113 protein-coding genes (1 of these 113 cut by a window edge) are annotated in these 109,813 nt (G+C 72.0%); 52 read left to right on the plus strand and 61 right to left on the minus strand.

Features of this window, described 5'->3' with window-relative positions; translation table 11 throughout:
- Positions 1-1,154 (plus strand): hypothetical protein (locus AB0K37_RS01300; protein WP_363972965.1); only part of this gene is annotated, 1,154 nt, incomplete at its 5' end.
- A gap of 12 nt (positions 1,155-1,166) precedes the next feature.
- Here AB0K37_RS01300 and AB0K37_RS01305 read toward each other — a convergent pair.
- The 6 genes from AB0K37_RS01305 to AB0K37_RS01330 form a co-directional block, all read right to left on the minus strand.
- Positions 1,167-2,366, minus strand: coding sequence for a Cmx/CmrA family chloramphenicol efflux MFS transporter (locus AB0K37_RS01305; protein WP_363972968.1), 1,200 nt, complete (start codon positions 2,364-2,366; stop codon positions 1,167-1,169).
- A 72-nt stretch (positions 2,367-2,438) separates the two neighbouring features.
- Positions 2,439-3,014 carry a TetR/AcrR family transcriptional regulator gene (locus AB0K37_RS01310; protein ID WP_363972971.1) on the minus strand — a complete coding sequence of 192 codons (576 nt, stop codon included), beginning with the start codon at positions 3,012-3,014 and terminating at the stop codon, positions 2,439-2,441.
- Between the two features lie 39 nt (positions 3,015-3,053).
- Positions 3,054-7,718 carry an SAV_2336 N-terminal domain-related protein gene (locus AB0K37_RS01315; protein WP_363972974.1) on the minus strand — a complete coding sequence of 1,555 codons (4,665 nt, stop codon included), beginning with the start codon at positions 7,716-7,718 and terminating at the stop codon, positions 3,054-3,056.
- On the minus strand, positions 7,708-8,697 hold the full coding sequence (locus AB0K37_RS01320; RefSeq protein WP_363972977.1) for a MoxR family ATPase: 990 nt from the start codon (positions 8,695-8,697) through the stop codon (positions 7,708-7,710). The genes AB0K37_RS01315 and AB0K37_RS01320 overlap by 11 nt, the downstream gene beginning before the upstream one ends.
- A complete protein-coding gene (locus tag AB0K37_RS01325; protein ID WP_363972980.1) occupies positions 8,698-10,368 on the minus strand; it encodes a trypsin-like peptidase domain-containing protein in 1,671 nt (556 codons plus the stop codon).
- A gap of 7 nt (positions 10,369-10,375) precedes the next feature.
- Positions 10,376-10,711 carry a CU044_2847 family protein gene (locus AB0K37_RS01330; protein ID WP_363972983.1) on the minus strand — a complete coding sequence of 112 codons (336 nt, stop codon included), beginning with the start codon at positions 10,709-10,711 and terminating at the stop codon, positions 10,376-10,378.
- An 84-nt stretch (positions 10,712-10,795) separates the two neighbouring features.
- Between AB0K37_RS01330 and AB0K37_RS01335 the strand changes: the two genes are divergently transcribed.
- Entirely contained in the window at positions 10,796-11,146 is a 351-nt protein-coding gene (locus tag AB0K37_RS01335) for an MmcQ/YjbR family DNA-binding protein (RefSeq protein WP_363972986.1), read from the plus strand.
- On the opposite strand, the gene AB0K37_RS01340 is transcribed toward AB0K37_RS01335, so the two are convergent.
- Positions 11,134-11,928: a helix-turn-helix domain-containing protein gene (locus AB0K37_RS01340; protein ID WP_363972989.1), complete on the minus strand. Its 795-nt coding sequence runs from the start codon at positions 11,926-11,928 to the stop codon at positions 11,134-11,136. The two genes, AB0K37_RS01335 and AB0K37_RS01340, sit on opposite strands and share 13 nt — an antisense overlap.
- A gap of 167 nt (positions 11,929-12,095) precedes the next feature.
- Here AB0K37_RS01340 and AB0K37_RS01345 point away from each other — a divergent pair, with 167 nt between their 5' ends.
- Positions 12,096-12,680: a hypothetical protein gene (locus tag AB0K37_RS01345; RefSeq protein ID WP_363972992.1), complete on the plus strand. Its 585-nt coding sequence runs from the start codon at positions 12,096-12,098 to the stop codon at positions 12,678-12,680.
- Positions 12,681-12,691: 11 nt separating this feature from the next.
- On the opposite strand, the gene AB0K37_RS01350 is transcribed toward AB0K37_RS01345, so the two are convergent.
- The 3 genes from AB0K37_RS01350 to AB0K37_RS01360 form a co-directional block, all read right to left on the minus strand.
- Positions 12,692-13,429, minus strand: a complete 738-nt coding sequence (locus AB0K37_RS01350) for a hypothetical protein (protein ID WP_363972995.1) — start codon at positions 13,427-13,429, stop codon at positions 12,692-12,694.
- A 59-nt stretch (positions 13,430-13,488) separates the two neighbouring features.
- The gene (locus tag AB0K37_RS01355) at positions 13,489-14,925 is read right to left on the minus strand and encodes a hypothetical protein (protein WP_363972998.1); all 1,437 of its coding nucleotides are present in this window, start codon (positions 14,923-14,925) and stop codon (positions 13,489-13,491) included.
- Positions 14,926-15,192: 267 nt separating this feature from the next.
- A complete protein-coding gene (locus tag AB0K37_RS01360) occupies positions 15,193-15,570 on the minus strand; it encodes a VOC family protein (protein WP_363973001.1) in 378 nt (125 codons plus the stop codon).
- 426 nt (positions 15,571-15,996) lie between these two features.
- On the opposite strand from AB0K37_RS01360, the gene AB0K37_RS01365 reads away from it, so the two are divergent.
- Entirely contained in the window at positions 15,997-16,155 is a 159-nt protein-coding gene (locus AB0K37_RS01365) for a hypothetical protein (RefSeq protein WP_363973004.1), read from the plus strand.
- Positions 16,156-16,188: 33 nt separating this feature from the next.
- Here the strand turns inward: AB0K37_RS01365 and map are convergent, their stop codons facing one another.
- Complete coding sequence (map, locus tag AB0K37_RS01370) at positions 16,189-16,971, minus strand: type I methionyl aminopeptidase (RefSeq protein ID WP_363973007.1); 783 nt, start codon at positions 16,969-16,971, stop codon at positions 16,189-16,191.
- 66 nt (positions 16,972-17,037) lie between these two features.
- Here map and AB0K37_RS01375 point away from each other — a divergent pair, with 66 nt between their 5' ends.
- A complete protein-coding gene (locus AB0K37_RS01375) occupies positions 17,038-17,316 on the plus strand; it encodes a helix-turn-helix transcriptional regulator (RefSeq protein WP_363973010.1) in 279 nt (92 codons plus the stop codon).
- A 26-nt stretch (positions 17,317-17,342) separates the two neighbouring features.
- On the opposite strand, the gene AB0K37_RS01380 is transcribed toward AB0K37_RS01375, so the two are convergent.
- Complete coding sequence (locus AB0K37_RS01380) at positions 17,343-17,990, minus strand: CatB-related O-acetyltransferase (protein ID WP_363973013.1); 648 nt, start codon at positions 17,988-17,990, stop codon at positions 17,343-17,345.
- Between the two features lie 35 nt (positions 17,991-18,025).
- Positions 18,026-19,645 (minus strand): ribosomal protection-like ABC-F family protein, encoded by a 1,620-nt coding sequence (gene abc-f / locus AB0K37_RS01385; RefSeq protein ID WP_363973016.1) that lies wholly within the window; start codon positions 19,643-19,645, stop codon positions 18,026-18,028.
- A 155-nt stretch (positions 19,646-19,800) separates the two neighbouring features.
- Between abc-f and AB0K37_RS01390 the strand changes: the two genes are divergently transcribed.
- Positions 19,801-20,442 (plus strand): TetR/AcrR family transcriptional regulator, encoded by a 642-nt coding sequence (locus AB0K37_RS01390; RefSeq protein WP_363973019.1) that lies wholly within the window; start codon positions 19,801-19,803, stop codon positions 20,440-20,442.
- Between the two features lie 36 nt (positions 20,443-20,478).
- On the opposite strand, the gene AB0K37_RS01395 is transcribed toward AB0K37_RS01390, so the two are convergent.
- On the minus strand, positions 20,479-21,633 hold the full coding sequence (locus AB0K37_RS01395; protein ID WP_363973022.1) for a HAMP domain-containing sensor histidine kinase: 1,155 nt from the start codon (positions 21,631-21,633) through the stop codon (positions 20,479-20,481).
- Positions 21,634-21,757: 124 nt separating this feature from the next.
- On the opposite strand from AB0K37_RS01395, the gene AB0K37_RS01400 reads away from it, so the two are divergent.
- Both AB0K37_RS01400 and AB0K37_RS01405 read left to right on the plus strand, forming a co-directional pair.
- Positions 21,758-22,855, plus strand: coding sequence for an endonuclease/exonuclease/phosphatase family protein (locus AB0K37_RS01400; RefSeq protein WP_363973025.1), 1,098 nt, complete (start codon positions 21,758-21,760; stop codon positions 22,853-22,855).
- A gap of 29 nt (positions 22,856-22,884) precedes the next feature.
- Complete coding sequence (locus tag AB0K37_RS01405) at positions 22,885-24,123, plus strand: serine hydrolase domain-containing protein (RefSeq protein ID WP_363973279.1); 1,239 nt, start codon at positions 22,885-22,887, stop codon at positions 24,121-24,123.
- Between the two features lie 5 nt (positions 24,124-24,128).
- On the opposite strand, the gene AB0K37_RS01410 is transcribed toward AB0K37_RS01405, so the two are convergent.
- On the minus strand, positions 24,129-28,163 hold the full coding sequence (locus AB0K37_RS01410) for a hypothetical protein (RefSeq protein WP_363973028.1): 4,035 nt from the start codon (positions 28,161-28,163) through the stop codon (positions 24,129-24,131).
- A gap of 363 nt (positions 28,164-28,526) precedes the next feature.
- Here AB0K37_RS01410 and AB0K37_RS01415 point away from each other — a divergent pair, with 363 nt between their 5' ends.
- Entirely contained in the window at positions 28,527-28,910 is a 384-nt protein-coding gene (locus AB0K37_RS01415; RefSeq protein ID WP_363973031.1) for an ACT domain-containing protein, read from the plus strand.
- 56 nt (positions 28,911-28,966) lie between these two features.
- Here the strand turns inward: AB0K37_RS01415 and AB0K37_RS01420 are convergent, their stop codons facing one another.
- A complete protein-coding gene (locus AB0K37_RS01420; protein ID WP_363973034.1) occupies positions 28,967-29,146 on the minus strand; it encodes a DUF397 domain-containing protein in 180 nt (59 codons plus the stop codon).
- Positions 29,134-29,916, minus strand: coding sequence for a helix-turn-helix transcriptional regulator (locus AB0K37_RS01425; RefSeq protein WP_363973037.1), 783 nt, complete (start codon positions 29,914-29,916; stop codon positions 29,134-29,136). Before AB0K37_RS01425 ends, AB0K37_RS01420 begins: the two co-directional genes overlap by 13 nt.
- A gap of 137 nt (positions 29,917-30,053) precedes the next feature.
- Here AB0K37_RS01425 and AB0K37_RS01430 point away from each other — a divergent pair, with 137 nt between their 5' ends.
- Positions 30,054-30,434 carry an ATP-binding protein gene (locus AB0K37_RS01430; protein WP_363973040.1) on the plus strand — a complete coding sequence of 127 codons (381 nt, stop codon included), beginning with the start codon at positions 30,054-30,056 and terminating at the stop codon, positions 30,432-30,434.
- Positions 30,435-30,774: 340 nt separating this feature from the next.
- Here the strand turns inward: AB0K37_RS01430 and AB0K37_RS01435 are convergent, their stop codons facing one another.
- Positions 30,775-31,104, minus strand: a complete 330-nt coding sequence (locus AB0K37_RS01435) for a hypothetical protein (protein ID WP_363973043.1) — start codon at positions 31,102-31,104, stop codon at positions 30,775-30,777.
- 310 nt (positions 31,105-31,414) lie between these two features.
- Between AB0K37_RS01435 and AB0K37_RS01440 the strand changes: the two genes are divergently transcribed.
- The gene (locus AB0K37_RS01440; protein WP_363973046.1) at positions 31,415-31,786 is read left to right on the plus strand and encodes a hypothetical protein; all 372 of its coding nucleotides are present in this window, start codon (positions 31,415-31,417) and stop codon (positions 31,784-31,786) included.
- Complete coding sequence (locus AB0K37_RS01445; protein WP_363973049.1) at positions 31,776-33,395, plus strand: transporter substrate-binding domain-containing protein; 1,620 nt, start codon at positions 31,776-31,778, stop codon at positions 33,393-33,395. Before AB0K37_RS01440 ends, AB0K37_RS01445 begins: the two co-directional genes overlap by 11 nt.
- A 101-nt stretch (positions 33,396-33,496) precedes the next feature.
- Here the strand turns inward: AB0K37_RS01445 and AB0K37_RS01450 are convergent, their stop codons facing one another.
- The gene (locus AB0K37_RS01450) at positions 33,497-34,258 is read right to left on the minus strand and encodes a hypothetical protein (RefSeq protein ID WP_363973052.1); all 762 of its coding nucleotides are present in this window, start codon (positions 34,256-34,258) and stop codon (positions 33,497-33,499) included.
- Between the two features lie 20 nt (positions 34,259-34,278).
- Positions 34,279-34,851: a hypothetical protein gene (locus AB0K37_RS01455; protein ID WP_363973055.1), complete on the minus strand. Its 573-nt coding sequence runs from the start codon at positions 34,849-34,851 to the stop codon at positions 34,279-34,281.
- Between the two features lie 156 nt (positions 34,852-35,007).
- Here AB0K37_RS01455 and AB0K37_RS01460 point away from each other — a divergent pair, with 156 nt between their 5' ends.
- Positions 35,008-35,964: a zinc-binding dehydrogenase gene (locus tag AB0K37_RS01460; protein ID WP_363973058.1), complete on the plus strand. Its 957-nt coding sequence runs from the start codon at positions 35,008-35,010 to the stop codon at positions 35,962-35,964.
- Here the strand turns inward: AB0K37_RS01460 and AB0K37_RS01465 are convergent.
- Entirely contained in the window at positions 35,948-37,114 is a 1,167-nt protein-coding gene (locus AB0K37_RS01465; RefSeq protein WP_363973061.1) for an alpha/beta hydrolase, read from the minus strand. The genes AB0K37_RS01460 and AB0K37_RS01465 overlap by 17 nt on opposite strands.
- Before the next feature lie 125 nt (positions 37,115-37,239).
- On the opposite strand from AB0K37_RS01465, the gene AB0K37_RS01470 reads away from it, so the two are divergent.
- Positions 37,240-39,039 carry a TNT domain-containing protein gene (locus tag AB0K37_RS01470; protein WP_363973064.1) on the plus strand — a complete coding sequence of 600 codons (1,800 nt, stop codon included), beginning with the start codon at positions 37,240-37,242 and terminating at the stop codon, positions 39,037-39,039.
- 12 nt (positions 39,040-39,051) lie between these two features.
- On the opposite strand, the gene AB0K37_RS01475 is transcribed toward AB0K37_RS01470, so the two are convergent.
- Together AB0K37_RS01475 and AB0K37_RS01480 are read right to left on the minus strand one after the other, a co-directional pair.
- The gene (locus AB0K37_RS01475) at positions 39,052-39,702 is read right to left on the minus strand and encodes a hypothetical protein (protein ID WP_363973067.1); all 651 of its coding nucleotides are present in this window, start codon (positions 39,700-39,702) and stop codon (positions 39,052-39,054) included.
- Between the two features lie 22 nt (positions 39,703-39,724).
- Positions 39,725-40,546 carry a class I SAM-dependent methyltransferase gene (locus tag AB0K37_RS01480; protein WP_363973070.1) on the minus strand — a complete coding sequence of 274 codons (822 nt, stop codon included), beginning with the start codon at positions 40,544-40,546 and terminating at the stop codon, positions 39,725-39,727.
- Between the two features lie 45 nt (positions 40,547-40,591).
- On the opposite strand from AB0K37_RS01480, the gene AB0K37_RS01485 reads away from it, so the two are divergent.
- The 3 genes from AB0K37_RS01485 (at position 40,592) to AB0K37_RS01495 (ending at position 43,104) form a co-directional block, all read left to right on the plus strand.
- Positions 40,592-40,927 (plus strand): hypothetical protein, encoded by a 336-nt coding sequence (locus AB0K37_RS01485; protein ID WP_363973073.1) that lies wholly within the window; start codon positions 40,592-40,594, stop codon positions 40,925-40,927.
- Positions 40,928-40,982: 55 nt separating this feature from the next.
- On the plus strand, positions 40,983-41,855 hold the full coding sequence (locus AB0K37_RS01490; RefSeq protein ID WP_363973076.1) for a crotonase/enoyl-CoA hydratase family protein: 873 nt from the start codon (positions 40,983-40,985) through the stop codon (positions 41,853-41,855).
- A 298-nt stretch (positions 41,856-42,153) separates the two neighbouring features.
- Positions 42,154-43,104 carry a polysaccharide deacetylase family protein gene (locus tag AB0K37_RS01495; protein ID WP_363973079.1) on the plus strand — a complete coding sequence of 317 codons (951 nt, stop codon included), beginning with the start codon at positions 42,154-42,156 and terminating at the stop codon, positions 43,102-43,104.
- Between the two features lie 36 nt (positions 43,105-43,140).
- Here AB0K37_RS01495 and AB0K37_RS01500 read toward each other — a convergent pair whose 3' ends face one another.
- The 3 genes from AB0K37_RS01500 to AB0K37_RS01510 all read right to left on the minus strand — a co-directional run bounded on the left by AB0K37_RS01500 (position 43,141) and on the right by AB0K37_RS01510 (position 46,899).
- Positions 43,141-45,663, minus strand: a complete 2,523-nt coding sequence (locus AB0K37_RS01500; protein WP_363973082.1) for an FtsX-like permease family protein — start codon at positions 45,661-45,663, stop codon at positions 43,141-43,143.
- A complete protein-coding gene (locus AB0K37_RS01505) occupies positions 45,660-46,487 on the minus strand; it encodes an ABC transporter ATP-binding protein (RefSeq protein WP_363973085.1) in 828 nt (275 codons plus the stop codon). The genes AB0K37_RS01500 and AB0K37_RS01505 overlap by 4 nt, the downstream gene beginning before the upstream one ends.
- A 142-nt stretch (positions 46,488-46,629) precedes the next feature.
- Complete coding sequence (locus AB0K37_RS01510; RefSeq protein ID WP_363973088.1) at positions 46,630-46,899, minus strand: hypothetical protein; 270 nt, start codon at positions 46,897-46,899, stop codon at positions 46,630-46,632.
- Between the two features lie 112 nt (positions 46,900-47,011).
- Here AB0K37_RS01510 and fdxA point away from each other — a divergent pair, with 112 nt between their 5' ends.
- The 7 genes from fdxA to AB0K37_RS01545 all read left to right on the plus strand — a co-directional run bounded on the left by fdxA (position 47,012) and on the right by AB0K37_RS01545 (position 52,395).
- Entirely contained in the window at positions 47,012-47,338 is a 327-nt protein-coding gene (gene fdxA / locus AB0K37_RS01515) for a ferredoxin (RefSeq protein WP_190860953.1), read from the plus strand.
- A 118-nt stretch (positions 47,339-47,456) separates the two neighbouring features.
- Positions 47,457-48,542, plus strand: a complete 1,086-nt coding sequence (gene dapC / locus AB0K37_RS01520; protein ID WP_363973091.1) for a succinyldiaminopimelate transaminase — start codon at positions 47,457-47,459, stop codon at positions 48,540-48,542.
- Between the two features lie 183 nt (positions 48,543-48,725).
- Positions 48,726-49,343, plus strand: a complete 618-nt coding sequence (locus tag AB0K37_RS01525; RefSeq protein WP_363973094.1) for a DUF4178 domain-containing protein — start codon at positions 48,726-48,728, stop codon at positions 49,341-49,343.
- A gap of 2 nt (positions 49,344-49,345) precedes the next feature.
- On the plus strand, positions 49,346-49,852 hold the full coding sequence (locus AB0K37_RS01530) for a DUF2617 family protein (RefSeq protein WP_363973096.1): 507 nt from the start codon (positions 49,346-49,348) through the stop codon (positions 49,850-49,852).
- Positions 49,849-50,283: a DUF4247 domain-containing protein gene (locus tag AB0K37_RS01535; protein WP_363973099.1), complete on the plus strand. Its 435-nt coding sequence runs from the start codon at positions 49,849-49,851 to the stop codon at positions 50,281-50,283. Before AB0K37_RS01530 ends, AB0K37_RS01535 begins: the two co-directional genes overlap by 4 nt.
- 43 nt (positions 50,284-50,326) lie before the next feature.
- Positions 50,327-50,767: a DUF350 domain-containing protein gene (locus AB0K37_RS01540; protein ID WP_363973102.1), complete on the plus strand. Its 441-nt coding sequence runs from the start codon at positions 50,327-50,329 to the stop codon at positions 50,765-50,767.
- 116 nt (positions 50,768-50,883) lie between these two features.
- Positions 50,884-52,395, plus strand: coding sequence for a polyamine aminopropyltransferase (locus tag AB0K37_RS01545; RefSeq protein WP_363973282.1), 1,512 nt, complete (start codon positions 50,884-50,886; stop codon positions 52,393-52,395).
- Between the two features lie 16 nt (positions 52,396-52,411).
- On the opposite strand, the gene AB0K37_RS01550 is transcribed toward AB0K37_RS01545, so the two are convergent.
- A complete protein-coding gene (locus AB0K37_RS01550; protein ID WP_363973105.1) occupies positions 52,412-53,122 on the minus strand; it encodes a MerR family transcriptional regulator in 711 nt (236 codons plus the stop codon).
- Between the two features lie 94 nt (positions 53,123-53,216).
- Between AB0K37_RS01550 and AB0K37_RS01555 the strand changes: the two genes are divergently transcribed.
- From AB0K37_RS01555 to AB0K37_RS01565, 3 genes are all read left to right on the plus strand, one after another.
- Complete coding sequence (locus tag AB0K37_RS01555) at positions 53,217-54,359, plus strand: acyl-CoA dehydrogenase family protein (protein WP_363973107.1); 1,143 nt, start codon at positions 53,217-53,219, stop codon at positions 54,357-54,359.
- Positions 54,360-54,451: 92 nt separating this feature from the next.
- A complete protein-coding gene (locus AB0K37_RS01560) occupies positions 54,452-55,126 on the plus strand; it encodes an ABC transporter ATP-binding protein (RefSeq protein ID WP_363973110.1) in 675 nt (224 codons plus the stop codon).
- Positions 55,123-57,411 carry an ABC transporter permease gene (locus AB0K37_RS01565; RefSeq protein WP_363973113.1) on the plus strand — a complete coding sequence of 763 codons (2,289 nt, stop codon included), beginning with the start codon at positions 55,123-55,125 and terminating at the stop codon, positions 57,409-57,411. Before AB0K37_RS01560 ends, AB0K37_RS01565 begins: the two co-directional genes overlap by 4 nt.
- A 4-nt stretch (positions 57,412-57,415) precedes the next feature.
- Here the strand turns inward: AB0K37_RS01565 and AB0K37_RS01570 are convergent, their stop codons facing one another.
- The 13 genes from AB0K37_RS01570 to AB0K37_RS01630 all read right to left on the minus strand — a co-directional run bounded on the left by AB0K37_RS01570 (position 57,416) and on the right by AB0K37_RS01630 (position 66,155).
- Complete coding sequence (locus AB0K37_RS01570) at positions 57,416-58,585, minus strand: HAMP domain-containing sensor histidine kinase (protein WP_363973116.1); 1,170 nt, start codon at positions 58,583-58,585, stop codon at positions 57,416-57,418.
- A 5-nt stretch (positions 58,586-58,590) separates the two neighbouring features.
- Complete coding sequence (locus tag AB0K37_RS01575) at positions 58,591-59,244, minus strand: response regulator transcription factor (protein WP_363973119.1); 654 nt, start codon at positions 59,242-59,244, stop codon at positions 58,591-58,593.
- 104 nt (positions 59,245-59,348) lie between these two features.
- Positions 59,349-59,858: an N-acetyltransferase gene (locus AB0K37_RS01580; RefSeq protein ID WP_363973285.1), complete on the minus strand. Its 510-nt coding sequence runs from the start codon at positions 59,856-59,858 to the stop codon at positions 59,349-59,351.
- A 50-nt stretch (positions 59,859-59,908) separates the two neighbouring features.
- Complete coding sequence (gene rsgA / locus AB0K37_RS01585) at positions 59,909-60,997, minus strand: ribosome small subunit-dependent GTPase A (RefSeq protein WP_363973122.1); 1,089 nt, start codon at positions 60,995-60,997, stop codon at positions 59,909-59,911.
- 237 nt (positions 60,998-61,234) lie between these two features.
- Complete coding sequence (locus AB0K37_RS01590) at positions 61,235-62,239, minus strand: metallophosphoesterase family protein (protein WP_363973125.1); 1,005 nt, start codon at positions 62,237-62,239, stop codon at positions 61,235-61,237.
- 46 nt (positions 62,240-62,285) lie between these two features.
- The gene (locus AB0K37_RS01595; RefSeq protein ID WP_363973128.1) at positions 62,286-62,795 is read right to left on the minus strand and encodes a GNAT family N-acetyltransferase; all 510 of its coding nucleotides are present in this window, start codon (positions 62,793-62,795) and stop codon (positions 62,286-62,288) included.
- Positions 62,796-62,860: 65 nt separating this feature from the next.
- Positions 62,861-63,751 (minus strand): sigma-70 family RNA polymerase sigma factor, encoded by an 891-nt coding sequence (locus tag AB0K37_RS01600; protein WP_363973131.1) that lies wholly within the window; start codon positions 63,749-63,751, stop codon positions 62,861-62,863.
- Positions 63,720-64,019 carry a hypothetical protein gene (locus AB0K37_RS01605; protein WP_363973134.1) on the minus strand — a complete coding sequence of 100 codons (300 nt, stop codon included), beginning with the start codon at positions 64,017-64,019 and terminating at the stop codon, positions 63,720-63,722. The genes AB0K37_RS01600 and AB0K37_RS01605 overlap by 32 nt, the downstream gene beginning before the upstream one ends.
- 191 nt (positions 64,020-64,210) lie before the next feature.
- Positions 64,211-64,582: a VOC family protein gene (locus AB0K37_RS01610; RefSeq protein ID WP_363973137.1), complete on the minus strand. Its 372-nt coding sequence runs from the start codon at positions 64,580-64,582 to the stop codon at positions 64,211-64,213.
- A gap of 87 nt (positions 64,583-64,669) precedes the next feature.
- On the minus strand, positions 64,670-64,939 hold the full coding sequence (locus AB0K37_RS01615; RefSeq protein ID WP_363973140.1) for a DUF1905 domain-containing protein: 270 nt from the start codon (positions 64,937-64,939) through the stop codon (positions 64,670-64,672).
- Positions 64,940-64,954: 15 nt separating this feature from the next.
- Complete coding sequence (locus AB0K37_RS01620) at positions 64,955-65,320, minus strand: VOC family protein (RefSeq protein ID WP_363973143.1); 366 nt, start codon at positions 65,318-65,320, stop codon at positions 64,955-64,957.
- Between the two features lie 56 nt (positions 65,321-65,376).
- Entirely contained in the window at positions 65,377-66,021 is a 645-nt protein-coding gene (locus tag AB0K37_RS01625) for a GNAT family N-acetyltransferase (RefSeq protein ID WP_363973146.1), read from the minus strand.
- Entirely contained in the window at positions 66,018-66,155 is a 138-nt protein-coding gene (locus tag AB0K37_RS01630; protein WP_363973149.1) for a hypothetical protein, read from the minus strand. Before AB0K37_RS01630 ends, AB0K37_RS01625 begins: the two co-directional genes overlap by 4 nt.
- A 232-nt stretch (positions 66,156-66,387) precedes the next feature.
- Here AB0K37_RS01630 and AB0K37_RS01635 point away from each other — a divergent pair, with 232 nt between their 5' ends.
- From AB0K37_RS01635 to AB0K37_RS01655, 5 genes are all read left to right on the plus strand, one after another.
- Positions 66,388-67,320, plus strand: a complete 933-nt coding sequence (locus AB0K37_RS01635) for an alpha/beta fold hydrolase (RefSeq protein ID WP_363973152.1) — start codon at positions 66,388-66,390, stop codon at positions 67,318-67,320.
- Positions 67,321-67,339: 19 nt separating this feature from the next.
- Positions 67,340-67,849 (plus strand): sigma-70 family RNA polymerase sigma factor, encoded by a 510-nt coding sequence (locus AB0K37_RS01640; RefSeq protein WP_363973155.1) that lies wholly within the window; start codon positions 67,340-67,342, stop codon positions 67,847-67,849.
- Complete coding sequence (locus AB0K37_RS01645; protein ID WP_363973158.1) at positions 67,846-68,322, plus strand: hypothetical protein; 477 nt, start codon at positions 67,846-67,848, stop codon at positions 68,320-68,322. The genes AB0K37_RS01640 and AB0K37_RS01645 overlap by 4 nt, the downstream gene beginning before the upstream one ends.
- A gap of 276 nt (positions 68,323-68,598) precedes the next feature.
- Positions 68,599-69,135: a VOC family protein gene (locus tag AB0K37_RS01650; protein WP_363973160.1), complete on the plus strand. Its 537-nt coding sequence runs from the start codon at positions 68,599-68,601 to the stop codon at positions 69,133-69,135.
- A complete protein-coding gene (locus tag AB0K37_RS01655) occupies positions 69,132-69,950 on the plus strand; it encodes a MerR family transcriptional regulator (protein WP_363973163.1) in 819 nt (272 codons plus the stop codon). Before AB0K37_RS01650 ends, AB0K37_RS01655 begins: the two co-directional genes overlap by 4 nt.
- Before the next feature lie 234 nt (positions 69,951-70,184).
- Here the strand turns inward: AB0K37_RS01655 and AB0K37_RS01660 are convergent, their stop codons facing one another.
- The gene (locus tag AB0K37_RS01660) at positions 70,185-70,655 is read right to left on the minus strand and encodes a hypothetical protein (protein ID WP_363973166.1); all 471 of its coding nucleotides are present in this window, start codon (positions 70,653-70,655) and stop codon (positions 70,185-70,187) included.
- A gap of 50 nt (positions 70,656-70,705) precedes the next feature.
- Here AB0K37_RS01660 and AB0K37_RS01665 point away from each other — a divergent pair, with 50 nt between their 5' ends.
- Positions 70,706-70,822 (plus strand): hypothetical protein, encoded by a 117-nt coding sequence (locus AB0K37_RS01665; RefSeq protein ID WP_363973169.1) that lies wholly within the window; start codon positions 70,706-70,708, stop codon positions 70,820-70,822.
- Positions 70,823-70,827: 5 nt separating this feature from the next.
- Here the strand turns inward: AB0K37_RS01665 and AB0K37_RS01670 are convergent, their stop codons facing one another.
- Entirely contained in the window at positions 70,828-72,465 is a 1,638-nt protein-coding gene (locus AB0K37_RS01670) for an ABC-F family ATP-binding cassette domain-containing protein (protein ID WP_363973288.1), read from the minus strand.
- 283 nt (positions 72,466-72,748) lie between these two features.
- Between AB0K37_RS01670 and AB0K37_RS01675 the strand changes: the two genes are divergently transcribed.
- Complete coding sequence (locus AB0K37_RS01675) at positions 72,749-73,318, plus strand: 3'-5' exonuclease (RefSeq protein ID WP_363973172.1); 570 nt, start codon at positions 72,749-72,751, stop codon at positions 73,316-73,318.
- Here AB0K37_RS01675 and AB0K37_RS01680 read toward each other — a convergent pair whose 3' ends face one another.
- Complete coding sequence (locus tag AB0K37_RS01680; protein WP_363973175.1) at positions 73,319-73,456, minus strand: hypothetical protein; 138 nt, start codon at positions 73,454-73,456, stop codon at positions 73,319-73,321.
- A 798-nt stretch (positions 73,457-74,254) separates the two neighbouring features.
- Between AB0K37_RS01680 and AB0K37_RS01685 the strand changes: the two genes are divergently transcribed.
- Both AB0K37_RS01685 and AB0K37_RS01690 read left to right on the plus strand, forming a co-directional pair.
- Positions 74,255-74,701, plus strand: coding sequence for a hypothetical protein (locus AB0K37_RS01685; protein WP_363973177.1), 447 nt, complete (start codon positions 74,255-74,257; stop codon positions 74,699-74,701).
- Between the two features lie 102 nt (positions 74,702-74,803).
- Positions 74,804-76,147 (plus strand): hypothetical protein, encoded by a 1,344-nt coding sequence (locus AB0K37_RS01690; RefSeq protein WP_363973180.1) that lies wholly within the window; start codon positions 74,804-74,806, stop codon positions 76,145-76,147.
- 42 nt (positions 76,148-76,189) lie between these two features.
- Here the strand turns inward: AB0K37_RS01690 and AB0K37_RS01695 are convergent, their stop codons facing one another.
- Positions 76,190-77,809 carry a GMC oxidoreductase gene (locus tag AB0K37_RS01695; protein ID WP_363973183.1) on the minus strand — a complete coding sequence of 540 codons (1,620 nt, stop codon included), beginning with the start codon at positions 77,807-77,809 and terminating at the stop codon, positions 76,190-76,192.
- A 133-nt stretch (positions 77,810-77,942) separates the two neighbouring features.
- On the opposite strand from AB0K37_RS01695, the gene AB0K37_RS01700 reads away from it, so the two are divergent.
- Both AB0K37_RS01700 and AB0K37_RS01705 read left to right on the plus strand, forming a co-directional pair.
- Positions 77,943-79,022, plus strand: coding sequence for a dihydrodipicolinate reductase (locus tag AB0K37_RS01700; protein WP_363973186.1), 1,080 nt, complete (start codon positions 77,943-77,945; stop codon positions 79,020-79,022).
- Positions 79,023-79,047: 25 nt separating this feature from the next.
- The gene (locus AB0K37_RS01705; RefSeq protein ID WP_363973188.1) at positions 79,048-79,527 is read left to right on the plus strand and encodes a carboxymuconolactone decarboxylase family protein; all 480 of its coding nucleotides are present in this window, start codon (positions 79,048-79,050) and stop codon (positions 79,525-79,527) included.
- Positions 79,528-79,669: 142 nt separating this feature from the next.
- Here the strand turns inward: AB0K37_RS01705 and sigJ are convergent, their stop codons facing one another.
- The gene (gene sigJ, locus AB0K37_RS01710; RefSeq protein WP_363973191.1) at positions 79,670-80,572 is read right to left on the minus strand and encodes an RNA polymerase sigma factor SigJ; all 903 of its coding nucleotides are present in this window, start codon (positions 80,570-80,572) and stop codon (positions 79,670-79,672) included.
- A 216-nt stretch (positions 80,573-80,788) separates the two neighbouring features.
- On the opposite strand from sigJ, the gene AB0K37_RS01715 reads away from it, so the two are divergent.
- Positions 80,789-82,255: an MFS transporter gene (locus tag AB0K37_RS01715; protein ID WP_363973194.1), complete on the plus strand. Its 1,467-nt coding sequence runs from the start codon at positions 80,789-80,791 to the stop codon at positions 82,253-82,255.
- On the opposite strand, the gene AB0K37_RS01720 is transcribed toward AB0K37_RS01715, so the two are convergent.
- Positions 82,248-83,522 (minus strand): MFS transporter, encoded by a 1,275-nt coding sequence (locus AB0K37_RS01720; protein WP_363973197.1) that lies wholly within the window; start codon positions 83,520-83,522, stop codon positions 82,248-82,250. The genes AB0K37_RS01715 and AB0K37_RS01720 overlap by 8 nt on opposite strands.
- Positions 83,501-84,676 carry a glycosyltransferase family 4 protein gene (locus AB0K37_RS01725; protein ID WP_363973200.1) on the minus strand — a complete coding sequence of 392 codons (1,176 nt, stop codon included), beginning with the start codon at positions 84,674-84,676 and terminating at the stop codon, positions 83,501-83,503. The genes AB0K37_RS01720 and AB0K37_RS01725 overlap by 22 nt, the downstream gene beginning before the upstream one ends.
- A 522-nt stretch (positions 84,677-85,198) precedes the next feature.
- Here AB0K37_RS01725 and AB0K37_RS01730 point away from each other — a divergent pair.
- From AB0K37_RS01730 to AB0K37_RS01740, 3 genes are all read left to right on the plus strand, one after another.
- Positions 85,199-87,295 (plus strand): C2 family cysteine protease, encoded by a 2,097-nt coding sequence (locus AB0K37_RS01730; protein WP_363973203.1) that lies wholly within the window; start codon positions 85,199-85,201, stop codon positions 87,293-87,295.
- Positions 87,296-87,297: 2 nt separating this feature from the next.
- Entirely contained in the window at positions 87,298-87,558 is a 261-nt protein-coding gene (locus AB0K37_RS01735; protein WP_363973206.1) for a DUF6406 domain-containing protein, read from the plus strand.
- A 262-nt stretch (positions 87,559-87,820) separates the two neighbouring features.
- Positions 87,821-88,084, plus strand: coding sequence for a DUF6406 domain-containing protein (locus AB0K37_RS01740; protein ID WP_363973209.1), 264 nt, complete (start codon positions 87,821-87,823; stop codon positions 88,082-88,084).
- Between the two features lie 141 nt (positions 88,085-88,225).
- Here the strand turns inward: AB0K37_RS01740 and AB0K37_RS01745 are convergent, their stop codons facing one another.
- Positions 88,226-89,044: an NAD(P)H-binding protein gene (locus AB0K37_RS01745; RefSeq protein WP_363973212.1), complete on the minus strand. Its 819-nt coding sequence runs from the start codon at positions 89,042-89,044 to the stop codon at positions 88,226-88,228.
- Between the two features lie 87 nt (positions 89,045-89,131).
- Between AB0K37_RS01745 and AB0K37_RS01750 the strand changes: the two genes are divergently transcribed.
- Entirely contained in the window at positions 89,132-89,554 is a 423-nt protein-coding gene (locus AB0K37_RS01750; protein WP_363973215.1) for a helix-turn-helix domain-containing protein, read from the plus strand.
- An 87-nt stretch (positions 89,555-89,641) separates the two neighbouring features.
- A complete protein-coding gene (locus tag AB0K37_RS01755; RefSeq protein WP_363973218.1) occupies positions 89,642-89,992 on the plus strand; it encodes a hypothetical protein in 351 nt (116 codons plus the stop codon).
- Between the two features lie 124 nt (positions 89,993-90,116).
- Here AB0K37_RS01755 and AB0K37_RS01760 read toward each other — a convergent pair whose 3' ends face one another.
- Both AB0K37_RS01760 and AB0K37_RS01765 read right to left on the minus strand, forming a co-directional pair.
- The gene (locus tag AB0K37_RS01760; protein ID WP_363973221.1) at positions 90,117-91,223 is read right to left on the minus strand and encodes a winged helix DNA-binding domain-containing protein; all 1,107 of its coding nucleotides are present in this window, start codon (positions 91,221-91,223) and stop codon (positions 90,117-90,119) included.
- Between the two features lies 1 nt (position 91,224).
- Entirely contained in the window at positions 91,225-92,370 is a 1,146-nt protein-coding gene (locus AB0K37_RS01765) for an epoxide hydrolase family protein (protein ID WP_363973224.1), read from the minus strand.
- A gap of 62 nt (positions 92,371-92,432) precedes the next feature.
- On the opposite strand from AB0K37_RS01765, the gene AB0K37_RS01770 reads away from it, so the two are divergent.
- A complete protein-coding gene (locus AB0K37_RS01770) occupies positions 92,433-93,389 on the plus strand; it encodes a WYL domain-containing protein (protein ID WP_363973227.1) in 957 nt (318 codons plus the stop codon).
- 22 nt (positions 93,390-93,411) lie between these two features.
- Here the strand turns inward: AB0K37_RS01770 and AB0K37_RS01775 are convergent, their stop codons facing one another.
- Genes AB0K37_RS01775 through AB0K37_RS01785 form a run of 3 tightly spaced genes read right to left on the minus strand, consistent with a single transcriptional unit; the run spans position 93,412 to position 95,952 of the window.
- Positions 93,412-94,116 carry a DUF3841 domain-containing protein gene (locus tag AB0K37_RS01775; RefSeq protein ID WP_363973230.1) on the minus strand — a complete coding sequence of 235 codons (705 nt, stop codon included), beginning with the start codon at positions 94,114-94,116 and terminating at the stop codon, positions 93,412-93,414.
- 16 nt (positions 94,117-94,132) lie between these two features.
- Complete coding sequence (locus AB0K37_RS01780) at positions 94,133-95,563, minus strand: MFS transporter (protein WP_363973233.1); 1,431 nt, start codon at positions 95,561-95,563, stop codon at positions 94,133-94,135.
- A 2-nt stretch (positions 95,564-95,565) separates the two neighbouring features.
- Positions 95,566-95,952 carry a nuclear transport factor 2 family protein gene (locus tag AB0K37_RS01785; protein ID WP_363973236.1) on the minus strand — a complete coding sequence of 129 codons (387 nt, stop codon included), beginning with the start codon at positions 95,950-95,952 and terminating at the stop codon, positions 95,566-95,568.
- A gap of 72 nt (positions 95,953-96,024) precedes the next feature.
- On the opposite strand from AB0K37_RS01785, the gene AB0K37_RS01790 reads away from it, so the two are divergent.
- The gene (locus tag AB0K37_RS01790; protein ID WP_363973239.1) at positions 96,025-96,666 is read left to right on the plus strand and encodes a TetR/AcrR family transcriptional regulator; all 642 of its coding nucleotides are present in this window, start codon (positions 96,025-96,027) and stop codon (positions 96,664-96,666) included.
- Between the two features lies 1 nt (position 96,667).
- Here the strand turns inward: AB0K37_RS01790 and AB0K37_RS01795 are convergent, their stop codons facing one another.
- A complete protein-coding gene (locus AB0K37_RS01795; RefSeq protein WP_363973242.1) occupies positions 96,668-97,822 on the minus strand; it encodes a serine hydrolase domain-containing protein in 1,155 nt (384 codons plus the stop codon).
- 276 nt (positions 97,823-98,098) lie between these two features.
- Positions 98,099-99,016 (minus strand): hypothetical protein, encoded by a 918-nt coding sequence (locus AB0K37_RS01800; RefSeq protein WP_363973245.1) that lies wholly within the window; start codon positions 99,014-99,016, stop codon positions 98,099-98,101.
- Positions 99,017-99,060: 44 nt separating this feature from the next.
- Here AB0K37_RS01800 and AB0K37_RS01805 point away from each other — a divergent pair, with 44 nt between their 5' ends.
- Positions 99,061-99,897: a 2,3,4,5-tetrahydropyridine-2,6-dicarboxylate N-succinyltransferase gene (locus AB0K37_RS01805; protein WP_345179977.1), complete on the plus strand. Its 837-nt coding sequence runs from the start codon at positions 99,061-99,063 to the stop codon at positions 99,895-99,897.
- Here the strand turns inward: AB0K37_RS01805 and AB0K37_RS01810 are convergent.
- On the minus strand, positions 99,887-100,570 hold the full coding sequence (locus AB0K37_RS01810; protein WP_363973291.1) for a 4'-phosphopantetheinyl transferase superfamily protein: 684 nt from the start codon (positions 100,568-100,570) through the stop codon (positions 99,887-99,889). The genes AB0K37_RS01805 and AB0K37_RS01810 overlap by 11 nt on opposite strands.
- 33 nt (positions 100,571-100,603) lie before the next feature.
- Between AB0K37_RS01810 and dapE the strand changes: the two genes are divergently transcribed.
- Together dapE and AB0K37_RS01820 are read left to right on the plus strand one after the other, a co-directional pair.
- Positions 100,604-101,680 carry a succinyl-diaminopimelate desuccinylase gene (gene dapE / locus AB0K37_RS01815; RefSeq protein ID WP_363973249.1) on the plus strand — a complete coding sequence of 359 codons (1,077 nt, stop codon included), beginning with the start codon at positions 100,604-100,606 and terminating at the stop codon, positions 101,678-101,680.
- Positions 101,677-102,477, plus strand: coding sequence for a TIGR00730 family Rossman fold protein (locus AB0K37_RS01820; RefSeq protein ID WP_363973252.1), 801 nt, complete (start codon positions 101,677-101,679; stop codon positions 102,475-102,477). The genes dapE and AB0K37_RS01820 overlap by 4 nt, the downstream gene beginning before the upstream one ends.
- Positions 102,478-102,548: 71 nt before the next feature.
- On the opposite strand, the gene AB0K37_RS01825 is transcribed toward AB0K37_RS01820, so the two are convergent.
- The 3 genes from AB0K37_RS01825 to AB0K37_RS01835 all read right to left on the minus strand — a co-directional run bounded on the left by AB0K37_RS01825 (position 102,549) and on the right by AB0K37_RS01835 (position 104,585).
- Positions 102,549-103,511 (minus strand): CU044_5270 family protein, encoded by a 963-nt coding sequence (locus AB0K37_RS01825; protein ID WP_363973255.1) that lies wholly within the window; start codon positions 103,509-103,511, stop codon positions 102,549-102,551.
- Positions 103,508-104,155, minus strand: coding sequence for an RNA polymerase sigma factor (locus tag AB0K37_RS01830; protein ID WP_363973258.1), 648 nt, complete (start codon positions 104,153-104,155; stop codon positions 103,508-103,510). The genes AB0K37_RS01825 and AB0K37_RS01830 overlap by 4 nt, the downstream gene beginning before the upstream one ends.
- Before the next feature lie 82 nt (positions 104,156-104,237).
- Positions 104,238-104,585 carry a hypothetical protein gene (locus tag AB0K37_RS01835; RefSeq protein WP_363973261.1) on the minus strand — a complete coding sequence of 116 codons (348 nt, stop codon included), beginning with the start codon at positions 104,583-104,585 and terminating at the stop codon, positions 104,238-104,240.
- Between the two features lie 197 nt (positions 104,586-104,782).
- On the opposite strand from AB0K37_RS01835, the gene AB0K37_RS01840 reads away from it, so the two are divergent.
- Complete coding sequence (locus AB0K37_RS01840; protein WP_363973264.1) at positions 104,783-105,823, plus strand: hypothetical protein; 1,041 nt, start codon at positions 104,783-104,785, stop codon at positions 105,821-105,823.
- A gap of 131 nt (positions 105,824-105,954) precedes the next feature.
- Here the strand turns inward: AB0K37_RS01840 and AB0K37_RS01845 are convergent, their stop codons facing one another.
- On the minus strand, positions 105,955-106,527 hold the full coding sequence (locus AB0K37_RS01845; protein ID WP_363973267.1) for a hemerythrin domain-containing protein: 573 nt from the start codon (positions 106,525-106,527) through the stop codon (positions 105,955-105,957).
- Positions 106,528-106,778: 251 nt separating this feature from the next.
- On the opposite strand from AB0K37_RS01845, the gene AB0K37_RS01850 reads away from it, so the two are divergent.
- Both AB0K37_RS01850 and AB0K37_RS01855 read left to right on the plus strand, forming a co-directional pair.
- Entirely contained in the window at positions 106,779-107,984 is a 1,206-nt protein-coding gene (locus tag AB0K37_RS01850) for a hypothetical protein (protein ID WP_363973270.1), read from the plus strand.
- A 212-nt stretch (positions 107,985-108,196) separates the two neighbouring features.
- A complete protein-coding gene (locus AB0K37_RS01855) occupies positions 108,197-109,393 on the plus strand; it encodes a cytochrome P450 (protein WP_363973273.1) in 1,197 nt (398 codons plus the stop codon).
- Positions 109,394-109,408: 15 nt separating this feature from the next.
- Here the strand turns inward: AB0K37_RS01855 and AB0K37_RS01860 are convergent.
- Positions 109,409-109,813: part of an SAM-dependent methyltransferase coding region (locus AB0K37_RS01860; RefSeq protein ID WP_363973276.1), annotated on the minus strand (this coding region is incomplete at its 5' end). Its footprint extends 539 nt past the window's final position; the window shows 405 of its 944 annotated nt.

The raw sequence follows: 109,813 nt of genomic DNA on the forward strand, positions 1-109,813 counted from the left end.
CCGAGCTGGTCGGCGAGATGGCCGCGGCGATCGGCGCGAGCATGCGGGCGGCGGGGACCGTTGCGGCGCCACTGGACCCCCGCGACTTCGACCTGCGGCGCGGCACGGACCGGAGCGGTTCGGTCAGGTCGCTGGGCGGCATGCTCGCCAGGACCGGCGTCGGCGCGCTGCTCCGCTCGCCCGGCCGCGCCAGGCTCGGCCGCGGCTGCGCACGCGCGGCCGGGGTCCCCGCCGGCTCGCTCGTCTACTGCTTCGACCGGGCGGACAGCACCACGGAGGACTGGGTCCCGCAGGGCGTCACGTCCGTCTCCGACGCCGCGGCGGGCGAGGGATGGGCGGGCGGCGTCCGGCCGATCCTCGTGTCCTGGCACAACGGCGGCCGGGTCAGGGTCACGTTCGTCGACCCCGACCGGCGCGTCTACCGGCACGTCCTGCTCGTCGCGCCGGTGATGCGGGGCGGGCGGCCCACCTACACCGACGTCGGCGTCCACGCGGGCGGCATCGCCTGGTACGGCCACAAGCTCTACGTCGCCGACACCCGGCACGGGCTGCGCGAGTTCGACATGCGGCAGATCTTCGACCTGGCCGCGAGCCGGGCGGGCTCGACCCGCCGCCCCGACCGGATCGGGCTGCACGGCGGCGCGTACTACGCCCACGGTTTCCGGTACGTGATGGCGCAGACGAGCAGCTGGCACTTCGCCCGCGGCCGGGTCGGCGCCCAGTGCAGGGGCCTCGGCCCGCTGCGCATGTCGTGGACGGCGATCGACCGCACCACGTGGCCGCACGTCCTCATCGCGGGCGAGTACTGCCGTCCGAGCTGGCCGCGGGGACGGGTGGTCTCCTGGCCGCTGGAGTCATTGGCCGGAGGCGGGACCGCGAGCGCCGACGGTGGCGCCCGGCTCCCGGTGGACAGGGTCCAGGGCGCGGTCAGGACGCGCGGGCAGTGGTGGTTCACCCAGAGCCGCGGCGACGAGCGCGGCCGGCTCTTCTCGACCCGCTACACCGGCCGCGGCTGGGCCCCGGCGCGGCGTCGCACGATCTCCTACGGACCGGAGGACCTGTCCTGCCACCGGGGCCGCCACCGCGTCTTCACGCTCGCGGAGCACCCGGGCCGGCGCGCCCTGTGGGCGTTCCGCGCGGCCTCCTGCCGGTGACCTCCGGCTCCCTCACGCGCTGATCGCCGACCTGGCGGGCTCGGCCTCTCCGGCGGAGCGCCGCCGGGGACCGCCGCGCACCAGGGCGCCGACCGCCACGGTGCCGATCGCCGCGACGCCCAGCGCCGCTCCGATCCAGGCCGTGGACGGGTAGCCCTTCCCCGCGTCGATCGCGAGCCCGCCGAGCCACGGCCCCACCGTGATGCCGATGTTGAACGCGACGACGTTCCCGGCCGCGACGAGCGTCGACGCGCCGTCCACCATGCCGAACGCCCGCGAGTTGAGGGTCGGGTTCGTCCCGAAGCCGACGAACCCCAGGAGGAACACGAGGACCACCACGGGCAGGGGCGACCTCGCCGCCAGGGCGAGCAGCACGGACACGACCGTGAGCCCCGCGAAGCCCGCGTACAGCGTCTGGACGCCCCACCGGTCGGCCGTCCGCCCGCCGAGCGTGATCCCGAGGAGGGCGCCGACGCCGTAGAGCGCCAGCACGCCGGGAACCCACGCCTCCGCGATGCCCGTCGTCTCCGTCAGGAAGGCGCCCAGGTAGCCGAACACGGCGAGGAGCCCGCTCGTGGCCAGGGCCGTCGTCCCGTACAGCAGCCACAGGCCGGGGACGGCCATCGCGCGCATCTCGTCCCGCACCCGGGGCGGCGCGGCGTCCGCGCGCGCGGCGGGGATCGTCGCGGCCACCAGCGCCATCGCGGCGGCGGACATGGCCGCGACCGCCCAGAACGCGGCCCGCCAGCCGAGATGCTGCCCGACCACCGTCCCGGCGGGCAGCCCTACGATCGCCGCGACCGTGAGCCCGCCGGCGACGACGCCCATCGCCTTCCCCCGCGCGTCGCGCGGCACGAGGCTCACGGCGGTCGCCGCCGCCACCGCCCAGAACCCCGCGTAGACGAACGCGCCGACGATCCGCATCGCGAACAGCGTCCAGTACCCGGGCGTGAGCGCGCTGACGACATGGGTCAGCGCGAACACCGCGAGGAACGCCAGCATCGCCCGCCGGTGCGGCCAGCGCAGGGTCAGGACGGCGAGCGGCGGCGCCCCGGCCAGCATCCCGATCGCGAACGCCGAGATCAGCCAGCCTGCGGCGGGCACGGACACGCCGAGGTCGTGCGCCATGCCGGGCAGCAGCCCCGCCAGCATCAGCTCCGACGTGCCCTGCGCGAAGATCGCCAACCCCAGCGCGTAGACGGCCAGTGGCATCGGTCCTCCAGTATTGGATAGATCAGTACAAAACTTGGGCGCGGAAAAGGGGCGGCTCGCCGGCCGCCCGGATCAGAGGGAGAGCATCGCCGTGTCCGCGATGGCCCTGAGGGTGTCGGGGCCGGCGCCGCCGCGCGCGGCCACCTGGATGCCGCTGATCGTGGAGATCATGAAATGCGCCAGCGCGCCCGCGTCCCTGGCGGCGTCGATCTCGCCGTCGCGCATCCCGTCCTCGATGGCCGCCCTGAGCGCGGCGAACCGCCGCCGCCGGTCCCGTTCAAGCCGCTCGGCGATGTCGGGGTCGTGCGGCCCGAGCTCCACCGTCGCGTTCACGACCAGGCATCCGGACGGGTCGTCCTCGTCGGGTTCGGCGGCCCAGTCCATGACCGCCCGGAGGCGCTCGCGCACGGTGCCGTCATCGCCCTGCAAGTGGTCGATGAGGCGGGTGGTCCGCACGTCCATGTAGTGCGTCAGCGCCTTGATGAACAGGTCGCGCTTGCTGGCGAACGTGTTGTAGATGCTGCTGCGCCCGAGACCGGTCGCCGCGCACAACTCCTGCGTCGACGTCGCCTCGTAGCCGTCCGCCCAGAAGGCCCGCATGGCCGCCTCGACGGCAAGACCCTCGTCGAACTTCCTCGGCCGCGCCATGGAGTCACCGTAACACGTTATGGACAGCTCGATCCAATATCATCCGGTCGGGTCGCCGAGCCGCACGAGCCGCTGCCGCCCGGGATGTGCCAGCAGCGCGTCGCCTGGCTCCAAAGGGCCCTGGAGCGAGGAGGGAACATCCCAGAGCCTCGCCTCGTGCCCCCCGACGTGCTTGGTCAGCAGAGCGGGCGCCCCGAGTTCGCGAAGCAGGGCGACCAGGGGGTCGAGCGGCTCGCCGGAGGTGATCTGCCGCCGCGAGAGGATCAGGTGGACGCCGTGTTCGCGCATCGTGCGCAGGTCGGGAATGGCCGCGGCGAGCGGATCGTCCCGCAGCAGGCGCTGACGGTGGCCCACCACCACGTAGATCTCGGGACCGCCGCCGCTGATCAGACGGGCCCTGGTGCCCCAGACGGCCTCGGTCAGCAGCCTTCCGAACTCCTCCGGCGACGAGGTGTGCCGCACGCCCGCCCGTCCCCAGGCTTCCGCGCGCGCGAGGTCGCGCGGGCTCATGTGCATGTCCAGGTAGTAGATGAGCCGATCCCGCTCGGTGCCGCTCGCCACGAGTTCATCGACGATCTCGCGCACCAGGGTCGCCTTCCCCGAACCGGACGGACCGCTGATGAGCAGATGGCGATCGGCGTCGAGATCCAGGAGCACGGCCTCGCCCGTCTCCGGATCGCTCCCGAGCCGCACGCTCCGGTTCCGCGAGACCGGGGCGCGCGGGGGCGCGGCCTCCGCGTCGAAGGCGTCGACCCATCTGAAGCGATCGGCGAATCCGGGGACGACCCGGACCAGCGAGCCTTCGAAATAGTCCGGCTTCCCGCAGAGGACGACCAGGGTGTCGTCGCGCCTCCTCCTCCGCATGGCTTCTACGAGTTTTCCGATCGGCTCTGGACGCAGGTAACGGCTCGTCGCGTTCTGCCCGACCAGGTCGCGGAAGAGGAGCACGCCGCCTCGGTTCGCCCTGAAGATCTCGGCCACTCTGCCGGCAGGGTCGAAACCGGAACCGGGCGGGTCGGTGGAGGGGGTCGGTCGGTTTCCGGCGGAGTCGGCGTAGCCGATCGCGACATGGTCGGCGCTCCCGCGCGGGAGGAGGCCGAGCTCGGCGAGCCACCCTCCGTACAGCTTCGCGGTCATGAGCATCTCCGGCCTGTACGGAGCGGGGAAGACCAGATGACGGTGCAGGCGGGATCCGCCGGCACGCGCGGCCTCGGCATCGGACCGGAGGATCTCCACCAGGGCCGCCCGCACCATCGCACCGTCGACGGGACCCCCCTCCCAGGTCCGCTGCTCGTCCTCGATCGCCTCGTCGAGACCATCGAGCAGGCGGCTGATGGCGTCGATGCCGGGCTCGACCGGGGTGGCGGCCCCCGGCGCGGGCTGCGAGTACTCGCGCGTCCGGCGGACGAATTCGTCGACGGCGTCGCGTGGGGGCTCCGGCGCCACGGTGAACTGCTGGGGGGAGCCGCCTCCGGCGAGGAGGTAGGCCGTTGGCTCGCCGTCCGGGAACTGGAGGTTCGCCTGCCCGAGGACGTGCCGCAGCTGGTCGGGTGGCAGGCGGTCCGCCGCGATGCGCCAGCCGAGGAGCGGCAGGAAGCGGCCCCAGATGGTGGTGTTCTCGACGGTGGACGAGGTGAGCAGCAGTTGGACGTCGAGCGCTCTGCCTCGCTGCGCCAGGGAGAGGAGCGTCTCGCCCACTTCGCGCCTGCTGGACGGGAAGGTGAGCGAGAGATCGGCGACCACGAGGAGGCGCGGCCGCGTGTGGGGCGGCGGTGTGGACGAGGACTCGGGAGCCAGGGTGGCGGGCTGTTCGCCCGGCTGGTAGTCCTCGAAGAAGTTCCACCAGACCCGGTCGACCGAGTTGGGGTCCTGCCGGAACTGCTCGTACAACTCGTCGACCGTCCATTGGCCGGTGCCGAGATCTGAAACGTGCGGCGTGTTCTGCGGCGGGCTCGCGGACCGTGCTTCGAGCTCGCCGGACAGGAAGTCGAAGAACCGCCGGAGTCGCTCCGGTGAGCCGAGCAGCTCTTCCTCGGAGTAGCGGACGTGTGGAAGGTCGATGGGCTCGCCGAGGGGATGCCGGCCCAGCCCCGCGAACACGAATCGCAGGTCCGCCGGGGAATGTCCTGCTGCGAGGGCCAGGGTGATGGCGCGAACGATTCTCTGGCGGGCTTCGGGACTGCCCACTATCAGGCCGTGCGGAATGCCCGACGAGGAATCGAGCGGATAGAGGTTGAGGAGATGGCCGCCGGGCCGGTAACCGATCGCCGGACTCCGCGGCATCTCGGCGGGCAGTGCCCATGTCTCATGCAGCATCCCGCTCGGCCCGCCGCCGTTCAACCGCAGAACGTCGAACTCCGGCTCCGCCGCGGGCTCGGAACTCGGGGGCTCCTCGGGCCAGGGGAGTCGGCGCGCCTGCGGGCCGCGCCGCCTCATCAGGGCCGTGATCGGGTCGGCGGCGTCGAGTGAGATGCGGGCGGGCTCGAAGGCGGGGCGGGCCTCCTGCGCGAAGATGTGCACGGACGCGAGGTGGTCGCCCATGCGGCTGGGGAAACCGGCGTTCCAGCCGGCGTAGCCGGAGAGTTCCGGCGGGGTGGGGGATTCGTTCGGCGAGCAGAAGACGAACTTGATCCCCTGGCTCGGTCCCGCCTCGCAGAGCGCGGCGAGCGGTTCGACGAGTTCGGGCCGCGCTTCGATCAGGGGCCCGGCCTCGTCGATGACCACGACGAGGGTGGGCAGCGGGTCGAGCGGCCGGCCGGCGGCGATGGCCGCCTGGTACTCGTCCCAGGTGGTGACCCCGGCGGCCCGGAGCACGGCTTCGCGGCGCCGCCGCTCGGTCTCCAGGGCCTCCGGGAGCCCGCCCAGCAGCGGTGCGTCCGCCGACCCGACGTTGAGGCTCGTCGCGATGTGGGGCAGGTTCAGGTTGACGAAGGACAAGCCCCGGCTGTGGTCGACGAACGCGAAGTTGAGGATGTTCGGGGAGTGGTTGAGCGCCAGGCTCATCACGAGGGTCCGCAGCAGCGCGTCCCGGGAGGCCCGGGGGCCGTTGATCAGGCCGTGCGGCAGGTCGGGGTTGCCGTGCAGGACGTCCACCGACACGAGGTCGTCGCCGTCCACGCCGATCACCGTGGGGCGCGGGCCGCGGTCCCAGCCTTCGCCGATCAGCTCCTCGACCGGGGTGTCGAGAAGCTCCAGCAGGTCCGGGGCCGCGGGAGTCGGAGTGGGAGTCGAAACGAGGTGGGAGCGGGTCTGAGGGGTGAGGAGCGCGAAGTGGTCGGTGTCGGCGGTGAGGACGACCGGGCCGCCGTCGGCGGGGAGGAGGGCGCGGAACGTCTCGGCGGACGTTCCGGCGCGGCGCTCGATCTCGGCGGAGACGGCCTCCAGGACGTGCCGGGTGTGCAGGGCCTCGGGGCGCGGGAGGGTGTCGAGGAGGGCCTCGCGGGCGCCGGGGACGAACTCGTAGCGCACGCCGCCGACCGGGCGGAGCAGGCCGCTCAGCAGCACCTCGGCGAGCTGTCCGGGGCCCGAGCCGCCGAGGATCCGGTGCTGGATCAGGCGCATCACCGGCAGCGACGGGACGGAGACGGCGACATGGGCGGCCAGTTCGGCGGCGTCGGGGGACGCCGTGGCGAGGAAGCGGCGGACGCGTTCGGCGATCGGCAGTTCCCGCTCGCGCCGCACGGGCGCCGCCCCGGACGGGCGGGCCGGCAGCGTCGCGACGGCGGCGGGCTGCGGCTCGGATCCGGAGACCAGCCGGGCCCACGCGCCGAACCAGCGCGGCGCGATCTCCAGGACGGGGACGGGCACGCCGGGCGCGGCGGCGCCGTCGTAGGGGGTGAAGCGCAGGTCGGTGTTCGGGGCGCCGGGGCGGGGGAGGACGGCGAGGCCGGGGGAGGCCGGGGCGGCGGTGCGGCGCCAGAGGCGTTCGGCGAGCGGCTGGACGATCGCGGTCGGCCCGGCCTGCGCCCAGCGGCGCACGGCCTGCCCGGCGCGCCCGTTCCACCAGTGGGGGCCCGAGCAGTCGCTCAGCACGAGGACGGCCCGCCGCCCGGAGGCGTCCAGGAGCGTTCCGGGGTCCTGAGGGGGCGCCTCGGGTGTGGAGGCGATGCGGCCGTTCCCGTCGAGGTAGCTGAGGTGGACGTCCTGGAAGGCGCCCTGGCGGAGCAGCGTCTCGGCCAGCTCGCGGGCGAGGGGGCGCCAGAGCCGCATGGTGGGGCCGGTGTCGACGACCAGGCTGAGGCCGAGCCACCGCTCGGGCGACGGGACGAGGACGGGCGTCCACAGGCGGGTGTCGGCGATGCGCGCGGCGGTGGCGTCCTCGTCCAGCTCGGCGCGGTGCCGGGACGGCACGCGCCGCTTCAACGGGCGCAGCGCACGCTGGACGCCGAGCGGATCGGCCAGCATCGGCGCGGTCGGGACGAGCACCTCCGACGCGCGGCCGACCGGCTCCGCCTCGGCGTCCGGGCGGGGGCGCAGTTCGGTCAGCGGTTCGGAGGGACGCGGCGGCGCGGGCTCGGGCGGCTCGGGGCCGCCGGGGTCGTCCGCGGGCTCGGCGGGCACGGGCAGCGGAACCGGCGGGGCCGAAGGGGGCCGCTCCTCGGACGGGGAGATGTGGCAGGCGAGCCACAGCATCTCGCTCAGTTCGCGGGCGTCCGGCGGCGGCCCGACCGCCGACAGGACGTTCCGGAGCCGGTCAATCGTCATCGACGGGCCCGGTCAGGTAGGGCATGATGCGGTCGGCCAGGGCCTGGCGGTCCTCGGCGCCGGCGTGGCGGCACAGGTAGACGGCGTTGAGGAGCTGGTCGGTGGCCAGGGTGCCGGACGCGGAGCGCTCGAAGAAGCGGCGGACGAGGTCGTCGCTCTGGTCGGCGAGCGGACCGAGGTGCTCGCGGACGATCGCGGACAGCTCCGCCTCGCCCGACGGCTGCCGCAGCTCCACGGTCACGCAGCGCCGCAGGAAGGCGGGCGGGAACTCGCGCTCGCCGTTGCTGGTCATCACGACCAGCGGGAACGCGCGGCAGCGGACCGTCCCGGCGGTGACGGTGACCCGCGCGCCCGGCCCGTCGGCGGTCATGACCTCGGCGACCGGGTCGGCCCGCCGGGTCAGCTCGGGCAGCTCGTACTCGCCCTTCTCGAAGATGGTGAGCAGGTCGTTGGGCAGGTCGATGTCGCTCTTGTCGATCTCGTCGACCAGCAGGACGCGCGGCCGCCGGTAGGGCAGCAGCGCCGTGCCGAGCGGGCCGAGGCGGATGTAGCGGCCGATGTCCTCCTCGCGTGCGGCGTCGTCCCGTCCGGTCGCGTCGTGCCGTCCGGCCGCGTACAGGCGGGTGAGCGGGTCGTACTGGTAGAGGCCGTCGCGGAGGGTGGTCCGGCTGGTGATGGGCCAGTGCAGGACGGGCCCGAGCCCCAGTTCGTGGGCGACGGCGTAGGCCAGCGTCGACTTCCCGGTGCCGGGAGGCCCCGTCACCAGCAGCGGGCGGCGCAGGTAGAGGGCGGCGTTGACCTGCTGCACGGCATCGTCGGACGGACGGTAGGTGGTCGCCTGGTGCTCGTTCCCGGAGCCGCCGGAAGGGGGCTCCACGGTGGGCTCGCCGTCGAACGCGCGCCACGGCGGCGGCGGAGGCAGCCGGTCGATGCCGTCGTGCGTGCGTCGGCTCCCGGTGTAGAGCAGCCAGTCGGGCACCTATACCTCCATCGCGAGCGGGGGGTCGGGAAGCCGGGACGGATCGTCCCACAGCAGCGTCAGGTCGCGCCCGCAGTGCGGCGTGCCCTTGGGGGCGACGAGCGCGGCCTTGCGCAGCGCGAGCGCCAGCCGCGGAAGGTCGCCCGGATGCCGGTCGCCGACCGCCGCGGTGAGCTCGTCGAGGACGCGGTGCCCCCGGCAGTCTCCGTGCGAGGACGCGTCGCACGGGGTGCGCGTCCACATCATGACGGGGACGCCGTTGTTGAGCGCGGCCGTCAGCCAGCTCTTCACCGGGCGCGACCCGTACACCAGCACGCAGAAGTCGATGTTGGCCTCCAGCCAGTCCTGGAAGTCGCTGCCCCTGCGCGGCGCGTCGCACGCGATGGGGCGGGGCTCGCTGCGGCCGCGCTCGATCAGCAGCCGCCAGCGGTGGTGGGCCTGGTCGCGGCGGATCGAGTCGGGCCGCAGCCGCTCCACGTCCCGCACCACGACCGGGTACTTGCGCATGGGGATCCTGTTGCGCGGGTCGACGTACCACTGCTCGAACGGCTTGCCCAGCCAGCCCTCCGGCACCGCGAACTCGATCATCCAGTCGCGGCCGAACAGCGCGGGCGCGAGCGCCGCCACGCCCGCCTCGACCACCGGCCGCACCCGCCGGTCCGGGACGCGCTCGGTCGGCCGCCCCGGTCCCTCGGCGCCGTCGATCCAGGTGTGCACGGTCACGTCGAAGGCGTTGTCGAACGTGACCCGCTCCAGCCGGACGATCACCGACGCGGGCCCCGAGCGCGGCGCGGCGGGGGCGGCGCCGGGCAGGTGCCGCGCGGACCAGGCGACGAGCCGCCGCCGGGCGGACCCGGGCAGGTGCGGCCCGAGCGCCGCCACGTACCGGACGAGCCGGTCCTCCGTCCAGCCCTCGGCCACGTAGCGCACCGAACCCCACGCCGACCGGAAGCCGCCGAACGCCCGCCGGCCGGTGATCCGTTCGAGGTCGGCGGCGAGGGGGTCGGTGTAGCGGACGCCGTGCAGGAGTTCCCGCAGCTCGCGGCGGGCGTCGGGGGTGAGCCACCGCAGCGGCAGCAGGTCGTCCAGTTCCTCCCAGTACGTTCGGATGTGCGCGATGGGCAGCATCCAGCCGAGGTCGGCCCGGTCACCGTGCCGCAGCTCGGCGTTCGTCACCATGCCGATGACCTCGCCCGTCGCCGTGTCGTACACGGCGGAGCCGCTGTAGCCCTCCTCCAGCCAGTCGCCCTGGCCGGTCTTCAGCTCCCACCACTCGCGCCGCATCCCGCGGTGCGGGGACGTCGTCACCGACGCGTGCCGCTCGTTCTGGTCGGGACGGCGCGGGAACCCGCACACCCCGAACGTCCGTCCGAGCAGGCTTCCCTCGTGCAGGCCGTCCGGCGCGGCCAGCGCGGCGGGGGTCAGCGCGACCGGCTCGCTCAGTTCGAGGACGGCGACGTCGCCGGGGTCGCCCGCCTTCTGCCAGTCGCCGCGCCGCACGACCCTGGCGGGCAGGTCCTCCAGCAGCCCGGGGAACCCGACGCGCACCTCGTCCCGTCCGTGGACGGTGTGGGCGCAGGTCAGCAGCCGTGTCGCGGTGACGAGGAACGCCGCGCCGAGCCTGCCCCCGGACGGGGGGCCGACCCAGGCGCGCCACTGCCAGTCGTCCACGATGCGGCTACGCCTCCTCCGCGGCGCGCGGCTGCTGCCCCCACGTCATCTTGACCTTGAGGTGGCCCTCCACGGACGTCTTGGCGATGACGGCCCCGGCCGCCGCGTTGAGCTTGACGCCGAACTCCAGCTCGATCCCGTCGGGGTTCAGGTCGCCTCCGCGCAGCGACGACAGCGCCGTCTGCGCCGCGTCCCGGACGCTCTGGAACGCGTCCTCCAGCTTGCCCGCCGCGTCGTGGATCAGATCGCCGGTGCGGGACACCGACTGGAACCCCGGCTCCATGTCGTCGGTCTCCACGACGATGGTCCCGTTCTCGGTCTGCCAGCGCACCAGTTCGTTCACCCGGCAAATCTAACAAGATCATGCGGTGCGGGGTGCTTTGCTGGAAGTGCCGCACCGGCGGCGGCGCGGCCACAGGAGGACACGATGATCACCGTCGAGCAGGTGCGGGCCCTCGCGATGACGCTGCCCCGCACGTCCGAGCACCTGATCAGAGACCGGGTGAAGTTCCGCGTCGGCTCCATCGTCTACGTCGCCTTCTCGCGGGACGAGACCGTCATGGGCTTCGCGTTCCCCAAGGAGGAGCGGCTCGCCCTCGTCGAATCCGAGCCGGACAAGTTCCACCTGCCAGGTGAGTCCGACATGCGTTTCAACTGGGTGCACGCCTGGACCGCGGCGCTCGACGAGGCCGAGATGGAGGAACTCGTCACCGACGCGTGGCGGATGGTCGTCCCGAAGAAGGTCGCCGCCGCCCGCCTCGGCCCTCAGAACGGATGACGCCCGTCCAGCGTGCGCGGGGGTGATGCGAGCAGCGCCCCGGCGGCGCGGGCGATGCCGTCCGACGCGGCGGGCAGGAGCCGCGCCATGCGCCGGGTGGACAGGCTGCCGGTGCGGCCGGTCACGCCGAGGCAGCCGACCAGCGCGCCGTCCGGGCCGCGCACCCCCGTGGCGACGCAGCTGAAACCGAGCTCGCACTGCTCGTGCTCCACCGCGATCGCGGTGTCGCGCACCGCGCTGACCTCGTCCAGGAAACGCGGCCAGGACGTGGTGCCGCGCGGTGTCTGCGGCGCCGGCGGCCGCCCGCGCAGGCCCTCCAGCAGGTCGGGCCGCTCCGCGAGCACCACCCGTCCCAGCGCGGACGTCTGCAGCGCCGCGCTCCGCGGGTCGTTCGGCCACTCCCCGCGCCGCACGTCGGGGGCCCGGTTGGCGCCGTAGGCCATGGTCATGAACGTGATGGAGCCCTCGCTGATCTCGCAGACCCACACGATCTCCCCCGTGCGGGCGAACAGGTCCTGCACGTGCGGGGTGGCGGCGTGGAGCAGGCCCTCCTGCAGGGCCGCGCGCCTCCCGAGGTCCAGCAGGTGCGGCCCCAGCCGGTAGCGCCCGTCGGGGTCGCGCCGGAGCATCCGCCGGGCCACCAGGTCGGCGGCGATGCGCCGCACCGTGGGCTTGGGGACGCCGACCTCGCGGGTGAGATCGGCCAGCGTCATCGGCCCGCCGCGGGCGGCGACCGCGTCGAGGACGGCGACGACGCGGCCGGTCACGGTGCGGTCGTCCATGGGTTCCATGTTCCTGCCCGGACGGACGAAAAGCCACCGGCGGGTCACTCAGTGACACGCTCCCATGGCGTCCGGAACCGGTCTCGGCGACCGTGGCGGATGCGGCGCCGCGCCACGGGGGCCGTCGCCGCGCCGGAGTCCCGACCACACCCGGGGGGAACCATCACATGACCCAGCACCACCGTCCGGGGGCCCACAGCCCCAACGTCCTGTTCTTACTGCTCGGCCTGCTCCTGATCGTCATCGGCGCCGCGGCGATGGTGCTCGGGTTCCTCTACGGGGTCCAGTCGATCCTGGGCGCCGACCTCGGCCCCGATCTCGGCTCCGAGGGGCTGAGCGCCGCCGGGTCCGAGATGGAGCCGCTGGTCAACGGCTTCACCGTCGTCATCGTCGGCACGACCGTGCTGACGATCGGCCGCTACCTGTGGCGCGGCGCCCGCCGCCGCGGCGCCCGGGACCGGATCGGCCGGCTTCTGATCATCCTGGGGCACCTCTTCGTCTGCGCGGCGCTGGTGATCTTCACCCGCTTCCTGCTGTCCGCGCTGGACACCGGCGACCCCGGCGAGGGAGAGAAGATCGTCTTCCGGGGCCTGGTCGTGTGCGCGGCGGTGTGCGTCCCCGGACTGCTCCTGGCCCTCCCCGGCCTGCGGATGGCGAAGGAGCGCCCGCTGATGGAGGCCGAGGCCGAGGTGAACCGCCCCGGGCCGCCACCGCCGCCCCCGCCGCCGCCTCCGCGGCCCTACATGCGCTGACCGGCGCGTTCTCAATGCGGCGGCGGCAGCGGGTCGACGGCGTTGCCGGCGCTGCAGCCGCCCTCGCCCGCCATCCGCTGCATCCGGGGCGGCGTCCACACGTTCGTGCGGCCCGGCGCGACGCGGGCCAGGACGCAGTCGAAGGCGTCCGACGCGTAGGGCCTCACCGTGAGGGCCACGCCGACGACGTCGCCCTCGGTGGCGAACTCGCGCCGGACGGCCGGGTCGAGCCGCAGCGACGCGACCGCCGCGCGGATCCTCGCCTCGTCCGCCCGGCCTCCCTTCGGCACGCGGGGCAGCGCCCTGCCCAGCCGCTCGAACGGGATCTCCGGGGTCTTCGGCCACGGCTTGAAAACGAGCGGCGCCCCGGCCGGGCACCGCACCTGCCGTGTGCCGTAGTGCCGCCATTCGGTGGTGGTCGAGAACCGCAGCTCGAAGCACCGCCGCACGGTGATCGTCGAGGACGGGAACCAGCCGCCTTCCGGCGCCGTCCCCGACGTCCGGAGGACGAGCCGCACCCCGTCCCCGGCGGTCGAGACGCCGGTCACCTGCATGACCTCCACGCCGTCGAGGTCCGCCGCCCGGTGCCCCATGTCCTGCGCGGGCCGCACCCGGGAGTCGTAGACCCGGTCCCCGGCCCGCTCGGCGGCCTTCCGGGCGTCCGCGGCGGCCACGTCCTCGGGGCTCCGGCTCAGCTGCCCGCAGCCGGCGGCGAGCAGGACGACCAGGGGGATCACGAATCGGCGCATGCCGCAAATGATCCCGGCGGCCGCCGCGCGGCGATATCCGCTCTCGTACTCAACCCGTCTCAGGCGTCGGCGGGCTGCACCTCGGGCGTCGCCTCGACCGGCTCGGCCTCCGGCTCGACCGCGACCGGGCGGCGGCGGCCCCACGCCAGCGCGGCGGCGAAACACGCGAACGGCAGGGCGGGCAGCATGTAGCGGTAGTCGAAGTCGACCGTGATCGGGGGAATGGCCAGGAGGGCGACACCGGACGTCCAGAACAGCGCCGTCCGGGCGCGCGCCCGCCGCCACACGATCCCGGCCGCGCCCGCGAGCAGCACCGCGCCGAGCACCGTCCCCGGCACGCTCACGTGCTTCTGGTAGCCGCGCAGCACACCGGCGTACGGCTCGACGACGTGCGTGCGGCCCGTTCCATGCGAGTACTCGTACACGACCGCCCCCCGGTCGCCGCCCCCGTAGACGGGCAGCCTCGGCTTGCGCGCCGTGGGCCGCGTGGGGAAGTGGTACCGGGCCTCGGTGCCCACGGTCGGGTAGCGCGACCGGTGCCACGAGAATGTCCGGACGAAGAAGTCGTAGGAGACGACGCGCAGGTAGTCGAGCGGCTGGTTCTTGATCGCCCACACCGCGAACCGCTGCGCCCGCGCGTTGGTCCGCTCGTCGAACGCCTGCCCGTTGGACCAGCCGGTCGGCGAGTTGTCCTCCCAGATCTGGTGGGACGAGGCGGGCCGGTCGTCCTTGGCGCCGTACGGGCAGAGCCCCGCCAGATCCGGCGGGGGCGCGAACGCGTCGCAGTCGGCGAACGCCGCCGTCCGCCCCCACAGGAAGATGCCGTCCACGCCCGTCATCTGGAACCGGCCGTGCTCCCGCTGGAACCACGTCGCGTACGCCCCGACGGGCAGCGCGAACGTCACGGCGAGCGCCGCGTACACCGGCCATCGCGTCCGCCTGAGCAGCAGGTAGAGGACGGCGATGAGGAACAGCGGCACCCCCACGGTCCGCGTGACGGCCGCCACGCCGAGCAGCGCGCCCACCAGCGCGGCCCGCCGCCAGCCGGCCTCCCCGGGCTTGGCCAGCAGCAGCATCGCCCCGAACACCAGGACGGTGAACAGGGTGTCCGACAGCAGCAGATGCTCGAGCTCGACCTGGAAGGAGTCGAGCAGCACCGGCGCGACCGCCAGCGCCGCCCACGGCCGCCGGACCTCGAAGTCGCGGACGAGCATCCGGTACCCGAGCGCGGCCAGCCCGAGGATGGCCGCGTGCTGGAGCGCCGTCACCAGCGCGAGGCTGTGGAACGGCTTCAGCGCCCACAGGAAGAGCCCGTACCCGGACGGCCTCATCGGGTGCGGGAACGGGTCGTCCGCGATCCGGACGAAGTCGTAGCTGTCGTTGAACCACAGCACGCCCCGGAACCCGACCATGGCGAGCACCCGCAGCACCACGCCCACGAGCAGCACCGCGCAGAACAGCCAGTTGCGGCGGACGGTCGAAGGGGAGAACGACACCGGGAACCTAACTGTGGGGACGTGCGGGCGGACAGAATCCTGCGCCGGTCCTGGACCGGCGGCGTCGCGCCGGGGCGGGCCACTACGTCACTCACTGCCGCCCACGCATCGGCCGAGATCCTACCAGCGCCGCCCCCGCCCGCCCCTGACGTCCGCCGCGGACGACCAGGTAACAGCGGCATTTCCCGCCGGGCCGCGTCCAGGCCGAGTGGTCACCGGGGTGCCGCTTCTATGTGTCTGACCCCTTGGGGCTCACCAGCCCTAGGATCAGGTGGACTTCGCGTCTGCCGGCAGGTAGTCCGCCCGGCCCTCGTCGTCGAGTTCGAACGGGCCTTTCGGGATGATGCAGAACTCGTTCCCGTCGGGATCGGCCATGACGAGGAAGCCTCCAGAGGCGTACTCCGTCAGTCGCCGTCCGCCCAGTTCTTCCACCCTGGCCTGCTCGGCCGCCGGATCCTCCGACTCCAGATCCAGGTGCAGCCGGTTCTTCGCGGCCTTGGGGCCGTCGGCGCGCTGGAAACCGACCCCTAGCCCGTTCCTGCGCTCCAGCCAGACGTACGGCCCGGAACGCGCGACGACCGGCCGGCCGAGCAGTTCGCTCCAGAAGGCCGCCAACCGATCGGGATCAGCGGAGTCGACGATCACGCAGTTGATGTCCATGGTCACCCATCTGCCCCGGAGAGGCGTCCGGCCAACGCCGCGAAGCGCCGGAATTGTGCCACCCTCTACTGGCGCGTTAGTGTCTCGCGTGGGGCGGCGGCTGTCGCTCTTGCTGCGAGAGAGGGCGATGCGGGTATGCGTGGTGTTTTATCGCTCGTCGGCATCATGGTGACGCTCTATGCCGTGGCAGGGTGCGGCGGCGATGGCGGCGAATCCTCGGCTCCCCCGAAGGCCAGTGCGCCCGCGTCGCCGAGTGCGCCCGCGTCGCCAGGTGAGCCTTCGCCTTCGGAGACCTTGGAATCCCGATTCTTCGCCTGCCTGCGTGCGCACGGCGTCCGGCTGCCTGAAGACGACCGTCCCGGCGGGAACGAGCAGCGAATAAACCGGGGTATCGAGAAGTGCGCGTCTCTCATGGAGCCGGGGCAGGCCGTCCTGGTCCGCGTGACCAAAGGAAATCGGTTCCAGGCGTGCTTGGCCGAGCACGGGGTCGAACTGCCCGAACCCGGCCGGAAGCTCAGCCTGATCCGCGGAAGGGACCGGGTCATGGACGCCGCCCTGGAGCAATGCTGAAGCACTGAGCGGGCGACCGTGGAGGCGGCTTCGCTAGGGTCGCGTCCGCTTCGGCAGGGTGAGGATCTCGGCGCCGTCCTCGGTGATGGCGATCGTGTGCTCGCTGTGGGCCGTGCGGCAGCCCGTCGCGCTGCGGAGCGTCCACCCGTCGGCGTCGGTGACGAGTTCGGCGGTGTCCTCCATGATCCACGGCTCCAGTGCGAGCAGCAGCCCGGGGCGCAGTTTGTACCCGCGGCCGGGGCGTCCGGTGTTGGAGACGTGGGGGTCCTGGTGCATCGTCGATCCGATGCCGTGGCCTCCGAAATCGGTGTTGATGGAGTACCCCGCCTCGCGCAGGACCGAGCCGATGGCGTGGGAGATGTCTCCGGTGCGGGCCCCGGGGCCGGCGGCGGCGATCCCCGCCCGCAGTGCGCGTTCGGTCGTGTCGATCAGCGCGGCGCTCTCCGGGGACTTCGACTCGCCCACGACGAAGCTGACGGCCGAGTCCGCGGCGACTCCGCCCAGGGAGACGGCGAGGTCGAGGCTCAGCAGGTCCCCGTCGGCGAGCGCGTAGTCGTAGGGGAGTCCGTGAAGGACGGCGTCGTTGACGGACGTGCAGATGTAGTGGCCGAACGGCCCGCGCCCGAAGGACGGCGCGTAGTCGACGTAGCAGGACTCCGCCCCCGCCTCGACGATCATGGCCTTGGTCCACTGGTCGATCTCCAGCAGGTTCGTGCCGACCTCGGTGCGGCTCTTCACCGTCTGCAGGATGTCGGCGACCAGGGCGCCCGTGTCCTTGGCTCGGGCCAGTTCGCTGGGGTTCAGAATCTCGATCATGTGGCGCCCATCCCATGCAACCAATAACTATACCGGTCATACTATACCGGTACTAGAATAGGGGTCATGGTCAGGTTGCCGCTCACTCCCGCGGAGGTCGAACGCGGGCAGCGCCTCGGCGCCCTCCTGCGCCGGGCCAGGGGAGAGCGCTCGATGCTCGCCACCGCGCTCGACGCGCGCGTCTCCCCCGAGACCCTCCGGAAGATCGAGTCGGGCCGCGTGGCCACCCCCGCCTTCTCGACCATCGCCGCGATCGCCGGTGTCCTCGGCCTCTCCCTCGACGAGGTGTGGGCCGAGATCAGCCGTCCCGAACGCGACGTCGAGCCCACCGGCTCCGGCGCCTGAGCACGGCTCTTACTTGTCGTCCAGCCTCACTCCATGCGGGCCGCCGCCTCCTCCAGGTCGTCGATGCCTCCGGACATGATCGTGCGGACGTGCTCGGTGATGTGCTGGAGCGGCCAGTCCCACCAGGCCAGGGCCAGCAGGCGGTCGACGTCGGCGTCGCCGTAGCGGCGGCGGATGAGCCTGGCCGGGTTGCCGCCGACGACGCCGTAGTCGGGGACGTCGTCGACGACGACGGAGCCGGACGCGATGATCGCTCCATGGCCGATGCGGACGCCGGGCATCACCGTGGCCCGGTAGCCGAACCACACGTCGTGGCCGACGACGGTGTCGCCCCGTCCGGGCAGGCCGGTGACGAGGTCGAAATGCTCGGCCCAGGAGCCGCCCATGATCGGGAAGGGGAACGTCGAGGGCCCGTCCATGCGGTGGTTGGCGCCGTTCATGATGAACCGCACGCCCTCGCCCAGCGCGCAGAACCGTCCGATCACCAGCCGTTCCGGCCCGTAGTGGTACAGCACGTTCCGGGTCTCGAACGCGGTCGGATCGTCCGGGTCGTCGTAGTAGGTGAACTCCCCGACCTCGATCAGCGGCGAGGTGACCAGCGGCTTCAGCAGCACCACCCGCGGCTGCTCGGGCATCGGATGCACGACGTTCGGGTCGGCGGGGACAAGTGGCATGACGATTCGCTTCCTTACCGATGAGATGGGTGCGCTCAGCTGCGGGCGGCGGGCGCCGGAGCCGACCGCACGGCCAGGTGGCGGCCCTTCCAGCGCCGGCGCAGCAGGCGGTCGTGGCTGACGATGACGAGCGTGCCGCCGTAGTCGGCCAGGGCCGTCTCCAGGTCCTCGACCAGGGCCGGCGACAGGTGGTTGGCGGGTTCGTCCAGCAGCAGGACGTCGGACGGCTCGCTGAGCATCCGCGCCAGCGCGAGCCGCTGCCGCTGCCCGGTGGACAGCCGCCCGGTCGGCACCGCGAGCCGATCGGGCCTGAACAGCCCCAGGGAGAGCAGTCGTTCGGCGTGCTCGGCCGGCTCTCCCGCCCGCCCTCGGGCGAAGGCGGCCAGCACGGTCTCGTCCGGGCATCCGGGTCGCGGCTCCTGGGGCAGGTAGGCGATCCGGCCGCGCCGGGTGACGCTTCCGCCGTCGGGGGCGAGTTCACCGGCCAGGACGCGGAGCAGGGTGCTCTTGCCCGCTCCGTTCGGCCCTGTGACCAGCAGGCGGTCGCCCGCCGCGACGGTGAGGCTCGTGCGGCCGAGCCGGCCGGCGACGGCGATGCCGTCGGCCTCGATCACCGCACCCCGCAGCCGGCGGGCCCGCAGGACGGGGGTGAAGCGCAGCGGCTCGGGCGGAGCCGGGACCGGGTCGGCGAGCAGGCGGCGCAGCCGCTCCTCGGCGTTGCGCACCCGGCCGGCCAGCGACTGCTGCACCCGGCCGCCCGCCCGGTCGTAGGCCATCTTGTTGCGGTCCTTCATCTCCCGGCCGGGGGCCACCTGGCGGGCGGTGGTCGCGGCGGCCCGGCGGAGCCGCTCGACGTCGGACGTCCACTGCTCGTGGGCCCGGCCCCAGCGCCGCCGGGCCGCCGCCTTCTCGGCGAGGTAGCCGGCGTATCCGCCGCCGTACCGGACGACGCGGCGCCGGTCGGCGTCCACCTCCAGCAGGCTGGTGGCGACGCGTTCGAGGAACGCCCGGTCGTGCGAGACCGCCACCGTGGTGCCCCGCCGGGCGCGCAGGTGCTCTTCCAGCCAGTGCAGGGCGCTTTCGTCGAGATGGTTGGTCGGCTCGTCCAGCAGCAGGACCTCCGGCGCGGACGCCAGAACGGCCGCCAGCCGCAGCCTGGCCCGTTCCCCTCCGGAGAGGCCGCCGACGGTGCGGTCGCGGTCGACGAGGCCCAGGCCGAGCCCGTGCAGGGCGCGTTCCACGCGCGCGTCGGCGTCGTAGCCGCCGCGCAGCTCGAAGACCGTCATCAGGTCGCCGTACTCGGCCGCGGCCGACTCCTCGCCCGCGGCCATCGCCGCCTCCAGGCGGCGCATCCGCTCCTCCACCGCGCGCAGGTCGCTCAGCGCCCGGTCGATGACCTGCTGGACGGTCGCGTCCGGCGCCGCCCGCTCGTCCTGGGCGAGGTAGCCGACGCCGCCGGTCGCCTGGACGACGATCCGGCCCTGGTCGGGACGTTCGCGTCCGGCGAGCAGGCGCAGCAGGGTCGTCTTTCCGGAGCCGTTCTCACCGACGATCCCGGTGCGCTCTCCCGGGGCGAGTGAGCAGGTCACCTCGTCAAGGACGAGCCTGCCGTCGAAGGACTTGCCGACACCGAGCGCGGTGATCTGCGTGGCCATGCGAGCACTCCCGAGCATTCGAGGACGGGGCGGTCGTCAGCGACCGCGCGGCCGGGTGAACGCTTCGGAAGAGCATCGATCACTCCACTAATGCGACAACTGTTACATTAGGATTCTGCCATGGCGCATCCCCCCGAGCAACCGGACCACCTGCGATGACTTCCCACGACGCACGACCGGAGGGCGCCGGAGGCGCGCCGCCGCCCCGGCCCCGCCCCGGCGGCCGGACCGCCCGCACCCGTGCGCAGGTGCTCGACGCGGTCCTCGCGGAGCTCGGCGAGCACGGTTACGACGGGCTCACCATGGAGGCCGTCGCCGCCCGCGCGGGCGTGCACCGCGCCACGGTCTACCGGCGCTGGAGCGACGTCGGCGGCCTGCTCGCCGACGTCCTCGACGCGGTGGGCGACGACGACTGGAGCCCCCCGGACACCGGCTCGCTGGAAGGCGACCTGGCGGCGCTGAACCAGGAGATCCAGACGGCCATGGCCGCGGAGCCGCCGATCATGGCGGCCCTGATCGCCGCCTCGTTCCGCTCGGAGAAGGCCGCCCAGGCCCAGCGGCGGCTCTGGGAGGACCGCTACACCCGCTGCGAGATCGTCGTCACCCGGGCCGTCCGGCGCGGCGAACTGCCGCCGTCCACCGACGCGCGCCGCCTGCTCGTCGCCGCCACCGCACCGCTGTACCACCACCTGGTGCTCCTCCGGACCGAGCCGGACCCGGGCCTGCCCGCCCACGCGGCCAGGACCGCCGCCCTGGCCGCGACCGCGGGCGCCTTCAGCGAACCCGGGCCGCGGTAGGGACGGCATGATGGAGCCGCCACCGGCGGCCTCCCGTCAACGGATCTTGCAGGGCCCGCTCGCGGACGAGGCCGGCTCGGACGCCTCCGCGTGCTCGCCGGGCAGCCGGACGGTGACGAGGAGGCCGCCCGCGGGGCGGGGGGTGAGGTCGAGAGTCCCGTCGTGCGCCCGGACGATGCTGTGGACGATGGCCAGCCCGAGGCCGACACCGGCGTGCTCGTCGGTCCGTGTGCGCTGGGTGCCGCGCTGGAAGGGTTCGGTGATGGTCGGGACCAGCTCCGGCGGGACCGGCTGACCGGTGTTCTCCACCCGCAGCACGCTCGCGCCGTGGAGCGATTCGGTGTGGACCGTCACGGTGCCGCCGTCCGGGAGGTTGTGGACGATGGCGTTCTGGACGAGGTTGGTCACCAGCCGCAGGACGAGCTCCGCGGAGCCGAGGGCGTGTGTCTTCTCGCCGGTGACGTCGAGCGTGATCCGGCGCTGTTCGGCGAGGGGGAGCAGCGTTTCGGCGGCTTCTTCGGCGATGAGGGACAGGTCGACCACGTCGCGGGTGAAGCTCTTGCGGTCGGTGCGGCTGAGCAGCAGGAGGGCCTCGGTGAGGTCGATCGCCCGCGTGTTGACGGTGTGGAGGCGTTCGAGGACGTCGCCCTGATCCCGCGCGGGATCGTTGCGGGCGGCGTCGAGCAGGGTCTGGGAGATCGCCAGCGGGGTGCGCAGCTCGTGGGAGGCGTTCGCGGCGAACCTCCGCTGTTCGGCGACGTGGGATTCGAGCTGTTCGAGCATGGCGTCGAACACGTCGGCGAGTTCCCGGAACTCGTCCTTGCGGCCCCGCAGCCGGATCCGGTGGGACAGCGATCCGCCGGAGGCCGTCCGCGCCGCGTCCGCGATCCGTGTGAGCGGCGCGAGCATCCGGCCGGCGAGGATCCATCCTCCCGCGAGGCCGAAGAGCAGGAGGAAACCCATGGCCGCGGCCGCGGCGGGATAGAAACCGCGCAGCAGTTCGGAGCGGTCGGGCCCGAGCACGATCACGACGCCGAACCTCCTCTGGATGGCTCCGGCGTCGACGTCGCGCATCCAGCGCAGCACGAACACCCAGACCACGGCCAGCAGGAGACCGCCGCCCAGCAGGAGGAAACCGGCGTAGCTGAGCGTGAGCTTCAGCCGGGCGCTGAGACCGGGGCGCCTATCCATGACGACGGTGTTCGTTCTCGACGATCGACACGCCCATGCCCGCGATGGTACGAGCCGGTGCATATCGTCCGCGTATCGAAAATCCCATACGCGCCGGCAACACCGCGCCGCCTTGACTGGCCGCATGGCTGAGCGAGGACGGACGATGGCGCCGGTGGAAACGGTGGAGACCGAGCAGGCCGAGGCCGGGCGGCACACCGGCGCCGGGGCCTGGCGGGCGGGCATCCGCCGCGCGATCCGCGCCGGCTCCCGGCCGGGGCCGTGGAAGCGCGGTCTCGTGCTCGCCGCGTCGGCGCTGCTGCTCGGCCTGCTCATGCTGCTGCACGCGAAGATCCCGAACCGGATCGGGAACCTCGGCAGCCTGGTGGAGACGTTCCTTCCGTGGTTCGGCTTGTTCGTCCCGGTGCTGCTGGCCGCGGCGCTCTGGCGCCGATCCGCCTCCGCCGTCGCCGCGCTGCTGCTGCCGGTCGTGGTGTGGCTGAACCTGTTCGGCGGGCTGCTCGGCGACAAGTCCCGCCCGGGCGGTGACCTGACCGTGGTCAGCCACAACGTCGGCGCCGGCAACCCCGACCCGGCCGCCGCCGCCCGCGCCCTGGCCGCCTCCGGCGCGGACGTCCTCGCACTGGAGGAGCTGGCCCAGCAGGCCAAGGGCACCTACGAGAGGGAGCTGGCCAAGACGTACCCGTACCACGCGGTCCAGGGCACGGTCGGGCTGTGGAGCAGGCTGCCGCTGTCGGACACCCGGCCGGTCGACATCAAGACGGACGCCGGGCCGCTGGGGGAGACCAAGCCGGCCGAGCTCAAGATGAAGGACAACCGGGCGCTGCGCACCACGGTGGCCACGGAACACGGACCGCTGGCGGTGTACGTGGCCCACCTGGGATCCGTGCGCGTGAACCCCAGGGCGGGTTTCTGGTCGGCCCACCGGGACCGGGGCGCGCAGGCGCTCGGCGAGGCCATCGCCGCCGAGCGGAACGAGCGGGTGGTGCTGCTCGGCGACCTGAACGGCACCGAGGACGACCGCGCGTTCGCCGCCATCACCTCCCGGATGCGCTCCGCCCAGGACGAGGCCGGGGACGGCTTCGGCTTCAGCTGGCCGGCGGCCTTCCCGGTCGCCCGGATCGACCAGATCCTCGTCCGCGGCGTGGAGCCGAGGAGCGCGCGGGTACTGCCCGCCACCGGCAGCGATCACCTGCCGGTGGCGGCCGAGATCAGCTGGTGAGGATTTCCGACAGGGAGAGGACCGTGAGCATGGATTCGGCACGTGACATCGGCCGCCGGCGGCTGGTCGCCTGGGGCGGGCTGGCCGCCGCCGGCATGGCGGCAGGAGTGCCGCTGGCGAGCCCCGGGGTCGGCCACGCCGCCGCGCCCCCGTCCCGGCGCGGCGAGATCCCGCCGGACACCCTGCCCGGCGGGGCCTACGACCGGTACGTGGCGAAGCTGGCCGCCGAGGGCAGGTTCTCCGGCCGGGTGCTGCTCGCGCACCGGGGCCGGACGGTGCTGTCCCGCAGCTACGGGATGGCCGACGAGGAGAAGGGGATCCGCAACCACGAGGGCACGGCGTTCAGCCTCAGCTCGGCGGGCAAGCCGTTCTTCGCGGTGGCCGTGCTGCAACTGGCCCAGCAGGGCAGGCTCCGGCTGACGGACACGGTGGGCGATCATCTGACCGGCTTCGCCGCGGACGTCGCGGAGAAGGTGAACATCCACCACCTGCTGTCCGGCACCTCCGGGCTGGACGCGCCGGACGAGGACGTGCAGCGCGTCTTCCAGAGCCGCGACGAGGTGCACCGGTACTACGAGCAGCGGGCTCGCCAGGCGAGACTGGTGGGCGTCCCGGGCACTCCGAACACCGCCCACGCGGAGCCGGAGGTCACCATCTCCGCGCTGATCGTGGAGGCCGTCGCCGGTATGACGTACTGGGACTACGTCCAGGAGAACATCTTCGAGCGTTGCGGCATGACCGGCTCGGGCTTCTTCACCCGGCCGCAGTGGCTGACCGACCGGCACATCGCGCACCCCTACATGAAGGTGGCCGACGGCAGCGTGGTGGACGCCCTCCGCAACCTGGACAAGGGCAGCCCGAACCCGTACGTGCTCGGCAAGAACCCGGGCCGCGCCTTCATCGACGCCCCCGGTGACGGCGGCTTCGCCACCGCGCCGGACCTGGCCCGGTTCGCGCACGCCCTGGGCGACGGCACCGTGCTCGACCGTCCCTGGGCCGATGTGCTCACCGCGCCCAAGCTCCCTCACGGGCCGGCGTCGTTCGGCGCGTACGGGATCCCGATCAGCATCGTCGGCGGCCAGTGGATGTACCAGCGCGCGGGCGGCAACCCCGGCGTCGGCGCCAACTGGAGCATCTACCCGTACACGGGCTGGGTCGGCGTCATCCTCACCAACCGCGACGTCGACGGCGCATCGCTGGTCGACATCATGGGCCAGGAGATGAAGGCCGTCACCGGAGCGGAACCCAGCCCGGGCTCAGGCGGCTGACCGGCCTACCGCAGCCCGTGGGGCCGCGCGTTCCGCCAGGCGCGGTCGAAGAGGGCGGGGACGGGGCCGGACGGGACGGCGGCCATGTTCGCCAGGGAGCGGCGCTCGTCCGCCAGCGGCATCAGGCGGATCTTCGGCACCTCGATGGGGAGGCGCGGCGCCTTGTACTCGCGCCATGCGCCGGGCACGAACAGCGAGCGCCCCGCACGCGCCCGGGTGGCGTTCAGCACGAGCCCCGAGTCGCCGAGTTCGGCCGCCGCCGCCTTGAACCGGGCGGGCTTCCAGCCGGTCCACTCCTTGACGTTGCGGTCGGACGGGTCGGGCAGGGCGAGCAGCATCAGGTAGAGGGCCGCCGCGTCCTCGCCCAGCCGGTGGGTCTCCGCGCATTCCTCCACCAGGTGCGGCGCCGAGCGTGCCGGGTGCTGCTCCCAGCCCGGCGCCAGGTCCGCGTCGGCGGCCAGGTGCGCGCCGAGCGCGGCGAAGTCGTCGCTGAGCAGCAGGCGCAGGTCCGCCAGTGCGGGAAGCCCGGAGGCGCCGGGCACCACCTGGGACGGCAGGGTCGCGTCGTAGTAGTCGTCGAGGGCGTCGAGCAGCGGGTCGTCCGGCCCCTTCACCGCCGCCGGATCGACCCGCACGTGGGTGAGGCGGAAGACGTCGTCCTCGACGAGCGTGACCGCCGGGTGGGCGGTGAGCACGTCGGTGGGCGGCGGGTCGCCCATCAGGTGGTTGCTCTGCAGCGAGAACAGGGTGCGCGGACCGGCGGCCTCGCGCAGCCGGGAGATCGCGGCTCCGATCGCGGGGCGCAGCGGATCGCCGGCGGGGGTCCGGTAGGCGAGCCAGGCGGCGACGCGCGGCAGGGCGAGCGGGTCCGGTTCGCCGGAGAAGGCCGGGGTGTCCGCGAGGCAGTCCGCGCCGGCGGCGACGCGGCCGATGAGCGCCCACGGCCGCAGGAGCGGCCGGCCGCTCCGCCACGGCCACGGGGCCTGCAGGCCCGCGCGTGGCAGCGGAGCCTCGCCCTTGGGCTGGGTGATCTCCTTGAGCGCGCGGGGCAGCAGCTCGGCGGGCACGGGGAACGGGCCCTCCGACCGCTCCGAGCACCACGCGAGGGCGCGGTCGACCGCCGGGCCCGACGTCCACAGCTCTTCCGGGTCGTCCGGCAGGAGCCGTTCGTAGAGCCCGGTATAGAACTCGGCCGGACGCAGGTCCCTGAGGCCCTCCTTCACCTGGTCCGTCCCCGAGTTCCACCCCGAACCGAAGTGGACCAGCCGGACGGGGTCGTCCCCGCCCAGCTGGTACGGCGCGGACAGGAACGCCCCTTGGAGCACCACGGACGCCTCGGCCTTCGACAGGCCCGTCCTCTCCGCGAACGCGGCCGCCAGTTCAGGGCTGATCTGGGGGCGATCCCGTTCGCGCCAGAGCTCACTGAAACGTGCGAACCAGGCGCCGGAGCGCACCGGCTCCAGTACGCAGGCGTCGAGCAGACGTGCACCGGCCGCCGCCAGCGGGCCCTCCTCGGAGAACTTCCCCTCGGGCGCGTACTCCAGGAGCAGCCGCTCCGGGGGCGTCCCATGCTGGGCGCTCACCACCAGGGCGACGGACGTGGTCGTGCGGAACGCCATCCCAGGGGTGGCCTTGCCGCCCTTCGCGTCCTCGGGCAGTTCGCAGCGCACCACCCGCCAGCGGCCGGGCTCGCCCGACACGAAGGGGTAGGTCCCGTAGGCGGCCGGCCTCTGGTACGAACGCGCCCTCGACCTTGAGGGGACGCCGGTGTACGCAGCGGTGTTGACATGGTTCGGCCGGAGTTCCAGGCCGATCAGTTTGCCGGCGAACCTGCCGCTCGGCGTGCCCATATCGCCGTCCCAGACGGGCGTGCCGGGGCCCGCCAGGTCCATGAGCCAGCCGCACTGCCGCACGACCGGGTCGGCGTCCTTCGCCGGGGGCGCCTCCTTCGGTTCGTCTCCCGGAGTGAAGCGGCGGACGAGGCGGTCCAGCCCGACCTTGCAGTTGACCGCCGTGGCCAGCGAGAACGCGACCTTGTCGAAGGTGGCCCTGTCCTGCTCCCTCAGCTCCGGCAGCGCCTTGGACAGGGCCAGGAAGTTCGGCCCCGACACCGAGCCGTTGAGGTAGGTGGGCTCCAGGAGCGTCATCAGCTCCTCGGCCCGCTCGCGGGTGAACCCGTCCGGCAGGTCGGCCATGAGCAGCGCCATGACGTCCACCGCCGCGAACTCGCGCGCCGCGTCGGCGTTCTTGAGCATCCGGTCCACCACGTCGCCGACGTGCACGAACCGGCCGAGCAGCATCCGCAGCCCGTGCAGGTCGACGCCCTCGCGGAGCAGGGCGCGCTCGCGGGCGCACCACGCGCGCAGCTCCTCGTGGCCGATCGGGTTGTCGAACAGCGCCGGGAGGCCCTTCCACCCCTTGGTCTGGTGCGGCTCGTACCAGGTGTTGGACGCGCTGTCCCCGACGGTCATGTCGAGGTCGCCCCGCACCCGGGCGCGCAGTTCCCGCGCGAACCGCCCGTCCGCCAGGACGTGGCGCAGCTCGGGACGGCGCGCGATCACTAGGTCGGGCAGGTACGCGGGGCCGAGGCGCTCCGGCGGATCCGCGACGGGCACGCCGCGCTCCAGCAGCATGTCGATGATGTCCAGGGGCGTCCTGCGGCGGCCGATCTCGTCGATCCGCCAGAAGCGGAAGTCGACCGGCACCCCGTCGGCCGCTAGCCGCGGACTGATCCGCTCGGCCACCTCGAAGAGCTCTTCGGGCGCGCCGTTCCAGTAGTCGGGCCCCTGCACGCAGTCGACCAGCCACTTGGCGGCGTACCCGCGTTCCAGGCCGGGGACGTCCCCGGCCAGCATCGCCAGGGCGCCGCTGCGTTCGAGCAGCCTCAGCCACAGCGCTCCTCGGGCCGGCCCCGGCGGGCGCAGGCCCAGGACCTGCCGCCCCGCCTCCTGCCCGGCCACCCAGTCCATGGCGCGGCCCTTCAACGCGTCGTCCCAGAACGCTTCGTCGCGCAGCGACACCTCGCCCGCCGTGAAGACGCGCCGCAGGAACACCGCGAGCTCCTCCTCGGGGTCCAGCTTCACGGCCTTGGCGAGCTTGCGGAGGTCGGCGGGGAGCTGCGGGTAGACGTCGCCGCCGGTCTCGACCCGCTGGGCCACCACCTCGCGGAAGCGGTCCAGGCCCTCCGGCGTGGCCGCGCCCTTGGCGGCCAGCTCGCGCGCCCACGCCCGCAGGACCGTCGCGGACACGACACGCGCGTGCTCTTCGTAGCGGGCGGCGAGCCACTCCGGGTCGGGACGGAGCGCCAGCGTCCGCTCCAACTTGCGTGCGCGGCCGAACCAGGCGCCGGCCAGATCAGGCTCGTCGTGGGTGAGAGCGGCGTCGGCCACCGCGTCCAGCAGGGAGATCAGGAGGCCGGGCGTGCTCTCCTCCAGACCCGCCAGGATCTCCTCCACGGCCGGCTTGTAGAAATAGTGCCAGCGGCCGGTGGTGGCCTCCAAAGCGTGGACCTTCTCCACCGCGAGCCGCTCCGCGTCGGGGTGCGCCGCGATGACGCGCTCGGGGAACGGGATCACGTCGCCGTGGGGGTCGTGCAGGCCGGTCTCGAACAGGCTCTCGGGCTCCCATCCGTCGACCGCCATCAGCATGTCGCGGTAGCGGACGGCCGGCTCGCAAAGCACCTGGGTGAGTCTGCGGTCGTCAGGGCCGACGTAGGTCCGCGCGCACAATCCGCCTTCGACCGGCCCGGTGGTGAGCGTGACTCCCGCTTCGTCGAGCGCCTCCGCCCAGAACGGGTCGGCGTCTGCCAGGGCGCGAGGAACGGTGATCCCTTCAGCCGCCCACGAGCGCGCCGCTTCGCCGCACTGCTCCTCGTGGCGCTTCAGGTACCGCCGCACCGTGAACATCGCGGTCAGGCCGGGCGCGCCCCCCATCTGCCCGGGAAGCTCCTTGAGCTTCCGCCCCCGGGGATTGCGGTAGACGATCTCAAGATCGTCCGTCAGTTCCGCCGTGTACCCGCCGGCCTCGATCCGCCACCCCATACGCCCCGCAGCCCCCATCTCGATCTTGACGGGCCAGCGTACGCACGATGACCGACATCGGCCACCGAACCCGAGGGCGGCAGGGGCCGGTCAGGGGCGGCGGCTCTCCCAGCCACGTCCCGTCGCGGGCGTTCCGCGCAGTCGCGGAACCGGCGCCGGTGCACACCACATCCCGGTCGCCAACGCTCCGCCTGGCGGCGAACAGCTCCTGTGGTCTCCATGAGCGCCGGGCGCGATAGACCTACTCCCGGCGACCGGGGCTTGAAATTGCGGATGTGCGCCATGGTTTCATCGTGGCGGTTCCCCTCGGTGCCACCCTGGCGGCCACCGCTCGGGATCGCTGCGACGCAATTGGAGGACTCCGTGAATGGCAGCTCGATGCCGGCCGCTCGAACTCAGAACCTGCGCGCGCTGGAGGGCCGTTTCGTTCTAGAGCGAGTGTCCGACGCCCGCACGGTCGCCCTCGAATCCGACCTGCTCGCGCTCGTGCTCGGTCCGGATGGAGGCGCGGCGATGCGGCGCGACGACACGGCCGAGGACGCTTGGGCAGCGCTGTGGAACGGCGATGACGCGCACGACCCGGAAGCGACAGGGATGCTCAGCGCCATCGTCGCGCCGCTCGCCGCCGGTGAGATCCCTGTCTGGACCGCCGCGAGCTACGACGGCGACCTGGTGCTCGTCCCGGCCGACCGGCTTGAGGAAGCCGTCGGCGTACTCCGTCGGGCCGGTCACCAGGTGGCCGTATGACTGGACGCGCTGGAGCCCCGGGGCGAGTCGCCGGGGCTCCATGACTCGTGACCGCGTTACTGCTGCTTGAGGCCAGTCAGCAGTGTGCGGAACGCGGCTGGAGCGAGGAGGAGCCTTGGTCCGTCTGGGTCTTTGGAATCCCGCACACCCACGCCTTCAGCGAGGGCGGCAAGTTCGATGCACGCTCCACCCTGATCGTTGCTGCGACTTGCTTTTCGCCAGGTCACGCCGTCCATCGTTCCATCGCCTTTCGTAGGAAGTCGCGACTGCTGTCGGCGCTCAATGCACGTGCCTGCAGCTCCGCGAAAGCACTAATCACGTGCAAGATATCCTGTGTATCGTCAGATGTGAGGCCGCCAGGCGAGGTCTCCAAGTAGACTAATTCCTCCCGTGTCGACTGGGTAGCGATGTTGAACGAACCGGAGACGCCACGGTAGTAGGCGATCGGGGCAACTTGGATGCTGATGTGGTCTTGCTCTGACATCTTCAGCAGATGGTCACACTGACCTCGCATCACCTCTGGACCGCCCACCTCCCGCATGAGCACGCTTTCGTCCATGACCACGATGAGTCGGGGCGGCGCCTCGCGGAACAGGATTTGCTGCCGACTGAGACGTCCATCAAGAGTGGTTTCGGAGAGAAGGAGGACGCGGGCGTACTCCTTCGTCTGCAGAAGGCCGGGCACGAAGGTTGCCTCGTAGGCGCGGAGGAGGTCGGCTGTTGCTTCGGCTTCCGAGTAGTCGGCGAAGAACTTCGGGTAGCTCGCCGCGCGCAGGTGCTTGGTCCAGACCGTCGTGAGCTGGTCGCCTGTGCCTAAAGCCTGGTCCAGACGCTGGGCGAAGTCGTTGCGACAGCGGGTGTTGCCGCTCTCGACCTGCGAGACGTACGAGGGCGTCACCGATATGCGGTTGGCGAGCTCTGTCCGGGTGATGCCGACGTCTTCGCGCAGGCGCCTGACTTCCGCGCCGAAAGCCTTGAGGGCGGGGGACGGCTTGCGCTTGGCCATGACGGGACCTCCAGTGGCTCTGAACTGGAATTAAGTGATTTTGAGTCCTCGGTGTGCGTCCAGGGGCTTGCATCGTCACATTACGCCTTGGAGTGGATTCTATGCGGGGAGTTACCGGAAGTCGGAGGTGATCGTTAATGGAGTGCCCCGCGGAGATCGTGGTGCCGGTCAGGGCCGAGTCGGTGAAGGTGGCCCGGGATTGGATCGGGGCCATTCTGGGGGAGTGGGGGCAGGACGCCTATGTGGCGAAGGTCGTGGTGTCAGAACTGGTGACGAACGTCTTGCAGCACACCAGGAGCGCGACCACGACCGTGCGGGTCGTCCAGGCGGACAGGGGAACGGTCGTGGAGGTCTTCGATTCCTCCAACGCCCTGCCGGTGCCGGGCACGGCGAACCTGCTGAGCGAGGGCGGACGTGGGCTGGCGATGCTGGACGTCCTCGTCAAGGAATGGGGTACGCAGCCACTCGGAGGCGGTGGGAAGGCCGTGTGGGCGCTGCTCCCTGAAAGCATGTCGTGAACGAGGCCGACGCACTGGTTTCCCTACGCGAACGTTACTCGTCCTGGGAAATCTCCCTGAACCATGGTATGTGGCAGGCTAAGGGGCCCATTCTCATCCGTTCGTCTTCCCTGAGCCTTCTACAAGCGGCGATGGACGGTGAACCTCTGTTCCCCTCTCGCCTGGCAAAGGAACGGGTCCGTGTAGGGACGAACGGATCCTCAACGCCGCAACCGGAGGTGCCATGCGGGGCGTTCGAACCAGGTCGCCGTCGTTGGTGGCGCGACGCCCTCCGAGTAATGCGTGTAGCCGTCCGGAAGCGGCGGGGAAGGCGCCTTGGTGTCACTGCCTGAAGAGGCAGTCAGCGGCGTCCTGCTTGGAGGAGGGTGCGCGCCGAGTACTTCGACGGCCATGGGGAGTTGCGGGCGATGTCGAGCACGTTGCTGCGCTCGGTGTCCTGCCCGCGTCCTTCGAGGAACGCCTTGGAGGTCGCGGGCTCGACAAGGGCCTCAACGGTCGCCTGGAAGCGCGTGCCGATGAGCACTCCGGCGGCGCCCAGGCCGGCGGCTCGTCCCGCCTCCTCCAGATCGCAGACCTGCACGACCAGCAGGGCGCCTGCCCGGCGGACGTGCTCCGCGTACGGGCTCGGATCAACCAAGGACGGCATCACCGCCGTGGGCGCATGGCTCATCGCCAGATCCACCGCGTCGAGATCGATGCTCCAGGTCAGGAATCCGATGCCCCACGGCTTCCCGGTGGCCGCGAAGATCGGCGCCTCGCGCGCCAGCCGGTCGGCGTCTCCGTTCGGGAGGGCAGGGACTGGACGGTGTCAGCCGATTCGACCATCGAAACGACCTGGTCTGGCACGGATCACTTGAGGCTGCGGCGGGCCGTCCGGTTGGCGACATGACAGGGCTTGGGCACTTCTAGGCCGCTAGCATGATGGATCTCGAATGGTCACAATTTTAAGGACGTGCCTCGTGTCTGAGATGTCTGGTGCAATGAGCTTGCAGGTAGTCGTCGAGGGCGCAGAGGCCGAATCCCAAGCTTTGGGGTTGTGCGACTGGCTTGGTTCGGAGGATGAGCTGCGAGGGCGGGTCCGGCCTCGGCGGCGGGCACCGGAGCCGGGAGAGATGGGCGCGTCGGTTGAGTTGCTGACGGTGGCGTTGGGCTCCGGTGGCGCGGTGGCGGTGCTGATGCAATCGGTGTGCACCTGGCTTACCTCTCGCGGTGCCGATGTCAAGGTCACCGTCAGCGCCGCTGACGGGCGGCGTATCGAGCTGGACATCCGTCGTGCCGCGGACCCGGCGGCGGTGCTGCGCGAGGTGGCGGAACAGTTCCCGGCGGCTGACGAGCGGCATAGTGAGTCGTAATCCGTTCCCGGACGGCAGGGGCAGTCGGGCGGTACTCATCGGGGCAGGTGCCTTCCGCGACCCGGAGTTGCCTGACATCCCGGCTGTGCGCACGAATCTTGAAGACCTGCACCAGGTGCTGACGCATCCCGTACATGGCCTCCTCGCCGCCGAGCATTGCCAGGTATTGGCCGACCCCGCAGACCAGGCCGCTGTCGGCATCGCTTTGACCGCCGCTGTCCGCGAGGCGGAGGATCTGCTGCTGGTCTATTACTGCGGACACGGGGTCCTCGACGACACCGGAGTGCTGCACTTCGCTCTGACCGGCACGGATGCCGAGCAGGTCGGCTTTTCCGCTGTCCACGTCGACCTTGTCAAACGCATGGTCGGCAGCGCTCGCGCCAAAGCCCGCGTGCTCCTGCTGGACTGCTGCTTCTCCGGCCAAGCGGTCACGGTCATGAGTAGGCGGAAGAGCCTCGCCCTGGTGCAACTTGACCTGACGGGCACCTATACCTTGACGTCCACGCCTGCCACCGCCCTGTCTCACGCCCCCCTCGGTGCCCGGAACACCGCCTTCACCGGAGCGTTGCTGGACGCACTGCGCACGCCCGGCCCGCTCACCCTGGATCAGATCCACCACCACATCGACCGGGAACTCACCGGCCGAGGCCTCCCCCGCCCGCAACGCCGCTCCGTCGGCGCCGCCGGACACCTCACCCTGACACGGGGGCCGGTCAAACCCCCGCCCCCATCCGTACCCGCTCCCGTGCGGCCTCGAAAGAAGCCGCCGAGCGCCAGGGCGAGGACCGGCCGTGCCCTGCTCGCGATGTTGCCGCTCGCCCTGCTCCAGGGCAGCACCCACGTATCCGAGGTGCCAGACTCGTTCCTCGATGCCACGCACGTTGTGGCGGGAGTCTGGGAGGACGAAGGAAATCGCAATAACGAAGCGGCTTCGGGCTTCAACGAAGACGTGACCAGGAAGTTGCTTGATCTTGCCGGCTTCGAGGGAGGTGTCACCTTCACGAAGATTGCGCGAGCAGAGGCGATCTCCTCGCTGGAGAGGCGCAGTGTCGACATCGCCGGCACGCTGGGCATAACACAAGCCAGAGAAAGGCAAGTCGACTTCGTCGGACCGCTCGCATCCTCGCGACTCGGCGTACTGGTTCGCCGCGGGGAAACAGGTATCAAAAATATATCTGACCTTTCCGGTCGGCGTGTTTGCAGTATTTATGGTTCGATAACATCCGACGAGTTGACGAAGGTTGTCAGGAGCGTGCGCGTTCCCAAGAGTGGTCTTGGTGACTGCCTTGCTGCTCTGTTGGCGATGAAAGTGGACGCGATCGCCGGAGACCGGTTGACGCTCGCCGGCATGGAGTTAGCGGATCAGCAGCGCATCACATTCATCGAGGGGATCAGGTTCGGCCAGCGCTTCTCCACGGGATTCGCGATGGCCAAAGGTGATCACGATGCCTGCGAACGCCTCCGAACCGCCTTGCAGAACTATGTCTTCAGCGAGGATTGGCGGAACCGCTTCAGCGAACGCCTGCCCTCGAAGCAGGATCTTCTCGAAGCGCAACCCACTATGGAGGAGATCAACGAGAAGTCCTGCCGAGCAGGCGGAGCAGATTGAGCGGCTCGCCCGTCCGGTGGCGGACGAGGTGAAGCCGAGCGGGCGAAGAACGGTGCGGGCGCCCGCAGCGGACGCCGAGTGGGAGACCGGGCAGGCGGGGGTCAGTTGTGGGTGTTGGTCTGGATCTCGCTGACGACCAGGGGGGTGGGCTCGGAGGTCATGGTGTAGTCGTCGAGACCGCCGCCGCAGGGGGCGCCCGTGCAGGTCCAGGCGAGCTTCCAGGTGATCGTCGCGGTGATCTGCCAGGCGCCGCCCGGCTGGCCCGTGGAGGAGCGCCTGTAGGTGTAGCCGCAGGTCTTCCCGGTCTTGCTGCCCGCGTCGTCGCAGGTGATCTGGGTCTCGCCGAGGTTCCAGGCGACGGACGAAGGGGTCGCCGTCGCCTGGACGGTCACGCCGCCCTCCTTGATCGGGTCGGTCTGCACGACGGTGAAGCCGTCCACCCAGAGGTTCGTCCGCAGCCGGACGTAGGTCTTGTCCTTGGGGGCCGTGTAGGCGGTCGGCACGGGGAACGGGGCCGAGGCCCTGGCCCGCAGCATCATCGTCCAGACGTCGGGCGGCTGGGCCGCGGGCGGCGCGTTGCCTCCGGGGCCGTCGACGCCGTCCACGGCCTGGTTGTCGGTCAGGCCCTCGGGGTCGGGCGGGGCCACCGGACCGCTGACGCCGCCCGATCCGCCTCCGCCGTTTCCTCCGCCGTTTCCGCCGCCGCGTCCGCCGGTGACGCCGGACAGGTTGCAGTCGAGGCCCTGGTTCGCGACGCCGCAGCCGTCGGCGAAGGCTTCGGCCGGGGCCGCGAAGGTGAAGAGAAGGGCTGCCGCCACGGTGATTCCCGACGCCACGCGGCGCCGGGTGGGGGTGTGAGACATCGCGTGTCCTCTGGGGGATGTCAGCATGTGCGGTCCCGGACGGAAGCGGCGACCTTCCAGGAATCACCGTCGTACTGGACGGTGTAGCGGTAGAGGTAGGCGCCGCCCTTGCCTCCGCCCGTCCGCTTGCCCGTCTTGGCGGAGAAGCGGTAGCCCGCGACGGTGTTGACGCAGTCGATGAGGTAGACCTTCGAGCGGTCCTTGGAGACCGCGTAGACCCGGGGGTTCAGGGTCTTCGCGAAGCGCCAGATGTGGCCCTGGGCCTTGGTGGCCTCGACGTCGTCGGTGACCTCGGTGAGGAGGGGGTCCATGGCGACGTCGGCGAGGCCGGCGGGGTCGTTCTTCTCGTAGGCCTGCTGGTAGGCGGCCTGGTAGGCGCGGTAGCGGGCGAGGACCGTCTTGAAGAGCTGGTCCGTCGAGACCGCGGTGGGCGTGGCAGCGGGAGTGCCGCCGGTGTCGAACCGGCCGTTGGGGGACAGTTCGCCGCCGGCCGAGGAGCCGGACGAGCCGCATCCGGCGGCGGTGCACACGGCGAGGACGGCCGTCAGGCAGGCGGCGCGGCGAGGCCCCAGAGGGGAGGAACGAATGCGCATCGCCATCCCTGAGCGGCAGCAGACTACGGGCCCAATACGCGCGAAAGCTTACAGAGATGCGTGGGGCGAGAAAAGGGATTCGTTGCGTCCCGCTTGACCTCGACCTTGCTTGAGGTAGCAGGGTTCTGGTGAACGCGCTGATGGAAGGAGCCGGATATGCGTGCTGTGTGGTTGAGGGAGTTCGGCGGGCCGGAGGTCCTGGTCGTGGGTGACGCGCCCGATCCGGTGCCGGGCGAGGGACAGGTGCTGGTCGAGGTCGAGTTCGCCAACATCACGTTCGTGGAGACGCAGATGCGGTCGGGCACCGGGCCGTCGCCGGTGCGGTGGGAGCCGCCGGTGATCCCGGGCAACGGGGTCGGCGGCGTGGTCACGGCGGTCGGGGACGGGGTGGACGGGACGCTCGTCGGGCGGCGGGTCGTCAGCAGCACCGGCGGCACCGGCGGCTACGCGCAGAAGGCCGCCGTGGACGCGAAGGGCCTGTTCGAGGTGCCGGACGGTCTGGCGCTCGACGACGCGGTGGCCCTGCTCGCGGACGGGCGCACGGCGACGATGATGACGCGCGCGGCCCGTCCCGGCGAAGGCGAGCGCGTCCTGGTGGAGGCGGCGGCCGGCGGGGTCGGGACGCTCCTCGTCCAGCTCGCGAAGGCGCGGGGGGCGACGGTCGTCGCGGCCGCGAGGGGCGCGCGGAAGACGGAGCTGGCCATGCGGCTGGGCGCGGACGAGGCCGTCGACTACGGCGAGCCCGGCTGGGCGGAGAAGACCGGGCCGGTGGACGTGGTGTTCGACGGGGTGGGCGGGGACGTGGCCCGCGAGGCATTCGGCCTGCTCAGGAAGGGCGGGCGGATGGTCAGCTTCGGGCTCGCGAGCGGGGAGTGGGCGGGCATCCCCGAGGAGGACGCGAAAGAGCGTGGTGTCACGCTCCTCCGGCCCGCGGCCACGCCGGAGGAGATGCGGGAGTTCACCGAGCACGCGTTGCGCGAGGCGGCGGCCGGACGGCTCAAGCCGGTGGTCGGGCAGCGGTTCCCGCTCGACCGCGCGGCCGACGCGCACGCCGCGATCGAGTCGCGCGGGACCGTCGGCAAGACCCTCCTGGAGGTCAGCCGACCCTCCTGAGGAACGCGATCAGCGAGCGTTCGTAGGCGGCCGGGTCGACGTTCCACGACTCGGTGTGGTCGCCCGGCGTGGGGATGTGGGTGACCGTGCCGGGCGGCGCCTTCCTGGCGAAGGCGAAGGCGGGGCCGTTGGCGACGGTGGAGTCGTCCTCGGTGGTGAACATGAGGACGGGCGTACGCAGGTGGGGCGCGAACCGGCGCATGTCGAAGTCGGTCAGGTCGATGCCGATGCGCCACTGCAGGACGCGCTTGGCGACGCCGGTCATGAAGCCGGGCAGATGGCGGGCGTCGCCCTGCTTGTCCAGGGTGGCGTTCCAGTCCAGGACGGGGGAGTCGAGCACGACCCCGCGCACGAACGACGGGTCCCGCTGCAACGTCGTCATCGCCATCGCGCCGCCCATCGACCATCCGTACAGGACGACGCCCGTCGCGCCGTGCGCGCGTGCGTAGCCCATGGCGGAGACGACGTCGTGCCACTCCTTGTCGCCCAGATGGTTGCGGCGGTCCTGCGACGGGGGCGCGCCCACGTCGTTGCGGTAGGCGATGGACAGCATCGGCATGCCCAGCGAGTGGACGGTGCGCATGACGCGGAACGTCTCGGCCTTGTCGGCGTTGCGCCCGTGGACGCCGATGACCCAGGTGCCCTTGGAGGACGTCCCCGGGACGAGCCACGCCGGCATGGGCCCGACCTCGGACGGATACGTGACGTCCTGGAACGGCAGCCCGAGCGCCGTCTTCGGGTCGCCGTCGTACATCCAGTGGTCGATCATCGCGGGGGCGTCCTTCACGAGGGCGCCCTCCACGGGGGACACCTTCCGGACGACGTGCCTGTCGTTCCCCCCGACGACGGGCCCGAGCAGGGCGCGCCCGCCCTTCCAGACCAGGGCCCAGGCGCCGGGGCGCTCCGTTCCCGGCTCGCGGGGCAGCGTGACGGTGCCGTTGCCCGCGTCCTCAATGGTCAGCGGGTACTCGGCGGAGTGGTCGACCTCGATGGCGACGCCGGCGAAGTACCAGCCGATTCCGCCGACGAGCGCGCACAGGAGCGCGGTGATCGTGACGACCGCCGACATCAGCGGGCGGGCGCGGCGGCGCCGGCGGCGCGGCGGGCCGGGGGTCGCCGGGACGGATGACGCTGGGGCTGCGGTGGACACGACATACGAAAGTAGCCTCCCGCGAGCGTCGCCAGTGCCCGGGGCGGCGCGCAATACATCGACCGGTGCGGTTAACCTGCCGATCAGGTGCCATAGGGGGAGCCATCGGGACGGAGGGACGCGCGGTGACGGGCCAGGACGACCGCGTCGCGGAGCTCGAGGGCCGGGTCGCCGAGTCCGCCCGGCGGCTGGCCCCGCCCGGCTGGCGGCGGCTCGACCTGCACTGCGCCGCGACCGTCGCCGACGACCTCGTCGCGCTGGCGGTGCTGACGGGCGAGGGCCGGATGGACATGTCCGGGGACGTCCCGGACGAGCTGACCGGCCTGCTGACGGACCTGCGCCGCGCCCACTACCGGCCAGAGCGGGGCACCTGGTTCTCGATGGTCATGATCATCGAGCCGGGTTCGGCGTGCCCGCTCTACAACCGCGAGTTCGACCCGCTGTGGGACCCGCCGCTCCCGGCGGAGTCCTGGCGGCGCGACCAGATCGTCATGCCGAGGGACGGCGACGCCGTGCCGGGCTGGCTGCGCGACCGGCTGGAGGGCCGCGAGCCCGCCGCCCCGTCCGCGCCGGACCCGGCGCCGATGGACCCGGTCGAGCAGGCGGAGCTGCTGTCGGACCGGCTCTCCACCCTGATCGCCTGCCACGCGCCTGGGCTGTGGGAGCGGGTCTCCGGGTATTACCAGGCGGTCGGCGGGCGTGCCGAGATGCCCCCGCTGACGTGCCGTCAAGCCACCGGCGCCCAGACGTCCTGGACGGCGCCCGCCGCCGTCGCCGCGCTGCTCGAACGGCTCCGCGCCGGGACGCGGGCGTTCCAGGGCTCCACCTGGTCCCGGATCGACTTCGAGGTCCTGTACGACGACGGGGCCGTCCGCTGCCGCGCGAGCTTCACCCACGACGACGAGCCGCACCCCCGGCCCGCGGCGGCCGCCGGAACGCCGCCCCTGGCCCGGCCGGGGCTGCGCCGGGCCAGGATCTTCGACCACGCGGGCCCGGACGGGAGCCGTCCCGCCGTGTCGCGCCCGCCCGTCCCGCCGGACGAGGCGGGACGCGTGGCCGAGTACCTTCGGCGGGCCCCGACCGTCATGGCCGCGCGCTCGAACGCCCCCGACCGGCTCGACCCGTCGCGCGGCGCGGCGGTGCCGCTGACCTTCCACACCGACGGGACGTGGGTGTGGTCGAGCGCGGTGGCCTACTACCTGAGCGAGCACGGCGTCCCGCCGGAACCCGAGCTCGTCGCGCACATCAGGGCCAACGGGTTCCGCGTCCCCGACGTCGACGACGACACCATGAACGCCGCGAACGCCGCCGTCACCGGACGCGCCGCGCCCGAACGCGTCCCGAGCGAGCCCGACTGGGCGGGGACGCTCCAGCACCGCCTCGACCAGCTCCGCGTCGACCGCGCCGCCTACCGCGTCAACGACGTGGCCGAGGGGGTCTGGTGCCTGACGTCCCGGCCGGGCCGCTGGTCGGTGTTCCAGATGCGTGACGGCGAGCGCCGCAAGGAGGCCGTCTTCGACGACGCCGAGCAGGCGTCCGCGCACCTGCTCGGGCGGCTGCTGCTCGACCCGCGCCACACCGCCGGCGACGGGCCGTTCGCGCCGCTCAAGGGGGAGCCGCCCCTCTCGCTGCTGCGCGACCGCCACGTCATGGAGCTGGCGGCGGGAACGGAGGTGGACCGCTACGGCGCCCCGGACGGCAACGTGGCGTACGCGGCGCGCACGCCGTATCCGCAGCGGTCGCTGCCGCCGGAGTGGCGGGACCGCCCGTACCGCGTCTACCGGTTGCGGCGGCCCATGGAGACCCTGACCGGGAAGGCCGTCCCGTGGTTCGGGCAGCCGGGCGGCGGGACGGCGCACGTGTTCCGGCGGTCGATGGCCGACCTGGTCGCCGACGGCAGCATCGTCGAGGTACCGGGCGGCTGACCGGGCGGCGGTTCAGGCCTGGCCGATCGCGGAGACGAGCCCGAGCGCCAGCACCAGGTCGAGGTGGATGAACGTCTCCAGCTTCGCGCCCGGCGGGACCTCCGGGTCGGCGGCGAGGCGGTCCAGGACGGCGAGCGCGGCGGGGCTGCCGAGGTCGTCGGCCAGCGCGGCCTCGGCCTCGTTCGCGTACTCGCGGTTCATCGGGCGTCCCGGGGACGTCGCCCACTCGGCGACCTTGCCACGCCACGCGTCGAGCCGCTCCGCGGCGGCCGACAGCCTCTGCGCCGACAGCTCCAGAGGCTCCCGGTAGGGGACTTCCAGCATCGCCAGGCGGGCGATCAGCGGGTCCGGCGACGTCCCGGTCTCCTGCGGGACGGCCAGGCACAGCGCGTCCCTGTCGGCCGTCTCGGACACGTAGACGTCGGCGTCCGGGAGAACGTCGTCCCGTGCCTCGAACGGCTGGACGTTGTAGTCGTCCAGGCCCGTCGCGGCTCCGGGCGTGCTCACGACCAGGACGCGGCGCCCGGCCCGTTCGGCGACCCGCCGCAGCAGGTCGGCGACGACCGCGCGGCGGTGCGCGCCGTCCACGACCTGGACGCGCAGCCCGCGCCCGGCGGGCAGCGCCTCGGTCCGTCCCGTCCGGTGGTCGTGGAGCCGCAGCATGCCTCCCACCCTAGGGCGGCGCCTACAGCGGGAGGTCGGCGGCCATCGGCCCGAACGGCGTCGGCCCGAACGGCGTCGCCGCGGCGCCGTCCGAACGGCGGACGGCCGCGAACCGCAGCCGGACGTAGTCGGCGACCCACCCCGACTCGCGGCGCAGCGCGGGCGCGGCGAGGTCGTTCACCCGATCGAGCAGCGGGTCGACCAGCTCCGGCGGGACGTCGGCCAGCGCGCGGGAGGCGTAGGCGCGGACCCAGTCGGCGGCGCCGTTCGGGCCCTCGGTCATCCGGGTCGGGCGGTCGGCGTGCTCCAGGAGCCGCAGCGTGAACCCGGCCTCCTCCAGCTTGGTCGCGTACGCGGCCGGCGACGGGAAGTACCAGGGCAGCTCGGGCTCGCCGAGGCCGAACACCCGCCACGCGGTCTGCATCGCGACGATCAGCTCGGCGCAGTTGCCCGCGCCGCCGAGCTCGCCGACGAACCGGCCGCCGGGGCGCAGCGCGGCGTGCACGCGCCCGATCACCGCGTCGGGGTCGCGGGTCATCCAGTGCAGGGCCGCGTTCGAGGCGACCGCGTCGAAGGACTCTCCCACGGTGAAGTCGTGGGCGTCGCCGACGACGAACGAGAGCCCGGGGTGCATGGCGGTCGCCTGCGCGACCATCTCGGGGCTGCCGTCGATGCCCAGCACCTCGGCGCCCCGCTCGGCGATCTCCGCGCTGAACGAGCCCGTGCCGCACCCGAGATCGATGATCCTCTCGCCGGGCTGCGGATCGAGCAGATCGACGAGGGGCGCACCGTGCGCGGACACATACCCGAAGGCGGAGTCGTACGTCGTCACGGCCCAGTTCACTGTCATAATTTATCGGACATCGCCCGATGGTGAGGTGGGGATGCCGTGGCGGACGTCACGTCCGAGATCCGCGTCGTCGGGGCCGAGGGCCCGGACGGCCTGACCCTGCGCACCTCCGGACTGGCCGCCAGGGGCCTCCCGGAACTGCGCGCCGGCGGGCTTCCGCCCTATCTGGGGCAGGGCTGGGCGCGCGTCCTCGCCGCGCTCGCGCAGCGCCTCGCCGCCACCGGGGAGATCCCGGACGAGCTCGCCCCCGGCGTCGAGATCCGCCTCACACCGGCGGACGACGGCACGCTGGCGCCCGTCCCGCCGCCGGGACGCGACCTCGCCGAGTGGCGCCGGGACATCCTGCTCCGGATGTTCCCCGAAGCCCGCGCCTGACGGGCCCCTTCCTAGAATCGGATTCTGACAGCCGGGCTGGAGAAGGGTGCGCAGGGTGCCGTACGCAGAGATCGAGTACGAGGTTCGGGACGGGATCGCGACCGTCACGCTCAACCGGCCGCAGAAGATGAACGCCTACACGTTCGTCATGCGCAACGAGATGCTCGACGTCTTCGACCGGATCGACGCCGACGACGACGTGCGCGCGGTCGTGGTGACCGGTGCCGGGCACGCGTTCTGCGCGGGCGCCGACCTGAGCGGCGGCGGCGACACCTTCGACAAGGACAAGTCCAAGGACATGTTCGCGGGGGAGGACGACGTCCTGGAGGACGGCACCCCGCGCGACGGCGGCGGGACGGTCGCGCTCCGCATCGCCCGCTGCCTCAAGCCCGTCATCGGCGCGTTCAACGGCGCGGCGGTGGGCGTGGGGGTGACCATGACCCTCCCGATGGACGTCCGGCTCGCGAGCGAGAAGGCCAAGTTCGGCTTCGTGTTCGCGCGGCGCGGGATCGTCACCGAGGCCGCCTCAAGCTGGTTCCTGCCGCGCCTGGTCGGCATCGCGCAGGCGATGGAGTGGGCCGCCACAGGCCGGATCTTCGACGCGGAGGAGGCCCTGGCGGGCCGCCTCGTCTCCCGCGTGTACGCGCCCGACGAGCTCCTTCCGGCCGCGTACGCGCTGGCGCGCGAGATCGCCGACAACACCTCCGCGGTCTCGGTCGCCGCGATCCGCCGCCTCATGTGGTCGGGCCTGTCCGCGCAGTCCCCGTGGGACTCGCACATCGCCGACTCCCGCCTCATGGCCTCGCTCGGCGGCGCCGCCGACGCCGTCGAGGGCGTCTCGTCCTTCCTGGAGAAGCGCGAGGCCGCCTTCCCGCTGCGCGTCAGCAAGGATCTCCCGCCCGAAGTCCCCGACTGGCCCCTCCGCTGAGGACCGCCCTTGCACACGAGCGCCAGGAGGCCGTCAGGACGCCCCCGGCAGATGGCCGCCTCCGGTCACCGGAAGGCCCGTCGCGCGGCGACAGGGGACGTCCTCGCCTGGCGCGGCCCCGATGACATGCGGGCGGTCCGGGCTGTCGCATGACGGAGGGAATCCCCCGGTGCGTCCCAAGGACGATCTTGATTTTCCGGACCATCGGGAAGCGTGTCTCATCGGTTACGGAGGGTATTAAGCCGCCCGAGGCAACACGTTACGGGGGTGCCTGGTGCGGATTAGGAATTGTGCCGTCATGGGCGCCGGACTCCTGCTCGCGGCCGGATGCAGCCACGCCGAACGGCAGGCGCGGACCGCCGGGGAGCACGGCGCGATCAAGGGCAGGGCCACGGCGGCACGGCCGTCGAGCCCGGCGCCGCCACCGCCCAGGAAGATCGACTGCGATCGGACGAAGTGCGTGGCGCTGACCTTCGACGACGGCCCCGGCCCCTACACGGCGCGGTTGCTCGACACCCTCAAGAAGAATGGTGTTCGCGCCACGTTCTTCATGCTCGGCGAGAACGTCGGCGCCCATCGCGACATCGTGCGCAGAATGGCCCTGGAAGGCCAGGAGGTCGCCAACCACACCTGGTCGCATCCTGACCTGACGACCCTGTCCTCCAGTGAGGTGCGGTCCCAGATCCAGCGCACGCAGAAGGCCGTCAAGGACGCCTCCGGCGTCACGCCCACGCTTGTCCGGCCGCCCTACGGGTCCACGAACAAGCGCGTCGAACACGCGATCGGGATGCCGCTGGTCCTCTGGAGCGTCGACACCCTCGACTGGCGGTACCGCGACGTCGCCCGCGACACGCGCGTCGGGGTCAAGGAGCCGAAGAGCGGCGGCATCGTCCTGTTCCACGACATCCACAAGCCGAGCGTCGACTCCATCCCCAAGGTCGTGGACGGTCTGCGCAAACGCGGGTTCACGTTCGTGACCGTCTCTGAGTTGTTCACCGGGCGGCGCCTCGCGCCGGGGACGGCCTACAGCGAGCGGACGGCGCCGCCCACGCAGGTCTCGGCGAGTCCGCCGCCGGCGCGACCGTCCGCGGGCCCCTCGTCCGGGAGCGGCGCCCCGGCGCCCGGCGCCCCGGCCCCCGGCTCTTCGGCGTCCAGGGGGCCCGTGCCCGGCGCCCCGGAGTCCGGTGGCCCCGTCCACCCGGCGCCGAGTGGCCTGGCCCCCGCCCCGCCCGTCTCGCCCAGCCCCTGACCCGCCCCCTTCAGGGCGGCGGGGTTCCTGGGCCGGCTAGTGGCGGCCGCCCGCGCCAGTGCCGCCCGGACGCTCGCGCAGCAGGGCCAGGGTCGGCAGGAGCGTGGCGGCCAGGGTCAGGGCGAGCGCGGCGGCGATCACCGTGGCGAGGATCCACGGGGAGCCGTGCGGGACGGGCGCGTCCAGGACGCTCAGGCTCAGCGGGACCAGCGTCGCCGCGGCGACCAGCGCTCCCGCGGCGAGCCCGGCCGCGGTGACCAGGACGGCCTCCACCGCCATCATCCGCAGGATCTGCCGGCGGGCCGCGCCGACCAGGCGCAGCAGCCGGAACTGGCGGCGCCGCTCGCCGACGGCGAGGATCTGGGCGTTGACCAGCGCGATCGCGGCGTAGCCGACGACCACGGCCAGCACCAGCCAGGACATCCACGCCTGCGTGCGATCCTGCTCGGCGCGCAGCGCGGACAGCGCGGCCCGGTCGACCACGCGGAGGCCGGGGTGCCCCTGGGCGAGCGTGCGGGCGAGCCGGTCACGGTCGGCGCCCGGCTGGGCGGTCACCATGATCTGCGGGACGAGCCCGCCGCCGGTGTGCGGCAGGAGGGTCGCGGCGGGCAGCAGCGCGGTCTCGTATCCGGGCCGCGTGCGAACGGTGGCCACGAGCCTGAGGGCGGCCCGGCTGCCGTCGCCCAGCCGCATCGGGACCGTGTCGCCGATCCGGTAGGGGGCGGCGAAGCGCTCCGGCAGCGCGACGGACGCGCCGTCGAGGGCGTCGAGGCTGCCGCCGGTGGCGCGGTACGCGGTCGTCCGGGTCACGCCGGCGGCGGTGACCCCCAGCAGCGCCATCGTCGGCGGCTGCGGGGCGCCCTCGTCCGCGTCGCCCTTGTGGACCAGGGGCCCCGCCAGCTCGGCGGGCTCGATGTAGCCGGTGCTGGTCACCTGGGCCGAGGCGGCCGCGACGCCGGGCCGCCGGGCGATCCAGTCGACCGCGTCCAGCGGCAGGCCGCCGGCCGGCGAGGTGACCGCCAGGTCGGCGCGCAGGTTGTCCTGGAACACCGCGCGCGCCCCCTCGGCCTGGGTGGTCTGCATGTAGGTCAGCGCGAGCGCCAGTCCGGTGGCCAGCATGACCGGCAGGATCGCGCCGGTCAGCCGCGAGGTCCCGGCCCGGGCGTTCTCGGTGGCCAGGTACCCGGCGCAGCCGGTCGCGGCGCGCAGCGGCCGGCGCAGCGCCGCCGTGACGGCCGCGGCCAGGACGGGGCCCAGCAGCGCGAACCCGGCCGTCCACACCATCGCGGCGGGGGTGGCGACTCCGGCCGCGTCGGGGCCGTCCGAGCCGGCGGTGCCCCAGGCGAGCGCGGCGCCGCCGGCGAGGAACGCCAGCCCCAGCACGAGGCGGATCCGGCTGAACCTGCGCGTCTCCCGGGACGCCTCGGCGAGCGCCTCGACAGGCCGGGTGCGGGCCGCGGCGTGGGCGGCGACGAAGGCGGCGCCGAGCGCGGTGAGCAGCGCGGTGCAGGCACCGGCGGCGACCGGGACGATCCCGGCGCGGTAGGCGAGCGTGTCCGGCACCACCCCGGCCTCGGCGAACGCGGCGAGCAGCCACCGCCCGACGTGCGGGCCGGGCAGGCAGGCCAGCCCGGTGGCGGCCACCGCCAGCAGCATCGTCTCGCCGACGATCAGGCGGCGGATCTGGCCCGGAGTGGCGCCGACCGCGCGCAGCAGCGCCGTCTGCGGGCGCCGCCGCCGGATCGACAGCCCGAGCGTGGCGGCCACCACGAACACCGTCACCATGGCCGACAGGCCGCCGAACGCCGCGGCCAGCGGGATCAGATCCTCGCCCTCGGACATGACGTCCGGGTTCTCGGCCAGGCCCCGCTCGTCGCCGGTCAGGACCGACGCCTGGCGGCCGTCCACCGCCCTCTCGACGTTCCGCCTCACCTTCGCGACGTCGGCTCCGGGGGCCGTGAACAGCCCGATCGAGTCGACCTCGCCCGGACGGCCGGCGGCCTGCCCGGCCTCGGCGTCCGGCAGGAAGGCGCCGTCCCCGGCGCCGCCGACGAGCCCCGACACCCGGTATTGCTCGGCGCGGCCGCGCACCAGCGCCTCGACCGTCTCGCCGACCCGCACCCCGAGCCGGTCGGACAGCACGATCCGTCCCGGGCCGGACGGCGCCGAGCCCTGCACCAGCCTGTACGGGGCGAGCCGGGTCGACGACCAGCCGTGCCCGGTCAGCCGGCGGCCGTCGCGCGTCAGCGTGACGGGGAACGACACGTCCGCCGCCACGCCGGCCACGCCCGGCACCGAGGCCAGTACGCCCGCGAGCCCCGCGTCCAGCGGAACCCGCTCGGCGAACACCTCGTCCTTGGCCGTGCCGTGGTAGCGCTGGTCGCCGCTCACCACGATCGGCGCGGCGTCCAGCCGCAGCGGCGGCGCCGCCCGGTGGATCCCCGACTCCAGCAGCCCGCCGCAGCCGATCACGATCGCCGCGCCCAGGAACATCCCGACGAACGAGGCGGCGAATCCGCCCTTGTGGAAGCGCAGCGTGCGCAACGCGATCCTGATCACCACAGCTCCCGCACGGTCTCGGCCCCGCCGTCCTCGGCGCCCGCCGCCGCGGGCTCGCTCCGCAGCCGGGTCATCCACTCGGCGACCCGCTCGGGCGTCGGCCGGTTCAGCGCGCCCGCGATCCGGCCGTCGGACAGGAACACCACCCGGTCGGCGTACGCGGCGGCCACCGGATCGTGGGTCACCATCACCACCGTCCGCCCCGCCTCGCGGACGACCTCGCGCAGCAGTTCCAGCACCGCCGCGGCGTTCCCGGTGTCCAGCGCGCCGGTCGGCTCGTCCCCGAAGATCACCGCCGGGTCGGTGACCAGTGCCCGGGCGATCGCCACCCGCTGCTGCTGGCCGCCCGACAGCTCCGCGGGGCGGTGGCGGCGCCGGTCGCCGAGCCCGACCCGCTCCAGCACCTCCTCCACCGCGCCCCGGCCGGGCCTGCGGCCGGCCAGCCGCAGCGGCAGCGTCACGTTGTCCACCACCGTCAGCTCCGGCAGCAGGTTGAACGCCTGGAACACGAACCCGATCCGCTCGCGCCGCAACCGGGTCAGCGCCCGTTCGCCCAGCGCCGTCAGGTCCGCCCCGGCCAGCCGCACCGATCCCGACGTCGGCCGCTCCAGCCCCGCCGCGCAGTGCAGGAGCGTGCTCTTGCCCGACCCCGACGGGCCCATCACGGCGGTGAACGACCCCCGGGCCAGCTGGAGCGTCACCCCGTCCAGGGCCGCCACACCGCGCCTGGAACCGCCGTACACCTTGCGCACGGCCTCCAGCCGCACGACCTCCTCCGGCCCGGTCACCGGATTCCCGCTCGCCCGCTCGGCAACTTCTGTCATGCCGTCAATGCTGGTCGCGGGCATGGGCCCGCCGACAGCCTCGACCGGTTGAACCCGTTGTCCACCGATCGGTGGACGGGCGCCCGGGACCTCCCGGGACGAAGGCGTCCCGCCGACACGCCGACGATCTTCGGCGCGGGCGCTAATCCTCTTCCGGCTCCTCCCGGCGGGGGCGCCGGCGAGGCGGGGGCTGCGGCGGGACGACCTTCGCCGCGACCATGGTCGCCTCCGGGACCTCGACGAGCTCGCCGTCGCGGCGGCGCACCGCGAGCGTCCCGCCGGACCATGATTCGAGTACGCCCACGACGTCGCTGTACTCTCCCGTAGGCAGACGGCGGCGCAGCGAGATCCGCTGGCCCACGTCCGCGCCACTGATGGCCACCACCAGGCGTGCGGCGAAGCGGCCGGACATGTAGGGACCCCCATGTCGAATCGACGGCGGCGGGGTGGCCATACTATTCACAGCGAGCTTGCGGTGAGCCGTGACGTGCGGCGGGGCCGGAAATCCGAGAGGAGTCACTGACGTGACCTACGTCATTGCGCAGCCCTGCGTGGACCTGCTCGACAAGGCATGCATCGAGGAGTGCCCGGTCGACTGCATCTACGAGGGGAAGCGTCAGCTCTACATCCACCCGGACGAGTGCGTCGACTGCGGTGCGTGCGAGCCGGTTTGCCCGGTCGAAGCCATCTACTACGAGGACGACGTCCCCGACCAGTGGAAGGACTTCTACAAGGTGAACGTGGAGTTCTTCGACGACCTCGGCTCGCCCGGCGGCGCGTCCAAGGTCGGGAAGATCGACAAGGATCACCCGATCGTCGCCGCGCTGCCCCCGCAGAGCCAGGACGACTGATCTCGGGCGGGTCTGGAGCGCTCCGCACGGGAGCGTTCCGGGGCCCGTCTTCGCCGGGAACCGGGCCGTGGTCGGGGACGACCGCGGCCCGGCGGGTTTCTCCAAGGAGGTATGGGCGTTGTTCACGCTGCCGGACTTTCCGTGGGATCGGCTCGCGCCGTACAAGGAGCGGGCGCTGGCGCACGCGGACGGCATCGTCGACCTTTCGGTCGGAACGCCCGTGGACCCGACGCCCGAGCCCATCCGCACGGCCCTCGCCGCCGCGTCCGACGCGCCCGGCTACCCGCAGACCTACGGGACGCCGGAGCTGCGCGAGGCGGTCGCGGGATGGCTGCGGCGCCGCGCCGGCGTGACGGGCGCCGACCCGGACGCGGTTCTCCCCGTCATCGGCACCAAGGAGCTCGTCGCCTGGCTGCCGACGCTGCTCGGCGCCGGCCCCGGCGACAAGGTCGTCTTCCCCGCGCTGGCCTACCCGACCTACGACGTGGGGGTCCGGCTCGCCGGGGCCGACCCCGTCGCGACCGACGGCACGCTCACGCTCGGCCCCGTCTCCCCGAAGATCGTGTGGGTGAACTCGCCGTCCAACCCGACCGGCAAGGTGCTGCCCGCCGAGCACCTGCGCAAGGTCGTGGCGTGGGCGCGCGGCCGCGGCGCGGTCGTCGTCAGCGACGAGTGCTACCTGGAGTTCGGCTGGGACGGGGACAACCCGCCGATCTCGATCCTGCACCCGGACGTCTGCGAGGGCTCCCACGAGGGGCTGCTCGCGCTGAACTCGCTGTCCAAGCGCTCCAACATGGCGGGCTACCGCGCCGGGTTCATCACCGGCGACCTCGCCCTGGTGAAGCGGCTGCTGGAGGTCCGCAAGCACGCCGGGATGATCGTCCCGGCGCCGGTGCAGGCCGCGATGACCGTGGCCTACGGCGACGACGCCCACGTCGACGAGCAGCGGGCCCGGTACGCGCGCCGCCGCGCCGCGCTGCGCGAGGCGTTCGAGAGGCACGGGTTCCGCATCGAGCACTCCGAGGCGTCCCTGTACCTGTGGGCGACGCGGGACGAGCCCTGCTGGGACACCGTCGCCCACCTGGCGTCGCTCGGCATCCTGGTGGGTCCCGGCGAGTTCTACGGGCCCGGCGGCGCCCGGCACGTCCGCATCGCCTTCACCGCCACCGACGCCCGCGTCGCCGCCGCCGTCGCCCGCCTCTGACCCGCCGCGCCCGCCTCGGCCCCGGCCGGTTCCGGTCTGGGCGTTCCACGCGGTGAATCCGGGGTTATCGGGCGAAACCGGATCTCCCTTTGATACGTCTGATCGCGGTATGGGCTGGACAGGCCACAGTCGGTAGGATCCGCAGGTCTGTCCCCCTTGAACGGACGAAACGATGGAGGTGCCGTGGGCAAAGCGGCGATAGTGGTCCTGCTGGCACTGATCTTGATCGCCTTGGTCGTGCTCATCGTCGTCGTGCTGCGGCGCCGCTCGGGCGCGCCGGCGCCCGCGCCCGCCCCCGCCGTCCCGCGCGACCCGTTCGCCGCCGAGGACCAGGTGGCCGGCGACCCGCGCACGCTCAAGGCCGGCGACATGGTGGAGTACCTCGGCACCCGCTACTTCGTTCGCGGTTCGCTGCGGCTGAAGGAGGGCGGCTTCACCTGGAGCGAGCACCTCCTCGACGCCGACACGATCGAGGGCACCAAGGTGTGGATCTCCGTCGAGGAGGACCCCGACCTCGAAGTCGTCTGGTGGACCGAGTACGAGATCGGCGACCTGCGGCCGGGGGAGAAGAGCATCGTCGTGGACGGCGTCGAGTACCGGCGCGACGAGCACGGCACCGCCGACTACACCAGCGAGGGCACGACGGGCGTCGGCGTGCAGGGCCGCGTCGAGTACGTCGACTACGAGGGCCCGCGCGGCAGGTACCTGTCGTTCGAGCAGTACGGGGGCGGCCAGTGGGAGGCCGGCCTCGGCGAGCGCGTTCCGACGGGATCGATGACGATCTACCCGGGCGGTAGCTGATCTTGCAGGCCACCCTCGACACCCCCTACGCGGACGCCCGCGCCGACGGGCTCTCGTTCGCGCTCGGCCTGCCGCCGATGGACGCGCTCGCCGTCCTGCCGGTGGAGCGCGCGGGCCTGACCGTGGAGCTGCGCCTGCTCGGCGCGTCCCACCAGGTCATCGCCGGGCCGCTGAGCGAGACGGTGGCGTGCCTTCCCGGACGCGCCGAGCCGCTGCCGGGGCACGCGGCGGCGAGCGTGCCCGGCTGGGCGTACGACTTCGCCGCGACGACCGCGGCGCACAGCGACGGGACGGCGTTCGCCCGCGCCGTCGAGGCCGTGTGCGCCCGGCTCGCGGACCGCGGTGACGCGCTGACCGGGGCCTTCCCCGGATCCCCGCACGCCGTCACCGTCCTTGCCTTGGAGGACACGGCGGGGCAGGAGGCAGCGCTCGGATGGCGCACCTGGCACGCCTACCCGCAGACCCGGGAGATCGTGATGACGCGGAGCCGGCTGGTGAGACCCTCATGAACAGCAGATACCGGGTGGCGGGCGCGGTGGCCGCCGCCGTCCTGACCGCCACGGCGCTCGGCGGCTGCGGCAAGTCGCAGTCGTCCTGGATCGCCGACAAGTACCCCAAGACCGGATACAACACCTACCGGTCGCCGAAGGCCCCCCAGACGGTCGCCTCGGAGATCCGCCGCAAGTTCAAGCCGATCGACCAGGTGGACGACATGGCCACCATGGGCGCCAACGGCGGCATCTTCATGCGCTACCCGAAGCTCGTCGTCGGCGTCCTGCCGAACGGGGTCGGCAGCCGGATCACGGTCGACGACCCGCGCGGCGGCTACAGCCGCCACTACTCGCACGTGAGCGGCCGCTGGAGCAGCCCGGGCAGCAACGGATGGACGAGCGGGGGCGCCGCGTCGTTCCGCGGCGGCGGGCCCGGGTCGGGCAAATGACGGGTCGGGCAGATGACGGGGCCGGGCAGATGAGGAGCCACACATGAACGACGACATCCTTCACGAGATCGGCGCGACCTTCGCCTACGGCGCGGTCGGCATCGCCCTCATGGCGCTCGGCTACCTGGTCGTGGAGGTGACGACGCCCGGCAGGCTCGGCAAGCAGATCTGGACCGAGGGCAACCGCGGCGCCGCGCTCCTGCTGGCCGCCAAGCTGCTCGGCATCGCCGCGATCGTCACCACCGCGATCGTCACCAGCGACAGCGACCTCACCGACGGGCTGGTGGACACCGCCGTGTTCGGCGGCATCGGCATCGTGCTGATGATCGTGGCGTTCTTCCTGCTGGACGTGCTCACCCCCGGCAAGCTCGGCGCGACGCTCGTGGACGGGGGCGGGACCGCCGGCGCGATCCACCCGGCGGGCTGGGTCGTCGCCGCCGCCGACCTCGGGGTCGCCGCGATCGTGGCCGGGGCGGTCTCCTGACGTCCCGCGACCTGGACCAGGCCGTCCGGCCGTCCGGCGACCCCTCCCCGGAGCCGTCCCGTCCCGAGGGGGACGGCCCGGGGAGGCCGCGCGTCCCGGCGCGGGCTTCGCGGGCGCTGGTCCTCGCGGCCGTGTTCGCGTGCGCGGCGTGCGGCCTGGTGTACGAGCTGGCCCTGGTCGCGCTCGGCAGCTACCTCGTCGGGAACTCCGTCACGCAGGCGTCGATCGTCCTGTCGGTGATGGTGTTCGCGATGGGCGTCGGCTCGCTGGCCGCCAAGCCGCTGCAGGGCCGCGCCGTGGTGGCGTTCGCGGTCGTGGAGGGCGTGCTCGCGCTGATCGGCGGCGTGTCGGTCCTCGTGCTGTACGCGGCGTTCGCCTGGCTCGACCTGTACGTCCCGGCGCTGGTGGTGGTGGCGTTCGCGGTCGGGGCGCTGATCGGCGCGGAGATCCCGCTGCTGATGACGCTGCTCCAGCGGATCCGCAAGCAGGACGCCGGGTCGGCGGTGGCCGACCTGTTCGCGGCCGACTACGTCGGGGCGCTGATCGGCGGCCTGGCGTTCCCGTTCCTGCTGCTGCCCACGTTCGGGCACATCAAGGGCGCGCTGCTCGTCGGCGTGGTGAACGCCGTCGCCGGGATGGCCGTGGTGGTGTGGCTCTTCCGCCGCGAGGTGGGGCGCGCCGCCCGGATCGCGCTCGCCGCCGGCATGGTGGCCGTCCTCGCCGTCCTCGCCGGGACGTACACGCTCGCGGACGGGTTCGAGGTGTCGGCGCGGCAGGCGCTGTACGACGCCCCGATCGCGGTGGCCGAGCGCACGAGGTACCAGGAGATCGTCATCACCCGGCGGGCCGGGCTCGGCCCCTCGGACCTGCGGCTCTTCCTCAACGGCGACCTCCAGTTCTCCTCGCTGGACGAGTACCGGTACCACGAGTCGCTCGTCCATCCGCTGATGTCGGGCCCGCACGGGCGGGTGCTGATCCTCGGCGGCGGGGACGGCCTGGCGCTGCGCGAGGTGCTGCGCTACCGGGACGTCCAGAGCGCGACGCTGGTCGAGCTGGACCCCGAGATGATCCACCTGGCCCGGACGTACGGACCGCTGGAGTCCCTCAACCGCCGCTCCTTCGAGGACCCGCGCGCCCAGACCGTCAACGCGGACGCGTTCTCCTGGCTGCGCGGCCTGGACCGGCAGTTCGACGCGGTCGTCGTGGACATGCCCGACCCCGACGACGTGTCCACCGCCAAGCTGTACTCGGTCGAGTTCTACGGGATGGTGAAGCGGGCCCTGGCGCCGGGCGGGCGGATGGTCGTGCAGTCCGGGTCGCCCTACTTCGCGCCCAAGTCGTTCTGGAGCATCCAGAAGTCCGTCGCCGCCGCCGGTCTCGCGACCACCCCCTACCACGTGGACGTGCCGAGCTTCGGCGACTGGGGGTTCGTCCTGGCGTCCCCCGGGAAGCGGCCCCCCGCGCTGGGGCTGCCGCGGGACGTCCCGGACCTGCGCTTCCTCGACGGGCCGGTGCTCCAGGCGGCGGCGGTGTTCCCCAAGGACCGCCGGAGCCGCGACGTGGACGTCAACACCCTCGTCCACCCGCGCCTGGTCGAGTACGAGGGCCAGGAGTGGAAGAACTCCTAGCCGCCGACCGTCCGGGCTAGTCGGGGACCGACCGGCGGAGCGCCCGGTCGACCGCCCGCTGGAACGACGCGACCAGCGACTGGATCATCAGCGGCTTGAGCTTCCCGGCCAGCTCCATGAGCCGCTCGCGCTCCCGCGGGGCCCGGCCGCCCGCCCGGTAGGGGCGGACGACGGTGTCCCGGAAGACCTGCTGGAGCTCGTCGGCCAGCGCGGTCGTGTGCCGGTCCACGGCCTCGTACGAGGCGACCAGCGTGTCCAGCGGCAGCGGGAGCGCGGCCAGTTCGGCGCTGACGCCGAGCAGCGCGGGGCTGACGACCCGCACCGCGCCCGCCGGGTCGCCGGAGATCCGCTCGACGACGCCGAGGGCCTCCAGCCGCGCGATCGTCTCGTCGTCGAGGTGCCGTCCGGCGCGGCGGTCCAGCTCGTGCCGGTCGAGGTCCTCCGGGCGCTCGGGCGCCCAGGGGGACAGCAGGGCGCGCTGGAGGGCGAGGTCCTCGACCGGGGCGTCCAGCGGGATCCGCTGGAGGTGCTTCTCGATCGAGGCGAGCGTGAGCCCGAGCGACTGGAGCTCCCGGACGAGTTCGAGCCGCGCGAGGTGGGCGGCACCGTAGAGGCCCGTCCTGCCGCGCAGCCTCGGCGGGGGCAGCAGGCCGCGCCCGGCGTAGAACCGCACGGTCCGGACGGTGACCCCGGCGCGCGAGGCCAGCTCGTCGACGGTCAGCTCCATGCCGCCTCCCTGTATGTGACAGCACCAGTGTTACATTAATCGTGTATCAGCATGCACTTACTTGTCGGCACGCACTCAGTAGGGAGACCGGCGGATGGGACGCGACATCTACACCGAGGAGCACGAGGCCTTCCGCGACATGGTGCGCTCCTTCATCGCCAAGGAGATCGCGCCCCACCACGAGCAGTGGGAGAAGGACGGGATCGTCTCGCGCGAGGTCTGGCTGGCGGCCGGGCGCGCGGGCCTGCTCGGCATCGACATGCCGGAAGAGTTCGGGGGCGGCGGCGACCCCGACTACCGCTACTACGTGATCTTCAACGAGGAGCTGGCGAAGGCCGGCGTGCACGGGCCCGGCTTCGCCGTCCACAACGACATCAACGGCGGCTACCTGCGGCAGCTGTGCAGCCCCGAGCAGCGGCGGCGCTGGTTCCCCGGCTACTGCTCCGGCGAGATCATCACCGCGATCGCGATGACCGAGCCCGCCGCCGGGTCCGACCTCCAGGGCATCAAGACCACGGCGGTGAAGGAAGGGGACCACTACGTCCTGAACGGGTCGAAGACGTTCATCTCCAACGGCATCCTCGCCGACCTGGTCATCGTCGTCGCCAAGACCGACCCGTCCGCCGGGGCCAAGGGCGTCAGCCTCCTCGCCGTCGAGCGCGGCATGGAGGGCTTCGAGCGCGGCCGCAACCTCGACAAGGTCGGCATGCACGCCCAGGACACCGCCGAGCTGTTCTTCGACAACGTCCGCGTCCCGGAGGAGAACCTCCTCGGCGAGGAGGGCATGGGCTTCATCTACCTCATGCAGAACCTCGCACGCGAGCGGCTGTCCATCGGCGCCACCGCGCAGGCCGCCGCCGAGACCGCCTTCGAGCAGACCCTGGAGTACTGCAAGACCCGCGAGGCGTTCGGCCGTCCCATCGGCAAGTTCCAGCACAACCGGTTCACGCTCGCCGAGATGAAGACCGAGCTGACCGTCTCGCGGTCCTTCACCGACGAGTGCATCGTCAAGGAGGGCCGGGGCGAGCTGACCCCCGACGAGGCCGCGATGCTCAAGTGGTGGAACACCGAGCTGCTCAAGCGGGTCGTGGACCGCTGCGTCCAGCTGCACGGCGGCTACGGCTACATGACCGAGTACCCGATCGGCAAGGCCTACCAGGACGCCCGCATCCAGACCATCTTCGGCGGCACCACCGAGATCATGAAGGAGATCATCGGCCGCGGCCTCGGCATCTGACCCGCCGCCCGCGCTCACCGTGCCGAAACCTCCCGGCTGCCACGTTGGGGGCCGTGAAAACAAGCGAGGAAACGGTTGTACGGCTTGACGCCGTGCACAAGGCATTCGGCGACGTCGCCGCGCTGGACGGGGTGAGCCTCACGGTCCTGCGCGGCGAGTCCGTCGCGGTGATGGGGCCGTCCGGCAGCGGGAAGTCGACGCTGCTCAACATGGTCGCGGGCCTGGACCGCCCGACGTCCGGTTCGGTGGCGGTGGGCGGCGACGACCTCGCGGGGATGGGCGAGGCCGCCCTGGCCCGCTTCCGCCGCCGCCGCGTCGGGATGGTCTTCCAGTTCTTCAACCTGCTGGACGACCTGCCCGTGCTGGAGAACGTGGCGCTGGCCGCCCGGCTGGCGGGCGTCCCGGCGCGCGAGGCGCGGGCGCGGGCCCTGGAACTGCTGGACGAGCTCGGCGTCGCCGACCGCCGCGACGCCTACCCCGCGGTCCTGAGCGGCGGCGAGCGCCAGCGCGTCGGGGTGGCGCGGGCGCTGGTGAACCGTCCGGCGCTGCTGCTGGCGGACGAGCCGACCGGCGCGCTCGACAGCGCCACCGGCGAGCAGGTGAGCGGCCTGCTGCTCGACCTCAACCGCAGGGGCCAGACGCTGCTGCTGGTCACCCACGACCAGGACCTGGCCGACCGCTGCGCGTCCCGCCTGGTCGAGTTCAGGGACGGCCGGATCGTCCGGGAGACCGCGCGGGAGCGGGACGAGCCGTGGGCCGTCCGATGAGCGCGGTCTGGGCCGCGTCGCGGGCCGGGGTGCGGCGGCGCCGCGTGCAGTCGGCCAGCATCGCCGTCGTCGTGGCGCTGTCCACCGCGACGCTCGTGTTCGGGCTCGGCCTGCTGGCCGCGTCGAGATCCCTTTTCGGCGACGCCTTCGCGCAGGCGCGCGGCGCGCACGCGACGGTCTCCTTCGACGCCGCGCGGGTCGGCGCCGCCCGGCTCGCCGCCACCGCCCGCGCGCCCGGCGTCACCGCCGCCGCCGGCCCGTTCCGGACGGCGGTGCTGCCGCGGGAGCAGGGCCCGGCGGGACCGGGCGGCGACGGCCTCCTGGTGGCCGGACGGGCCGACCCCGGCGGCCCCGTCGACAGGCTCACCCTCACGCAGGGGCGGTGGGTCCGCGGACCGGGCGAGATCGTGATCCGCTCCAGGCCGGGCGGCCCCTTCCGCCTGGGCGGCAAGCTGACGCCCCCGGGCCTGCCCGAACTCACCATCGTCGGCTTCGCGAACTCCGCGACGGACGGCCTCATGGGCTGGGTGACGCCCGGGCAGGTCTCCGCGCTCCGGCCGGACGGGTTCCAGATGCTCTACCGGTTCGACCGCGCGGAGAACGCGTCCGACGTCCGGCGGAGCGTGGCGGCGGCGACCGCCGGGCTCCCGGTGCGCGGCCACGAGTCCTACCTCGCCGCCCAGCGGTCGTTCGAGGAGAAGTTCGACCAGCTGATCCCGTTCGTCACCGTCTTCGGGGCGCTCGCCCTGGCGGTGTCGGTGTTCATCGTCGCGAACGTGGTCAGCGGCGCGGTGGTCTCCGGGTTCCGGCACATCGGCGTCATGAAGGCGCTCGGCTTCACCCCGGCGCAGGTCGCCGCCGTCTACGTCGTGATGGTCACCGTCCCGGCGCTGCTCGGCTGCGCGGCCGGCCTGGCGGCGGGGCACCTGCTCGCCCTGCGGATCGCGGCGGGCGTGGCGGCGGGGTTCGACCTGCCGTCGGCCGGGGGAGCGGCGCCCGCGCTCGACCTGGCCGGGGGCGCCGGAGTCCTCGTCCTCGTGGGGCTGGCCGCCGTCCTCCCGGCGCTGCGGGCCGGACGGCTCCCGGCGGTGCAGGCGATCAGCGCCGGGACCGTGTCGCGCCGCGGCCGGGGGCGGCGCGTCCAGCGGTGGCTGCTGCGCACCCGGCTGCCCGTCCCCGCCGGGCTGGGCCTCGGGCTGCCCGCCGCCCGTCCCGCCAGGACGGCGCTCACCCTCGCGGGGCTGTGCCTCGGAGTGACCGCCGTGACCATGGGCCTCGGGATGCAGCAGACGGTCATGAAGATCCTCACGGCGGACACCGAAGGGCACACCTCCGTCACCGTGGGCCTCGACCCGAGGGCCTCCGGCGGCATGAGCGAGGACCGGCTCGCCGCGCTTCTGCGGGCCCAGCCGGGGACGGCCCACGTGATGTCGTCCGCCCCGGTCAATGTGAGGATCAGCGGGCTCCCGTCGGGCCTGGTGGCCGAGACCTACAGCGGCGACTACCGCCCCTTCCTCGGCGACGGCATCGTCCGCGGGCGCTGGTTCTCCGGGCCGGGCGAGGTGGTGCCGACCGAGGCCTTCCTGCGGCTCCACGACCTGGACGTGGGCGACACCCTGTCGGTGCAGACGTCCGGAACGCAGGCCACCGTCCGGATCGTGGGCGCGTTCGCGCACCCCGACACCGACCGGCTGATGCTCGACACCGCCAGCCTCCCGGGAGCCGCCGAGGCGGACCCGCACCGCCCCTTCTCGGTGATGCTCGGCCCGGGGGCCGACCCGGACGCCTACGCCCGCCGGGTCACCGCCGCGGCCCCCTCCGCCGGGCTGATCGCCGAGCCGACCCGGCCCGACCTCGGCAACGGCGCGGTCTTCGGCGGGCTGTTCCTGCTGTTCTCACTGATCATCTGCGCGGCGGCGGCGCTCGGGGTCCTCAACAGCGTGCTGCTGAGCGCCCGGGAACGCGCCCGGGACCTCGGCGTGCTCAAGGCCGTCGGGACGACCCCGCGCCAGGTCGTCGCCATGATGGTGATCTCGATGGCCGCCCTCGGGATCGCCGGCGGCGCGCTCGGGACGCCGCTCGGAGTGCTCGCCCACCACGGCGTCGTGGTGCTCACCGGCGACATGCTCGGCAGCGGGATGGCGGCCTCCTGGATCCACGTCTACACCTGGACCCTGCTGCTGCCCCCGGCGTGCGCGGGGGCGCTCGTCGCCGTCCTCGGCGCCTGGCCGCCCGCCGTCCGGGCCGCCGCCGTCCGCACCGCCTCCGTGCTGCGCAGCGAGTGACGGATCACGTGAGGGCCACGGTGACCGACAGCCCGCCGTCCGGGTTCGCCGCGGCCCTCACGTGGCCGTCGTGGGCGCGCGCGATGGCGTCGACGATCGACAGCCCGAGCCCCGCCCCCTGCGCCGACCCGGTCCGGTCGGCGTGCAGCCTGCGGAACGGCTCGAACAGCTCCTCCACCTTCTCCGGCGGGACGCGCGGCCCGGTGTTGCGGACGACCAGCGCCCCGTCCGACAGCTCGACCCGCACGTCACCGCCGGGCCGGTTGTGCCGGATCGCGTTCTGCACCAGGTTGGCGACCAGCCGGGTGAGCAGCACCTCGTCCCCGGCGACGGTGACCGGCCGCGTGTCGGCGGCGACGCTGATCCGGTCGCGGGCGGCGGCCGCCCGGTTGTCCTCGACGACCTGCCCCACCACCGCTTCGAGGTTCACCGGCGCGCGGACGTCGAGCCCGCGTTCCCCCTGCGCGAGGACGAGCAGCCCCTCGATCAGCCGCTCGGACCGCCGGGTGTTGCGCAGCATCTCGTCCCGGACCTCGGCGAGCCGCTCCGGCGAGGGATCCGCGAGGCCGACCTCCACGGCGGTGCGCTGGATGGCCAGGGGCGTGCGCAGCTCGTGGGACGCGTTGGCGACGAAGCGCCGCTGGCTGTCCACCGCCTTCTCCAACCGGTCGATCATGGCGTCGAAGGTGTCGGCCAGCTCCTTCAGCTCGTCGCGCGGGCCGTCCAGCGCGATCCGCTCGTGCAGGGTGGACAGCGACAGCCGGCGTGCGGTGGCCGTGATGCGGTGCAGCGGCCGCAGCAGCCGCCCGGTCAGCCACCAGCACACCGCGAACGCCAGCACCGTGATCACCACGATCGCGACCAGGATGACGAGCCGCTGCGACCCCACCACGCTGTCCTGGAACTGCTCCGGTCCGACGACCTTCTTGGGACCCTCGCGGGGGCCGGGCTCCACGAACTCGACCCAGGGCCGCGGCGGGGCCTGCGGCGCGCACGGAACGCCGCCGGCACGCGGCTCGCAGGGGCGCCCGGCGATCTCGGCGGGCGCGGGGACGTCCTGCACCCGATCGTCGACGATCCTCTTCTGTATCCACAGGACCGCGCTGAGCACGCCCAGCGTGATCACGGCGAACAGGCCGCCGTACAGCAGCGTCATCCGGGCCCGCACCGTCATCGGCCTCACAGCCGGTACCCGCTTCCGGGCACGGTGACGATGACGGGCGGCTCGCCGAGCTTGGCCCGCAGCTTGCTCACGGTCACCTTGACGACGGTGGTGAACGGGTCGGTGTTCTCGTCCCACGCCCGCTCCAGCAGGTCCTCGGCGCTGACCACACCGCCCCGCGCCTGCATCAGCACCTCCAGGACGGCGTACTCCTTGGGGGAGAGGGCCAGCCGGCGCCCGTCCCGGGCCGCCTCCCGCCGCGCCGTGTCCAGCGTGACGCCGCGGCGCCCCAGCACCGGCGGCAGCGGCGGAGCGTTCCGCCGCGCCAGGGCGCGGATCCGCGCCACCAGCTCGTCGAACGCGAACGGCTTGGCCAGGTAGTCGTCGGCCCCGAGGTTCAGCCCGTCCACCCGCTCGTGCACCGCGCCCGACGCGGTCAGCATCAGGATGCGCACCGCCTCCTCGCGCTGCGCCAGCTCGCGGCAGACGTCGTCGCCGTGCACGACGGGCAGGTCCCGGTCCAGCACGAGGACGTCGTACTCGTTCACCGCGAGCCGCTCCAGCGCGCCCGCCCCGTCGTGGGCGACGTCCACCGCCATCGCCCGCTTCCGCAGCCCGTCCGCCACCAGATCGGCCAGGAACCGCTCGTCCTCGGCCACGAGTATCCGCATCCTGTCATTCCCGCAGAACCGCGATAAGGCGATGGTTAACGCCGGGCTCATCCGGTGCGGGGGTGGTGGTGCCCCGAGGGAGCCCCGGGGCACCACCGGTGTGATCAGACCCCGAACGCGGCGGGGTACCGGATGGTGCCGGTCGGGACCGGGCGGGTGTCGTCCAGGGCCATCGCCATCATGGCCTCGTCCGGAACCTCGAAGGGCGCGCGGATGCCGAAGCGGGAGGCCGGGACGAAGCCGAACCGCGGGTAGTAGCCGGCGTGGCCGAGGACCAGGACGAGGTTCTCTCCCATGGCCCGCGCGGCGTCCAGACCGGCGCGGATGGCGGCCGAGCCGGCGCCGGTCCGCTGGAACGACGGCAGCACGGCGCACGGAGCCAGGGCGAGTGCGGGCTCGCCGTCGACGTGGCAGCGAGTCAGCAGCGCATACCCGGCCGGGGTGCCGTCGGGGGTCGTGCTGACCATGGACAGGCCGTCGATCCACGCCTCGGGGTCGGCGCGCAGGGCGTCGACGATGCCGGCCTCCTCAGCGGTGGGGAAGGCGGCCAGGACGATCTCGCGGATAGCGGGCACGTCTTCGGCGGTCTCGGAACGTGTGGTCCAGGCGGGCATGGCGGTCCTGTTCTCGGTGGAGTCAGTGGGGTCGGTGGGCTTCGTGGCGGTCACTGCTGGCGCTCCCTGAAGCGGTAGGTGGCGCGCAGGTGCTGCGTGATGTTCTTCTTGACGGCCTCGCGGTCGGCCCGCAGCCGCGCGTCGGTGCGCGAGGCGGCGTAGGCGTTCTCCCGCAGGAGCCGGTGGTAGCTCTCCAGCCGCCGCTCCGGCACCGTCCCGGCCTCCACGGCCGCCAGGACCGCGCAGCCCGGCTCGCTCATGTGCGCGCAGTCGGTGAAGCGGCAGGCCTCAGCCAGCCGCTGGATATCGGCGAAGGTCTGCTCCAGCCCCTCCTGAGCATCGTGCAGGCCGATCGAGCGCAGGCCCGGGGTGTCCAGCAGGACGCCGCCGCCGGGCAGCGGCAGCAGTTCCCTCCACGCGGTGGTGTGCCGGCCCTTGCCGTCCGTGGCGCGCACGGCGCCGGTGGCCAGAAGGGGCTCGCCCAGCAGGGCGTTGCCCAAGGTGGACTTGCCCGCCCCCGAGGGGCCGAGCAGCACGACCGTGCCGGTCAGGACGGCGGTCAGAACGTCCACGCCCTCCCCGGTCACGGCGCTGGTGACCAGCACGTCCACGCCGGGCGCCACCGCTGACACCTCTGCCTGGGCCGAGACCGCGTCGGCGCTCGCGTCGGCCTTGGTGAGCACCACGACCGGCTGCGCACCGCTCTCCCAGGCCAGGGCGAGCATCCGCTCGGTGCGGTCGTGTTTGAGCGGGGCGGCCAAAGACACGGTCACCACGACCGTGTCGACATTGGCGGCCAGGACCTGTCCGTGCGAGGTGCGCGATGCGCTGGAACGCACCAGGGCGGTGCGCCGCTCCAGGACTTCGTGCAGCATCGCGGCATGGCCGGCGGTCGCGGGACGCAGCGCCGCCCAGTCGCCGGTGCACGGCGCCGCGAGCGGATCGCCCTGCCGGGCGGCGGGAACCTCCGCACGGACGATCCCCGCATCGGTGACCGCCTCGCACAGGCCGCGCTCGGCCCGCACGATCCGGGCCGGGATCAGCCCGGCGGCGTGATGAGGCGTGAAGGCGTGCTCGTACGCATCGTCCCAGCCGTAGCGCACCAGAGGGCGCGGCTGGGTGGAGAAAGAATGAGACAACGTGAAGACCCTTGAACGAGGGCCCCGATCGGCACAGAGTGCGACCGCCCGAAAGCCGCTAGGGCTTCGTGGGGGTCGTGGACGTCAGGTCAGACCAGGGCTCGGGACGTGAGGATGGTCCGTCGGGCGCTGCACACGGCAGCGGCCTTCGCGGCGCTCATCAACCTCACCTCCCATTTCTCGTCCCGTAGCCGACACGTCGTCTATGCGGTCGCAACGCTACCACGCAGCCATGCTTCAGTCAGGCGGGCCGGGGGCGATGACTCCCAGGGCGGCCGCCACCTCCAGCGTCCTGCGCGGCGTCGCGCACCGCCTGGCCAGCGCGGTCTGGTCGAGCCGTCCGCCACGCGCCTGGAACAGCACCGGCGCAGCCGGATGCCGCCGCATCTCATCCGGGGTGAGCTCCGTGGAGATCCGATGTGCCGCATCGACCAGCACGGGAGCCAGGGCCCGCAGCCGAGCGGCCCACTCCTCGACCCCCCGGAGCCATTCCTGCGATGCCGCATCGGACGTGCCGGAGAACCGGGCCGCCTTCTCGCTCAGCTCCGACCACGCGAAGTCACGCCACGGCTTGGCCTTCAGGACCGGCAACTGCCATTGGCGCTTGACGGCCGACCAGTGATCGGCGCGTGCCGCCACCGAGTGGACCGTGAACCCCGGAACGCACAACGCGGTGAGGTTCCAGCCGTGGCAGGCGCCGGTGTCGAGCCCGTAGACCTCCCCGTCGCGGATCAACGGCTCCCGGCCGGTGACGTGGTGACCGAACACGACCGGCTTGTCGTCGGTATAGCGGTCGTGCCAGTGGCCGTCCGGGAACAGCGCGGCGAGTTCCCGTTCGCCGCTGGCCGAGCCGCAGAGGATCTCCTCCCGCTGGCCGGCGGGCGGAACACCGGGGACCAGCGCCGCATGCACGACCCGGACGTCCTCGCTCTCGAAGAAGTACGGAAGCGTCCGCATCCACGCGACCGTCTCGGCGTACTCGTCGCCCAGTTGCAGCCGCGTGATCTCCTGCGCGTAGGAGAAGATCCCGCGCACGTGCTTGCGCTCGTGGTTGCCCATGACCACGACCGAGTTCGGACGCTCGCGGAAGAACCCGACGACCTTCCCGGGCGCCGGACCCCGGTCGACCAGATCGCCCACGCTGACGAGCAGGTCGTCCGGCTGGAGTTCCACCTTCTCCAGCAGGTCCATCAGCTCGTCGAAGCAGCCGTGAACGTCGCCCACGATGACGGTGCGTCCCACCCGCCGGAGCCTAGGCGGGCGCCCATTTCACCCGCAAAGCAATATCTCAGGCCGAACTCAGACGCTGGCCGTAGAGGTGGACGGTCTGGCCGCGGTACTGGATGTCACGCAGGTAGCGGTGACCGATTCGCTCCGCGACGGCTATCGAGGGGGAGTTGCCCGGCAGGATGACGGAGATCACTTCCTCTGCGCCCAACTCCCGGAGGCAGTAATCCAGAGAAGCGCGGGCCGCCTCCGTGGCATATCCCTTCCCCCAGTGCTCTCGCGCCAGGCACCAGCCGACCCCCAGGCCCGGAAACCCATGCGGCCGCCACGGCCCGGCGCGCCCCACGAACCGGCCCGTGGCCTTCTCCACCAGCGCCCAGTGCGAGTAACCGCGCATCTCCCGGTGCCCGATGAACAGGGCGAGACTTCGCCAAGCGTCAGCAGGCGAGGTGCCGACGCTCTCCGCCAGCCCTCCCGCGACCTGCGGGTCGGCGAGCATCGCGGCGTAATCGGCGAAGTCGTCACCCGTCAGCGGCCGCATGACGAGCCGCTCCGTCTCCAGCACAACCATGATCGAAGTATCCGCCGGACGTCAGGCGTCCGCACCCGCCCGACGGCATGGGGTCCGGTGACCGGTCAGCCCCACCAGGCGAGAAAGACCCCCGCGGCTGTCGCGAGGACCCCCAACGGCGCCGCTGCCCACAGCAGCCTTCTGGTCCTGTGGCTGAGCCAGGTGAGCGTCCCGCCGGCGCCGAGGCCCCCCGTGGCCGTCACGGTCCCGAACACCAGCGGGCCCAGGACGTGCCGCAACGTGGCATTGACGTCGCGCGCCTCGTCGAGGATCGTCCGGCAGTCCGGGCAGCTCCTGAGGTGCCGGTCGAGTGCGAGCGACTCTCGCCTGGACAGCCCGCCGCGCACGTACGCGCCCATACTCCGCAACGCCTCGCGGCACTCCTCACGCCGTGCCGGCTGCATCTCGTCGAGATGCGCTTGCAGGTACGCCAGGCGGAGTCCCTCACGGGCGCGGTAGGCCAGTGCGGCGGCGCCGTTGGGGGTGAGCCCGAGCAGTGACGCCACCTCGGCGGGCTTGGCCCGCTCGATCTCGGTATGCCACAGCACGACCCGCCAGCGCTCGGGCAGCGACAGGAAGGCCCGGACCGCGGTCGACCCTTCCGGCAGCGGATCGGCGAACGGGACGCCGGCGTCGTACTTCTCGATCTCGCCGGTCGGCCGGAGTCGCTTCTCGGCCCGGAAGCGGTCGTAGACGGTGTGCCGGAGCGCGGTGAGCAGGTACGGCCGGAACCCCTCCCGCGGCCCGTCGCCTCGGCGCAGCAGGTCGAGGACCTTGGTGAAGGTCTCCTGGACGGCGTCCTCGGCGGCGTCCCCCTCGATCAGGGTTCGGGCCAGACGGCGCGCCGCGTCCACGTGGCACTCGTAAAGCGTCGCAAAGGCGGACACGTCACCGGTGCGGGCGCGGGAGATCAGCGCCGCGTCATCAGGAAGATCCGGCGCCCTCTCCCGGCTCAAGGCGGTCTCCCTCCTCCCCTGGCGAGTGAGGACCGCAGCATGCCGGCACGTCCTCCCGGCCGGACGCGGCGGCGGCGAACCGGTCGATGAGGTGCAGAGCCCGCCCGCTGTGAGCCGGACGTCCCAGGACGGCCACGCCGACCAGCAGCGCGAGCATCGCGAGGAGTCCTCCACCCAGCATGATGAGCCCGATCGCGGCCGTCCACTGCCCTGTCATCAGGGAACTTCCGAACCCCACCGCGATCGTCCAGCGGCATCGTCCCGCCACCGCGCTTCCCCTTCCCGCTGACGTGGCCCGCAAGGCCCGGTCGGGACACCAGACGGGAAGGGATTCGCGAACATGACGCGCCTGACTGTGACGTACACCACACCGCCAGGCGGGCGCGGGGAGGCTGAGCCGTCGGGGCGGTCGGGCCGGCCGCGGTCGGCATTCGCCGGCGCGAGCCGGGCTCGGCGGCTCTAGCCTCGCGCCACGATCTCCTGGACGCTCCAGCCGTTGCCGTCCGGGTCCTGGAAGAAGACGAAACGGCCCCAGGGGAACTCCTGCACCTCGCTGACCTCGACACCCCGTCCGGCAAGCTCCGCTCGGGCGGCGTCGGCGTCCGAGACCACCAGTTGCAGGCCCTGGAGGGAGCCGGGCGCCGTCTCGACGATCCCCTTGCCGAAGGCGATCGAGCACGCCGACCCCGGCGGCGTCAGCTGAACGAACCGGATCTCGTCGCTCACCCGGTGGTCATGGTCCAGGACGAACCCGGCCTTCTCGGTATAGAAGGCCAGCGCGCGGTCCACGTCCGAAACGGGCACCGCGACCAGCTCCAATTTGAAGTCCATGCTGCCGTTATATCCCGCCCCGCCCTCCGGCTTGGTGGCGGAGGGGCCCAGGGGCACGTACCGCCTACCAGCCGTACCGGCCGTTGGCTAGGGCTTTGACCACTCCTGCAGACGGACGGTCACGGTGTCTCCTTCCTGCTTGCCGATCGCCTTGCGCACGTCCGCCTTCACCGGCAGTTTGTGGGTGCCGTCCCCCAGGGCCATGAACGAACTCTGGAACGGATGGCCATCGATCGTGCCCCGCACTTTCACCCGTCCACGGGTGCCGAAGAACTCGGCCGACCTGGGCCACACGACATAGGTCCAGCCGCCCTTGCTCGGGCTCTTCTGCATATGCGCAGTGAACTGCTCGTCCATCATCTACACCGCCGTTCAGGAGTCCTGGATGAGAATGAGGTTGTTGCCGTCCGGGTCGCGCACGGAGAACATCGGCGGCACTCCCGCTCCCATCCGCATGACCTCCGCGTCCACGTCGACGCCTCGTGCGCGCAGGGCCGCGTGGTCGGCGTCGGCGTCCGTGGTCGTCAGGCGGATGCCGGCCGGGATCTCCGCGGGAACGAGCGCGATGGTCGTCGTCGCCCCCGGCGGTGCCACCTCGATCCAGCGGCCGGCCCCGAAGGGCACGTCCCGCCGTATTTCGAAGCCGAGCTCATCGACGTAGAACTCGGTCGCCTTCCGCTGGTCGGTGACGCGGATCCCGACCGTGGCGAGCTGGGTGATCCGGGTGGTCTCGCTCATCCCATGCCTCCGCTCTCTTTGGGGTCACCAAGGAAGACCGGGGCCGAACGGAAAACTCATCGCGGGGGCCAGATCATCGTCTGCTGGTGCACCCGTTTGCCGTCGTACCGGAAGCCGGGGATGAGCGGAGTCGGGCCGTGCTCGACGAAGCCCATGCGCCGGAAGAACCGCACGGCGCGGGTGTTCTCGACCAGGGTCTGCAAATGGCAGCCGGGCGAGCCTGTCTCTCGGAGCCGGTCGAACCAGCGGTTCAGCAGCGCGTCGGCGGCGCCCGTGCCCCTGGCCTTCGGTGCGAGGTTGATGTGCAGGTGCGCGGGCCTGCGGGGGTCGCGGAACCCCCGCGCGGTGGGCTCCCGCCGCAGCGCGACCGACGCCGCGTCGAAGGCCGCACGCGCGAAGAAGGGCGCGGTCCTGGGCCGGAAGACGAGTCGATGCTTCCGGATGGCCCGGCCGACGCGCTCGCTCTCACTGGGGAACTTCGCACTGTCGAGGCACCCCGTCAGGTAACCGACCAGGGCTCCGTCGAGCACGGCCACGAAGAGCGAGTCCGGCGCCAGGTCCATGTAGGGGTTCAGGTAGATGGCCGCTTCGGACTCCTCGTCGCCCCACAGGCCGGCGCTCGGGGACGCTTCACCCGCGCGCCGGAACAGCCCGCGCAGCTCCGCGCGGTCGGTCTCCCTGTAGGAGCGCACCTTGATCATGAGCAGCCGGCACAGGCGACGCGGGTGCGGGTGGCGGGCGGCTCGGCCAGGCCCTTGCAGGCGCCGGTCGGCGACGCCGTGGGCTTCAGCATGCCGACGCGGTCCGCGGTCAACCGCTCCTCCACCGTAGTCATCGCAACTACAACGCTCCCAGCGCGATGCCCCATTCCGAAACGTCCTGCATGTCGCAGGCGGGCGCGGTGAGCGGCCGGCGACGGCGGAACGCGGGCCGCCGTCCCGAGGCACCGGCGGTGCGCCTCCAAGCAAGATCGACGAAAGTCGTGGGGAACGTTCGGCGTTCCAGACGCCTCCCTATCAATGACAGGCAAGTTCTCAGGGGAGGCAGACATGGGATCACCTCGGCAAATGCCATGGGTAGACGGTGTCGAGCACCGGTTCGTGGAGGCGCGCGGGATCCGCTTCCACGTCGCCGGAGCGGGGGAAGGGCCGCCGTTGCTGTTCGCGCACGGCTTCCCGCAGCACTGGTACGCGTGGCGGCATCTGGTTCCCCTGCTCGCCGACCGGTACCGCCTGGTGATGCCCGACATGCGCGGCGCGGGCTGGTCGGACGCGCCCTACCGGGGTCACGGCACTCGGGACCGGGCCGCCGACATCCTCGCGGTCATGGACGCCCTCGGGCTCGACCGGGTCGGCCTGGTCGGGCATGAGTGGGGTGCCTGGGCCGGTTTCAGAGCGTGTCTGGACGCGCCCGACCGGTTCACCCGGTTCCTCGCCCTCAACATCGTGCACCCCTGGCCCGACCAGCGCGCCACCCGCCGCAACGCCTGGCGCATGTGGTACACCGCGCTGTGGGAGTATCCCCTGCTCGGCGGCGCGGTTCTACGGCACTGGCCGGGGTTTACCCGGTACCACCTGCGCCGGGGCGTCGCCGACCCCGCCTGCTGGCGCGCGGGGGAGCTGGAGGAGTTCGTGGAATCGGTGCGCTCGCGGGCTCACGCCCATGCGGGACGCGCCCTGCACTGGCAGTACGTGCTGCGTGACATTCCCGCCCTCGCCACTCGCCGGTTCCACCGCGAGCGCCTCGCCGTGCCCACGACGGTGCTGCTCGGCGCCGGTGACTTCGCGTTCGTTCCGGCGATGCTGGCGGGCGGGGCCGACCACGCCGATGAACTGGACGCGAGGATCGTCCCCGGCGGGCACTATCTTGCTGACGAACGACCCGGCTTGGTCGCCGAGACCATCCGAGAGCTCTTCCCCGCGACAGAGGCCAACGTCCAGAACAGGCCGCTCGCGGAGATTCGACCCGACCGTGCGCCGGCTCCAAAGGTGCGCATATGACCAGGCGGGAGCATGCTGGGTGACGGCCGATCCGGAGCACATCGCCGCGCTGGTCCGTGGCGCCCAGCGCGGCGACAGCATGGCCATGCAGGAGCTTCTCGATCTGCTGGCCCCCTATGTCGGCAGACTCTGCGGGCCCATCGCGCTGGAGGACGGCCCGGACGCCGCGCAGGAGACGTTGATCGCCGTGTTCCGCGGGATCTCCCGCCTGCGCGAGCCCGCCGCCCTGTTCGGCTGGGTGAGGGCCATCGCCATCCGCGAAGCCGTCCGGACCGCCCGCCGGTCCGGGGCGCCCGCAGAGCCGCTGGACCTCGACACCGTGCCCCGCACGGACGATCCCCAACTGGCCGCCGACGTCTACGACCTCCTCGACCGGCTCTCGCCCGAGCACCGCGCCGTCCTGGTCCTGCGCGACGTGGAGGGCTTGGACGAACGAACCGTGAGCGCACTGCTCCACATCTCCACGGGAACGGTGAAGTCGCGTCTCCACCGAGCACGCCGAAGCTTCCGGAAGGCATGGCAAGGATGAACGAGCCCAGTTGGCCCGTGGCCGACCTCGACCCGGTCAGGCGCCTGCGCGTCATGGCCGCCTCCATCCCCGGTGCGGCCTACGCGGAGGAGGTTCTCGCCCGGTCCCTGCACGAGGTCTGGGCGGTCGCGGGCGACCTGGAGACCGAGTTCCCCATGCTGCTCGGCGACGTCCGGACGATGCGCATCGCTCATGCCGACGGCGAGCACCTGGAGGCGATCGCCGTCGGCCGGCTGGGGCAACGCGCCCGGTTCGACGTTGTTCTCCGCCCGGGATGGTGCTGGATGCAGAGCAGATTCCTGCACGGGGGAATGGCCGCCGCTCCCGAGGGCGAGGGCACCCGCGTCGCCTTCGTCGGTGCGCTCCGCATCCCCGGCATGCGCCTAGCTGATCCGATCGTCCGCAGGCTGCGCTTGGGCAACCGCGTCCTCCAGCGCCTGGAGACCCGCCTGCAAGCCCGCGCAGCCGGTTGAGGCCGAGGTCGCCACCTCCGGTGGGTCGCGCCAGGTGCCGGGGAATGGATGCCGCACCGCGAGGCAGGGCAGCGCGATCGATTCGGGACCAGGCTCGCACTCGCCAGCGCCGGTGACGTCGAGGGCGAGGGCGACTCCGATGCGGTCCATGCCTGAGCGTTCTGGCGTGGACCAATGAGCAGCATGAGGGTAAGCGGGGTGTTCTGCGGTGGGTGGGCCCCAGGCCGCACTGTCCGGGCTTGACCCTGACGTTGCGTCAGGCTCCACGATGAACGCATGAGCGACTACTACGAGGCGTTCGAGGTCAGCCCGGTCCCTCCGCCCGGGCCCGACGCGACGCCTCCTGAGATCTACAGGGGCATCTACGGCATGCCGATGTTCGTCAGCGTGCCGACCTCGGACCTGGCCGCGTCTGCGGATTTCTGGGTCCGCGGGTTCGGTTTCGTCGACCTGTTCACGATCCCCGGCCGGGTCACGCACCTTCGACGGTGGATGTTCCAGGACGTTCTGCTCGTCCCGACCGGCGCCCCGCCCGCTCCTCCAGCGGTGAGCGTCAGCTTCTCCTGCGTGCTGAGCCAGATCGACGAGATCGCGCAAGCGTGCACCGCGCTGGTGCCCGGATGCACGGAGGGACCGCGAAAGACGCCCTGGAACACCGTGGATCTGGAGGTCGTCACACCGGAGAACGCCCGTGTGATCATCACTGCGGCCCGTGCCCTCGACGCCGACAGCCCCGAGGCGCGCAACCTCGAAGCGGCCGGCATCCCTCTGCCCGAAGGGGTGAAACCGCGCATGTCAGACTCGACGGCGTGACCGACAACGCAAGGGACGATGCCGCGGGCCCCGGCGGGCTGGCCGTCGGGGCCGCGGCATCGCACGCGGGAGTCACCGTCCGCACCCTCCACCACTGGGACGCGATCGGGCTCGTCCGCCCATCAGGACGGACCGCCGGCGGTTACCGCCTCTACTCGGCGGCTGACGTCGCACGCATCCACCGGGTACTCATCTACCGCGAGCTGGGCCTCTCCCTCGACGACATCGGTGATCTTCTCGATGCTCCGACCACCGACATGACCGTGCCGCTGAGACAGCAGCGCGCCCAGCTCCTCGACCGCATCTCCCGCCTGCGGACGATGGTCGATGCGGTCGATCGCCTGATCGAAGCCGCGAGCGCCGGAATCCTCCTCTCCGCTGAGGAACAGGTCGCGATCTTCGGGCGGCGGTGGAAGCCGTCATGGCTCGCGGCCGCACGTGACCGGTGGGGCGACACGGCTCAATGGGCGCAGTCCGCCGAGCGCGCCGCGGGCAGGACCTCCGAGGACTGGCAGCAGATCGCCGGCAACATCGCAACGCTCGAGAACGACCTGGCGGCAGCCAAGCGCGCCGACGTCAGGCCGGGCAGCGCCGAAGCCAACGCCCTGGCCGAGCGGCACAGGGCCTCCATCGGCGAGTACTTCGACTGCACCCATTCGATGCAGGTCTGCCTGGGGAGGAGATACGCCGCCGACCCCGGCTTCACGGCCTACTACGACGCGATCGAACCAGGCATGACCGCCTGGCTCCGCGACATCATCGACGCCAACGCCCGCGACAGAGGCATCGACCCCGACTCGGCGACCTGGACCTGACACAGCCACCCGCGCCGTGCCATGAACGCCCGTCGCCGTGACACCCGGGCGAACCAGCATCCAGCTGCTGATGAGGACTCTCTGATGTTCGAGGGGCCCGGTAGGTGCCGGGCCCCTCTGGGTAGACCGTTGGTCTGGGCTCACGCCCGAACTTGGGTGACGTGCGGTGGGATGCCCCTGGCCGCTTCTCGTGTTCGTGGCTCTGCTCCCAGTTCGGAGCAGAGCTTGTCCCGGCTAGCCGGCGTTACCGACCACGACCGTGATCACTCGGCCGAAGGGCTGGTGATGCCCCCACCACTGTCGGTCCTGGAGGAACTCGGCCATGTCCGCCTGGTCCAGATCTCGGACATCGGTCGAGTCCCATCGCAGGATCTGCGGTGAGGACTGCGCCAGTTCGTCCAGTTCCGCGTCCAACTGAGCCGGAGGCGTCTCCCTGAACCAGACCTGGATCCATACCTCAGACTGTTGCCGAGCAACGCTCAGGATGAACGTGCGCTGGTTCGGGGCTTTGCCGTACTCCACCAGCTTCCTGGTCACTCGCTGTGCCGTCTCCTCAGAGGACGGCATCTCCCAGTTGACCAGCGCCCGGCACACCAGGGTCTCCGCTTCGGACCCCGCGTATGCACCTTGGAGCACCGTCAGCGGCCGGCGCCAGAACTCCGGATCTTCTCGGTCGGCGTCGTAGGCCGCGCTAGGACCACGCATGAGTGGCTCCTCTCGAAATCTCGTTTGCAGGTCTCTCTGCGAACTGTCCTTTGCGGGCTGGTTTCGGCACGGACGTGGGCGCCGTCCTCGTCCGCCCCGACGGGCACATCGCCTGGGCGGACGACGGCTACGAACCCCTGGAAGCAGCCCTGACCCGCGGGGCCTGACCCGGCTAGATCTTCATCGGCCGTGCGATGTCGAGACGCGGCCAGTCGGCGAGGTCTCTCAGGAGTTGCCGGTCGTGGGTGGCGACGACCACGGTGGCGCCGGTGGCGCGGATCGCGCCGGTCAGCTCGTCGACCAGCGCCGACGACAGGTGGTTGGTCGGCTCGTCGAGCAGGATCAGGCCGGGTCGCCCGGCCAGCGCGAGGGCCAGGTCGAGGCGCCGCTGCTGGCCCTGCGACATCCGCGCGGTCGGCGTCCGCATCGCGGCGGAGTCCAGGAGCCCGAGCGCTCCGAGCGGGACGGCGTCGGCGTCGCGCAGAGCTGCGCGGGCCACCAGCCGTCCCACATGGCGGTCGTACACCTCGCGGGCGGTGAGCTCGGGATCGTGCTCGGTGGTCTCTTGCGTGATCAGGGCGACGCGGGTGCCGTCCGCTCTCCAGACGCGTCCGTGTGCGGGCTGGAGCGAACCGGCCAGTACCGCGAGCAGCGTGGATTTCCCGGCACCGTTGGGTCCGGTGACGAGCAGCCGGTCGCCGCCGTCCAGGGCGAGGTCGACCGGTCCGGCCAGTCGCCCGTCGACGGTGACGCCGTGGGCCCGCAACTGCGGCACCCGCGGCCGGACTCCCAGGTCAGGCCATCGCAAGGCCGGCGGCGGCTCCGGCAGATCGATGCGGTGGGCCTCAGGGGCGTCCTGCCGCCGGTTCAAGGCCTGCACGACGCCCGGCGCGCGGGACTGGCGCTGGTGCTTGCCGGTGCCCTTGTCCGGCCGCCAGCCGGTGGACAGCCTGTCGCGGGCCTTGGACACCGCGTCCCGCAGCCGCCGGTGCTCGGCCCGCTGCTCCTCGAAGTCCTGTTCCCAGCGCTCGCGCTCGCCGCGCCGTGCGTCCTGCCAGGCGTCGTAGCCTCCGGCGTACAGCCGCGGCTTCCCGTCGCGGCTGGGGTCGAGGTCGAGGAACCGGTCGGCGACGTCGCGCAGCAGCGCCCGGTCGTGGCTGACGACGGCCAGGCCGCCGTCGTGTTCGCCTAGCCGTCGGGTCAGGAAGTCCAGCCCGCCGGCGTCGAGGTGGTTGGTCGGCTCGTCGAGCAGCAGCACGTCGTGCCGGGCGGCGAGCAGGCACGCCAGCCGCACCCGGTACCGCTGCCCGACCGACAGCGTCGACAACCGGCGGTCGCGGTCCGTGCACGCGCCGAGCGCGTCGAGGGCGACGTCGACGCGGCGTTCGGCGTCCCACGCGTCGAGCCGGGTGGCGGCCTCCAGCGCCATGGCATAGCGGCCGTCGGCGGCCGGATCACCGGCGGTCACGGCCGCGGTCGCCTCGTCCAGCGCGGCGAGGGCCGCGCGCGGGGCGGCCAGCGCCGAGGACGTCAGGGTGCCGACGGTCTCACCGTCGCGCGCCGCCAGCTCCTGGCGGACGAGGCCGATCGTGCCGGCGCGGTGCACGGTGCCCTCGTCGGGCGGGATCAGCCCGGCGAGGACGTGCAGCAGCGTCGTCTTCCCGCGGCCGTTCTCGCCGACGACGGCGATCCGGGACCGGGCCGAGACGGTGACCGACACGTCGTGCAGGATCCGCCGCGACCCGCGGGTGACCGCGACGTCCTGGACACGGACGTGCGCGCTGCCGCCCGCCGGGACGGGCAGGGACATGCTCTCGGGAATGGGGGTGAGGCTCAAGGGATGCTCCGCAGCTCGCGATGGAGCCGGGCAGGATCAGACGGCCGCCCGGCAGGACCCGGGACGGCGAGCGCGGATTCAGAGAAGGGAAAGGCGCCGCCGTCAGCGGGCGCTGCGCACCTTCTGCGACCAGATACCTAGAGCCATGCCGCTCACGCTACCGGCCCCGCCTCACGGCTTCCAACGAATAAAACACGGGCAGCCGTCTGTAAATCGGTCGCCGGGCGTTGGAGGCCGCCGCTAGCGTCGTGGGGCTATGGAGCGGTTTGGGCGGTTTCTCAATGTTGTCGATGTGGAGGCGACCTGCTGGGACGGGCGGCCGCCGCCTGGGCAGGTCAGCGAGATCATCGAGATCGGGCTGTGCGTCGTGGACGTGGAGTCGCGGAGCCGGGTCGCCAAGCATCGCGTCCTGGTCCGTCCCGTCCGGTCTGAGGTCAGTGCGTTCTGTACCGAGCTGACCGGGCTGACCCAGGCCGAAGTCGACGGCGGCGTCGAGTTCCGGGAAGCGTGCGCGCTTCTGGAACGGGAACACCGGTCGAGGTCACGAGCCTGGGCGAGCTGGGGCGACTACGACCGCAAGCAGTTCGAGCGCCAGTGTTCGGCCGGTCGGGTCGCCTATCCGTTCGGCTCGCGGCACACCAATGCCAAACAGGCCTTCACCGACTGCTTCGGCCTCAGGCGCAAGCTCGGGATGAGCGCGGCGCTGGGCCATGCCGGTCTGCCGCTGGAGGGACGTCACCACAGCGGAGCCGACGACGCCTGGAACATCGCCGCACTGATCCTCAGGATCATGTCTCACGAGGGCCGGCCGGCAGGCGCGTTCTGATCAACCGGGCGTTCCGGCGCCACCCGCGAGGAAGGCCTTGGCCGCCACGGTGTTCTGTCGCCGGACCCAGTCGTCGAAGTCCTCGCGGCGGTAGCGGGGGTCGGCGGGCATCAGCCGGATCTGCGGCCGCTCGTCCATCCACCAGATCGTGAAGTCGGTGGTGGTCCCTTTGGCGGGCCACTGCGCCTTGTCCAGAGGCAGGTGCAGGACGTCGACGAAGCCGCCGACGGGGAGGCCGAGGTCGACGCCGATCCCGATGGCGCCCGGTCGCGGGACCCAGACGACGGTCCCGGCCAGGGGTTGCCCGAGCTGGAGCCGGGACCAGAGTCGGGGCCATTCTGCCGAGTCGGGGCGATAGACCTCGTCGTGCCAGGTGCTGGGGTGGTTGGACTCGTCGATGGAGGACTCCCGGGTGAGGGGTTCGGTCGAGATCAGCGATGTGCCGCACCGTCGGGCGAGAGCGGTGGGGGCCGGGACGCGCTCTGCACGAGGCGATCACCGAGGGAGATGAGGCTCGTGTCGGCCCGCGGAGCCGCCGAGCATGGAGCGACGAAACCGCCATAGATGGTGGCGAAGAGGCCTGCGATTATCTAGGCGTCTTGTTCCCGGGAAATCTCCCTTTTCGTTGCGATGGCGCCCTAGGGAGCGCTACGCAAGGGACCGTTCGCAGCACGCCGTGAAGTGCAATGCGTTCCGCAGGGCGACCATGCTCGCAGAGTCGGGCGTGCCTGCGGCGCTCGAAGCGGATCTCCCCGCCTGCGCGCCGAGCGCCGGCCGCGCCACTTCCGCCGGGTGTCCTCTCCGCTCCTCTGGCCGGTGACTCCGTTCCTGGTGGGCGCGTCAGCGTAAGATCATCTGATGTCGCCGCAATTGGTTGGTTTGTTGGTCGGTTCCGGTTTCGGTACGGCGTTCGTGCTCGCCAATGCGGGAGAGCCGATGCCGGAGGCCGCCGGGATCGCGATGCGGCTTCTGGCGGTGCTGTGCCTGTTCGCGGTGGTGGTGATCGGCTTCCGTGGGGACCGGCGCGGGGGGACGGGGCGCGGCGACGCGCGGCCGGGGTGGTTCGGGCCGCGGTTCGGGCTCGTGGTGGTCGCGGAGTTCGCGCTGATCTTCGGCGGGATCGCGGTGCTGAGGGCGCTGGACGCGCCGCAGGAGATCAACGTCGCCTGGATCGCGTTGATCGTCGGTCTGCATTTCGTCGTGCTGGCACGGGTGTGGAAGAGGGGCGCCATCGCGGTCCCGGGGGTCGTGCTGTCCGGTCTCGGAGCGGCCGGAATGATCATGGCCGCGGTGTCGTCCGTGGACTGGATCCCGTTCGTCAGCGGCGCCCTGTCGGGCATCACGCTGCTCGCGGGATCGCTGTACGGCGCGGTGCGGCGATGACCTGACCTTCCGACCGTCCGCTCGCCGTTCGTGCGGCGAGCGCGAGGCCGGATGCGGTCTTGCCCGTTCCGCTGACCGACCGGACGGTATGTAATGCGCACCATGCGCCTCCGCCCCCTCGCCGTTCTCTCCGCTCTCGTGCTCGCGGCGCTCGCCCCGGCGGGGACGGCCCGCGCCGACCGCGTCCCCGGCGACCAGCCGCTTCCCGGCTACACCATCGCCAACCCGCCGCTCCCGCCGGTCCAGGTGCACGGGAAACCGTCACGGGTGCTGCAGGGCGTGCACCGCCATGCGGCCTATGACATCGAAGTGCCGCCGCAGTGGAACGGCAGGCTGGCGCTCTGGGCCCACGGCTACGCAGGCAAGGGCCACGTGCTGACGGTGGAGCCGCCGCAGTACGGCCTGAGGCAACGCCTTCTCGACCAGGGGTACGCGTGGGCCGCGTCGTCCTACTACGACAACGGGTACGACGTCCGCGCAGGCGTGCTGAGCACTCGCGACGTGGCCGAGTTGTTCGCCCGCGAGGTGGGACGTCCCAAGCAGCGCATCATCACCGGCGTTTCCATGGGTGGGCACATCATCGGGCGCTCGCTGGAGCAGTTCCCGGGGTACTACGACGGCGCGCTTCCCATGTGCGGAGTCCTCGGCGACCAGGAGCTGTTCGACTACCTCCTCGACTACAACCTCGTCGCGCAGGACCTGTCCGGCGTCCGCGAGTACCCGGTCACCGAGCAGTACCCGACGGCGACCGTCCCGAAGATCGAGGCGGCGCTCGGGCTCACCGCGCTGCGGCCGGGCGGGCCGGACACCGCGAACGAGCGCGGGAAGCAGTTCCGCTCGATCGTCATCAACCGGACGGGCGGGACGCGTCCCGGCGCCGTGCCGTCGTTCGCTCTCTGGAAGGACTTCCCCTTCACCCTGGCCGAGCCCTCCGACCCGGACGCCACCCTCGCCGAGAACCCGGGTCAGCTGGGGACCAATCTGTTCACCCGGTACGAGCCGAACGAGCCGGTGGACGTGAACAGGACGGTCCAGAGGGTGCGCGTCGAGAACCTGCCGGCGCGGCTGTCGAACCGCCTCTCCCAGGTGCCGCGCATCAACGGGCGTCCGGACGTCCCGGTCCTGAGCCTGCACGGGCTGGGAGACCTGTTCGTCCCGTTCTCCATGGAGCAGATCTACGCGAGGGACGTCGCGCGGAACCACCGGTCGGGCCTGCTCGTCCAGAGGGCCGTCCGCACGACCCAGCACTGCGAGTTCTCGAACGCGGAGGCCGGCACGGCCTGGGACGATCTCGTCCGCTGGGTCGACCGGGGCGCGCGGCCCACGGGCGACGTGACCACGCGGCCCTCGGTGGTGGCGCGTCCGGACTACGGCTGCCGGTTCAGCGATCCCGCCGCCTACGCGGCCGGGACGGGGACTCGGCGGCTGTTCCCCGCCTGCCCGTAGAGGGTCCGGCCACACGCGCCCGTGGCCGGATCCCGGCGACCGTCACAGGTCGGTGGCGATGATCTTCTCGATGTTCCGCTCGGCGAGGGCGGTGATGGTGACGAAGGGGTTCACGCTGGTGTTGCCCGGGATGAGCGAGCCGTCGATGGCGTAGAGGCCGGGGTGGCCGTGCAGCCGGCCGTAGTTGTCGGTGGCCTTGTTCAGGACGGCGCCGCCGAGCGGGTGGTAGGTGAGGTGGTCGCCCCAGATCTTGTAGGTGCCGAAGAGGTCGGTCCGGTAGATCGTCCCCTCTTTGCTGTTGATCTTGTCGAAGATCGACTTGGCCATGTCGATGCTGGACTGCTTCCAGGCGGTCTGCCAGTTGAGGTCGACCCGTCCGGCGGAGGCGTTCCAGGAGAACTCGGCCCGGTGCGGGGTGTTGGTGATCGACAGGTAGAACGAGGCGTACGTCTCGATCCCGGTCGGCAGCGGCGCGACCTCGGCGAACGCTCCGCCGGCGTCCCAGTTGTCGATGCCGCCCGTAGGCATGCCCGACTGGAGGCTGCCGGTCGGGTCCCACAGGTGGTTGGCGCGGCCGACCATGACGTTGCCGTTGTCGCCCCAGCCCTTCCCGATCTCGCCGTTCAGGTTGGGCAGCGCGCCGGTCGCCTTGAGCTTGACCAGCAGCTTGCTGGTGCCGACGCTGCCGGCGGCGAAGAACACCCGCGCGGCGGTCACCGTCTTGGTCGCCACGACGGCGCCGGTCGTGTCGATCTGCTCGATGGCGACCGTGTACCCGCCGCCGGACGCGGGCGACACCGACGTCACCCGGTGCTGCGCCGAGATGGCGACCCGGCCCGTGGCCTTGGCCTGGGCCAGGTAGGTCTTCTGAAGTGACTTCTTGCCGTAGTTGTTGCCGTAGAGGATCTCGGCGTTGAGCGCCGACTGCGGCACGGCGCCGGCGGCCTCCTGCTTCATGTAGTTGAAGTCGTAGACGTTCGGGACGTAGACGAACTCGAACCCCGAGCGCTGGGCGTGCTTCCGTCCGACCCGCGCGTACTGGTAGCAGTCGGTGGTGTCGAACCATGCCCGGTCGATCTCGTTGACGCCCAGCCCGGAGTTGGCGCGCGGGTAGTAGACGTTGTACATCTCGTCGGCGTTCACGGAGGGCAGGATGGCGCTGAACCGCGACCGCTTCGGCGTGACCGCCATCCCGCCGTTGACGAGGGAGCCGCCGCCGACGCCCCGGCCCTGGTAGACGAGGATGCCGCCGAAGTCCTCGGCGTCCAGGATCCCGGTGTACTTCGGGACGTCCTTGTCGATCGGGAAGCCGAGGAAGTTGCTGAGCGGCTGCTTGGTCCGCGTCCGGAGCCAGTAGGCGCGGTAGTCGGGGGACCTCATGCCCGAGAAGATCTTGCCGTCCGAGCCCGGGGTGTCCCAGGTCATGCCCATCTCGACCATGTGGACGTCGACGCCCGCCTGGGCGAGGCGCAGCGCGGCGACCGAGCCGCCGTACCCGGTGCCGATGACCAGGACGGGGACGCGGGCGCCGTTGGGGATGGGCGCCGGGACGGGGGCCGCCGAGGCGCCGGTCCGGCCGAGCAGGCCCAGTCCGACGATAGAACCAGTTCCAACGATGAAGCCGCGACGGGACACGCTAAGGGACGGGGTGGAGTCACGCATGTGACCTCCCTCACTCGTGAGATTAGAACGTGTTCTATATCGAAATATGAGGCGCGTCACGAGCTGACCGAAACTTTCCCGTGTCCACATGTGGACTACCAAGTGCTTGCTTGGGAGCTGGTACATTCCGCGCATGATCTCCGTGGTCGTCTGGGGTACCGGCAACATGGGACGGCTGGCCGTCCGCTCCGTCGAGGCGCATCCGGCGCTCCGGCTGACCGGCGTGATCGTCCACGATCCCGCCAAGGTGGGACGGGACGCGGGCGACCTCGCCGGCCTCGGCCGCGACCTCGGCGTCGCGGCCACCGCCGACGCCGGGGCCGTGCTCGCCGCCCGCCCGCAGGCCGTCGTCTACGCCGCGTCGGGCGACGTCCGGCCCGACGACGCGCTCGCCGACGTCCTCAGGGCGATCCGCGCCGGGGCGGTCGTCGTCACCCCCGCCCTCTACGCCCTCTACGACCAGCGCGGGGCGCCGCCCGAGATGCGCGCGGAGGTGCTGGACGCGATCGCCGAGGGCGGCGGCTCCCTGTTCGCCTCCGGCGTCGACCCCGGGTGGGGCAACGACGCCCTGCCGCTGCTGGTCAGCGGCCTCGGCGGCACGATCGACGTCGTCCGCTGCCAGGAGATCTTCGACTACTCGACCTACGACCAGCCCGACTCCGTCCGGTACCTGGTCGGTATGGGCCAGCCGATGGACTACGAGCCGCCGATGCTCGCCGCGACCGTCCCGACCATGGTGTGGGGCGGCCAGGTCAGGCTGATGGCCCGCGCGCTCGGCGCCGAGCTGGACGAGATCCGCGAGACCGTGGACCGCCGCCCGCTCGACGCAACGATCACCACCGCGTCCATGGGCGAGTTCGAGAAGGGCACGCAGGGGGCGGTCCGCTTCGAGGTCCAGGGCATCGTGGCGGGCGAGCCCCGCATCGTCGTCGAGCACGTCACGCGCATCCACCCGTCCTGCGCGCCGGACTGGCCGACGCCCCCGGACGGCGACGGCGCGCACCGCGTGGTCATCGAGGGCGTCCCGCGCATCGAGGTCACGGTCGAGGCCACCGACGAGCACGGCAACCGCGCCGCCGGAGGGAACGCCACGGCCGCCGGGCGCCTGGTGAACGCCATCGACTGGCTCGTGGACGCCGAACCGGGCCTCTACGACGCGCTCGACGTTCCCGTCCGTCCCGCCGTGGGCAGACTCGGCAGGACGGCGCCATGAGAGGCGTCAGCAGAAGGGCAGGCCCGTGAACATCGAGATCCCCGAGGGCAAGGACCCGATCCAGTACGTGTGGGGCGAGATGGTGCCGGGCATCGGCCCCGCCGCCTCGAACCTCTCCCTCGCCGTCTACGCGCACACCACCCTCGGGCTCCGCGAGTTCGAGGCGGCCCGGCTGCGCGTCGCCCAGCTCAACGGCTGCCTGTTCTGCCTCGACTGGCGGACGGAGCGCGACGGCGAGAAGGTCGAGGAGGGGTTCGCCGACGCGGTGACCGAATGGCGCACCACCGGCGCCTTCGACGACCGCACCCGCCTCGCCGCCGAGTACGCCGAGCGCTACGTCCTCGACCACCACGGCCTGGACGAGGACTTCTGGACCCGGATGTCCGCCCGCTACACCCAGGCGGAGATCGTGGAGCTGAGCATGTGCATCGGCTCCTGGCTGGCCTTCGGCCGCCTCAACCGCGTCCTCGGCCTCGACGCGATGTGCGTCCTGCCGCACCCCTGACACGGAGCCGGGCCCGGCGCCACCCCGCGCCGGGCCCGGAATCCGGGACAACCGCAGAACCCCTTCGGACCCAGGCATCAGCGAACCACGGCCCTGCGCATGTAGTCAACTATTCCGACTGCCTTAGTGGGAATACGTGGGTTCAGCCGTCCTCATCGATGTGGGTCAGCTTGTCGGGGTTGGTGACGGCGTAGACGCCGCGGACGCGGTGGCCGTCCGGGTCCAGGTCGAGGACCATGACGGCGAACGGCGCGTCCTCGTCGAACAGCACCGCGGACGGGTCTCCGTTGACGGTGCGGTAGACGACGTCCAGGTCCACGGGCCTTCGGGCGGCCGTCCCCGCGATGGCACGCGCCACCTTGCCGGCCCCCTGGATGGGACGCAGCGCCGCCGAGGCCCTGGACTTGCCGCCGCCGTCCGTCCACAGCGTCACGTCCGGCGCGAGGATCTCCATCAGCGCCTCCAGGTCGGCGCCGAGGGCCGCCTGCAGGAACCGCTCCGTCGCCTGCCGCTGCACCTTCGGGTCGGCCTGGTAGCGCGGCCGGCGGGCGTGCACGTGCTCCCGGGCGCGGTGCGCGAGCTGCCTGACCGCCGCCGGGCTGCGGTCGAGGATCGGCGCTATCTCCGTGTGGGCGTAGCCGAAGACCTCGTGCAGGACGAAAACCGCCCGTTCCAGCGGCGTGAGCGTCTCCAGGACGACCAGCAGCGCCATCGACACCGCCTCGGTGCGCTCGGCGGCGTCGTCCACGTCGGCGCGTGCCACCAGCGGCTCGGGCAGCCACGGCCCCACGTACGTCTCGCGCCGGCGGCTGATCGCGGCCTGCCGCGACAGCGCCGTGTTGACCGCGATTCGCACGAGGTAGGCGCGCGGATTCTCGACCTCGCCCGCGGCGCCGCCGCGGGACGCCCACGCCAGCCACGCGTCCTGCAGGACGTCCTCGGTGTCGGCGACGCTCCCGAGCATGTTGTACACCACCGAGAACAGCAGCTCCCGATGATCGGCGAACACCCGCGTGGCGGTGTCGTCCGCGATGCCTTCGGACATGGCTCGACCTCCTGTGCGCTCCCCCCTCAGAGCGGGACCGGACCCCGGATCGTGACATCCGCGGCCGGAATGTGACCTGGACCTCATTCGCGTCCCCCCGCGTCACACACCCGCACTCCGATCCGCTCATGGGTCGCGGAACGAATCAGCCGGGGGAACCCGGCGACCCCCGCGCCCGGCGGTCACCGGCGCGGGCCCACCGACCGGAGGCATCCCATGACCGAATCCCCTCCGTCCTTCCTCGCGACGGGACGCGGCAAGCTCACCCTGACCCTGCTGTGCGCCATCGCGTTCCTGGACTTCATCGACGCCTCGATCGTCAACGTGGCGCTGCCCGCGATCCGCGCCGACCTCGACTTCTCCGTCCAGGACCTGCAGTGGGTGCCGTCCGGCTACCTGCTCACCTACGGCGGGTTCATGCTGCTCGGCGGACGGCTCGCCGACCTGCTCGGACGCCGCCGGATCGTGGTCGCGGGCACCGCGCTGTTCTCGCTGTCCTCGGTCGCGGGAGGGCTCGCCACCACGTCCGGGACGCTCATCGCGGCTAGGCTCGCCCAGGGCGCGGGCGCGGCGCTGATGCTGCCGGGCACGCTGTCGATCCTGACGACCACCTTCAAGGAGGGCGGCGACCGCGGCAAGGCGCTCGGCGTGTGGGGCGGAGTCGGCGGCGGCGCCTCGGCGGCCGGGGTCCTGCTCGGCGGGCTGCTCACCGACGGGCCCGGCTGGCGCTGGGTGATGCTCGTGAACGTCCCGGTCTGCGCGATCGTCATCGCCGGGCTGTTCCTGCTCGTCGAGGGCGACCGGCGCACCGCCCGGCTCGCGGGCTTCGACGCGCTCGGCACCGTCCTCGTCACCGGCGGGATGCTGCTTCTGGTGTTCACCCTGGTCAAGGCCCCGGAGGTCGGCTGGGGCGCGGGCCGCACGATCGGCGGTCTCGCCGGAGCCGCCGCGCTCCTGGCGACGTTCCTGCTCAACGAGCAGCGCAGCCGGAACCCGCTGCTGCCGCTGTCGATCTTCCGGATCCGGGGGCTGGCCGCCGCGGACGTCACCCAGCTCGTCGCGGTCGCCGGGTTCCTGTCGATGTTCTTCTTCCTCAGCCTCTACATGGTGAACGTCCTCGGCTACTCGCCGCTGGAGACCGGCTCGGCCTACCTGCCGCTCTGCGCGGGCGTGGGGGTCGCCGCGGGAGCGTCCGCCCCGCTGATCGGACGCGCCGGGACCCGCCCGGTGATGATCGCCGGGCTGCTGCTCGCGGCCGCCGGCACCTACCTGCTGTCGCGCATCCCGGTGGACGGCCACTACCTCACCGACCTGCTGCCCGGCCTGATGGTCACCTCGTTCGGGCTCGGCTTCACGTTCGTGGCCGTCACCACGGCGGCCAACGCCAACGTCCCGCCGGACAGGGCCGGGCTCGCGGCGGCCCTCCTCAACGCCTCCCAGCAGATCGGCGGCGCCCTCGGCCTGGCGATCTTCTCCGCGGTCGCCACCGCCCGCACCGACGACCTGCTGGCCGACCGCAGGCCCGTGCCCGAGGCGCTCACCGGCGGGTTCTCCCGGGCGCTGCTGGCCGCCTCCCTCTTCCTGGTCGCCGCGGCCGTCGTCGCCCTCCGCGCCGCCAACAGCCGAGGGGAGGCGTCCGCGCCGGAGCCGGAGAAGAAGGCCAGCGCCGTTCCGGTCATTTAGACGGGGCGCCGCCGTTGCCGGGGACGTGGATCAGGGACGCCCCGAACAGGACCACCAGCCCCGACATCGCCAGCACGAACTGCGACGGCGACAGGCCGAGCGGGGCCGTGCCCGCCTTCCTCAGGAGGTCGGCCGCGGCCCCGGCCAGCAGCGCGGCCAGCGCCAGGCCGAACCGCAGGACGGCGTGGAAGGCCGTGAGGGCCAGGTTCCGGTTGACGCCGCTCAGCGCCTCCTGGAGGTACGTGATCCCGCCGACCAGGGCGCTGGTCGCCGCCGCGCCGAACAGCACGGCCCCGATGAACGCCCAGGCCACCGTCCCCAGCAGGGCCATCAAGAAGATCACCACCCCCTGCACGGCCGTCCCGACACGGATCTGCACCGACAGCTTCCGGACCTTGCGATGAATGATCAGCAGCCCGACGAGCGCGCCCACCCCGAACAGCACCACCAGCGTCCCGAACCCCACCGGGCCCGCGGTCAGGACGTTCCGCACGAACACCACGCCCAGCGAGAAAAGCGCCCCCAGCCCGAGCGCCACCACCGCCACCCCGGGCAGGACGCCGCGCACCACGGGGAGGCGGACGGCCGAGAGGAGCCCTCGGGGCGACGCCTCCTGCTCGGTGCGCTCCACCTCCCGCCGCTCGGCCGGCCCCGGACCGAGATCGGGAATCGAGCGGATGGCGAAGTAGCAGGCCAGATAGGTCAGGGCGTCCAGCCAGAACACCACCGCGTAGCGCCAGTTGCCGTGCAGGCCGATGTTCTCCGAGAACAGCAGGATCAGCCCGAACGCCCCGGCGCCCACCGGGATCATCCCGTACGAGGTCGCCATCGTGATCCCGTTGGCCATCTCCAGCGTGCCGGTGTCGTGCCGGTTCTCCTCGTCCTCGATGAGGAACGGGATGGCCGCGTCCCGGGCCGGCAGGAAGGTCAGCCCCGCCACCTCGATCATGAAGGCCCAGAAGTACACCCACCCCAGCCACGGCACGATCGGCAGCGCCAGCGCCATGCCCGTCTGGACCAGGGTCGCCCACATCATGACGCTCCGCCGCCGCCAGCGCGTCACCACCCGCGCCGCCACCGGCGCGCCCAGCGCGGACGGGAGCAGCCGCAGCACCAGGACACCGCCGACCGCCGTCGTGGAGTCGCTGAGCTCCAGCACGAAGTACATCAGCGCCAGCGTCCCCATCCAGTCGCCGAACGAGGACACCGTCTGGCCGACGATGAGCCGCCGGAAGTCGCGCTTGTTCAGCTGCTCCCTGAGTCCCATACGGGCTCCATCCCCGGTGTGTCGTGCTTCGGCGGCGCGTCGAGGACGGAACCCTTCAGCAGGGCGGCGAGCCGGCCCGCGGCGGCGTCCCAGCTCCAGCGCTCGCACGTCCACCGCCGTCCGGCCGCCCCCATCGCGGCGGCGCGTGCGGGGGAGCCGAGCAGGCGGTGCAGGGCCAGGGCGATCTCGTCCGGACCGGTGGCGTCGACCAGGACCCCCGTCCGGCCGTCGATCAGGGACTCGGGGCTGCCGCCCGACCGGCCCACCACCACCGGCAGCCCCGACGCGGACGCCTCCAGCACCGACAGGCCCAGCCCCTCGGTCTGAAGCCCCGCCCGGTCGTCGCGGCACGGCAGCGCGAACACGTCGGCGGCGGCGTAGTAGCGCGGCAGCTCCGCCGCGGGAACGGGCCCGGTCACCGTGACCGTCCCGGGCGCCTCCCGGTCCGCCATCTCGGCGAGCCTGCGCCGCATCGGACCGTCCCCGACGATCACCAGCCGGGCGTCGGGGCGCCGGCGCACCACGTCCCCCCACGCGCGGATCAGCATGTCGTGCCCCTTGCGCCGGACGAGCCGCGCGACGCTGAGCACCACCGGCCCACCGCCGAGGCCGTGTCGGCGGCGGACCGCCGTCCCGTCCAGCCCCGGCCGGAACCGCACGGTGTCCACGGCCCCGGCGAGCCGCGCCAGCCGCGTCCGGTCGCCGACGGCGTCCCGCAGCTCCGGCAGCGTGCTCGCGCTGAGATGGGTGAGGACGTCGAACGACCGCGCCGCCGCCCTCAGCGCCGCCCGCGTCGGCGGCGCCCGGAACCACCCCAGCTCCTGCCCGTGCGCGGACCCGACCAGCCACCGCACCCCCGCCGCCCGCACCAGCGGCGCGTACATCCCGAACGGCGCCGCCGCCGTGATCCACCCCGCCTCGACCCCGTGCCGCACCACGAGCCGCCGCAGCCCCCGGAACAGCAGATACCCGCGCCGCCGGACGACGGGGAACCCGAGCTCGGCGTCGAACTCCGCGGCCCCCTCCCATGCGGGCGCCACGACGACCAGCCGGTCTTCGGGCAGCCGTCGAGCCAACTCCCACGTGAACGTCTGCACACCGCCGGGCTCCGGTGGAAAATGCCCGGTCAGCACCAACGTCCGCGGTATCTCCATGCGTCCACGATTTCCCGCCCAGACGCCCCCCAACCAATCCACCAGGCCACGAGCCGATATGCCCCTCCCAAAGCGCCACCCCAAGCCGACATGAACCGACCAAAGGTAAAGAGAATGGTTGCTGAATTGAACATGGAGCAAATGAAACGGTAAACGGGTGGCAAGCCGACGAAGAGCGGCTGGCTCCGCAGACAAGGGGACGGGGCCCAGCAGGCCCGCGCCTCCTGAGACCGCCCTCCTCGCTGGACACGTGCCCGCGAGTTGTCGGGTGTGCCATGAGTCCATCCGGCGGCGTTGATCGGCGAGGTCGACGATGAGGCGGTGGTGAGGGTGTCTGAGCTGCAGCCTCGAAACAGGAGAACAACTCACTGATCAACGAAGCGTGCAATCCCTGAGCATTCACGCTTTCATAGACGACGGTGTGCCCGGCCGAAGGCCCCGCTCGGCATCGGGCACCCAGGCTCGCATGAGGCGACGCGGGCCGGTGCCGGGTTCGTCTTGTGGAAGGGGCACAGCGTGGGCTTGGAGCATCCCACCAGGACCGATGCCAAGGTCGAGGACACCGACCGGCCCAAGCCGTCCGACAAGCCTCCCGGGCCCCCACCGGACAACCCTGGCGCTCCCGGCTTCCCCTCCCGCCGAGAAAGCCTTGCCCGCGCCCGCGAACCTGCTCCGCAGGAGGGCGAGACACAACAGGCAGCGGTCAAAGACACCGGCGCCAGGGGGACGGACGCACGAGACAACAAACTCACCGCCACCCAAGCCGACACCGGTGAAGAGAAGGACGAGTCGACCGGTCCCGAGGCTCCTGATCGGAAAGACGATCCAGCCGAGCAGGACGCAGAAGCAGGCAACTCCGACCCCGGCGAGCAGCCCGAACAGCCCGAGCACGACGAGCAGGCCGAGCACGACGAGCAGCCCGAGCACGACGAGCAGCCCGAGCGGGACGAGCAGCCCGAGCGGGACGAGCAGCCCGAGCGGGACGAGGGCAGAGAGGACCAGCGCTCGGAGGGTGAGGAAGGCGAGGAAAGCGAGCAGACCGACGCGGGCCTAGGCAGCGGCGACTCGCAGGGCGAGCAAACCGAGAGAGTTGACGAGAAGGCAGAGGCGGACGACGAACCCGCTTCCGCAAAACGGCAGTACACTCCGCCGGCCGACAACCCGGGCTCCCCGCATCAGCCGTCCCGCCGGGAAAGCCTCGCCCGCGCCCGCGAACCCGTCCAGCCGGAGAGCGGCTCACCGAAGACCGAAACCACGGACACTGGTGGCCCACCGCCTGCAGAGCCCGCCGTCGAGTCCGCGTCGCCGCCAGCGGAGGACGGTGCCACCAAGACCGAGCGTGCGCAAGAGCAAGCCTCAAGTCCTCAGCAAGACCTGAAGCCGGGCACCGACGAGGCCCCGCCCCCCACGGATTCGAGGGCCGAGAACGCACACGACATAGCGGGAGGCATCGCTCAGGAGTTGCCGAGGCAACCGGGAGACCTCCCAGGTAACGACCTCAGTGCGGGGTCGACCAGTGAATCGCACGGTCTGGCGACCTTCGGCACCTCGGATCGTGTGGTCGACGATCTAAAAAGTGGCACGCCCACTGACGACCTGCCTGTTGATGACGGGAGCATCGCAGCCCACGATGAGGATGCGTTCGAGCGCGGGGTTTCGGATCGTTTGAAGCAGTGGGCCGCCAAACTGGATCGAAGGGATGCCCCCAGGGTTTTGGAAGAGATGGTCGACCGACCGGACTTCCAGCCCATCGAAGGAGAGTTCGATTACGGTGCAGATCGGTACGGCGCGCCACTCGATCGTGCCGACGGCACTCGGATACCGCTTTTCAACGGCATGCCCAAGCGTGAGCAGGCAGAACAGGGGGAACTAGGTGATTGCGGCGTCATCGCCACCTTGGGGGCGGTCGCCGCGCACCAGCCAGAAGCCCTTCGTGCTTGTGTATCCGAAACCGACGACGGCAACTATCTGGTGCGCCTGCACGAGACAAGATATTCGACCGCCAGGCAGCGCTACGAGCCGACCGGCGCTTCTGTCTCGCTCACAGTCACGCCCGATTTGCCAGTAAAGAACATTGAGCCCGGCAAGCCGGTTTTTGCTCAGGTCTTGGCGAACGCGGCCTGGGCTTCGATACTGGAGAAGGCGATCGCTGGTTCGGATCGAACATGGACCGCCGAACGCTGGGGTAAGACGAATCGACTTTGGGAGGCGCGGGGCAACTCGGGAGAATCGCCAAGAGGTTACGAACGTCTAGACCACGGCAGTACTCCGGGAGAACGGGCCGAACTGCTCACCCAGCTTACGGGACTTCCGGCAAAGACGATTCAGTTCCCGAGTGGTCGTGATAACCAGGGGCGCAGTGCTGATCGTCAACTGCATGACGAGATCGTTCACCAACTCTCCAGCAGCAAGCCCGTGCTGGTGGGGACTCGCGATAAGCTTAAAGGTGAATCGAAACTCCCCAAAGAACTTCGCGCCAATCACGCCTACGAAGTCACTAAAATAGATGATCAAGGAAGGATCCATCTGAGAAATCCGTGGGGTGAAAAACATCCTGAACCATTGACAATTAAAGAATTCAGACGCGAAATACGGCCACGCTATACGACCTTGGAGTAACCATGGTACGCAGGAATGTCGCTCTTCGGGAAGGGACTCAGGCTCACTTGGAGAATGGGGTGAGGATGGGCCTGGTTGAGGTGAATATGGGGGAGGCTTCTGATCTGTCAGAGGTAATTCTTTTCGTCAAGAACGGCGGAGAGAGCGAATTTACCCTACGCCTTGGTGACACTTTTCCGGTCGGTGAACAGACTTGGAAAGTTGATCGCATAGAACAACTTGGAAGTAACAGATTGGGTGCCGTCTTCTCAAGGATCGAATAGCGCTCCAGGCAGTGTAGTCGGCTCATGGCTCAGGGAGGCCATGGGGCTGCCATTGGTGTGATCAGTCGTTCTGCTGCCCGCATGGTTGGCGAGGCCAGTCGCTGGACGAGGTTTCGCGCAAAATGCCGCTCTATGGCTCAATGTAACTGAGGCGCACGATGAAACCGACATGCAGCGCGGCCCTTAGAGACCAGTTGACGCGGGGCGGAATCTAGGTCGGTGCCCCGGCGGAGAAGTCGAAGCGTTACACCACAATGGAGTGATGGTGGCGGTCGAGAGGATCGGCTTGAAGCAGGGGACTCAGACCTACATTGGCGCGGATTCGAAGATCGGGCTGGTTGGTGCGCGCAAGGGGACTGATGACAGGCCTCCAGAGATTGCTCTCTTCGTCAAAGACGATAGTGAGCGCGACCTGATTCTCCGCCCCGGAGACACGTTTCTCGTGGGGGATCAGACTTGGAGGCTTGAGCGGGTCGAGGAGGCTGGCTGGGACAAGCTCGGTGCCGTTTTCGCCAGGATTGAATAGCGTCTTCAGGTGGCGGGTGCCTGTCGCCAGGTTGGGGTGCGTCGCTGGTGAGGTGGCCTTATGGCGGAGAGTTGCGTGATGACGCGTGTGAGTCCTCCCGGGCGATCGTTGGGAGGACTCATCTCGCCGGGCTGGTCGGGGTTATTTGGGTGCTGCCGGGTTTGTGGCGGAGGCGGCGGAGGTGGCCGTCGCTAGTGGGTCTTGGGTGGGGCGGTCGAGGATTTCGGCTAGGTCGGGGCTGGTGCCGTTTAGGAAGCCGTGCCGGATGCTTGTCGCGATCGAGGCGAGCATGGGCGGCTGGAACGGCAGCAGTTCCGGCACGTTCAGGAGCCTGCGCCGGTACTCGCCCAAACCGATCGTGCGGTGGGGGACTCCGAGTTGTTCGGCCACCTGCGCTGCCGTGATCGGCGTGCCGGTCAGGTCGTAGGTGCGTCCGTCGTGTCGTGCCGGATCCGCTGCAACGATCGCCGCGGCCTCGGCCAGGTCCGCACGGGCGACGGCGGCCAGGGCGCCGTCGCCGAACGCGGACTCCACCCCGTCGTCGGCCCACATCAGCAGAGCGCCGAAGAGTTCGGCATACAGGCCGTTGCGCAGGATCGTCCACGGCAGGCCGCAGGCGCGCACGAGCCGTTCGGTCGCGCGGTGCGCCAGTGCGAAAGCGAGGTGGTCGCCGGCGCCGGTCAGGCTCGTGTAGATGACGTGCTGGACGCCGTCACGGGCAGCGGCGTCCAGGGCGGCCCTGTGCCGCTCGATGACCTGGTCGTCCTCGGCATAGCCGGCGGAGATCAGCACCAGGGTCGATATCCCGGCGAGGTCCATGCCGGCGGGGTCGTCGAAATCGAGGCGCCGCATCCCGTCTTTCGGTGTGCGGCTGCCGCCTGTCGCGCTCGCGCCGCGGGCGTGCAGCGCCGAGAGGGTCGCCGAGCCGAGATTTCCGTTCGCTCCGGTCACCAAGATCATGTGCGTCACAGACTTCCGTAGTGGTTCTCTTCGGTAACTACGCTTGATCCTGATTTGCCCGCGCGTCGGCCACAAGGAGGCAGTCTCATGTCACCCACGCACACCGGTGTAACCGCCGCACCGGCGGCCCTCGACCCCTGCGGGCGCGCGGACCACCCCGACTGCGGGATCCGCGACGTCCTGGACCGCATCGGGGACAAGTGGTCGGTACTGGTGATCGTCGAACTCGCCGGCGGGCCGCGGCGCTTCCGGGAACTGCAACGCGCGATCGACGGCATCTCCCAGCGCATGCTCACCCTCACCGTGCGCAGGCTGGAACGCGACGGACTCGTCCTCCGCACCGTGTACCCGACCGTCCCGGCCCAGGTCGACTACCGCCTGACCGAGACCGGGACCAGCCTGACGCACCTGGTCAAAGCACTCGCCGACTGGTCCCTCACCCATCGCGACGTCATCGCTGAGGCGCGCCACCGATACGACCAGACCAACCCGGGCCACGACATCCGGTGACGGGCGGCGCAGAGCCTCGGCGTCTGAGGATGCTCGGCGCTGAAAATGGCAGGGTCTCGGCTGCGCGCTAGGGGCAGAATCGGGGCCATGACGAACGTGGCCGACCGGCAGATACCCGAGTACCTCAACTTCGTCGGGCCCGGGTGGCGCGACATCCTGATGCGGACCCACGCCGAACTCCTCACTGTGTTGCCGAACTACCAGGTGGCCCAGGTCAAGGAGAAGTACGGCATGCTGGACGTCAACCTGGGCGCGTACGTCGACCCCGTCACCGGGGAGTTCGGCATCGACCGGGAACTCGGCAGCCGGGTCAGTGCGATCATTCGGGCCGCCCGGGACGAGTCCCGTCGCACCTGCGAAGTGTGCGGCGAGCCGGGCAGTGAGACCGGCCAGGAGTGGATCAAAACGCTCTGCCCCGCCCACGCTCGGCGAACCTAGAACGGCCTGTGACTCCGCCAAAGCGTGCACGGCGTCCGGTCGGACGTCGTATCCATGCGGCCGCCTCGTCGAATGCCTTTCGGGCGATGGCTCCCGACCCCGTACTGTGCGTCCGCGTCCACTGTCACTGATGAGGTATGAGCCGGACGTCGTGGCGGGTGGTCGGGTGAGTGAAGGCGAGCAGGCTGGCGGCTTCCGCCTCTATCGCCGAGCGGTCCGCCGACGAGAGCGGGCGGAACGGTCGTACGGTCAGGGTGACGGCGTCGGCGGCGCTCTTCGCCGTCCAGGTGGCGGCGACCGTGCCGTCGACGAGGACCGTGGCGGCCACGGCGGCGCCGTTGCAGACGCGGCGGCGGATGTCGGTGGTCATCATCCGGGTGCGGTCGGCGTGGGCGAGCAGGGTCGCGTCGAATTCGGGCAGGAGGCGGACGGGCGCCGGGACGTCGCCTTCGGGACGTGGCGCGTCCGGCAGGTCGAAGAGCTCTCTGCCCGACGCGTCTGCGAACACGCGCAACTCGGGACGCAGGCGGTCGAACACCTCGCGGAGACCGCCGAGCCCCGACCAGGTGCGGGCGTCGGCCACCGACGCGGGGCCGAACGCGGTCAGGTATCGCCTGAACAGGAGGCACGCGTCCTGGAGCGTCGGTTCCCGGTGGACGCCCGTCCAGTCGGCGCGGGCGAACGGCGTCGCGCCGCGGACGTTCCACGTGCCGCTCGGGGCCGGGTGCACCACAGGTTCGAGGTACTGCGCCGACCATCCGAGGGCGGAGGGGTCGGCGTCCGGCCACCGGCGCGCGAGGAGCCGGCCGAGCTCGGGACGTGTGAGCGTTCGGCCGTCGGCGAGCAGGCCACGGGCCTCGGTGACGAGCGCGTCGAGGTCGGCGCCGGCGAGGCGGCGGCCGAACGCGGTGCGCTGCACCCGCCGCAGCAGCGGCGCCAGCTGCGGACGGATCAGCCGGAAGTCCGGCACTGACAGGAGGTGCTGCGTCGCACGCATCAACGTCGACCGCACCAGCTCGCGGCTCTCGATCGCCCCGGTCAGCTCGTTGATGGTGAAACCCTCCAGGCGGTTCCACAACGCCAGGTACGGCAGGTTCGGATCCTGCGCGTTGAGGCCGAGCAGCCGTTCGACAGCGGCGACCACCGGAAGGTCTGCGCGGCGCAGAAGCAGTTGCCGTCCGAGGAGCGCGCGGTTGAGCGCCCGCGCGGACAGCGTCTCGCGGGCGCCCATGTCAGCGCACCTTCCGGAAGAACGCGCGGATGTCGTCGGTCAGCAGATCGGGTGCCTCCATGGCCGCGAAGTGCCCGCCGCGGTCGTACTCGGCCCAGTGCACGATCGTGTGCTGCTGCTCCGCGAGCGCCCGGATCGTGAGATCACCCGGGAAGATCGCGCATCCGGTGGGCACGGGTGACCTCTCCATGGGGGCGCCCCACTGCGACGCCTCCTTGTACAGCCGGATCGACGACGCGAGCGTGTCGGTCAGCCAGTAGAGAGTGACGTTGGTGAGCAGGGCGTCCCTGTCGACCGCGTCCTCCGGAAGCCGCTTGGCCGGGTTGCTCCACTGCTGGAACTGGTCGACGATCCAGGCGAGCAGTCCGACCGGCGAGTCGTGCAGACCGAACGCCAGCGTCTGGGGCCGCGTGGACTGGATCGCCGCGTACCCGAACCGCTCACCGGACGGGTCGGTCAGGACGGCGAGCCGCTCCTTGTCGGCCTCGTCGTAGTCGTCGCCGCCGTCCCAGGACGGGAATGTCATCGGGCCGTTCATGTGGACTCCGACGACGCGCTCGGGGGCCGTTCCCGCGAGCAGGGGCGAGACGAAGGAGCCCACGTCGCCGCCGTGCGCGCCGTACCGCTCGTATCCGAGCCGGTCCATCAGCCCGGCCACCGCCTCGGCGTAGCGCGCGGGATCGCCGTCGCCGGGCCTGCGCGTCGGGCCGGAGAACGCGAATCCCGGCAGCGACGGCACGACCAGGTGGAAGGCGTCGGCCGGGTCGCCCCCGGCCGCCCGCGGGTCGGTGAGCGGGCGGATCACGTCCAGGAACTCGGTGAACGTCGCGGGCCAGCCGTGGACGAGCACGAGAGGAAGCGCGTCCGCCTCAGGCGATCGGACGTGCAGGAAGTGCATCCGCTGCCCCTGGACCTCGGTGACGTGGTGGGGGTGCTCGTTCAGCGCGGCCTCGTGCGCGCGCCAGTCGTAGCCGGTGCGCCAGTACTCGGCGAGGTCCTTGAGGTAGGAGACGGGGACGCCGTGGTCCCAGCCCACCCCGGGAAGCTCGTCGGGCCAGCGGGCGGCCGCGAGCCACGCGTTCAGATCGTCGATCCGCTCCTGCGGGATGTCGATGGTGAAGGGGTGAACGTCCTGTTCGGAAGTCATGGGAACGACGCTAGGAAGCAGTTAGGACGGCTTCGTTCCTAAGGCCTGGCATAGTGGAATCCATGCCGGACACATCCGCGCGGCTGCTCAGGCTGCTGTCGCTGTTCCAGACCCATGGCGACTGGTCCGGTGCCGAACTCGCCGACAGGCTGGGCGTCACCACCCGTACCGTCCGCAGGGACGTGGATCGGTTGCGGGAACTGGGTTACCCCGTCCATGCCACCCAGGGCACGGCCGGGTACCGGCTGGGGGCGGGGGCGTCGCTGCCACCCCTGCTGCTCGACGACGAGGAGGCGGTCGCGGTGGCGCTCGGGCTGCGGACGGCCGCCGGAGGGTCCGTCGCCGGGATCGAGGAGACGTCGCTGCGGGCGCTCGCCAAGCTCGAACAGGTGCTTCCGTCCCGGCTGCGGTACCGGGTGGCGACGCTGGCCAGGGCCACCGTCCGCGTCGGCGCCCGCGCCCCCGAGGTGGACGCCGACACGCTGCTGGCCATCGCCGAGGCCTGTCGCCGGCATGAGCGGCTGCGGTTCCGCTACGCGGGCCCGCGCGGGGACACCGTCCGCCATGTCGAGCCGCACAGCGTGGTCAACTTCGGACGCCACTGGTACCTCGTGGCCTGGGACGGCGACCGCGACGACTGGCGCACGTTCCGCGTCGACCGGATGAGGCCGCGGCTCCCGGCGGGTCCGCGCTTCCCGCCCCGCGCCCCTCCGGACGGCGACGTGGCGGCCTACCTCGCGCGCCGGCTGTCGGTCCGGACGTGGGCCTGCCAGGCGACGGTCACGCTGCACGAGTCCGCCGACGCGGTCGCACGCCGCGTGTGGCCGGGCATGGGCGTCGTCGAGGCCGTCGACTCCCGCAGCTGCCTGCTGCATGTGGGCGCCGACACCCCGTCCGCCCTCGTGTGGATGATCACGTCCGTGGACGCCGACTTCACCCTCACCAGCGGCCCGCCCGAACTGGCGGCGGCGCTCCGCGCCCAGGCCGCACGGTGCCTGGGGGCCGTCGACCACATCTGACCCGCCTCGTGCGGTCGGACGTTCAGATGATTCGGACAGCTTCCAGTACTTCGTCGTTGTTCAAGGCGTGCGTGGTGCCCTGCCAGCATTCGAACGGGCCGTAGTTGCCTCGGTCGAAAATGCTCTCCCAGGACTTCTCGATCTCGGTCCGCAGGTCGGCGGGCCAGTCCCGGACCGGGGCGTCGCGCATCCCCGCCGCGCGGAGACGGGCGTCGAAATCGTCGTGTTCCTCCTCCCAGCGGGCGAACGCGTCGTCCTCGGACTCGCCGGGCAGTCTCGGCATCCCCAGGCCCTTGTTCAGGACCAGGTGCCACTCGTCGAAGTGGGAGAGGAGCACCCGCTCGCGCGGGACCCGGCAGGTGAGCAGCACCCGGCCACGCGAGCGGCGGCAGGTATCGACCAGGTGCTTGCGACGGGTGCGCGCCCAGAACCACAGTGCGCCCTCTCCTCTGGTCGGCAGGCGGGCCGCCATCATGCGGTGGATCCATTCGTAGGCGTCCGTGAACGCTTCCTCGGCCAGTTCCGGGTCCGGCCTCAGCGTGCCCGTCGTGAGTAGGGACTCGAACGCCTCGGCCGACTGGACGGTGTGAAGCAGCAGCCGTTCCGCGCCGAGGTCGTAGCCCATCCGTCCGGCGGGCACGGCATGCGCAGGCTCGGCGCGACGAACTGGAAAGGGGTCCACGTGGTCATCATGACGGCTGAGAGCTACGCCGGTGTCGAGGTCCACGGGTGCGGTGGCGGCGCTAGGGCCGCGGCCCGCGCGAGCCGGTGATGAGGAAGACGGCGAGCGCGGTCAGGCAGAGGAAACCGGCCGCGCTCAGGCCGGCCACGTTGAGGCCGTGCACGAAAGCCTCGGTGGGCGGGCCGTGGTGGTGGCGGGCCGCGGCCGTCCCGGCGATCGTGCTGAGCAGTGCGGTGCCGAGGGACGCGCCGACCTGCTGGGAGGTCATCACCATGGCGCCGGCGACGGCGCTGTCGGGGCCCGCGCCGAGCGTGGCGGTGCTGTTGGCGGTGACCAGCACCCAGCCCGTGCCGATCCCCACCAGCAGGAACACCGGCATGACGTGGGTCCAGTAGCCGCTGTCGGGCCGCAGCAGACCGAGGAGGGCGAGACCGGCCGCGATCGTCAGCAGGCCGGGGCACAGCAGCGACCGCACCGGGGCCCGTGCCAGCAACCGGCTCACCGCCCGCACGCCGGCCATGAGCCCGGCGGTCAGCGGCAGGAACCCGAGGCCCGCCCGTATCGGCGAGTAGCCGAGCACGTTCTGCAGGTAGAAGGTGAGGAAGAACAGCGCGGCGAACATGCCCACCGCCAGGCCGAACACCGCCAGGTACGATCCGCCGCGGCGGCGGTCCAGGACGACCCGAGGAGGGAGCAGAGGGTTCCTCGCGCGGGTCTGGACCAGGACGAAGGCGGCCAGCGCCAGGACTCCGGCGGCGAGCGGGCCGCAGGTGGACGGGGCGGTCCACCCGTCGGGTTCGGCGCGCGCGAACCCGAGGACCAGGGTCATCAGGCCCGCGGTGGCGAGGACCGCCCCGGTGACGTCGATCCGCACGCCGGCCGTGCGGGGCGCCGGGCGCACGGTGTACAGCACCCCGGCCGCGGCGAGGGCCGCGATCGGCAGGTTCACGTACATGCACCAGCGCCAGTCGAGGTAGTCGGTGAGCACCCCGCCCAGCAGGACGCCGAGGCCGGAGGAACTGCCCATCACGGTGCCGTAGACGCCGAACGCCTTGCCGCGCTCGGCGGGCGTGGGGAAGGCGGCGGCGAGCGTCGCGAGGACGGCCGGGGTGAGCAGGGCGCCGAACAGGCCCTGGAGGGCCCGTCCGGTGAGCAGCGCCGCCGGGCCGGTGGCGGCGCCGCCCAGGGCCGAGGCCGCCGCGAACCCGGCCAGCCCGGTCAGCAGGACGCGCCGGCGGCCGAGCAGGTCCGCGAGCCGCCCGCCGAGCAGCAGCAGGCCGCCGTACCCGAGGGCGAAAAGCGTGATCACCCATTGCCGGGCCGGGTCGGTCAGGTGGAGGGAGCGCTGCACGGAGGGCAGCGCGATGTTCATGATCGTCAGGTCGATGCCGATCATGAGCTGGGCCGTCGCGACCGCGGCCAGCGCCCACCAGCGCCGGGGGTCGGGGACGGCGGCGGTGGGCGGCCGCGTCGTGGCGCTCGTGGCGGTCACGGCTAGAACATCCCGTTCGGGTTCGCGGCGGTCTCCGGGATCGGCTGCATGACGTCCCAGTGCTCGATGATCTTGCCCTGGTCGTCGAGCCGGAAGATGTCGACGATGGCCGTTCCGGGCGTGCCGGGCACGCGCACGCCGTGCACGTGCGCGATGACGAAGTCGCCGTCGGCGAAGATCCGCTTGACCTCGGCGCGCAGCGCGGGGAAGTCGGCTCGCAGCTGGCAGAGGAACGCCTCGAAGCCCTCGATCCCGTCCGCGATGCGGGGGTTGTGCTGGACGTAGCGATCGCCGACGAGCTTCGCGGCGGCGGCGAAGTCCTTCTGGTTGAGCCCGACTTCGTAGAAGTCGAGGACGGTCTGCTTGTTGGTCTCCAGCCTTGGATCCACGCTGTCCTCCATAAGTGAACGGCTGTAGCGCTACGACTGTAAGGCAACGGTCGTCGCAATACAATGCCGGGCATGGACGCGACATCCCCGCCCCCGCCCGCGCCGGCGCGGGGCCGCAACCGGCGAGGACAGGGAGAACGGCTGCGCCGCGACATCGTCGACGCCACCCTGCGGATGCTGGACGAGTTGGGGGACGACGAGGCGCTGTCCCTGCGCGCCGTCGCGCGCACGGTCGGCATCGCCGCGACCTCCGTCTACATTCACTTCGCCGACCGCGACGCCCTCGTCTACGCCGCACTGGAGCAGTGCACCCGCGACCTCCTGAAGGACCTGGAACAGGCCGAGTCGGCTTTCGACGACCCGGTGGCTCGGCTGCGGGCGCGTCTGCTGTTCCTCGGGACCTGGGTCCACGACCACGGGGGGCTGTACAAGGTGCTGCACGAGAGCACCCTCAACCAGCGGATGCGCCTGGCGTTCAAGGAGGAACTCGCCGAGCGCGCCACCGCCGCCGTGCAGCGGTGCATCGACGCGGGCCGCGCCCCCGCCGCCGACGCCGCCGAGGTCGCGTTCGACCTGCGCGCGGCCGTGCACGGCGCCGTGTCGATCCGGGTCAACGAACCGGCCCTGGCGCTGCCGCCCCTGGCGGACCAGATCGACCGGTTCCTCGTCAAGCTCGTCGGCGTGCACCTGACGGGAAGCGGATCCCCGGCCTGATTCAGGAGGGGCAGAAGACGGCCTCCACGGCCTTGCCCGCGTCAAGCTCCACGGCGCTGGGTTTGACGCTCAGGGTGAACGACATCGCGAACTGGCGGCGGCCGTCTGCCGAGTAGAAGGTCATGGCGATGGACCCGGGGGCCAACCCGCCCGCGATGAAGAAGTCGTCGCCGCAACTGCTGCGGCCCTTGCGCCGAAGGCGCGAGTCCTCGGGGAGCCGGTCGGTCAGGATCCGCTGGAGTTCCGGCGGCAGCAGCCTGCCCTGGGCGAATGCTCGTTGGAAGGCGCTGACGTCGTGCGCGGTGGAGACCACCCCTCCGGCCCCACCGGTGAGGCTGGCGTTGAAGCGGTCCACATCGCGCACCCTTCCGTCGGCGTCGGGGTAGTAGCCGTGGCCGTGCGGCCCCTCGACGCCGTCCGGCGGCGTGGCCATGAGGTGGGACCTGGTCATCCCGAGCGGGCCGAACAGGTGATCGTGCAGCTCGGTGCCCAGGTCGTGGCCGGTCGCCCTTTCGATGATCATGCCGAGGAGGGTGTAGTTCGTGTTGGAGTAGGACCATGACCCGCCCGGTTCCCCGGTCCGGGGCCGGTCGCGGCTCCACCTCACCAGATCGAGCGGCTGGTAGCGGGTCGTGAAGTCGAACACGTCGAACGAGGGGTCGTCTCCCTCGCTCCCGTCCGGCTTCGGCTTTCCGGCGTACCAGTCGGGGATGCCGGAGGTGTGCCGGAGCATCTGCCGTACCGTGATCTCGTCGGCCCGCTCCACCAGATCCTTCTCCACCACCTCCGGCAGCAGGTCGGCGAGCTTGTCGTCCACGCCCAGCCGGCCCTCCTCGACCAGTTGCAGCACCACGGTGGCCACCATCTGCTTGGTCTGCGACCAGATCCGGAAGCGGGCGTTCGCCGGTATCCTTCCGCCCTTTCCGTCCAGCAGGCGCGAGCCCCCGCTGCCCAGCCCGACGGGCTTCCCGTCGAGGTACGCCCCGCCGACGGCCCCCACGACCCCGGGAGTCCTGGCCAGTTCCTCCATCGCCTCCTGCACGTTCCCGACCCGCGCCGGGGCGGCGGTGGCGGGCGTGGCCTGTGCCGCCATCGTCATGGCGAGGCCGGCGGCGATACCGGCCTTCAGCAGCGGGCGAACGTTCTTATGCGACACCACGCGTTTCCTTTTCGTGTTCACCTTCCGAAGCCGGGGGAACGGGCCCTCGGCACGGACCGCCGTGGTCCGTGCCTCCACCGAAGACGAAGGATCGTTGCGGCGGCGTATGCGCTTTTGGATACGCCCGCGATAACGCCGCCACGGCTGAGGCTGAGGGTTTATCGGTCGCTGGGAGTAGCCGCAGCTGCGCGGCCGAGTCATCATGCGCGACGGAACGTGGCTGGAGTAGCGGCTCCAGCGGTGGCCCGGGCGGCGAGCGGTCCGGAGCCTTGGCTACTGGACGATGACGGTGGCCTGGGTGGCCTGCTTGTCGTCGGTCCAGCCGTCGTGGCCGGCGTCGGACCGCCAGTGCTTGCCCGCGTAGCGGACTTCGGTCAGGCCGTAGGCCTGGGCGTGGGTGACGGCCCAGCTCGCGACGGCCCAGCCTGAGCGGGGGTTCGTGACCTGGATCGCGTTCCACGATTTCGGGTCGGACGGGGAGCCCGCCTTGAGCGGGCCGGGGCCGCCGACCTTCAGGCGGCTGCCGAAGGCGCGGCGCATCTCCAGGAGCGCCTCGGGGCGGCGGGACGTCGTCTTCTTGTCGGGCGGGTACCAGCAGCGGGCCGTGGCGGGCTCGCGGCCGGTGAAGGCGGTCGCGAGGAGCTTGCCGTCGGGCTCGTGCTGGGCGTAGGCGCGGCCGTCGGCGCTGCGCTGCACCTTCTGCGCCGCGTCGTGCAGGTCGCGGTCGAGGTAGTCCTTGACCTTGACGAGGGCGTCGAAGAACTTGCTGGTGGCCTGGACGGGGTCGCGGAGCTTGTCCGGCGTGCCCCAGCCCTGGGACGGGCGCTGCTGGAACATGCCCACCGAGTCGCGGTCGCCGTTCGGCAGGTTGTGGATGTGCGACTCCTGGATCGCGGTCGCGTAGGCGATCACCACGGCGCGTTCGGGGAGCTGCTTGCGGAACGCGACGGCGGCGATGGTGGCGGCGTTCGCGCCCTGCTCCAGGTCGAGCGGCATCTTGCCGAGGCTCGTGCGCACCTCGCAGCCGGACCCGTGCAGGTACGGGCGCATCCGCTGGAACGCCGCGTAGACGCCCACGCCCGCCAGCAGCACGACGACGCCCAGGACCGCGGCCCAGCGGACGCCGCGCCGGCGGCGCCCGCCGCTCGCCCCCTCATCGGGGCGCGCCTTCAACCTCGCCCAAACAGCCACGCGAAGACAGTACTGGGAGATGGCCACCAGTAAGCTCAGGAGGCATGACCGAAACGTTCACCAGCCCGATCTCCGGCGGCATCGACGAGTTGTGGGAGCGGCGCGCCGAGCTGACGCCGGACGACGCCGAGGCCCGAGCGGCCATCGTGGCCGCCGTCGACCAGCTCGACGCCGGTGAGGCCCGCGTCGCCCGGATCGATCCCGCGACCGACGAGGTCGTCGTCGACGAGCGGGCCAAGCGGGCGATCCTGCTGAGCTTCAAGGTCCTCGGCATGGCGCGCTCGCAGGTGGGCGACTTCCGGTACCACGACCGCATCCCGCTGAAGACGCGCCTGGACGGCGTGCGCGTCGTGCCGGGCGCCATCGCGCGATGGGGCGCCCACCTGGCGCCGGGCGTGGTGCTGATGCCGTCGTTCACCAACATCGGCGCCTACGTCGACTCCGGGACGATGGTCGACACGTGGGCCACCGTGGGGTCGTGCGCGCAGGTCGGCAAGAACGTCCACCTGTCGGGCGGCGTCGGCATCGGCGGCGTGCTGGAGCCCCCGAACGCCAAGCCGGTGGTCATCGAGGACGAGGCGATGATCGGCAGCCGCTCCATGATCGTCGAGGGGGCGCGGGTGGGGCGCGGCGCCGTCGTCGGGTCGGGGACGAACCTGTCGGCGTCCATGCCGGTCATCGACGTGGAGACCGGCGAGGAGATCAGCCGCGGGCGCATCCCCGACTGGTGCGTCGCGGTGGGCGGCACCCGCTACAAGGAGTTCAAGGGCGGCACGTTCGGGCTCCCGGCGGTGCTGATCCTCAAGCGGCTGGAGGAGGGGCAGCGCCACGACAAGGCGTCCCTCAACGACATCCTCCGCGACCACGGCATCAACACCTGAGCGGGAACTCGGCGACTTCGAGGGGGCGGTCGGTGAGGACGGCGGCCGAGGCGGCGTAGCCGGGCCCGGCGTCCAGGTCGGCGAGGCGGACGGGCGAGACGGCCGCCTCGCCCTCCCAGCCCAGCACCTCGGGGGGCTCGTCCGGGCCGGAGACGTGGATGGCGGTCATCGGCGCGGCCAGGCCGTGGCCGGTGGCCTTCAGAAGGGCCTCCTTCCGGCTCCAGTAGACGTGAAAACCGCGCTTCCGGTCGGTCGTGGCCTTCAGCGCCTCCGATTCGGCGTCGGTGAGGACCATGCGGGAGAGGCCGTCGATGTCGCGGTCGCTCTCCTGCTCCACGTCCGCCCCGACCTCGGCGCCCTCGACGAGGACGAGCAGGACGCGGTCCCCCGAGTGGGAGAGCGAGAAGTCCAGGCCGCTGCCGGGCAGGCGCGGCTTGCCGTGCGAGTCGCCGCACAGGAGGCAGTCGGTGGTGAAGCGCAGGTCGCGAGGGGGGCGGCCGGTGGCCTCGGCGAGGACCGTGCGCGCGAGGAACCGCCCGGTGACGAACCGGGCCTTGTCCTCGGCGCGCATGAACCGGTCGTAGCGGGCGCGCTCCCCGTCGTCCAGGAGGTCGCGCATCCGGGGGTCGTCGGCGGGACGCGCCCAATGGACGGCGCACTCCAGTACGGGCATCTCCACGGACGCGATGATAGATAACCTTCGACCATGGGGCTTGATCTCTACTCGGACGTCGCGGACCTGACGGCGGCGGTCGTCGACATCGAGTCGGTGAGCGGCGGGGAGGAATCCCTGGCCGGGGCCGTCGAGGAGGCGCTGCGCGCGCTGCCGCACCTGGCGGTGGAGCGCGTCGGCAACAACGTCGTCGCGCGCACCGATCTCGGACGGGCCGAACGGGTCGTGCTGGCCGGGCACCTCGACACCGTGCCGCTGAACGGCAACCTCCCGTCCCGCGTGGAGGGCGACCGGCTCTACGGCTGCGGCACCACCGACATGAAGAGCGGCGTCGCGGTCGCGCTGCGGCTCGCCGCGACCGTCGCCCGGCCCAGCCGCGACGTCACCTACGTCTTCTACGACTGCGAGGAGGTCGAGGCCGCGCGCAACGGGCTGCGGCACCTCGCGCAGGCCCGGCCCGAACTGCTCGCGGGCGACTTCGCGGTGCTGATGGAGCCGACCGGCGGGCTGATCGAGGGCGGCTGCCAGGGCACGATGCGCGTCCAGGTCACCGCGACGGGGGAGCGGGCGCACAGCGCGCGCGCCTGGATGGGGTCGAACGCGATCCACTCGGCGGGGGCGATCCTGGACGTCCTGCGCGCCTACGAGCCGTCCCGTCCGGTCGTGGACGGGCTGGAGTACCACGAGGGCCTGAACGCGGTGTTCATCTCGGGAGGCGTCGCCGGGAACGTCATCCCGGACGAATGCGTCGTCACCGTGAATTATCGGTTCGCGCCCGACAAGTCCCTCGCCGACGCGGAGGCGTACCTCCGGGAAACCTTCGCCGGCTTCCAGGTGACGGTCACCGACGGGGCGTCCGCCGCCCGCCCGGGGCTGCACCACCCGGCCGCCGCCGCGTTCGCCGCGGCGAGCGGCGCCGAGGTCCGCGCGAAGCTCGGCTGGACGGACGTCGCCCGCTTCGCCGAGCTCGGTGTCCCGGCCGTCAACTACGGCCCCGGCGAGCCGACCCTCGCGCACACGCGGGACGAGTACGTCGAGATCCCTCTCATCGCCGAGTGCGAGCAACGAATGCGCACGTGGCTGGAGGGTCCCATTACCGTGGCCTCATGACAACGGAAGTGAATTCCCGCTCGCGCCGGCAGGGGCCGGCCATGCTGCGGGGGCGGGCCGTCCCCCCGACCACGACCGACCAGCGGCTCCTGGACGGCCGCGGCCCGGTCGACTGGGTGCACGCCGACCCGTGGCGGGTGCTGCGGATCCAGGCGGAGTTCGTCGAGGGCTTCGGCCTCCTCGCCGAGCTGCCGAAGGCCGTCAGCGTCTTCGGCAGCGCCCGCACCAAGCCGGACTCGCCCGAGTACGAGCTCGCCGTCGACATCGGCGCCCGCCTGCACGAGGCCGGCTACGCCGTCATCACCGGCGGCGGGCCGGGGATCATGGAGGCGGCCAACAAGGGCTGCGACGAGAACGGGGGCCTGTCGGTCGGCCTCGGCATCGAGCTGCCGTTCGAGCAGAAGCTGAACGACCACCTCGACATCGGCCTGGAGTTCCGGTACTTCTTCGTCCGCAAGACGATGTTCGTGAAGTACTCGCAGGCCTTCGTCGTCCTGCCGGGCGGCTTCGGGACGCTGGACGAGCTGTTCGAGGCGATCACCCTCGTCCAGACCAAGAAGATCACCCGGTTCCCGATCGTGCTGGTCGGCACGAAGTTCTGGGGCGGCCTGCTCGACTGGGTCAAGAACTCGATGCTGCCCTCCGGCAAGATCTCGCCGCAGGACATCGACCTGATCCACCTCACCGACGACCCGGAGGAGGTCGTCCGGATCATCATCGAGGGCCACACCCGGGCCGAGCAGGAGATCATCGAGTCCCGCGCGGCCGCCGAGGCCGCGGAGACCGCCGGGGAGTAGCCCCGCCCCGCGGACCTGCATGATCCTCCCGATCATGCAGGTCCAGACGGTCTCCGCGTGCGGGGGCCGCGCTAGCTGGGCGCCCGGTCCGTCCACTCGGCCGTGATCGCGGCGCCGCCGGGGACCGCGACCCGCGCGCCGTCCGCCGAGACGAAGAAGTCGGTGTCGGTGATCCGGGACGTCTTCGGATCGACGACCACGTGCGCGTTCCCTCCTCCGCCGAAGGAGATCGACAGGCCCTGCCCGCCCTTGACCGCACCGAGGTTCTCGACGTTCGGGTAGGCGGCGATCGCGCGGAAGGCGGCCGCGCGGACCTTCGGCGGGGCCGGGAGCTGGGAGACGAGGGAGAGGAGCCCGTCGAAGACGGAGCGCTCCCGCGCGGCCGCGTCGGGGCGGCCGGCGCTGGTCTCGACGTCGCTGCGCTTCACGCCGGCGGCGATCCACGCCTTCAGCGCGCCGGGAGAGCCCGGGAGGCTCTGGAGCTGGGCGAGGGTGACGCCGGGCCCGCCGAGCCGGAACGGAGCGGGCGCGGTCAGCGAGACCACCTTGCCGCCCGTCTTGTCTCCCTTCCACCAGACCCGGCCGTCGCGCCCGGTCCAGCTCTCCAGCGAGGTGCGGGCGCCGCCCTCGCGAGCGGTGAACGTGGTCCTGACGTACCAGTAGGCGCCGCCTTCCGCCGGCGTCTTCGCCGCGGTGGTGGCGGCCACGAGCAGGACCTGCCGGCCGGACGGGGCCGACGCGCCAGGGCCCTCGTCCGGCTTCGGGGCCCCTCCGGTGCCGACGGCGCCGATCACCACCGCGGCGGCAGCGGCGGCGACGGCGGTCCCCGCCGCGGCGAGGAGGAGGGGGCGCCGCCGTGAGGGGCGGCGCGGAGCCTGCTCGGCCGGTCGAAGGTCCTGCTGGATCTCGCTCATCACGAACTCCTGGAGTCGTTGGCGGCGGTCGCCCGGCAGATCCCGCTCCACCGGCGCCGGCAGCAGCCGGGCCAGCTCCTCACGCTCGTCCGGGTTCGGCTGGATCGGTGTGGAATTCATCGGGTCTTCTCCTGAGCGGACCGGACCGCGATCTCGCGGTCACCCTCTTGCTGTCCGTGGCCGGAAGGCGGTTCCCGGTCTTCTGCGGGCGGCCGGTCTTCCGCGGGCGGCCGGACGCCTCCGGCGGTGAGGCCGTCGAGCTTCCTGCGGGCGCGCGACAGCCGGGAGCGCACCGTGCCGACCGGCACGCCGAGCGCTTCGGCGGCCTCGGCGTAGCCGAGCCCCGACCAGACGCACAGGGCCAGCACCTCGCGCTCGGGCTCGCGCAGCGCCGCCAGCGCCGCGCGCATCAGCGCGAGCCGCTCGCGATCGTCGATGCGGCCCGCGGCCTCGTCGGTGAAGTCCGGGACCGTGTCGCTCCTCGGAAGCCGCGCCAGCGCACCGTCGTGCCGACGGGCCGCGCGGCGCACGTTGCGGGCGACGTTGGTGGCGATGCCCAGCAGCCAGGGACGCAGCGACCCCTCGGCCTCGACGTCGACCCTCTCGCGAAGGCGCCATGACTCCAGGAAGGTCAGGGACACCACGTCCTCCGCCGTCGCCCAGTTCCCGGTGAGGCGGAAGGCGTGGTTGTAGACCGAGCGCACATGTTCGTCGAACAGCTCTCGGAACGCATCCGGATCCCCGGCGTGAACCCGGGCACGCATACTCATCTCCACATGCGGGGACTGTTCGCCGGGTCGCCCGGGTTCCCGTGACCTGCCTCACATGGCGCGGCCGGAGGCGGTGTCATCCACTGGCGATCACGGCTGCCGGGGTCACGATCGCGAGCACGACCTGCCCCGTGACCAGGATCGGGTGGATTCGCCGGGTCACCGTCCAGGCGGACCGGAGGACCAGGGCGGCGACGCCGGCGGCGGCGCTGCCCCAGAAGGACCACCAGGCGATGGTCAGGCGGGTGTCGGAGGCCGGATCGCACTGCTCCCCGTAGGTGAGGCACCGGCCGTACTCGGGGGTCGCGAGCACGCAGATCCAGGCGAGCACGGTGGCGGGAAGCAGCAGGGCGAGCGCGATCGCCGCGGCCACGCGCCAGCCGGAGCGCTTCCGGGAGACGGCCGCGGTGTTCTCTGTGGTCACGACCTCAGTGAACAGCCTTCCGGTCGCTTGATCGATCCGTGCGGCTACTCATGTCAGTCCGGTGCGGTACTCAGCGGGGGCCGTCGCGCCATGCGGACTGTTGACGGCGTGTGACGGCACCGGTAGGAAGAGGGCTTTGTGTCGTGCGCCGGAGTGTGTTGCGGCCGACCGGAAGTGGGGCGCGGAGCGGGATGCCGGTGTTGCGGCGAGCGGGGCTGTTCGGAGTGGTGCCGCTGGTGGCGATCGCCGTCGCCGTGTTCGCCTGGTACCGGCTCAGCGACACCGGCAGGGACTGGCGCTACCGGGACGCGCTCGCCGGGTTCTGCCAGGGGCTCGTCCCCGAGGCCGAGTCCGCCGTCCTCACCGGCCACGAGACGGGAGCTCTCGGCCGCGACGAGCACATCGCGGACGACGCCCTGCGCTGGGAGCGGTGCGCTGTCGCCGACCTCAGCCTCACCATCGGCGACGTCGCCGACACGCTGAACAACACCGGCTCTCCCGGCGCGTTCTTCACCCGGCTGCACCGCGGCTCCGACGAACTGCCGGTGGCGCTGGGCGGCGGCCGGGAGGGCTACACCGATCTGCGCAACACCGCGGTGGTGCTGACCTGCGCCAATCGGCCCGCGTCCGTCCTGGTGTCCGCGGCCTCACAGGAGACGCTCGCGGATCCCGCGGAGGCGCACCAGGTCGCCCGGCTCGTCATCGCCATCGCGGTGCGGGCGGCCCGCCACTACGGCTGCGACGCCAGATCCGGCGGCCCTGTGCCGCCCGTGTCGAGGCCGGCCGGGGAGACGGCCCCCGAGAACGTCGGCGGCACCTGCGCGGGCATCCCGGTCGCCACCGCCGTGGACAGGGGCGAGGTCAACTGGATCAAGAGGACCGACGGCGGGGGGAACGCGCCGGTCGAGGAGTGCGTCCTCGGCAAGACCGTGGCCTTCTCCGCGGCGGCGTACCACTTCCAGGCGAACTACGGCCCGTACGCGCAGAGGCTGCGGACCACCTGGTACGACGGCGGGCACGGCGGCGGCGGTTACGGCGTGAAGGCCGATTCCGGCCTCGAGCCCCGCGGTGCCTGGGCCACGGCACGCTGCCCAGGGCACACCGCACGGGCGCTGTTCCTGGTCGACGCGACCGAGTACGCCGCCCCGACGAAGTCGTTTCTGCGGGCCGGGCTGCGGGCGTTCGCGGGGCACGCCGTCGCGCGGCACGGTTGCACGGACCTCCGTCTGCCGCGCTGAACGGCCGGATCAGGCGTCCCCGGCGGTGCGCTGGTCCATGAGCACCGCCGCCTGGCCGACCACCACCGCCGCGGGGCCCAGAAGGAGCTCGACGCCCCGCCGGACCGCGTCTGAGCCCGCGCCGGGCCGGGTCAGCTCTTGTCGCGGGCGTTGCGGATCATGTCCCGGACGCGGTCGCTCACCGCGGCGAGCGGCCCGGCGAGCATGTTCTTGGTCGCGGACTCCACCCCCGGATGCGGGTGCGTGGGCGCGGTGGCCTCGGCGGCGCGGACGGCGGCGGCGAAGCCCTTGAGCTGGGCGGGGCTCAACTCGTCCTTGAGCCGGTCGAACTCGTAGCGCTCCTCGGCACGGGCGTGGGTCAGCACGTCCACGCGGAGCTTGTCGAGCGACTTGAGGAAGCGCGGGTCGCCGGTGTCCATGCCGTCGAGCTCGGCGAGCAGCTCCTTGGCCTCGCGCTCCTCGGCCAGCCGGTCGTCCACGATGCCGTCGCCGCCGGGCAGGCGACGGGCCGCCGGGTGGACGATCTCCTCCTCGGCGGTCTCATGGATCGCCAGCAGCTTGACCAGCTGCTGGAAGGCGTCCTTGCGCTCGGCGCCCTCGGAGTTCATGACCTCGTCGAACAGGTCCCTGATCCGGCCGTGCTGGGCGCGCAGCAGGTCGACGACGTCCTCGGTGGTCTCGGCGTTGGCGGGTGTGGTCTGCATGGCCTCTCGCTTTCTCGCTCGGTCGCGGCCTGGCGCGGGGCGCCGTGCGCGTGCGGTGGTGGGGCGATGCGGCGGCCCGTACCCAGGGCAGGAAGCCCCATACCGGTGGCTCTCGGTTCTTCCTGCCGGGCTTCGGTCAACGCCGGACCAATCTTGGAACCGGGTGGTGCCGGGAGGTGCAGGACGGATCGCTTCGGGTACGCGCCCCGGGCGTCAGCCCGAACATTCCCGAACAGGAAGGGACGAGCCTGGTGGCCTTCAACCCGCTCGAACACCGCGGCATCCCGCTGGACGACCAGCTGCGCAACTGGGCGCAGCTGGACGTGGCGCCCGTCGACCCCGACACCTCCGATCCCTACACCAAGTGCCGCATCATCGCGATGAACGGCATCGAGGTGGAGGCGATCATGTTCAGCCACCACTTCAACCGCATCTGCCCCGACCTGGAGGTCAAGCGGCAGCTGGCCCAGGTCCGCAACATCGAGCAGCAGCAGCAGAAGGTGGTCAACTGGCTGCTGCCCGGCCAGGCGTCGGTGCTGGAGACCACCATCAGCTACGAGCAGGTCGCGGTGGACCTGACCGGCTGGGTCGCCCGCCAGGAGCCCGACCCCTACCTCAAGCAGGCCTACCAGTTCGGGCTGCTGGAGGACTTCGACCACCTGTACCGGTACGCCAACCTGTACGAGATGATCGAGCACCGCCGGGCCGAGAAGATCGTCGACCAGCTCACCGAGGTGATGCCGGGACGGCCCGGCCACCTGCAGCACCGCCACCCCTTCGACAACGTCCGCGAGCCCTACGACCGCGAGGCGGCGGCGCCGGTCTCCAAGCTGCACGCGCTGACGATCATGGCGGCCGAGCAGCAGACGATGAACTTCTACATGAACGTCGGCCCCATGTACATGGAGCCCATCGCACGGCAGCTCTACCAGGACATCGGCCTCATCGAGGAGGAGCACGTCACCCACTACGAGTCGCTGGTCGACCCCGGGGAGACCTGGTGGGAGCGGCTCGTCAACCACGAGTACAACGAGTGCTACCTGTACTACTCGTTCATGCAGACCGAGTCCGACCCGCGCGTGAAGGGCATCTGGGAGCTGCACCTGAACATGGAGCTGGAGCACCTGCGGATCGCCTGCGACCTGATGCGCCGCCACGACGGCCGCGACCCCGAGAGCATCCTCGCTCCCGCGCTGCCCGAGCCGGTCACCTTCGAGCCGAACAAGCAGTACGTGCGCGAACTGCTCGCCACGCAGATCGACTACACGACCCTCGGCACCGGCTACGTCCAGGAGGCGCACCGCCGCTTCGAGGAGTACCAGGACAAGATCAACGCCGAGCGGCCGCCGCAGGAGCGCGTCATCGACGAGCACCGCGCCAAGTTCGGCGACGAGTACCGCCTGGAGACCGACGGGCCCCACCCGGTCGGGCACCTCCGCGACAAGCCCGCCGGCTGACCGCCCACCGCCCACCCGCCTTGCCCCGGTCCGCGCCCCCGCCGCCTTCGGCCATGACGCGGCCTTTCGAGCACGGGGAATTGTGGCACGGTCCACCGCCGGATGGCCGTAATCGGTCACATGGCCGGCTTCGGGATGTGCTGGGGTTGGGGGAGGACGCCGTAAGCGAATGCTGACCGGCGTGCGGCTTTCGATGGCGGTAGGAGGCTGCGATGGGTGTGCGGTACAGCCTGTACGACTTCGGAATTCAACAGGACCCGTATCCGGTCTACGCGCAGTTGAGGGAGGACGCGCCGGTATACCGAAATGACGAGGAGAATTTCTTCGTCCTGTCGCGGCACGCGGACGTGACCGCGGCTTTCCGGGACTTCCGGCGCTTCTCCAGCGCGAACGGGATCCTCCTGGAGCCGTCGGTGTGGGGGCCGGATGCGCGGACGCACGCGTCGTTCCTCGCGATGGACCCGCCCGAGCACACCCGGATGCGCGGGCTCGTGGCTAAGGCGTTCACCCCGCGCCGCGTCGCCGCGCTCGAGCGACGGGTCCGCGGCATCGCGCGCGGCCACCTGGACCGGGCGCTGGACGGCGCGGGACCGGGCGGCGCGGAGCTGGACCTCGTGGCCGACTACGCGGCGCTGCTGCCGATGGACGTCATCTCCGAGATGGTCGGCGTCCCGGAGTCCGACCGCGGCGAGCTGCGGCGGCTGGCCGACGCGATCGTCCACCACCAGCAGGGCGTCCGGGACGTGACCGAGGCGGGCCGCGGGGCGATCTCCGCCCTGGTGGGCTACTTCCACGGTCTGATCGCCGAGCGCCGGGCGCTGCGCCGCGACGACCTGGCGTCGGCGCTGCTGGACGCCGCCGACGGCGACGACCACCTGACCGAGGCCGAGATCATGGGGGTGCTGTTCATCCTGATCGCGGCCGGGACCGAGACGGCCACCAACCTGATCTCCAATGCCTGGCACTGCGCCTGGCGGCATCTGGACCGGCCGTCCGGGGCGTTCGGGCGGATCGGCGACTGGATCGAGGAGACGCTGCGGCTGGAGGCTCCGGCGCAGGCCGACGGGCGGACGGTGACCGCGGAGTTCACGCTGCACGGCGTGACCGTCCCGGCCGGGGCCCGCATGCTGCTGGTGATCGGCGCGGCGAACCGCGACCCGCGCGCCTTCGCCGATCCCGACCGCTTCGACCTGGGCCGCGACACCACCACCAAGATCAGTTTCGGGTCGGGGCGGCACTACTGCATCGGCGCGCACCTGGCCCGGCTGCAGGCGCGGGTCGCCCTGGAAGAGCTCGCGGCCCGCACCGGCGACTACGACATCGACGAGGCCAGGGCGCGGCGGGTCAACTCGCCGTACGTGCGCGGGTTCGCCGAGCTGCCGACCGTGATCAGCCGCGGGACGGGGTGAGGGGCGGGGGACCGGTCAGGGCTTGCGGGCGACGGCTCCGATGAAGTGGCACCACTGCGGGGCCGGCGCCGGCCCCGCGGGACGCGGGCGGCCCCACTGCGGGACCCACACGACGCCGGGGTCGAGGATCTCCAGCCCGGCGAAGCAGCGGGCCACCTCCTCGGGGCCGCGCGAGTAGATCGGCAGTTTCGACCTGCGGTACACGGCCCGGGAGTGCTCGGTGTCACCGGGGTCCATGCCGCCGTCGTAGCCGTGGGAGATCACCACGTGGCTGCCGGAGGGCAGCCGGCCGGCGAGGCGCCCGACGAGCCCGGCGGGGTCGTCATCGTCGTGCACGAAGTGCAGGACGGCCACCAGCAGCAGGCCCACGGGCTCGCCGAGGTCGATCAGCTCGTTCAGCCGGGGGTCGGCCAGCAGCTC

It is taken from the genome of Actinomadura sp. NPDC049753 (genome assembly GCF_040674655.1).
GTDB lineage: Bacteria > Actinomycetota > Actinomycetes > Streptosporangiales > Streptosporangiaceae > Spirillospora > Spirillospora verrucosospora.

Excerpts from the sequence above, each read along its gene's own strand:
- AB0K37_RS01305 (WP_363972968.1), bottom strand. The coding sequence starts at position 2,366 with ATGCCACTGGCCGTCTACGCGCTGGGGTTGGCGATCTTCGCGCAGGGC.
- AB0K37_RS01310 (WP_363972971.1), bottom strand. The coding sequence starts at position 3,014 with ATGGCGCGGCCGAGGAAGTTCGACGAGGGTCTTGCCGTCGAGGCGGCC.
- AB0K37_RS01315 (WP_363972974.1), bottom strand. The coding sequence starts at position 7,718 with ATGACGATTGACCGGCTCCGGAACGTCCTGTCGGCGGTCGGGCCGCCG.
- AB0K37_RS01335 (WP_363972986.1), top strand. The coding sequence starts at position 10,796 with ATGATCACCGTCGAGCAGGTGCGGGCCCTCGCGATGACGCTGCCCCGC.
- AB0K37_RS01340 (WP_363972989.1), bottom strand. The coding sequence starts at position 11,928 with ATGGACGACCGCACCGTGACCGGCCGCGTCGTCGCCGTCCTCGACGCG.
- AB0K37_RS01345 (WP_363972992.1), top strand. The coding sequence starts at position 12,096 with ATGACCCAGCACCACCGTCCGGGGGCCCACAGCCCCAACGTCCTGTTC.
- AB0K37_RS01350 (WP_363972995.1), bottom strand. The coding sequence starts at position 13,429 with ATGCGCCGATTCGTGATCCCCCTGGTCGTCCTGCTCGCCGCCGGCTGC.
- AB0K37_RS01365 (WP_363973004.1), top strand. The coding sequence starts at position 15,997 with ATGGAGCCGGGGCAGGCCGTCCTGGTCCGCGTGACCAAAGGAAATCGG.
- map (WP_363973007.1), bottom strand. The coding sequence starts at position 16,971 with ATGATCGAGATTCTGAACCCCAGCGAACTGGCCCGAGCCAAGGACACG.
- AB0K37_RS01375 (WP_363973010.1), top strand. The coding sequence starts at position 17,038 with ATGGTCAGGTTGCCGCTCACTCCCGCGGAGGTCGAACGCGGGCAGCGC.
- AB0K37_RS01380 (WP_363973013.1), bottom strand. The coding sequence starts at position 17,990 with ATGCCACTTGTCCCCGCCGACCCGAACGTCGTGCATCCGATGCCCGAG.
- abc-f (WP_363973016.1), bottom strand. The coding sequence starts at position 19,645 with ATGGCCACGCAGATCACCGCGCTCGGTGTCGGCAAGTCCTTCGACGGC.
- AB0K37_RS01390 (WP_363973019.1), top strand. The coding sequence starts at position 19,801 with ATGACTTCCCACGACGCACGACCGGAGGGCGCCGGAGGCGCGCCGCCG.
- AB0K37_RS01395 (WP_363973022.1), bottom strand. The coding sequence starts at position 21,633 with ATGGATAGGCGCCCCGGTCTCAGCGCCCGGCTGAAGCTCACGCTCAGC.
- AB0K37_RS01400 (WP_363973025.1), top strand. The coding sequence starts at position 21,758 with ATGGCTGAGCGAGGACGGACGATGGCGCCGGTGGAAACGGTGGAGACC.
- AB0K37_RS01405 (WP_363973279.1), top strand. The coding sequence starts at position 22,885 with ATGGATTCGGCACGTGACATCGGCCGCCGGCGGCTGGTCGCCTGGGGC.
- AB0K37_RS01410 (WP_363973028.1), bottom strand. The coding sequence starts at position 28,163 with ATGGGGTGGCGGATCGAGGCCGGCGGGTACACGGCGGAACTGACGGAC.
- AB0K37_RS01420 (WP_363973034.1), bottom strand. The coding sequence starts at position 29,146 with ATGGACGGCGTGACCTGGCGAAAAGCAAGTCGCAGCAACGATCAGGGT.
- AB0K37_RS01425 (WP_363973037.1), bottom strand. The coding sequence starts at position 29,916 with ATGGCCAAGCGCAAGCCGTCCCCCGCCCTCAAGGCTTTCGGCGCGGAA.
- AB0K37_RS01430 (WP_363973040.1), top strand. The coding sequence starts at position 30,054 with ATGGAGTGCCCCGCGGAGATCGTGGTGCCGGTCAGGGCCGAGTCGGTG.
- AB0K37_RS01435 (WP_363973043.1), bottom strand. The coding sequence starts at position 31,104 with ATGAGCCATGCGCCCACGGCGGTGATGCCGTCCTTGGTTGATCCGAGC.
- AB0K37_RS01440 (WP_363973046.1), top strand. The coding sequence starts at position 31,415 with ATGAGCTTGCAGGTAGTCGTCGAGGGCGCAGAGGCCGAATCCCAAGCT.
- AB0K37_RS01450 (WP_363973052.1), bottom strand. The coding sequence starts at position 34,258 with ATGTCTCACACCCCCACCCGGCGCCGCGTGGCGTCGGGAATCACCGTG.
- AB0K37_RS01455 (WP_363973055.1), bottom strand. The coding sequence starts at position 34,851 with ATGCGCATTCGTTCCTCCCCTCTGGGGCCTCGCCGCGCCGCCTGCCTG.
- AB0K37_RS01460 (WP_363973058.1), top strand. The coding sequence starts at position 35,008 with ATGCGTGCTGTGTGGTTGAGGGAGTTCGGCGGGCCGGAGGTCCTGGTC.
- AB0K37_RS01475 (WP_363973067.1), bottom strand. The coding sequence starts at position 39,702 with ATGCTGCGGCTCCACGACCACCGGACGGGACGGACCGAGGCGCTGCCC.
- AB0K37_RS01495 (WP_363973079.1), top strand. The coding sequence starts at position 42,154 with ATGGGCGCCGGACTCCTGCTCGCGGCCGGATGCAGCCACGCCGAACGG.
- AB0K37_RS01505 (WP_363973085.1), bottom strand. The coding sequence starts at position 46,487 with ATGACAGAAGTTGCCGAGCGGGCGAGCGGGAATCCGGTGACCGGGCCG.
- AB0K37_RS01510 (WP_363973088.1), bottom strand. The coding sequence starts at position 46,899 with ATGTCCGGCCGCTTCGCCGCACGCCTGGTGGTGGCCATCAGTGGCGCG.
- AB0K37_RS01535 (WP_363973099.1), top strand. The coding sequence starts at position 49,849 with ATGAACAGCAGATACCGGGTGGCGGGCGCGGTGGCCGCCGCCGTCCTG.
- AB0K37_RS01540 (WP_363973102.1), top strand. The coding sequence starts at position 50,327 with ATGAACGACGACATCCTTCACGAGATCGGCGCGACCTTCGCCTACGGC.
- AB0K37_RS01550 (WP_363973105.1), bottom strand. The coding sequence starts at position 53,122 with ATGGAGCTGACCGTCGACGAGCTGGCCTCGCGCGCCGGGGTCACCGTC.
- AB0K37_RS01555 (WP_363973107.1), top strand. The coding sequence starts at position 53,217 with ATGGGACGCGACATCTACACCGAGGAGCACGAGGCCTTCCGCGACATG.
- AB0K37_RS01565 (WP_363973113.1), top strand. The coding sequence starts at position 55,123 with ATGAGCGCGGTCTGGGCCGCGTCGCGGGCCGGGGTGCGGCGGCGCCGC.
- AB0K37_RS01570 (WP_363973116.1), bottom strand. The coding sequence starts at position 58,585 with ATGACGGTGCGGGCCCGGATGACGCTGCTGTACGGCGGCCTGTTCGCC.
- AB0K37_RS01575 (WP_363973119.1), bottom strand. The coding sequence starts at position 59,244 with ATGCGGATACTCGTGGCCGAGGACGAGCGGTTCCTGGCCGATCTGGTG.
- AB0K37_RS01580 (WP_363973285.1), bottom strand. The coding sequence starts at position 59,858 with ATGCCCGCCTGGACCACACGTTCCGAGACCGCCGAAGACGTGCCCGCT.
- AB0K37_RS01595 (WP_363973128.1), bottom strand. The coding sequence starts at position 62,795 with ATGGTTGTGCTGGAGACGGAGCGGCTCGTCATGCGGCCGCTGACGGGT.
- AB0K37_RS01610 (WP_363973137.1), bottom strand. The coding sequence starts at position 64,582 with ATGGACTTCAAATTGGAGCTGGTCGCGGTGCCCGTTTCGGACGTGGAC.
- AB0K37_RS01615 (WP_363973140.1), bottom strand. The coding sequence starts at position 64,939 with ATGGACGAGCAGTTCACTGCGCATATGCAGAAGAGCCCGAGCAAGGGC.
- AB0K37_RS01620 (WP_363973143.1), bottom strand. The coding sequence starts at position 65,320 with ATGAGCGAGACCACCCGGATCACCCAGCTCGCCACGGTCGGGATCCGC.
- AB0K37_RS01625 (WP_363973146.1), bottom strand. The coding sequence starts at position 66,021 with ATGATCAAGGTGCGCTCCTACAGGGAGACCGACCGCGCGGAGCTGCGC.
- AB0K37_RS01630 (WP_363973149.1), bottom strand. The coding sequence starts at position 66,155 with ATGACTACGGTGGAGGAGCGGTTGACCGCGGACCGCGTCGGCATGCTG.
- AB0K37_RS01635 (WP_363973152.1), top strand. The coding sequence starts at position 66,388 with ATGCCATGGGTAGACGGTGTCGAGCACCGGTTCGTGGAGGCGCGCGGG.
- AB0K37_RS01645 (WP_363973158.1), top strand. The coding sequence starts at position 67,846 with ATGAACGAGCCCAGTTGGCCCGTGGCCGACCTCGACCCGGTCAGGCGC.
- AB0K37_RS01650 (WP_363973160.1), top strand. The coding sequence starts at position 68,599 with ATGAGCGACTACTACGAGGCGTTCGAGGTCAGCCCGGTCCCTCCGCCC.
- AB0K37_RS01660 (WP_363973166.1), bottom strand. The coding sequence starts at position 70,655 with ATGCGTGGTCCTAGCGCGGCCTACGACGCCGACCGAGAAGATCCGGAG.
- AB0K37_RS01670 (WP_363973288.1), bottom strand. The coding sequence starts at position 72,465 with ATGTCCCTGCCCGTCCCGGCGGGCGGCAGCGCGCACGTCCGTGTCCAG.
- AB0K37_RS01675 (WP_363973172.1), top strand. The coding sequence starts at position 72,749 with ATGGAGCGGTTTGGGCGGTTTCTCAATGTTGTCGATGTGGAGGCGACC.
- AB0K37_RS01680 (WP_363973175.1), bottom strand. The coding sequence starts at position 73,456 with ATGGACGAGCGGCCGCAGATCCGGCTGATGCCCGCCGACCCCCGCTAC.
- AB0K37_RS01685 (WP_363973177.1), top strand. The coding sequence starts at position 74,255 with ATGCCGGAGGCCGCCGGGATCGCGATGCGGCTTCTGGCGGTGCTGTGC.
- AB0K37_RS01690 (WP_363973180.1), top strand. The coding sequence starts at position 74,804 with ATGCGCCTCCGCCCCCTCGCCGTTCTCTCCGCTCTCGTGCTCGCGGCG.
- AB0K37_RS01695 (WP_363973183.1), bottom strand. The coding sequence starts at position 77,809 with ATGCGTGACTCCACCCCGTCCCTTAGCGTGTCCCGTCGCGGCTTCATC.
- AB0K37_RS01700 (WP_363973186.1), top strand. The coding sequence starts at position 77,943 with ATGATCTCCGTGGTCGTCTGGGGTACCGGCAACATGGGACGGCTGGCC.
- sigJ (WP_363973191.1), bottom strand. The coding sequence starts at position 80,572 with ATGTCCGAAGGCATCGCGGACGACACCGCCACGCGGGTGTTCGCCGAT.
- AB0K37_RS01715 (WP_363973194.1), top strand. The coding sequence starts at position 80,789 with ATGACCGAATCCCCTCCGTCCTTCCTCGCGACGGGACGCGGCAAGCTC.
- AB0K37_RS01720 (WP_363973197.1), bottom strand. The coding sequence starts at position 83,522 with ATGGGACTCAGGGAGCAGCTGAACAAGCGCGACTTCCGGCGGCTCATC.
- AB0K37_RS01725 (WP_363973200.1), bottom strand. The coding sequence starts at position 84,676 with ATGGAGATACCGCGGACGTTGGTGCTGACCGGGCATTTTCCACCGGAG.
- AB0K37_RS01735 (WP_363973206.1), top strand. The coding sequence starts at position 87,298 with ATGGTACGCAGGAATGTCGCTCTTCGGGAAGGGACTCAGGCTCACTTG.
- AB0K37_RS01740 (WP_363973209.1), top strand. The coding sequence starts at position 87,821 with ATGGTGGCGGTCGAGAGGATCGGCTTGAAGCAGGGGACTCAGACCTAC.
- AB0K37_RS01745 (WP_363973212.1), bottom strand. The coding sequence starts at position 89,044 with ATGATCTTGGTGACCGGAGCGAACGGAAATCTCGGCTCGGCGACCCTC.
- AB0K37_RS01750 (WP_363973215.1), top strand. The coding sequence starts at position 89,132 with ATGTCACCCACGCACACCGGTGTAACCGCCGCACCGGCGGCCCTCGAC.
- AB0K37_RS01755 (WP_363973218.1), top strand. The coding sequence starts at position 89,642 with ATGACGAACGTGGCCGACCGGCAGATACCCGAGTACCTCAACTTCGTC.
- AB0K37_RS01760 (WP_363973221.1), bottom strand. The coding sequence starts at position 91,223 with ATGGGCGCCCGCGAGACGCTGTCCGCGCGGGCGCTCAACCGCGCGCTC.
- AB0K37_RS01765 (WP_363973224.1), bottom strand. The coding sequence starts at position 92,370 with ATGACTTCCGAACAGGACGTTCACCCCTTCACCATCGACATCCCGCAG.
- AB0K37_RS01770 (WP_363973227.1), top strand. The coding sequence starts at position 92,433 with ATGCCGGACACATCCGCGCGGCTGCTCAGGCTGCTGTCGCTGTTCCAG.
- AB0K37_RS01790 (WP_363973239.1), top strand. The coding sequence starts at position 96,025 with ATGGACGCGACATCCCCGCCCCCGCCCGCGCCGGCGCGGGGCCGCAAC.
- AB0K37_RS01805 (WP_345179977.1), top strand. The coding sequence starts at position 99,061 with ATGACCGAAACGTTCACCAGCCCGATCTCCGGCGGCATCGACGAGTTG.
- AB0K37_RS01810 (WP_363973291.1), bottom strand. The coding sequence starts at position 100,570 with ATGCCCGTACTGGAGTGCGCCGTCCATTGGGCGCGTCCCGCCGACGAC.
- dapE (WP_363973249.1), top strand. The coding sequence starts at position 100,604 with ATGGGGCTTGATCTCTACTCGGACGTCGCGGACCTGACGGCGGCGGTC.
- AB0K37_RS01820 (WP_363973252.1), top strand. The coding sequence starts at position 101,677 with ATGACAACGGAAGTGAATTCCCGCTCGCGCCGGCAGGGGCCGGCCATG.
- AB0K37_RS01825 (WP_363973255.1), bottom strand. The coding sequence starts at position 103,511 with ATGAATTCCACACCGATCCAGCCGAACCCGGACGAGCGTGAGGAGCTG.
- AB0K37_RS01830 (WP_363973258.1), bottom strand. The coding sequence starts at position 104,155 with ATGCGTGCCCGGGTTCACGCCGGGGATCCGGATGCGTTCCGAGAGCTG.
- AB0K37_RS01845 (WP_363973267.1), bottom strand. The coding sequence starts at position 106,527 with ATGCAGACCACACCCGCCAACGCCGAGACCACCGAGGACGTCGTCGAC.
- AB0K37_RS01855 (WP_363973273.1), top strand. The coding sequence starts at position 108,197 with ATGGGTGTGCGGTACAGCCTGTACGACTTCGGAATTCAACAGGACCCG.